This window comes from Alcanivorax sp. 97CO-5, from assembly GCF_000524665.1.
In the GTDB taxonomy this organism is placed as follows: domain Bacteria; phylum Pseudomonadota; class Gammaproteobacteria; order Pseudomonadales; family Alcanivoracaceae; genus Alcanivorax; species Alcanivorax borkumensis.
In genome coordinates this window covers 1-115343 of sequence record NZ_KI965877.1, presented here as the reverse complement: position 1 = coordinate 115343, position 115343 = coordinate 1, and the positions used below count along the sequence as shown (strand labels likewise).

Below are 115343 nucleotides of genomic sequence, written 5' to 3'. Positions count from 1 at the left end.
TGCGTAGTAACTGGCCGCTTTATCTTCAGGAAGTGCAGGCGGCACTGGCCATAAGCGGCATTGAGGCAGTATTGAGTCCGCTGACGACAGAGGCGCCGGCGGCCACGGATTTCGAAGAAAAATATCAAGCCAGCGGGCAAACCGTATGGCAGCTGATCGCAAGCCTTGCAAGGCAATGAAATATGGCCGGGTTATGCCGCTGGGAGGCTCATTCGACCTAAAGTGGTTTTGCCAATAGGCCCTTGCGCTATTAGCCGTAGCCGTAGCCGTAATTCGACCTCAGATTCAAAGTCGCAGTTCGCGCAACTCGGTTGATGCCCTACCGCGCGCCCAATGTTCAAGGAACTGTTGCGCCAAGCGCGGCGCTTGCGGTAGCCGATGGCCACACAGGTCCAGTCGAGCGGGGCGAGGCCAGCCACTGGCTTCGAACAGGCTGCTGTTATCGCCGATGGCAAAGCATTGCTGGGCATCATTATCGTCAGGCTGGGTTTGCCGCAGGGTGATGCGCGAAGGTAAGCGGCGGGACAGGTGAACCAAGCGGTGGCCGTTACGTACGGCATTTTCTATGCTGTCGAAAAGAATACGGATATCCGCCCGGGCATTGCTCAAGGCCAGAACCTTGACGGCATCGCACACAGCTGCATTGCCAGTGAGTCCATCCAGTGTCGGCACTCGAAGCCAGAGACGACGACGGCTGGCGCTGATCAGTGAGGCCAGCGCCAAGCTGGCGTTACTGCGGGCAGGGTGGTGCAGGGTGTCGTCGTCACCGATGACCAAGTGCATGGCTTAGAGCAGGGGTTTGAACATTTGCCGGTGGGGAATGTTGGCATCCATGAAAATGCCTCCAGACACCGAAAAGCCAGCCGCTTCGTAAAAGCTGGTGGCGTGGGTTTGGGCGTGTAGAAAGATTTCTTTCATGCCGTTGGCTCGTGCCGTTTCTTCTGCAGCGACCAGCAGTGAACTGCCAACACCGTAGTTGCGCTGCTCGGAGAGTACGCACAAACGGCTGATCTGCCCGGTGGGCAGCAAGCGAATACAGCCCACAGGCTGTTGCTCGGCGTCCAAGGCCAGAAAGTGAATGGCGGCGGCGTCTTCGCCATCCCATTCCAGTTCTTCCGGTACGTGTTGTTCCTTGATAAATACGGCTTGGCGGAGACCACGCAGCGCGGCTTCGTGTTTGTCCCAACGGGTTTCGATAATGCTGATAGCCATAGGGGTCTCGTTATAGTGGGGAAAAGTGGCCCTGTTCAATCCATTCATGAAGCAGTTCTCTCGCGGTGGGCGTCATAACGGCGTCCAACTCGCGTTTCTGGTAGCGTCTTTTACTGGCCAGTAGCTGCACCAGCGGTTGTTGTTGTTCTGTTAGTGTATGAGCCTCTCCGTTTAGCCAAGCAAGTTTGCCCTGCATGAGCAGGCGCACACTGCCGTGGCGCACCAAAGATACGTCACTATCGCGTTCGCGGATATGGTGTTCATCTACCGCAAATTCAAGGCCCTCTAATCGAGGGGTGGAGAGCCAACGATAAATGGCTCGCTCGATAGCCTCGGGGTGCAGAAGGTCCAAAGCTCCACGCACCAGCTGCTGCCGATCTGTGTCGGCCAAGATTGAGGGATCAGTAGTGATTCCTCGGTCCGGGTCAGTAAAGAGTTTGCTGTCGGATTCGGCTAGGCATTCACCGGCGATCTCTGCCATCAGCATTTGGTAATCCGGAGCGCGAAAGCCCACCGACCATGTAATGCAGTCGCTGTCTTCGGCGACCCCGTGATGGGCCACCCCGGGTGGCAGGTAAAGCACATCGCCGGGTTGCGCAATAAACTCTTCACGAACGGGCATTTGCGCCAGCAATTTCAGCTCGTCGGTAGCCTGGCGAGGGCTGCTTTCGTCGCACACGTCGCCGATCTGCCAGCGACGACTGCCGCTTGCCTGGATCAGGAAAACATCATAACGATCAAAATGCGGGCCAACGCTGCCGCCTTTGGCCGCGTAGCTAATCATGATGTCTTCCACCCGCCAGTTTGGCAGAAACGCGAAATCGTCCAGTAGCAGCGAGGTTTCAGTGAGAAAGTGATCCACAGACTGAACGAGCAGTGTCCAATTTTTCTCACCGAGGGTCTCGAAAACATTGTCGTCGAGGGGGCTTTGCAGTACCGACCAAGGGCCGTTGCCTGCACCAGTTATGACCCGGGCTTCGACTGACTCTTCCAAGGCAAGTCCGGCCAAGGTGTTTGCATCCGGCTGATCCAGGCCGCTGGCAGCACCGGGCATGAATAAAGGACGTTTCTGCCAGTGCTCACGCAAAAACGCTGCCGGGGTAAGCGGCAGCGTAAAGGAGGGCAGTTGCGCTGTGGCCGGCATTAGATGCTACGCGCTTGCTGGGCAGCATTGCCCACATAGGTGGCCGGGGTCATGGCTAGCAACAGCTCCTTGGCCTCGTCGGGAATGGCCAGCTCATTAATGAAGGCTGTCAGCGTCTCTTGGTTGATGCCATCCTTGCCGCGGGTTAGCGCCTTGAGTTTTTCGTAGGGCTTCTCGATGCCGTAACGACGCATGACGGTCTGGATAGGCTCTGCTAGAACTTCCCAGGCAGCGTCTAGATCCTCGTCCAGGCGAGCCGGGTTAACCTCCAGTTTGCCAATCCCTTTTAGGCTTGCCTCATAGGCAATCACACTGTGCGCCAAGCCTACGCCAACGTTACGCAGTACGGTGGAGTCGGTCAGGTCGCGCTGCCAGCGGGACATGGGCAATTTGGCGGCTAAATGGTCCATGATGGCGTTGGCCAAGCCCAGGTTGCCCTCGGAGTTCTCGAAGTCGATAGGGTTAACCTTATGCGGCATGGTGGAGGAGCCGACTTCACCTTCCACTGTGCGTTGCTTGAAGTAGCCTAAGGAAATGTAGCCCCACACATCACGGTCGAAGTCCAGCAGAATGGTATTGAAACGCATCAGGGCGTGGAAAAATTCGGCAACGCAGTCGTGGGGTTCGATCTGGGTGGTAAAGGGATTGAAAGTAAGCCCCAGGGCTTCCACAAAGCGACGTGCAAAAGCCTCCCAGTCCACGTCTGGGTAGGCGGACAGGTGAGCATTATAGTTGCCCACGGCGCCGTTGATCTTGCCGAGCAATTCGACGCCAGCAAATTGGTCACGCTGGCGTTGCAGCCGGGCAACCACGTTAGCCATTTCCTTGCCTACGGTGGTAGGGGAAGCTGACTGGCCATGGGTGCGAGATAGCATCGGCTGATCTGCTTGGGCGTGGGCCTGTTTGCGGATAGCGCTAATCACTTGATCCATTTTCGGCAACAGGATTTCACGGGCTTCGCGCAGCATCAGGGAATAAGACAGGTTGTTGATGTCTTCACTGGTGCAGGCGAAGTGCACGAATTCACTCATATTGGCCAGCTCATCGTGCTCGGCCATCTTTTCTTTGATGAAGTACTCTACCGCTTTCACATCATGGTTGGTGGTGGCTTCGATGGCCTTGATGCGCTCGGCATGTTGAGGCTCGAAATCTCGAGTGATACCACGCAGGTTCCAGGCCGCTTGGCCGCTCATCAGGGGAACTTCAGGGATGTTCTTATCGTGGGCCAGCTGTTCCAGCCAGCTGACTTCCACATGGACGCGGAAGCGAATCAGGCCGTATTCACTGGTGGTATTGCGCAGTGCATCGACTTTGCTGGCGTAACGACCGTCTACCGGTGAAATGGCAGTCAAAGAGGTAAGGCTGGACATGTCAGGCTCCCGATTTTCGTCGAAATAGGTACGTACACGTAGAATCCAAAGGCGGCGCAATCATACAGCAAAATTGCGCAAACTGCGCCGTTACGACGATGAGCCGACAATGTTGCTATTATTTACTTTAAAATATTATCGCAAGCCATTGATATCAATTGATTCAATGACGCTAATAAGGCGCTTTCTTTGAAACAGTAAGTGCCAGCGTCGCCCGCCCAGCTGGTGCCAGAGGAAGGCGGCACGCACTCCGGCCAGAAACAGCGCGCGGATGCGTGCGGCCTTGTTGTCGTCTTGCAGGTGGGCCGGCTCGCCCTTTACCTGAATGCGAAACCGGAAAGTACCTAAGGTATCTAGATAAATACCGGCAATTCTGTGGCAAAAGGCATCATCTGAAAATCGATCAAAGTGGGCCTGTTGACCACTCAACGCCAGTAATCGATTACGCAGGATGCTTACGGTGTCTTCATTGTTGCGCAATTTGCCTGCCAGGTGCAGCAGAGCAAGGCCATAGTTGAGCGGCCGCAGATTGGCGCCACGAGAATCCTTACTCAGGCTCCGGCTAAGCAAGCTAACGCCTTCACGAAGCAGGCCTGGCTGGCTGTAAACGCCATCGAAGTTATCCGCATCCAGCTCCATGACGCCAGCAATTAGCGCTTCAAAGGCCTGTGAGTCACAATCACCACGCTGGGCCACATCATCGGCAAGTTGGGCTGCTTCGAACACGGCGGCCAGGGCCAGCAGCTGCTGTTGTTCTGGCGAAAAACGTTCGCTCATGCCGTTTCCTCAATCACCGCGCCGCCCAAACAGACTGGGCCATCGTAGAACACCACGGATTGCCCAGGCGTGACGGCGCGTTGTGGTTCATCGAATGTCACGGTTACGCGGCCTTCGCCGGCATCGCTAACGGTGCAGCCCTGATCGGGCTGGCGGTAGCGGGTTTTGGCGGTGAGCCGGGCCGGCAAGGCCGGCGCTTCCAGTGCGACCCACTGCATTGGCGCACTGTTGAGTACGCGGCTGTAAAGCAGAGGGTGGTCGGTACCTTGTACAGCGATCAATACGTTACGTTCCAGGTCTTTCTTGGCCACATACCAAGGGGCTTCACTGGCGCTGGCCAGCCCACCGATGCCGAGCCCCTGACGCTGGCCCAGCGTGTAATACATCAGGCCGTCATGCTGACCAATCACGTTGCCATGATCGTCTTCAATGGAGCCTGGCTGGGCGGGTAGATACTGCTCCAGGAAATCCTTGAATCGGCGCTCACCGATAAAGCAGATGCCGGTGGAGTCTTTCTTTTTGTGATTATCAAAGCCTTTTTGCTCTGCGATTCGCCGTACTTCAGGTTTTTCCAGGTCGCCTAGCGGGAACAGGGTGCGGTCAAATTTCTGATAATCCACGGCATGCAGGAAGTAAGTCTGATCCTTGTTGGTGTCTACGGCGCGCAGCAGTTTTGCTTTGCCAGTATGGCTTACCTGTGAGTAATGGCCGGTGGCAATGTAATCGGCGCCTAAGGTGATAGCGTGATCCAGAAACGCTTGAAACTTAATTTCCTTGTTGCAGAGGATATCCGGATTAGGCGTGCGCCCAGCCTTATATTCGGCCAGAAAGTGAGCGAACACTCGATCCCAGTATTGCTCTGCGAAGTTGGCAGTATGCAGCTCGATACCCAGTACGCCTGCCACTTGCATGGCGTCGAGTAGGTCTTCGCGTGCGGTGCAGTAATCGGTGCCGTCGTCCTCATTCCAGTTCTTCATGAACAGACCTTCCACCTGATAACCCGCATCGATCAGGCGGGCGGCGGCTACGGAGGAATCCACACCGCCGGACATACCGACGATGACACGGGTGTCTTGGGGAGCCTTAGTCATGGCGAATCATCCTCTCTGCAGAGGCCAGGGGTGCTGATAAATGCTGTCCAGGGGCAATCGGCGGCCGGACAGGTAATCATCCAGGCATTTTTCCACCAGCGCACTGCGATGTTGGTGGCGGCGAGCACGGAACTCATCCGGGCTCAACCACTCGGCTTCCAGAATACCGGTATCGAGTTTCTGTTTCGGGTCGTGGCTGATTGGACGTGCCACGAAGCAGGTGCGGTAATACACGCCGGCTCCCTTGTGCGGCTGAAAGATATACCAGCCGAGCAGGTCGGTGATTTCTACCTGCCACGCGCTTTCTTCCAGCGTCTCACGGTATGCGGCTTGCATTAGGTTCTCACCGAATTCCACATGACCAGCGGGCTGGTTCAGTACTTCCTCGCCCTTGCTCATTTCACGGACAAACAGGAAGCGGCCATCTTGTTCGACTACGCAGGCCACAGTAATGTGCGGCTCAAAGCTGTTCATAGCGTATCCTACCGGGGAAGCGCCGACGGCCCAGGCGGGCTGATGACGGTACTTCATTCAATTCTGGAAAGGCGAGAATGGTAGCGCAGCGGCGCCACAGACAACAGGGCGGAGACACCTCTGAGCATGACTGAACAACGATTTACCCACCTGGACGACAGTGGTCGGGCCCAGATGGTCGATGTGACCGATAAGGATATCACCCAGCGTGCGGCCACCGCGCAAGCGCGGGTGCGGATGCAGCCGAGCACCCTGCAAATGATCTTGGCTGGCGAGCACCCCAAGGGTGATGTGCTTGCTACCGCACGGATTGCGGGCATTCAGGCAGCCAAAAAAACCTGGGACTTGATTCCACTGTGCCACCCGCTGTTACTGACTGGGATCACGGTCACCATTGAGCCAGAGGCCGACGATGCGCTGTGTGTACAGGCGACCTGTAAGCTTAAAGGTACTACCGGCGTGGAAATGGAGGCGCTAACGGCTGCGTCCGTTGCTTGCCTCACGCTGTATGACATGTGTAAGGCGGTGGATCGCTGCATGGTGATTGAATCTGTGTGCCTGCTGGAAAAATCCGGTGGTCGTAGCGGGACGTTCCGGAGGGAAAGATAAAATGATTGAAATTCGTTTCTTTGCCGCTCTGCGTGAGCGGGTCGGCTGTGACAGCCTGACGGTCACTGCGCCGCAAGGCACCGACACGGTGACGGCGCTGGTGGCGTGGCTGGAAGAAGACAATCCGGCGGTAGCCCGGGCGCTGGAGGCTACACCCCATTACATGGTGGCGGTGAATGAGGTGCTGAGCCAAGAACAGACAGCCATCCGTGATGGCGATGTAGTGGCCCTGTTTCCTCCGGTGACCGGAGGGTGAAGGTTTGGGTGGCAGTAACCGGCGCGGCACTTGAGCCGGCGGCACCGACAGACTGGTTGCGCGATCAAGGCCTTAGCGGCGCCGTGGTGCAATTCAACGGACAGGTGCGCGATGAGCAGGGCAGAGTGGAAGCGCTTCACTTAGAGCATTATCCAGGCATGACAGAAACGGTGTTGCGCACCATTGTTGAGCGTGCGGCAGACAAATGGCAACTTAATGGTGTTTGGGTGGTGCACAGAATTGGCACCATGGCGGTGGCTGAAGACATTGTGCAGGTAGCGGTCAGCGCCTCCCATCGCCAGGATGCGTTTGCAGCCTGCGCCTTTATCATGGACCTGCTAAAAACCCGGGCGCCATTCTGGAAGAAAGAACTTATTAACGGCCATTGGGTTTGGGTCCAGGCCCGCCAGAGCGATGCCGAGGCCGCCGATGCTTGGCTGTAGCGGGCTTTGGGGCGTGAACCATCATAGAACGGGACTCCCCTGGCGCCAAATCGGCAAGAGACCAATCACCGATTTGCCAGCGAATCAAGCGAAGGGTGGGGTGGCCGATGGCTGCGGTCATTCGCCGCACCTGACGATTGCGACCTTCGTCTATAGTGAGACTGAGCCAGCTATCCGGTACTGTTTTACGCGACCGGACAGGAGGCGTGCGCGGCCACAAGCAGGGATCATCGATTAAGCTAACCTTGGCTGGCCGGGTAGGCCCATCCTTGAGACGAATGCCTTGGCGTAGTTTTTGCAGTTCCTGTGGCCCGGGCTGGCCCTCCACCTGAACCAAATAGGTTTTGGGAAGCTTGAACCGTGGATCACTGATGCGTGCCTGAAGCGCACCGTCATCGGTCAGCAACAACAGGCCTTCAGAATCCCAGTCCAGTCGGCCGGCCGGATACACTCCCGGTACGCAGACAAACTCGCGCAACGTTCGGCGGCCTTGATCGTCGCTGAACTGTGACAGGACCCGGAAGGGTTTGTTAAGTAATATCAATTGTGCCATAGGCTGTGAGCGTCAATGACCTAAACAGAAGTTGTTACAGGCATAGTTACTGCCGCTTGTCCTAACAAGGCTAAACGGTCAGTGCTATACTCGCCAGCCTATGCAAAATACAGTTTTATTCGGAGGGAACACTGTTGTTTCCTGCCCGCTGATCTGACGGTCAAAAGCCGACTGAAATCAGGCGGAAAGCTCTACCAATACAATTGGGACCTTGTAAATCTATGACCACGCCTAAAATTATTTATACCATGACCGATGAGGCGCCAGCGCTGGCGACCTATTCCTTTTTGCCCATTATCGAGAAATTCACTTCTATCGCTGGTATTGAAGTAGAAAGCAGTGATATCTCCCTCGCAACGCGCATTTTAGCCAGTTTCCCTGAATATTTGTCAGAACAGCAGAAGGTAAAGGATACACTATCTGAACTGAGTGACCTGACCCAGGATCCTGAGGCCAACATTATCAAGCTGCCAAATATCAGCGCCTCCATTCCACAGCTTAGAGAAGCTATCGCTGAATTGAACGAGCATGGCTACGCGGTGCCGGAATATCCTGATGAGCCTCAAAATGAGAAAGAGAAAGATATTCAGGCTAGGTACACCAAAATTCTGGGTTCCGCAGTAAACCCTGTACTTCGTGAAGGCAATTCTGACCGTCGCGCGCCGATTGCGGTAAAAAATTACGCTCGCAAGAACCCGCATAGCATGGGGTATTGGAGTCCTGCTTCACGCACCCATGTTGCACATATGCGCGGGGGCGATTTCTTTTCCCATGAGACCTCGTGCACTATCGACAAGGCCTGCAAGGTACGCATTGAATTTGAGGATTCAAACGGTAATATCACCGTGAAGAAGCCGGATTTGGCGCTCCTCGATGGCGAAGTCATTGATGCCATGTATATGAGCAAAAAAGCACTCTGTGCTTTTTTTGACGAGCAAATCGAAGACGCGAAGAACACGGGGATGTTGTTTTCCCTGCACGTGAAAGCGACCATGATGAAGGTGTCACACCCTATCGTGTTTGGTCATGCTGTGCGTTGTTTCTACCGGGAGTTGTTCGAGAAACACGGTGAGATTCTCGAGAAAATCGGCGCCAACCCTAATAATGGCCTGAGCAACATCTATCAGAAAATTGAAGAGTTGCCGATTTCCCAGCGTTTGGAAATTGAATCCACAATTCGGGCCTGCTATTTGCACCGTCCGGAGTTGGCCATGGTTGATTCAGACCGTGGTATTTCTAATCTTCACGTTCCTTCAGACGTTATTGTGGATGCCTCTATGCCGGCGATGATTCGCCAGGGCGGCAAAATGTACGGTGCTGATGGCAAGCTGAAAGATACCAAAGCGGTGATCCCTGAAAGTACCTACGCGACTATTTATCAAGAAGTAATTAATTTCTGCAAAACCCACGGCGCCTTTGATCCGGTTACCTGTGGCTCCGTGCCTAATGTTGGTTTGATGGCGCAGAAAGCAGAAGAGTACGGCTCTCACGATAAAACGTTCGAAGCCACCGCAGACGGCTCCATGCGTATCGTTCGAGAGGACGGTGAGGTGTTGCTAACCCATAAAGTGGAACAGGGTGATATCTGGCGTATGTGCCAGGCAAAAGACCTGCCAATTCGGGACTGGGTCAAGCTAGCGGTGGTACGTGCACGGCTGAGCAATACCCCGGCCATTTTCTGGTTGGATAAAGAACGGGCCCATGATGCACAGCTGATTCTTAAGGTTAAGGAATACCTGAAAGACCACGATACCGAGGGTCTTGATATCCGGATCATGTCTCCGGTACAGGCTATCCGCTATACCATGGAGCGAATGATCCGTGGCAAGGATACCATTTCAGTAACAGGTAACGTGCTACGTGACTATTTGACGGACTTGTTCCCCATTCTGGAGCTGGGGACTAGTGCCAAGATGTTGTCCATTGTGCCGTTAATGGCGGGGGGCGGCCTCTATGAAACCGGAGCCGGCGGTTCCGCTCCCAAGCATGTACAGCAATTCTTGGAAGAAAATCACCTGCGTTGGGATTCACTGGGTGAATTTCTTGCCCTGTCGGTATCTATTCAAGAGCTCGGCGAAAAATATGGCAACAAAAAAGCCAAGGTGATTGCTGCGGCTCTGGATAAAGCTAATGAGCAGTATCTTGAGCAGAACAAGTCACCCTCACGTAAAGTTGGCCAGCCGGATAATCGGGTAAGTCATTTTTATGTGGCCATGTACTGGGCTCAGGCCTTAGCGGCTCAAGACGATGATGCTGAGTTGAAAGAAAAATTCACAGAAATCGCCTCTTCCCTTAGCCAGAACGAAGAGAAAATCGTTAAAGAAATGGTAGCAGTACAAGGTTCTCCTATTGATATCGGCGGGTACTATAACCCTGATTTCAATAAAGCCTCGCAAGCCATGCGTCCCAGCGGGACCTTTAACCAGATTCTCGAAAAGCTGTAAGGTAAAGCAAGACAGGTCGGCCTGGATCAAACAGGTCGGCTTGTGGCCCGGTGGTAATGCAGAGTAAGCCGACAGCCTGGGGATGAATCTGGCGCTACGGTTCAATTGCTGTGTCTACGGTGCCAGAGGCGCTATTAATAGCCTTTATTATCGGGTGTCTTGCTACCGATCCTATCATTACTTCTCAACGTCTCTCACTCACCCTTTGCCCTTTGCCCTATGGCCCACAAGACTGGCTAGGATATGGCGTGGCTGGATTTTATGCCGTCGACCCATGTTGACGACGGGCATGAGGCGCAGCGCGGTTGTGTCTATTGGCGTCTGCCTTCATCCTTTGGGGCAATGAGATACTCGAAAGAAGCGCCTTATTTCGTTTTATGCAGAGGGAGAAGTATAGATGGGATACCAAAAGATTACGGTTCCGGCAGACGGTGACAAAATCACGGTTAACGCGGACCTGTCCCTGAATGTTCCCAATCATCCGATCATTCCTTATATCGAAGGTGATGGTATTGGTGTTGATATTTCACCCGTAATGATCAAGGTGGTTAACGCCGCAATTGAAAAAGCTTACGGGACAAAGCGTGGCATTACGTGGATGGAAGTTTATGCCGGGGAAAAAGCCACGGTGGTATACGGATCAGATGTTTGGCTACCCGAAGAAACGCTGGAAGCTCTTAGAGAGTTCGCTGTGGGAATCAAAGGGCCGTTGACCACCCCAGTGGGCGGCGGCATTCGCTCTCTCAATGTATCCCTGCGTCAGGAGTTGGATCTTTACACTTGTATGCGCCCGGTGCGCTATTTTGAAGGCGTTCCTAGCCCGGTGACCCACCCCGAGCTCACTGACATGATTATCTTCCGTGAGAACTCTGAAGATATCTACGCAGGGATTGAATGGGCAGCGGATAGCCCGGAAGCGACTAAATTAATCCGTTTTTTACGCGAAGAGATGGGCGTTACCCAAATCCGTTTTCCGGAAGGCTGCGGTATTGGTATCAAGCCAGTATCCCGCGAGGGGACCCAGCGCTTGGTGCGCAAAGCGATTCAGTACGCTATTGATAATGATAAAGATTCCGTCACCTTGGTGCACAAAGGCAACATCATGAAGTATACGGAGGGGGCCTTTAAGGATTGGGGCTACCAGCTTGCCGGTGAACGGTTTGGCGCGCAATTGCTTGACGGTGGCCCCTGGATGACCATGAAGAATCCGCGTACTGGCAAGGAAATCATCATCAAAGATGTAATTGCAGATGCCTTCCTGCAACAGATATTGATGCGCCCGGCGGATTACAGCGTAATCGCAACGCTGAACCTGAACGGCGATTACATTTCTGATGCTCTGGCGGCGGAAGTCGGTGGAATCGGTATTGCGCCGGGTGCCAACATCGGTGGCTCCGTGTCCCTGTTCGAGGCCACTCATGGCACCGCGCCCAAATACGCGGGTCAAGATAAGGTGAACCCGGGCTCGCTCATTCTATCTGCGGAAATGATGTTGCGTCACATGGGCTGGAATGATGCAGCTGACCTAATTATTAATGGTGTGGAAGGGGCAATTGCCGCCAAGACAGTAACCTATGACTTTGAGCGGTTGATGCCGGATGCAACATTGTTACGGTGTTCAGAGTTTGGGGATGCGGTGATTGAACATATGGGCGCCTGAGGCGCCCATATGCATTAATACGAATTCACCCAGCCTGCAGCGCAGCGTCAGGAAGGCGTCGTCTGATCTTCAGTGGCCCCTTCCTCATTGCTGGCCTCTTCGTCGGTGCGCAAGTTAATCGCGTGGTAGCCTTTGTTGGCGGGCTGTACATCATATTCCACTGGTTGCCCGGCTTTCAGGCTCTTGTAGCCATCCATCTGAATGTAGGAATAGTGGACGAACAGGTCTTCGCCCCCTTCATCTGGGCGTACAAAGCCGTAGCCCTTGGCGTTGTTAAACCACTTTACTCGTCCCGTTGCCATGGTCCTTCCCTCTGCCTATCCAATGGCGAATATGTTTATTTTTATCCTCAGGCGGTTTGCTGCGGTAAACTCTACCTAAGTGCATTGTGCAACTTTTAAACATGCACAGCGGGGTGTCAACCCTGTGAAATGATCCCGGTAAATTGATTTACCTCAGGGGATTGAAAAAACACCGACCACCCATCATTTCTTCATTGCCTGCTGACGCCAGCAGGGTTACAACCGTTTTGAGGCTTTATGAATTGGCATCCGGTAATGATTGACGAAACAGGCTCGCTGCGTGGCGGGCCGGCAGATTCCTCCTCAGACCCGGATCGGCACGGTGACCTTGCCGTCGAGGAGGCTAAGCCAAAGCTAAAGCCACCGTCCATGTACAAGGTGTTGATGCTCAATGATGACTACACGCCAATGGATTTTGTGGTAGAGATACTAGAAGACTTCTTCAATTTGGACCGTGAGCAGGCCACCCGTGTCATGCTCACGGTTCACACTGAAGGAAAAGCGGTGTGCGGGGTTTACCCGCAAGACATCGCCGAAACAAAAGCCACGCAAGTGGTGGAATACGCCCGGGAGAATCAGCATCCGTTGATGTGTCAGGTGGAACAGGCCTGACACTCTCCTTGCGGGCCCTGCAGTGAGGTAGCCTTATGCTCAGCAAAGAACTGGAAATGACGCTTAACGAGGCGTTTCGTCACGCACGTGGCCATCGTCATGAATTTATGACAGTGGAGCATTTGCTGCTGGCGTTGCTGGATAACGAGGCGGCCGTCGAGGTCTTGCGCGCCTGCGCCGCAGACCTGGATGAATTGCGTGATGCGTTATCCCAATTTATCGAAGACTCCACACCGTTACTGCCGGATACCGATCCTGAGCGCGACACCCAGCCCACGCTTGGTTTTCAGCGGGTCCTGCAGCGTGCGGTATTCAGTGTGCAGTCGTCAGGCAAGAAAGAAGTGACCGGCGCCAATGTGCTGGTGGCAATCTTCAATGAACAGGAAAGCCAAGCCGTCTATTTCCTCAATTGCCAAGATATTCACCGCTTGGATATCGTCAATTTTATCGCCCATGGCATTTCCCAGATTGAAGATGCGGATCCCTCTATTGAAACCGAAAAGGAAATGGAGGCTGGCCAAGAAAGTGCGGCTTCGGCCAGAGCGCTGGATAACTACGCCACCAATTTGAATGAGCTGGCCCGAGACGACCGCATTGACCCGCTGGTGGGCCGCGCGTTTGAGATTGAGCGAGCGGCGCAGATTCTTTGTCGTCGCCGCAAGAATAACCCCTTGCTGGTAGGCGAGCCCGGGGTGGGCAAAACCGCCATCGCGGAAGGCCTGGCGCGGATGATCGTGGAAGAGCAGGTGCCTGAGCCGCTGCTGGATGCAGTCGTCTACTCGCTGGATCTGGGAGCTCTGCTGGCTGGCACCAAGTACCGTGGGGATTTCGAAAAACGCTTGAAAACCCTGTTGGGCGAGCTGAAGAAAGAGCCTAATTCGATCCTGTTTATCGATGAGATTCACACCATTATTGGTGCCGGTGCCGCCTCCGGCGGGGTCATGGATGCCTCCAACCTATTGAAGCCGCTGTTAGCCTCCGGTGAACTGAAATGCATGGGTTCAACCACCTTCCAGGAATACCGCGGTGTATTCGAGAAGGATCGGGCGCTGTCTCGTCGTTTCCAGAAGATTGATGTGGTTGAGCCGTCTGTTGAAGACACGGTTGGCATCCTAAAAGGGCTGAAGAGCCGTTTTGAAGCCCATCATGATGTCAGCTACACGGACGGAGCCTTGAAAGCGGCGGCGGAGCTGAGCGCCCGTTATATCAATGATCGCTATTTGCCGGATAAGGCCATCGACGTGATCGATGAAGTGGGCGCTTGGCAGAGGCTGCGCCCACAGGACGTGCGCAAACACACTATCGAAGAAACCGATGTGGAAGATATGGTGGCTAAAATTGCCCGTATTCCTCCCAAGCAAGTGTCGTCATCCGACAAGGAGTTGCTGCGCAATCTGGAGCGTGACCTGAAGATGACCGTCTTTGGTCAGGATGAGGCCATTGATACCATTTCGGCAGCCATCAAACTGTCCCGCGCTGGCTTGAAGGGTGAACATAAACCCATCGGTAGCTTCATGTTTGCCGGGCCCACTGGGGTGGGTAAAACGGAAGTAAGCCGGCAACTGGCCCGTGCCTTGGGTGTGGAGCTGGTACGCTTTGATATGTCCGAATATATGGAACGCCATACGGTGAGCCGCCTGATTGGCGCGCCTCCCGGCTACGTGGGCTTTGATCAGGGCGGTTTGCTGACCGAGGCGATCACCAAAACGCCACACTGTGTGTTGCTATTGGATGAAATCGAGAAAGCTCACCCGGAAGTGTTCAATATCCTGCTGCAGGTGATGGACAATGCCACGCTGACCGACAATAACGGCCGCAAGGCGGACTTCCGTAACGTGATCTTGATTATGACCACCAATGCGGGCGCGGAGGTGCTCAACAAGCGCTCTATCGGCTTTACTGAGCAGGACAACAGCACCGATGGCATGGAAATGCTCAAGAAAGTTTTCACACCGGAGTTCCGCAATCGTCTTGATGGCACCATTCAGTTCTTGCCGTTGACCAGCACGGTTATCTTGGGTGTGGTCGATAAGTTCCTGGTGGAATTACAAGCCCAGCTGGATGAGCGCGCAGTGGTATTGAATGTGGATGATGCAGCCCGCACCTGGTTAGCTGAAAAGGGTTACGACAAAGATATGGGGGCACGCCCCATGGCGCGTTTGTTACAGGAAAAAATCAAGAAACCGTTGGCAGAGAAACTGCTGTTCGGTGAATTGGCCGGTGCCGGTGGGCAGGTTAATGTCACTGAGAAAGACGGGGACCTGGTGCTTTCTGTGGAAGCGACCACGGCCGAACCTGCTTAAACAGGAGGGAGCAGGGCGTTTTCTTTGTTAGAGTGCGCGCCCTGTTGCTCTTTATTATCAAACACGAACAAAAAAACCCGGCTATACCGGGTTTTTTTGTTGGTGTATCGGCCGAAGCCGTTCCAGACTATTTCATCCGGAAAGTGATGCGTCCCTTGGTGAGGTCATAGGGAGACATTTCCACTTTTACACGATCCCCTGTGAGGATGCGGATATAAAACTTACGCATCTTCCCGGAGATATGGGCCGTAATTACATGACCGTTGTCCAGCTTCACACGAAACATCGTGTTAGGCAGAGTATCAACGATGACACCTTCAAGTTCGATTTGCTCTTCTTTCGCCATCCAACAATTACCTTGGGTTACCGGCTATTAGCGACGCGCAATTGTGCCGTAAAAGGGCGCTGGCTGCAAAAGAAGTTGGGAAATGGGTGCAAGAATAGGCTCAATCCCCGGAATCATTGGGCTCCGACTGCTCTTTCCAGCTGCCGCTGGCAAGAATCTCCAGGGGTTGGTACTGGTTTTTGTAGCTCATCTTCTGGCATTGGCGAATCCAGTAGCCCAAATACAGGTAAGGAAGCCGCAGTCGCTGACACTGTTCAATCTGCCACAACAAGGCCATAACACCCAGGCTGCGTTCTGGCAGGGTTGGGTCGAAAAATGTGTACACGGCGGATAGGCCGTCATTAAGTTGGTCGGTAACGGCCACAGCCAGCAGCTTTCCCTTCTCGCGAAATCCGTAGAAATGCGTGTCGGCCCATTCGCAGGTAAGAAAATTGGTGAACTGTTCCTCCGAAGGCGGGTACATGTCGCCGTCACCGTGGCGATCGTTGATATAGGCCGCATAAAGGGTGTACAGCTCACGACTGAAGCGAGCAGGCTCGCGGTGCACGGTCAGATCCGCATTGTGTTTGAGGATACGACGGTGACGGCGGCGGGGGAGGAAGTCATCCACCCGCACTCGGGCTGGAATACAGGCATTACAACTGTCGCAATGGGGGCGGTACAGGTAGTCACCGCTGCGACGAAATCCCAGCAGGCTCAGTTCGCTATAAAGCTCCGGTGATAGCGCCGCCTGGGGGTCCACAAACAGAGTAGACGCCTGGCGGTCTTCTAGGTAACTGCAGCCATGGGCTGGGGTGCGAAAAAAGCGCAGTGTGGATAAGTCAGTCATGGTGCTAAGTGTAGCTTAGCTGCGGGGCGCTAAAAAGCCTGATGCGCAGCCTGTAGGTCTGGCCAGTCAAAGCGGTCGCCGGGCCAGTGGCTAGGTGCCGGCTGGCTGGGAATCCAGCGTTGAAGATGGGCTTCGAAGGCGCTTCTTGGCATCATCTCGGCACCCATGGACATGAGATGTGGATTCTCGATTTGCGCATCAAGCAGCTGGATATCCAGTTTCCGGGCGAAATTGCGTAACGCCACCAGCGCAACCTTGGAGCCGTTGCGCTGCGGTGATGCCATGGATTCACCAAAAAACATCTGCCCCAACTGGATGCCATAGAGACACCCGGCCAGCGCACCGTTCTGCCAGATTTCCACACTATGGGCATAGCCGAGCTCATGTAATCGGCAGTAGGCTGCTAGCATGTCTTCGCTTATCCAGGTGCCGGCTTCGTCTTGCCGTGGGGCGGCACAGGTGCGCATCACTGTTTCAAAGGCACGATCGAAGGTCACGGTGAAATCAGCACGGCGCAGATGGCGTGCCAAGCTGCGACTGACATGCAGTTGTTCCAGTTGGATTACGCAGCGCGGGGCGGGGCTCCACCAAAGTATCGGCTGAGATTCAGCGTCATACCAAGGGAAGATGCCGGTCGAGTAAGCCCTTAGAAGAGTATCAGGGCTAAGGTCCGACCCAGCAGCCAGTAGGCCGTCTGGGTCGGTGAGGGCGAGCCGGGTATCAGGGAAGGGTTCTCCAGGTTCCAGCCATGGCACCATAATCGCGGCCCTCGTTTGCGGGACTAGTTTTTCAGGTGGTCCAGGAAGCGTTCAGCATCCAGGGCGGCCATACAGCCTGCCCCCGCGGAGGTGACTGCTTGGCGGTAGATATGGTCAGCCACGTCTCCAGCAGCAAACACCCCTTCTACACTAGTGGCGGTGGCATTGCCTTCGGTGCCGCTAGCGATCTTGATGTAGCCGTCTTTCATTTCCAGCTGGCCGGTAAAAATATCCGTGTTGGGTTTGTGCCCGATGGCAATAAAGACCCCTTGCAGATCCAGATCTTTGCTGCCTTCGCCTTTCGTGGATCTGATGCGCATGCCGGTGACGCCGCTGTCATCACCCAGTACTTCTTCCAGAGTGTGGTCCCATTCAACGGAGATGTTGTCCTTGGCGAGCAGCTTGTCCTGGAGGATTTTTTCGGCGCGTAGGCTGTCGCGGCGATGTACAAGCGTTACATGCTCAGCAATGTGAGAAAGGTACAGCGCTTCTTCAACGGCAGTGTTGCCGCCGCCGACCACGGCCACTTTTTGGCCCTTGTAGAAGAAACCGTCACAGGTGGCGCAGGCGGAAACCCCTTTACCCATGAATGCTGCCTCTGATTCCAGCCCCAGGTACATGGCTGTAGCACCGGTGGCGATGATCAGGGCGTCACAGGTGTAAGTGCCGTTGTCGCCTTTAAGAACGACAGGACGCTGTTTGAGGTCCACCTCATTGATATGGTCGTATACCATTTGCGTATCAAATCGCTCGGCGTGTTGCTGCATGCGCACCATAAGGTCTGGTCCCTGCAGTCCTTCCACATCACCGGGCCAGTTATCCACTTCAGTCGTCGTGGTGAGCTGGCCACCGGGCTGGATCCCAGTAATCACTACCGGCTTTAGGTTGGCTCGGGCAGCGTAGACAGCCGCAGTGTAACCCGCCGGTCCTGAGCCCAGAATAATCAGCCGATGGTGCTGCACGTCGCTCATGTGTTACTCCAGTAGATACGTAGATGGTTGCAGGAAGTCAGTCATGCCATGGAAGGCTGACTTAGCTATGCCAACAGTGGGGGCAAACCCTGCACGTTCAAGGCAGAGAAAAGTACCGGAAAACGCCGGTCCCGTGAAGCCTGATCATGGGCTATCAGCGCAATAGGGAGAATGACGGCCAGGGGCGCGCCGCCGCAGAGCATATGGAATGTGTGCAATAATGCGATGCGCTTGGGCGCACAGGGAGGGTCAAAGCTGGCTGCTCCCATCGCGATTGACTACAATCGCAATAATTTCAATTCGTTATCAGCTATTCTTTATCTCATAGTTTGACTTTATCGAGGGGCAAGGCGTGAGCAAAACGGTTTCCGGGCAAGGACAGTCCGGGTTTTCCCGCCATCTTAAGCGCGGTTTGGTGGAAGGTATGGTGATCGCATTGATCGCCTTTTCCCTTTACCTGCTGTTGGCGTTGATCAGTTTCGATAGCCGTGATCCCGGTTGGACTTTTGTGGGCAATGTGGATGCCGTGCGCAACGCCGCAGGCCGTGCAGGGGCGTTCAGTGCTGATCTGTTGCTGGGATTGTTCGGCTACATGGCATACCTCTTCCCCGTCTTGGTGGGCTTCTGGGCCGGTAAGGTATTGCGTGAACGCCATGCGGGTCTACCAGGCAGTTGGCCATTGTTCAGTTTGCGGCTGGTTGGATTCATTCTCACTATGCTCGCTGGAACAGCCTTGTCCTACATGCATTTCACGGTGGGAGAGAGTTTGCCTGAAGGGGCGGGGGGCATTCTTGGCCATCAAGTCGGGGCTGCGTCTTTGGCAGGGTTTAACCCGCTGGGCGGCACCCTGATTATGGTGGCGTTGTTTCTGATCGGGGTAACGATATTTACCGACTTGTCCTGGATTGCACTGGCCGAAGGGCTCGGTGCTTTAGTGTTAGGGGCTATTGAGAAAGTGCCTGCTTGGTGGCTGGCCCGCAAACGGCAGCGCGAAGAGCAACGACAGAAAAAAGATGCTCACGAAAAGCGGGCCAAGGTGATCAGCGAAGCGAAAAAGAAAGCGGAAAGTCGCACCCCGCCAAAAATCGCCAAGCCGGCCAAGCCGGTGGAAAAGAGTGCACGAGTACAGCAAGAGAAGCAGCAGAAGCTGTTCACCACGGAAGTCACCGGTGAGCTGCCACCAATTGCTTTGCTGGATCCGGTAGAAGAGAGCAAGGGCGGTTATTCCGACGATGCCCTGGAAGGCATGTCACGTCTGCTGGAAATCAAGCTCAAGGATTTCAACATCGATGCGCAAGTGGTGGCGGTCCAGCCTGGCCCGGTAATTACCCGTTTCGAAATTCAGCCTGCGCCAGGAATTAAGGTCTCCAAAATCACTAATTTGGCCAAGGATCTGGCTCGCTCGCTGGCAGTCATCAGTGTGCGAGTGGTGGAAGTGATCCCCGGTAAAACCACAGTGGGAATCGAGATTCCCAACGAGCAGCGGGAAATGATCCGCTTTACCGAAGTGGTCGGCACACAGATGTTTGACCAAGCCCCGTCCCCTTTGACCATGGCCTTGGGCAAGGACATTTCCGGTGGCCCGGTAATGGCCGATCTGGCAAAAATGCCCCACTTGCTGGTAGCAGGCACCACCGGGTCCGGTAAATCCGTGGGCGTGAACGCCATGTTGCTGTCCATGCTGTTCAAATCCAGCCCGGACGATGTTCGGCTGATTCTGATTGATCCGAAGATGCTGGAACTGGCGGTTTATGACGGGATTCCTCACTTGCTGACGCCGGTGGTGACTGACATGAAAGAGGCGGCCGGTGCGCTGCGCTGGGGTGTGGGTGAAATGGAGCGCCGTTACCGGCTGATGGCGTCCATGGGCGTGCGTAACATTTCCGGCTATAACCGCAAGGTCGAAGAGGCCAAGAAGAAGGGCGAGCCGCTGAAGGACCCGCTGTGGAAGCCTGACGACCCAATGAACCTGGACGAAGAAGCACCGTTAGCGGAGCATCTGCCCTATATCGTCATCGTGATTGACGAATTCGCTGACATGATGATGATTGTCGGCAAGAAGGTGGAGGAGCTGATCGCCCGGATCGCGCAGAAAGCCCGTGCTGCTGGCATCCACCTGATTCTCGCCACTCAGCGCCCGTCCGTGGATGTGATCACCGGCCTGATCAAGGCTAACGTGCCATCACGGATTGGTTTCCAAGTGTCATCAAAGATCGATTCGCGCACGGTGCTAGACCAAGGCGGAGCAGAGCAGCTGCTTGGCCATGGTGACATGCTTTATTTGCCCGGCGGCACCAGTGTTCCGGAACGTGTTCACGGCGCCTTTGTCTCAGATGAAGAGGTGCACCGGGTTTGTGACGATTGGCGTAAACGCGGTAAGCCTAACTATCTGGAAGAAATCCTGGAGGGTGGCAGTGACCTTAACGCGCCGATGCCCGGTATGGAGAGCGCCGGTGAAGGTAGCGATGACGAAAATGATCCGCTATATGATGATGCCGTGGCTATTGTCACCGAATCCCGGCGAGCGTCGATTTCATCGGTGCAACGAAAACTAAAAATTGGCTACAACCGAGCGGCCCGTTTAGTGGAAGCCATGGAAATGGCTGGGGTAGTCACAGAGGCCGGTAACAATGGCCAGCGTGAAGTGATCGCGCCACCGCCGGTCAAATAGGAGTTTGAATGAAAAAGTTGCTGTTAACCTTGGCTATGGTCCCCGCCGTGTTATTTTCGCCCACCGCATGGGGCGATGCCACGGACGATTTGTTAGGCCGTTTGCAAACGCTTGAATCCATGAAAGGCGGGTTTGAGCAGGTAGTGCTGGACCAGAGCGGAACGCACATGCAGGAAGCTTTGGGCAAGTTTCAAGTAGCACGAGGTAACCGTTTTTACTGGCTGACCGAAACACCCTATGAGCAGATGGCGGCCTCGGACGGCACTACCGTCTGGGTGTACGATAAGGACCTAGAGCAAGTGGTAGTGCGGCCGCTGAGTCAGGATCTGGGACAGACTCCGGCGCTACTGTTTGGCGGCAAACCTGCGGATGTGGCCAAGGCTTTTACCATCTCTGAGCGCGACAATCGTGGGGCTGAAGTAACCTACCGATTGACTCCGAAAGGCCAGGACCCGCTATTCGATCAACTGGACGTCACCTTCAAGGGGGGGCAGCCAGCGTCCATGCGCCTTCAGGATGCATTGGGCCAGCAGACTGTGATTGATTTCATCGGCTTAACCCTAAATGACGGTATTGATAGCAGTTTGTTCCACTTCGATCCGCCGGAAGGCACGGATGTCATTCAGCAACAACAGTAATGGCGGGTAACGGCCGGGGCACCCGGTCGTTGTCTAGTCACCAGTAGGCGTTTTTCCATGAGCGATCTTTTTGCCCTTGATGCTGCCCAACAGGCTCAGCCCCTGGCGGCTCGCCTGCGGCCGACTCGCTTGGACGACTATGTAGGTCAGCAGCACCTGGTGGGTGAAGGCAAGCCATTGCGCCAGGCGCTGGACCGGGGCCAGCTACATTCGATGATTTTGTGGGGCCCGCCGGGGACGGGTAAAACCACCCTGGCATTAATCATGGCGCAAACCGTGGATGCTGCCTTCATCACCTTGTCTGCGGTGTTGTCCGGGGTAAAAGATATTCGTGCGGCGGTGGAGCAAGCTCAGATTCGACTGGGCCAGGGGCGGCGCACGGTCTTGTTTGTGGATGAAGTTCATCGTTTCAACAAGGCCCAGCAGGATGCGTTTTTACCCCATGTGGAAGAGGGCACCATCACCTTCATCGGCGCTACTACCGAAAACCCTTCGTTCGAGCTTAATAACGCATTGTTATCGCGAGCACGGGTTTACCGGCTCCGCGCGCTGGCGCCGGAAGATCTGAGTGGGTTGCTTGTCCGTGCGCTGCATGATCCAGCACTTAATGGCATGCAGCTAGATGCACAAGCGACCGAGCTGTTGCTCAACTATGCCGATGGCGATGCCCGGCGGTTGCTGAACATGCTTGAAGTGGCTGCAGACCTGGCTGATGTGGACGTGCCAAATATCGACGCGGACCTGATGCGTGAAGTGCTTCGTGATGCCGTTCGCCGGTTCGACAAAGGCGGCGACCTATTTTATGACCAAATCAGCGCCATGCATAAATCCGTCCGCGGTTCCGACCCGGATGCGGCCCTATACTGGTTCGCTCGTATGCTCGATGGCGGCTGCGACCCGCTCTACATTGCTCGCCGCGTGGTACGTATGGCCAGTGAAGACATTGGCAATGCGGACCCGCGGGCATTGACGCTGTGCCTGCAAGCCTGGGATGTGCAGGAGCGGTTAGGCAGCCCGGAAGGCGAGTTGACCATCGCCCAGGCTATTGCATATCTGGCTGTCGCGCCGAAAAGCAATGCGGTGTATAACGCCTATAATCAGGCTCGGGCGCTGGTCCGGCAGCAACCCACCGATGAGGTGCCTTTGCACCTACGCAATGCACCCACTCAGCTTATGAAAGACGAAGGCTTTGGCGCCGAGTATCATTACGCCCATGATTTTCCGGACGCTTTTGTGCCTGGGGAAAATTACTTCCCGGCCAGCCTTCAAGACACACGGCTGTATGAACCGGTGAATCGTGGGCTTGAGATCAAAGTGGCAGAAAAGCTGGCCCGCCTACGAGAATTAAACGCCAGCAGTGACTGGACCCGCTACGGGAAGCGCAAATAATGTCGTTATCAGCGATTACCGAAGGCGGCATGCTGCCGTGGATAGCGGTAGCCATCGGTGGCGCCGTTGGCGCCTGCCTGCGTTTCGCCACCAGCTTATGGCTTGGCGTTCCGTCTATGCCCTCGTGGCCTTGGGCCACTTTCGGAGTGAACTTGGCAGGCAGTTTCCTGTTCGGCCTGCTGGCTATCATGTTGGCTAGCCTGCCAGTGGGAGATGTGTGGCGGCTGGCATTGATGACCGGCATGCTCGGCGCACTGACCACCTTTTCTACGTTTTCGTTTGAATTAGTGCGGATGGTGGAAGCGCGGGCCTTTATACTTGCCGCCGGTTACGCGGTGGGGTCTGTTGGGGCCTGTTTGTTGTTGGGCATAGCGGGCCTAGCATTGGGTCGACTGTTTTTTGAATAACATGGGGAAGCTGAAAGTTTAAACTTTCAACTCAGCCTTTTCTGATTTTGGAGTAAGAAATACATGCTGGATATTCGTGCCTTGCGGCAGGACGGTGAAGCGATCAAGGCGGCGTTGAGCAAACGCGGCTACACCCTGGACCTGGAGGAATTTGCCGCCTTGGATGCCAAGCGCAAGCAAGCAGATATGCGCTCCCAGGAATTACAGGCGGATCGCAAGAAAGCTTCCAAGCAGGTGGGCGAGTTGATTAAGTCCGGTATGGCGGTGGATGAGGCTAAGGCACAGGTGGCCGACGCCCTGCAGACCATTGATACAGAACTGGATAAGGAAGTGGCCAGTGCCAAGGCGATTCAGGACGAAATTCGTGAATACCTGATGGGCATTCCCAACGTCCCGCAAGAAGCCGTACCTGCAGGCAATGATGAAGACGACAATGTGGAAGTGCGCCGCTGGGGCACACCGAAAACACTGCCGTTTGAGCCGAAGGACCATGTGGATATTGGTGAAGCGCTGGAGGGCGGGCTCGATTTTGAACGCGCGGCTAAGCTTTCCGGTGCACGTTTTGCAGTGATGAGCGGTGGCCTAGCCCGCATGCACCGGGCGCTGATTGATTTTATGCTGGATATACACAGCGACGAGCATGGCTATCAGGAAGTGTACGTGCCTTTCCTAGTGGGGCCGGAAGCGCTACGAGGAACTGGCCAGCTACCCAAGTTCGCTGAAGACCTGTTTAAAATAGAAGGTGAGCGTGAACTCTATTTGATTCCCACCGCTGAAGTGCCGGTGACTAATCTGGCCGCGGATGAAATTCTCGAAGCGAACACCATGCCCCGTCGTTATACCTGTCATACACCGTGTTTTCGTTCTGAAGCGGGCAGCCACGGTAGAGATACCCGCGGTATGATTCGCCAGCATCAGTTCGAAAAAGTGGAGCTGGTGCAGATGGTTCGCCCTGAAGAGTCCGATGCGGCGCTGGAGGCACTGACCGGCCATGCGGAAGCCATTTTACAGAAACTGGATTTGCCATATCGAGTGGTGATTCTTTGTGGCGGTGATTTGGGCTTTTCGTCTTCCAAAACCTATGACATCGAAGTCTGGCTTCCCAGCCAGCAGTGCTATCGGGAAATTTCTTCCTGTTCCAACTTCCGTGATTATCAATCACGTCGCATGCAGGCTCGCTGGCGCAACCCGGAAACCGGTAAACCCGAATTGGTACATACCTTGAATGGGTCTGCTCTGGCAGTAGGGCGTACTTTAGTAGCGATACTGGAGAATTATCAGAACGATGATGGTTCAGTAACTGTTCCTGAGGCACTGCGTCCCTACATGAGAGGTCTGGAACGCCTGAAATAGTGTTGCTCAGGCACAAACGACGACCATTGCGTTCGTCGCATGGCATGCCTTTAACACAGGCTTGCCGCTGTTTGTGTCAGGCATCATTCACTCAGCGTCTGGCGTTTACTGGGAGCAAGCATGGAATTTCTACCGATCAGCTGGCGTTTACAAGGCAAGGTGGCTTTGTTGGCCGGCGGCGGCGAAGTGGCGTTGCGCAAGGGGCGCCTTCTGCACCGATCAGGTGCGATTTTGACTGTAGTTGCCCCGCAAGTATGCGATGAGCTGCGCGATATTGTGGTGCGTAGCGGCGGTTCCTGCGTGGTCAGGGCGTTTGAAAGCGCAGATCTGGACGGGGTCGCTCTGGTTATTTGTGCCACCGATGATCGCAGTACCAATGCTGAGATAGCAAAACAGGCTCAGCAACGGGGTTTGCCCGTGAATGTGGTCGACGATCCTTCGCTGGGTGATTTCATCTTTCCGGCCATTGTCGACCGTTCCCCGGTGTTAATCAGTATCAGCTCCTCCGGTGCTTCGCCAGTGCTGGCCAGGAAACTAAGAGCCCAGCTGGAATCCACTTTGCCGGCGCGCTGGGGAAGACTGGCTGACCTGATGGCGCGTTTCCGTCAGCCCTTGAAAGACAAGCTCAGTAACATCGGTGCCCGGCGTTTATTCTGGGAGGAAACACTGGATAGCCCAGTCGTGGAAAAAGTGCTGGCCGGCAAGGACAGTGAGGCAGAAGCCATGCTCGCCGCTGCGATCGAATCTGCCGACGCAACAACCCTTAGCCGAGGCGAAGTGTATCTGGTGGGTGCTGGCCCTGGGGATCCGGACTTGCTCACGTTCCGAGCGCTGCGTTTGCTGCAAAAAGCCGATGTGGTGCTCTACGATCGCCTGGTCGGCAAGGGTATTGTAGATCTGGCCCGTCGCGATGCGGAGCTGGTGTATGTGGGTAAAGCCCGTGACAAGCACGCGCTGCCCCAGGACAACATCAACGAGTTGCTGGTTCATTACGCTAAACAAGGCAAGAAGGTTTGCCGGTTGAAAGGCGGGGATCCTTTTATCTTTGGCCGTGGCGGTGAAGAAATTGACCTGATTGTGGCGGAAGGTATCGATTTTCAGGTGGTGCCAGGCATTACTGCGGCCAGCGGCTGCGCTTCCTATGCGGGTATTCCACTAACCCATCGTGACCATGCTCAATCCGTGCGATTCGTCACCGGGCATCGTAAAGATGGCTCGGTGGATCTGGATTGGAAACATTTAGTCAGCGAAACTGAGACAGTGGTATTTTATATGGGGTTGGTGGGCTTGCGAGAAATCTGCAGCCAGCTGATCGCCCACGGCCGTGGGGGCGACACACCCATCGCGCTGGTGTCACGAGGCACGACTAACCTTCAGGAGGTGATTACCGGCAGGCTAGATCAGCTACCTGACGATATCGAAGGCCGTGAAATTCACGCCCCCACCCTGATAATTGTTGGCAGCGTGGTCAGCCTGCATCCTAAATTTGGTTGGTTCAAACCCTGATCGCTTCAATACCGCATTACGGCTACGTTTGACACGCCCTACAACGCACTGTTTGTAGGGCGAATACCTAAGAGCACAATTCACACAATTCGCACAATCCGATAGGTGTCATTAGAGCCGTTTTTTATCGCGCTTTTCCCACAAAGCGGCGGCTTCTTTTAACGCACTCTGCAATGAATCTGCCTTGTCTAGGCCCCACAGTGCCACCGCTACGGTAGAAATCACCGCCTGTTCACCGTACTCATCACAGGTTTCCCCGCGCCACACCTTCAAGAGCGTTTCTGCACTGGGGGCATCCGGCGGAGTCTGCCGAGGTATGGTGCTGTCGAGCACCGCGCTTTGCAGCGCTTGGCCATGACGAATGCCTTGAATTTGGGTGCGTGCATCCGGGCGGATTTCCAGCTCGCCCCCTTCACCTTTGAACAGCAGTAGATCCTGATCACCGGCTAGGGCGGCGGCACCTTGGTGCAGCTCAATATAGGCTGGGTGGAAAACGCTCTGCATGGACAGTGGTGCCTGGGCGGGGTTGAGGCTGCGGGCCAATGTGTTGATCGGCGAGCGTAATCCCAGGAAGTGGCGCAGGGTGAGCATGCGCGACAATGGCGAGCAGAACTGCTCGAGGGGCAGATAGGCAAGCCCGTGTGTTTCAAGGTGCGCCTGGGCCTGTGTCACAGTGTCGGCAACGGGCAAGCCCAGCTTCGGTAGAAGCGCATCGGTATAGACCCGATTCGGCGTGTGCGCCGGCCCGCCATGTAGCAAGGTGCGGATACCATTGGCCGCTAGCAGCACGGTGGCGAGCAAATACCAGGGGTGATGTTTTTTCTTGCCGGCATAGCTGGGCCAGTCCAGATCCACGGCGGGCAGTTCGCCAAGCGCCTGGTAGCAAGCCGGGCGGCAAGCATCGAGAAAGCCCGCCAGCTCATCGGGGGTTTCTTCTTTTACGCGCAGCAACATCAGAAAGGCGCCGAGTTGGATATCTTCGACGTCTCCATCAAGGATGGCCTGCATGGCCTCACGGGCCTCTTCGCGGGTGAGGCTGCGGCGGGCGCGTTTACCGCGGCCCAGAGTACGCACAAAAGGCGCAAAGGCATGTTCAGTCATGATTCCGTCTCGCAGAGAGGGGCGGGCGTACTCGGTAAAGCAAAGCCCGTGAAAATGTCATTCAATACCAGCTGGTAGAGGCGCCGTGCTCGGCTATCAGCTCCACCAGTTGGGCATGATCAATCACTGGCAAAGTGCTGTCGGGCAACTGCAATGCTGGATGCGCGAGCAGGTAGCCATCGCCTTTCAGTGTCAGCTGTGATGCAAGTAATAGGCCTGCATCGGTGAAAACACAGACATCGCCTTTGCTGTAAAGCGTGCTAAAGCGCTGCCATAGGCTGTAATTGTCGGGAGAGAATCCCAGCAGGTGCAACATTCAGAAAACCAGAATTTGATGGCATTGGGTACGTAATGATAACAGCTCGTCCGCACAAAGAGCGTCCGCGGGAACAGGGCAGTCTTCATCACTGTCCACCACACAGCGAACACCAAATTCAGCCAGCTGGGCCAGCGTTTGATTGGGGCATAACCGTAACATGGCAAGACAGGGCGGTGTCAGCCAGAGCGTGGTGGCTTGACCGAACGCCGCACCGGTAAGCAACATATCCAGCATTTCCTGAAATTGGCTGGAAAACGGCTGACTGCCGGTGGCAATAAACAGGGTCTGGCTAGCCAAACTGAATCACCCGGTCGCTATTAATAAGTGCATCCGCCCATTGGCCTAACCCGGCAAGAGAGAAGCCCTCAGCCAGAGTGGTTGCGGCGTTTGAGTCAACGACACCACGACGCTGGGCGGCACCGACGCATACCATCGCCTCAACGCTCTGGCTGGCAATCCATTGCTGCCACTGCTGGGCGGCACTGGCCTGCTCTGCGTCGCCAGTCCAAGCATGGCGATTGGCCAGATGCACCGCATCGCGGTAGAGAAACAAGCAATAGAGTTGATGGTCAGAGGAGGGGTTGTGTAGCGCTTGTGCGGTGTGAAGGGCGGTCAATGCGGCGGCAGAATCTGCCGCCGCATTGACCAGTAGCGAGAAACGCATTAATCGTTACCGCTGAGCGCCGTCAATAGGTGCAACAAGGACATAAACAGGTTGTAGATGGATACGAACAGGGTGACGGTCGCCATGATGTAGTTGGTTTCACCGCCATGGATGATAGCGCTGGTCTGCCACATGATGAGCAGGGAAGAGAGCAGCACAAAGGCAGCGGATACCGCCAGGCTTAGAGCCGGAATCGCGAAGAAGATGTTGGCGATGCTTGCCCCGAACGCCACTAAAACACCGATCATGATGAAGTTGGTGAGGAAGCTGAAATCCTTGCGGGTTACCAGAGCAATGGCAGACATCGCCACGAAAATACCAGCTGTACCTGCCAGAGCCGTGGTCACAATTTCCATGCCGCCAGGAATCTGGGTATACATATTGATGATAGGGCCGGTGGTAAAGCCCAGCCAGCCAGTCAGGCCAAAGACAGCCAGAATGCCCCAGGCACTGTTACGCAGTGCGTTGGTGGCGAGCAGCAAACCAAAGTAGACGCCGATGGTCAGCCACACGTTGACGAAACCGATGTTGCTGGCCATGGCAAACCAAGACGCGCTGGTTGCCACGACGAGTGACAGCCCCAGCAGCATATAGGTGTTTTTCAGTACCTGGGCCGCTCGCTCCCCGGAAACGGCAATGCCGTGCTGGTGGGGGGCAGAGTAGGGGTTAGTCGGGTTATTCATGATTTCACTCATCTTTGCTAATTGTACCTGTGATCATAAGGGCGGGGAGCCCAAAATCAAGCGCTAAACAAGGTTTTCATGGTGCTCGCAGGTGTGTTCGTAGAGGGGAGTCAGCCAAGCCCAATACGGGCACGCTAAACAACCAATCCTCCGCTGTTATTTCAGCTGATGACTGAATAATTAAGCCGTACTGATTAAAACCTAACCAGTCATGCACAGTATTGCCGCTGCGCCGTTGACTGGCCTTATTGCTCATGTATTATTGCTGCCACCTTGGAGGGGTGGCAGAGTGGCCGAATGCACCGGTCTTGAAAACCGGCGACGGGAGACCGTCCGTGGGTTCAAATCCCACCCCCTCCGCCAAATAAAAAGCCCGCACTCGAATGAGTGCGGGCTTTTTTTATGCTGTTCTGCGGCGCAACTGGGCCCACGCAGCAGGATCGGGCTAATGCCTAGCGATCAACGTTCCCCAGTAATCCGGCAAATTGTCGGATTGCCTCCAAGCCCTGAATATCATCTTTCTGTAACGCCACATCCTTGCGAGGCAGTGAGCCCAACGCGTTGGCTAGCTCTTCCATGTGCGCTTTTTGGCGTGCGTGGCGTGCAGCGAAAAAGGGGCCCTCTGCGGCATCAGGCAGCACCCGGTTGACCACGGCGCCGACCACTGGGATGGCATGCTCCTGGAGCGAGGCTACCGCGCGCCGGGTTTCGAGAATGGGCAGCCGCTCAGGGGTCAACACGAAAATAAAAGCAGTATGGCTCGGGTTGGTGAGCTGACGGCGGGCGCGATTAAACAGGCGCTGTCGCGCCATGAGGGTGTCGGCCACTTCCTGGCTGCGTGGATCCAAGCCGCTGGTGGCGTGCTCGGTGGGGTCCTGTAGGGGGCTGTCTATGCTTTTCTCTGGGGTAAGATGGCCCAGCACTTGACCCAGCTTACGCGCTTTTTCGCTGTGCCGAAGCAGGCCTTGGGTCCAGGCGGCCATCACTTCTGGAAGGCTTAATAATCTCAGGGTGTGGCCGGTGGGAGCAGTGTCAAAGATCAGCAGATCGTAGTCGTGACTGTCCTCATCAATCAACCGGGAGATACGTTCCAGCAAGGCTGCCTCCTGGGCTCCAGGCGACTGTCGACTGAGGCGTAGCTGTTTATCCAGCTCACGAAATTGATCCGGCGTGGCGAATCGGCGCATTTGCGTACTTACTCGTTCTAGGTACGCCTCTACTTCGTCATCCGGGTCAAGCTCTAGCGCGGTTAAACCGGGAGAAAGAACGGTCGGTTGATTGCCGATAGGGCGATTAAAGGCGTCTGCCAGACTGTGGGCTGGGTCCGTGGAGACCAGCAACACCTTGCTCCCCTGGTCCGCTGCACGGACCGCTAGGGCTGAGGCGGTGGTGGTTTTGCCTACGCCACCCTTGCCGCCCACCATAAGCAAAGCGCGGGAGGCCAGCAGGGCATCTAGATCAAGTGTGTTGAATGTTCGGGCGTTGGTCATCAGCAGCAACGGAAGTGGTCAAGGGGCGAGCGTTCCATACCCATGCGGGTGTGCCAATCATGGAAACGTTCCATTAGCAGGGGCTGTAATTCCAGCGTGCTCCAAGCGGCGGGATTGGGCACACCCATCATTTCCGAGAATACCAAAAGCATAAACAGGTCTTCCTCATCCCGCTTAGCTCGGGCAATGGCAGCACGATAGGGCGCATTATAATATTGTGCGCTGAGCTCACTAATACGCTTAAACCATTGCCTAGGCGTGGCCATTAAACGGTCTCCGGCGGAGCCTTAAAGGCGCGTTTGAGAGAAGCGGTGCATTCAAGCGTCACCAAGAGTGCGGCGACCAGCACCACAAGGTCTAGCCCCAACAGGAACCAGTCTTGTTTTTCATAGAAGCTTTTCAGCTGCATCAACAGGGCAAAAAGTGTCATCACCAGCAGGAACACCAGCGGTGCAAGAGTGTAGATGGCGGGGCGACCGCGTTTTACCAGCATGATAGTAATGACCAGCAAGGTCAGCCCGGCAAGCAATTGGTTAGTGGTGCCAAATAATGGCCAAATAAGCAGGCCGCCGGAGCCGTCTGCACCGCCGGCGCCAAACGCTAGTAATAAACAGCTGGCTACGGCGAGTAGTGTGGCAGGCAGGGGGCGAGTCATCCATTTCTGTTGATAGATTTCGCCCCATTCCTGAAAAATATAGCGTTGTAGGCGCAAACCGGTATCCATTGTGGTGCCGGCAAAAAGCGCTGCCATTACAGTGAGCAGGGTGGCGGCTACGCCTGCATCCATGCCCATACCGTTGGCAAGAATATTCGCACCGCCGTCTACGAAGGCAGTTAGGCTACCTTGCCCAAAAGCAGTATAAACCGGTTGCCAGTCCGCCAAAGAAGCAAAGCCGGCGGTGGCGGCAATAATGGCCGCCAGTGCCAGGGCACCTTCACCCACGGCGCCGAAGTAGCCAACAAAGCGGGCATCGGTTTCCTTGTCCAGCTGCTTGGAGCTAGTCCCTGAGGCCACCAGCCCATGAAAGCCCGAGATCGCGCCACAGGCGATAGTGACAAACAGCAGCGGTATCAGTGAGGGCGTACCAGCAGGAATGTCGCTGTTGATCATGGGCGCGACCACTTGTGGATTGCCCAGCAGAACCGCGCCGTAAAGTAGAATTAGGCCAACAAACAATTGCAGGCCATTGATGTAATCGCGAGGTTGTAAAAGCATCCAGACCGGCAGTAGAGAGGCCACTGCGGCATAGGCGAATAACAACAGAATCCAACTGGCGTTAGCCGACAGCCCCATGACTTGATCAGGCAGCGCTATGGGTACGCTCGGTCCCACATAAATCAAGCTATACAGGGCGGCAACACCGAGCACCGATACCAGTCCTAATCCAATCACCCGGCGGTAGATAAGTTGGCCGATGACTAAGGCTACTGCGATGGCCCCCCAGACAGGGACAACGGCGCCGGGGTTGTTGATCAACAGCTTGGCGATCACCACGCCGAATACCGCGTTGACCATCAGCAGTACTAGGAAGATAACGATCATGAACACAGTGCGCGCACGGCGGCCAACCACTTCGCCGGTGAGCGCCCCAACCGATTTCGCTCGGTTACGGACACTGGCCCACAGGGCGCCGCTATCGTGGACACCGGCAAAGAAAATGGTGCCCAGCACTACCCAGAGAAAGGCAGGCAGCCAACCCCAAATAACAGCAATGGCAGGGCCGACGATAGGCGCTGCACCTGCTACTGAGGTGAAATGATGGCCCCAAAGCACGTACCGATTGGTGGGAACAAAATCGATGCCGTCTTCAAATGCGTGGGCAGGAGTGCGAAAATTCGGATCCAGTTTATAGATGCGCGATGCAATAAAACGCGAATAAACGAAATAGCCAGCGGCCATGCCTCCGAGCCCCAGCAGGAGCAAAATGATTGCGCTCATGAGTTGCCTTTTGTCGTTGTTAGTGACGGCCATTACCCGTGTTGAAAAAATGGCCAGATGAAACTGACCATGTTGCTATATGGTTCGCTTTTTTGACTGTTTGGTCAACGTGACTAAAGGCTAATGGCGCCAGTGTGCATGGTCGAGAAAAACTGACCAGAGGTATCCCGTTTGTTAACGGCGTTCTATGCACGTCGATGTACAAGGGGTAGTCTTATGCCTATAAAATCGAAAGAAAAATAGCACACTGGCGGGCAAGGGAACTGCCCGGGGGCATAGTAATGATCAAAGTATTGGTAGTGGATGACCATGATCTGGTCCGCACCGGCATTGCTCGAATGCTGGACGAAGTTGATGGTTTGCAGGTTGTCGGGGAAGCGAATTCAGGCGAGCGGGCCATACAGATGGTTCGGGAGTTGGCGCCAGAAGTGGTGCTCATGGACCTGAAAATGCCTGGCATCGGTGGGCTAGAAGCCACACGTAAGTTGCTGCGAGTGGATGAGGGAATCCGAGTTATTGCCGTGACCATGTGTGAAGATGAGCCGTTTCCTTCGCGCTTGATGAAGGCGGGCGCCGCGGGTTATATGACCAAAGGCGCAGATTTGGAAGAAATGGTCCGCGCCATCAAGATTGTGGCTACCGGACAGCGCTATATTAGCCCGGAGATTGCCCAGGTTATGGCGCTCAAGCCCTATTCTGGAGATGAAGGGTCACAGCTGGACATGCTATCCGAACGTGAATTGCAAATCATGATGATGATCGTCAGTTGTCATAAAGTGCAGGACGTGGCAGATAAGCTCTGCCTCTCACCCAAAACCGTCAATACCTATCGGTACCGAATATTCGATAAGCTGGGCGTGACTAGTGATGTGGAAATGGCGCTTCTAGCGGTGCGCCATGGCATGTTGGATGCAGTGGAAAACTCGGTATTCTGACCGCTGCGCCTTACACAGGGGGAAATCGCTAGGGCAGTGCTGATACAATTACCTCGCCACACTGTGTTGAGATGCCCCCTTGTCTAATTTCGACCCCAAACACTTCCTTCTCCACTGTGCCCGCAAACCCGGTGTTTATCGCATGCTGGACGCAGAGGGTGGCGTTTTGTATGTGGGTAAAGCACGTAATCTACAGGCACGCCTAAACAGTTACTTTCAGAAGAATGTGGCGAGCGTGAAAACCCGCGCTCTAGTAGGGCGGATTCGCGATATCCAGACCACAGTGACAGGCAGTGAGGTCGAAGCGCTGCTGCTTGAGCAGTCACTCATCAAGGAGCTTAAGCCGCCGTACAACATTTTGCTTCGCGACGACAAATCCTATCCTTATATACGCATCACCCGTTCTGATCGTTTTCCCCGTGTCACCTTTCACCGGGGAACCCGCCGGGCGGGGAGCCAGTATTTTGGCCCTTACCCCAGCGGCAGTGCGGTGCGAGAAGCGCTATCGTTAATCGAGAAGATTTTCCAGGTTCGCAATTGCAGTGACAGCTACTTTCGAAATCGCACTCGTCCGTGCTTGCAGCATCAGATTAATCGCTGCACAGCGCCATGTGTGGGCTTAGTGAGCGAAGAGGATTATGCCCGTCAGGTAACAATGGCGGCAGACTTTCTGGATGGGCGGAGTCGAGAGGTGGCGGACCAGCTCAGCACTGATATGGAAGCCGCCGCTGCGGCGCTGGAATTTGAGAAAGCCGCCCTGCTACGCGATCAGCTGGCGGCGATTCAGGCAGTTCAGCAGAAGCAGTACGCAGAAACCGGGCAAGGCGATCTGGATGTGGTGGCCATCGAAACCCGTCATGGCCTTGCCATAATCGAGGTGCTGATGATCCGCGATGGCCGAATTCTTGGCCATCGCACCTTCCGACCTGATACCCGAGGAGAGGACGATCGCAGCGAAATCCTCGAGGCGTTCCTCTCTCAGTATTACCTTGGTGACAGAGAAGACCCGGTCAAGCCGCAGGAAATATTGCTGTGTATGGAGATTCCCGGCGCTGAGGCTTTGCAGCAAGCGCTGGAGGAGCAGTGGGCTAAGAAAGTTCGGTTGGCTTGGCGCGTGCGCAGCGACCGGGCCGCCTGGATTAGCATGGCGCAGACCAATGCCCAGCAATCCATGGCCACGGAAATGGCGGCAAGGGAACACATGGAGGCTCGCTTTCTGGCCCTGGAAACGCTGCTTGAAAGCAGTGAGCCGATTCGCCGCATCGAGTGTTTCGATATTAGCCATACGCAAGGTGAAAAAGCGGTGGCCTCCTGTGTGGTGTTCGATCAGCAGGGGGCACGCAAACAGGATTACCGGTATTTTAATGTAAATCCTGCAGCGGGTGGGGATGATTATGAAGCCTTGGAAGAAGCAATTCGGCGGCGCTATCAGCGTGTTTTGAAAGAGCAAGGGCGCATGCCCGACTTACTGCTGATCGATGGCGGCAAGGGTCAAATGCAGCGTGGCTGGAAAGTTGTTCAAGAATTGGATCTGCACGCCAGCATACGAGTGATGGGGATCGGTAAGGGGCCTAGCCGGCGGCCGGGGTTCGAAGCATTATACTTGCCTTGCGGGAAAGAAATGATTCCTGGCCCGGCAGACTCCGCGCTGCATCTTTTGCAGCAGGTGCGCGATGAGGCTCACCGGTTTGCCCTGACAGGACACCGTGCAAGGCGCGGCAAAGCCCGCAAGCAATCGACGCTCGATGAAATTCCCGGTATTGGCCCTAAGCGTCGAAAGGCTTTACTTACTCATTTTGGCGGGCTCAAGCAGATGCGAAATGCATCCGCCAGCGAGTTTGCTCGGGTGCCTGGCATCAATTCGCAAATGGCGCAAACGCTTTATGATTGGTTCCACCGCTAGGAGGGGGCGTTTATTGATCTAAAAATCGGAAATGAGTCACGGCTGCCTTTGCGCTATACTGAAAGCCTATTTCTTCTAGTCGGTAGTCCCTCCCTATGCAGAAAGTGCACCCCATCCTGAATTTGCCGAATATCCTCACTCTGATTCGGGTATTGGCGATTCCCGTATTGGTGCTGGTGTTCTATCTGCCGTTCCACTGGAGTGATGTTTGCGCGGCGTTATTGTTTCTGGCTGCGGGCATTACTGACTGGCTAGATGGCTATCTAGCGCGCAAGCTGAACCAAACCAGTCCTTTTGGGGCTTTTCTGGATCCAGTAGCTGACAAGTTAATTGTTGCTGTGGCCTTGGTGATGTTGGTGCAAGTTCATGCTACTGCCTGGTTGGCCGTACCTGCCATGGTGATTGTGTCTCGAGAAATCACTGTCTCGGCATTGCGCGAGTGGATGGCAGAGCTTGGTCAGCGCGCAAAGGTGGCGGTGAGTCAGCTGGGCAAAATTAAAACGGTAACCCAAATGACGGCGATTACGTTGCTGCTGGCGCAAAAGCCGAAATTTACTTTAGACGGTGACATCATTATGAACCCGTGGCTTTGGTTGAGCTATGGGCTGCTGTACCTAGCAACGGCCTTCACCCTGTGGTCCATGGTGTCATATCTGCGTGCTGCAGCCCCACAATTGCTCAAAAGTCAGTCAAAGTCCTGAAAAGTCAGAAAAAACACCTGATGCCGGGTTGACACCTGAAGGGGGGTGAGTAGAATTCACCCCCGCAACGGAGCGCGACTCCGGTGTAGAAAAAGCGGGAATAGCTCAGTTGGTAGAGCACAACCTTGCCAAGGTTGGGGTCGCGAGTTCGAATCTCGTTTCCCGCTCCAAGTTTCAGAAAACCTCGGTTACACCGAGGTTTTTTCTTGTTAAAGCAGTTAAGGCGCGGTGGCAGAGTGGTTATGCAGCGGACTGCAACTCCGTGTACGCCGGTTCGATTCCGACCCGCGCCTCCAATTACCACCCTTTTGGGGTGATGTGGTGACAAACTACCTAGCCTGGAAAATGGTTAGTGTCGCCGGCACAATAGAAGACAAATAAAAACAGCTGTTTATTCCCGCCTCTGTTTTTATTCAGCGTTTTCTGGGTACGATGCTCTTCCTGCGGGTATGGTGAAATTGGTAGACACAACAGACTTAAAATCTGTCGACCGTTAGGTCATGCCGGTTCAAGTCCGGCTACCCGCACCACTTTCCTTTTCCCATCTCTGCCCTAACACCGACAGCATCCTGAAAGTAGATCCTTCTTAAATCTCGTCGCTAATCAGTTTGGCCTAACTGACTACACTCCATGTGATCTCATCGCTTAAGCCCGTTTCAAGCAGTCTACCTATTGTGCTCGGATGATTTATTGCCGCTTTCCGTCCGTTTCTGCTAGTCTCAGACTATATTCTTAGCTTCAATCGGGGCTGAATAATAACAAGCTGGAAAAGGCATGAGGGCTATTTAAATGAACTGGTTCCAGAACCTATCTGTGCGGCTGAAGATTTTGTCTGTAGCCGGACTAGGGGTTGTGTTGTTTATAGTCTACGCGGCCTACAGTTTTTACATTGCTGAAACCAATATCGACCATTTGAAGCGGATAGAAAGCCAAGACTTTCCTATTCTTGAGCTGATTAACGCTAACAATGTAGATTTCATAACCATCAGTGAATCCTATATTGAATCAATCACTGAGGCAGATCCGGATTTACTGGAGCAAGCGCAATCCCGAGCGGCGGCCTTCGAACAACGGCTGGTGGATATTCGCCAAGCAGATCCAACTCTTTCCAATGACGTGGAAGAGCTGCGTCGTCATTTCACCACTTACATCAACGGAGCCGCTGCGCTGGCCCGTAATCTGATTACCACTAATGACACTCCAGACCACCTGTCCCAGCGGATATCTCACGTTCGCGCACTTCAGGATGCCTACGAAAGCAGCCAGAAAGCCTTTGAGCAAGAGCGCTATAAAGCGTTTCGCGAGACGCTGAACAGAAGCCGTTCGGATAATCTGGGAACGCAGAAAATTGGCTTGTTTCTAGGTTTTGTCGCTTTCACGTTATTGGCGTTAACTGCCCTGTGGGTCACTCGAGCAATTACGCTGCCACTGAAAGGGGCAGTGGATGCAGCTGACAATATCGCCAATGGTAAATGGGATACCCATATTGAAAATGGGGGGCAAGATGAAACGGGTTACCTGCTGCAGGCTATCCGAAAAATGCGTGATGCCTTGATTGCGCGTCATACCGAGGATCGACAACAGGAAACAGTGAAAAACCATCTGGCCGAATTAAATAATCGCATGCGTGGTGAGATGGGATTCGAGCAGCTTGGTAATAATATATTGAGTTTTTTGGTGCCTGTTCTGGATGCGCAGGTCGGCGCGTTTTATAGCTACGATGCGGATACTGAGACTCTCAGCCTGAGTAGCTCCTATGCAATGGAGCGGCGCAAGCATCTCGCCAATAAATTCCGGCTGGGCGAATCACTGGTCGGACAATGCGCACTGGAACGCAAGAGTATCCTGCTCGAGAAGGTGCCTGATAGCTACATTAGTATCGCCTCGGGTACTGGCGCTGGGCAGCCACGTAACGTGGTAGTTATGCCCGTTATCCATGAGGATGAGGTAAAAGGGGTGCTTGAGATCGGTGCATTCCGTGACTTCAATGATGGAGACCTGGCTTTTATGGAGCAATGTGCCTCCATGATTTCTGTATCACTGCATAGCGCACAGAGCCGTTTTCGGCTGGCAAACATGCTGGAACAAACCCAGTCACAGGCGGAAGCGCTGGAACAACAAAAAACAGAAATGGCCCAGGTAAATGCAGACTTGGAAGAGCAGGCCATGGAGTTATCTGCATCCGAATCTCGACTACAGCAACAACAGGAAGAGTTGAAGGCCATTAACGAAGAGCTAGAATCTCAAACCCAAGCACTTCGCGCGTCGGAAGAAAGTTTGCAGAACCAACAGGAAGAGTTACGCGTTACGAATGAAGAGCTTGAAGCCCAGGCTCGTATGCTCACCGAACAGAAGTCGGAAATGGCTCAGAAGAACGATGAGCTTGAACTGCTGCGCCATGAGCTGGAGGATAAGATTCGCGAGCTGGAAATGTCCTCACGTTACAAGTCTGAATTCCTATCAACCATGAGCCATGAGTTGCGTACACCGCTCAATTCAATTCTTATTCTGTCCAATGCTCTAGCGCAGAATAAGAAAGGATACTTAGAAGAAAAACAGGTCGAACACGCCCAGGTCATCCACTCTGCCGGTACTGATCTGCTTAGCCTGATCAACGACATCCTCGATATTTCCAAAATCGAGGAAGGGAAAATGGATGTCATCATTGATGATTTATCCCCAACAGAAATTGTTGAACATTTCCGTCGCAACTTTGCTCACGTGGCGGAGAGCCGCAATTTGGATTTCAAGGTTGAGCTCGGCGACACCCTGCCTGACCACTTCTATACGGACCGCCAGCGCCTTGAACAAATCATCAAGAACCTACTCTCTAATGCTCTCAAGTTTACTGAGCATGGCTCGGTGATGCTGAGCCTAACTCAGCCAGATGTCTCGGAAACCTTGCCCTCACGACACCTGGTGCCAGGACAGACACTAAAATTTGCGGTGACTGACACGGGGACAGGGATTGCACGTGAAAAACAGAAACTGATTTTCGAAGCATTCCAGCAAGCTGACGGCACTACGAGCCGTAAATACGGCGGCACTGGCCTAGGATTGACCATCTCTCGTGAGTTAGCTCGTCTCCTGGGAGGGGAAATCGGCCTTTACAGCGACGGCGAAGGACAAGGATCGACGTTTGCCCTGTATTTACCCGTGGGCAGAGCTGACGAGGTTGAAACTAATATTGGCGACGGCGCAGGCGAGGACATCAATAATAATGGACAAGCGCATACCGCTCCGATGATGCCACTGAATCCGGATTCAGACGATTTCGTCGTGCGTGAAAAAACGGTGCTCATTGTTGAAGATGATGACGAGTTTGCTCGAGTGCTGGTCGAGTTGGCTTCGGATTATGGGCTTGAGGGGCATGTCTGTCATGACGGCGAAGATGGCCTGGAATACGCAAGCCATTACCGGCCCAGCGCTATTATCCTCGATATTGGCCTGCCTGGCATTGATGGCTGGGAAGTGATGGAAAAGCTTAAGGCCGATCCGCGCACCAAGGATATCCCTGTGCATTTTTTGTCGGGTCGCGATGAACGCAATAAGGCGCTGGAAATGGGCGCCCTGGATTTCATGTCCAAACCGGCGAATGAGGACGATATTCTTTGCGCATTTGCCAAAATTGAAGGAGCCATTGAGACCAATGTTCGCCGCCTTCTGGTGGTTGAAGATAGTCAAATCCAGCATGAAAGTATTCGTGAGCTATTCAACCAGAAAGGGGTAGAAATCACCGCAGCCACCAATGGTCAGCAAGCGCTGGATGCTCTGAAGAGCACCGTATTCGATTGCATGATTCTGGACCTAACGTTGCCGGACATGAGTGGTTTTGAGTTGCTGGAGACTTTACATGCCAATGACGATTACGGCCGTGTTCCAGTAGTGGTCTACACGGGCAAGGATATGAGCCGGGAAGAAGAGGCTAAACTCCGTAAATATGCCGATCGCATCATTCTCAAGACCGAGCGCTCCCATGAGCGATTGTTGAATGAAGCGTCGCTCTTCCTGCACTGGCTGGAGTCCACCTTGCCGGCGAATCGTCGCCCTAAAGTGAAATCCATTGAACACCGTGGTGATATTTTCGAGGGCAAGCAGTTACTGCTCGTGGATGACGACATGCGTAATATCTATGCCCTGTCTGCACAGTTGGAAGAATTGGGGTTCTCCATCCATATTGCCAACAACGGCCGAGAGGCGCTGCAAGTCCTAGATGATAATCCATCCATTGATATTGTACTGATGGATATCATGATGCCAGAGATGGATGGTTACGAGGCCATGGCAAGGATTCGTGAACAGAGCCAATTCAGCAAGTTGCCAATCCTTGCACTTACAGCAAAGGCGATGAAGAATGATCGTGCCAAGTGTATTGAAGCTGGAGCGAACGATTATTGTTCCAAGCCCATAGATATGGCGAAGCTGACGTCTTTGCTGCGAGTTTGGTTACATACGTAGTGACTGGAAAATACGCCTGCAGTCACTTTATAAGAACAAGCACCGTGGCGGATAACGTTATGGCACAAACATGTCCGATTGAGGATGCTGACGTTAGCATCGAAGACATCGAAATTCGCCTGCTGCTTGAGGCGATATATCAGATGTACGGCTACGATTTTCGTTTCTATAGCCGCGCCTCCATACGTCGCAGGATCATGCATCATCTAACCATGTCTGGCTTTGACTCAATCATGGAGATGACCGATAAGGTGCTGCGCGACCGGTCCTTCTTTACCACCTTATTTAATGAGCTGACGGTGAACGTAACCGAGATGTATCGGGATCCGGATTTCTACCAAAGCTTCCGTGAAGAGGTTATCCCGGTGCTGAAGACGTTCCCGTTTATTAAGATCTGGCACGCAGGCTGCTCCACCGGGGAAGAGATTTACTCCATGGCCATTTTGCTAGAGGAAGAAGGGCTTTACGACCGGGCCATGATCTACGCAACCGATATCGACAAGAAAGTGCTAGCCTCGGCCAAGAAGGGCATTTACTCCATCGAAGCGGTCAAACAGTATGGTGACAACTATCGCCGGGCCGGTGGTAAGCATTCTTTATCTGACTATTTTACCGCCCGCTATGACAGCGTGATTATGGAGCAGCGACTGAAACGTAATATCGTCTTTGCCGATCATGATCTGGCAACAGACCAGGTTTTTGGTGAAATGCATGTCATCCTGTGCCGGAATGTACTCATCTACTTCAATCGAGCATTACAGGAGCGTGTGATCAAGCTGTTTAGTGACAGTCTAGATATGGGCGGTTACTTGTGCTTGGGAACCAAGGAAAGTTTACGTTTCAGTGGGCAGGAAGAGTCGTTCGATGTTATCAACAAGTCGTTGCGAGTTTTTCGCAAACGGCAGTTTCAACACCACGCATGATTAGAGACAACTGATGATTGAGCAGAAGTTGCTATTAGTGGATGATCAGCCAGCTAACTTAGTATCGCTAGAGGCGATTCTGGAAAGTGAAGGCCGCATCCTTATGAAAGCGCACTCGGGGCAGGAGGCGTTGAAGATTCTGCTTAAGGAAGATATTTCTTTAGTGCTGCTGGATGTGCAGATGCCAGGCATGGATGGCTTTGAAGTGGCTGAATTGATGCGTCAACGCAAAGACACCCAGACTATCCCGATTATCTTTGTGACGGCGATCAGTAAAGAAAAAAAATACGTTTTCAGGGGCTACCAGGCTGGCGCTGTAGACTACTTATTCAAACCATTGGACCCACTGATCCTCAAAAGCAAAGTAGATTTTTTTCTTGGTTTGGATAAACAGAGACGCCAGCTGCAAGCAAAATTGAAAGAAGCCCAAGCGCACCGTGCGGCCTATGAAGCTGGCAAGACACGGGGCGGGGAGGGCAGCGACCAATAGTCGTGAATACTTGCATAGGGGGAGTAAAAGCAATTGTTATGGGCGCGTCTTGGGGCGGGCTTAATGCCTATATTCACATTCTGTCTGTGTTGCCCGCGGATTTTCCTTTGCCAATCCTGATGGTACAGCACCAGCAGGCTAGCGCGGATAACCGTATGCCGTGGTTACTGGCTCGTTACTGTGCTTTACCGGTGGTTACACCGGAAGATAAAGAGCCGATTATAGGAGGGCATGTTTATGTGGCCCCGCCGGGTTACCATATGTTGGTGGAAGACGATCAGACACTGGCTTTCTCTAATGGAAGGCCTGTACTCTTTTCCCGGCCGGCAATAGACGAATTGTTTTTTTCTGCTGGCGTTGTTTATGGCCGTCATCTGATAGGCGTGATTCTCACAGGGGCCAATGAAGACGGCGCAGCAGGCATGAAGTATATACACCGTAGAGGCGGATTCACCATCGCCCAGTCACCGGTGAGCTCGGAAGCACCCACAATGCCTGAAGCGGCAATAACAACAGGTGCGATTTCCAGGGTACTCGATCTTGAGGCAATCGGGCCCTTTTTGGCTAAACAGGCTATGGGGTAGGACGCGTATGAAACAAAACATTTTGGTTGTGGATGATCACCGCGAAAACTTGATCGCCCTGGAGGCGATCCTGGATTCTGACGACCGTAATCTGATCATGGCACAGTCCGGTAACGAGGCCTTGTCCCTCGCCCTCAAGCACGATTTAGCTCTGGTGCTGTTGGATGTGCAGATGCCGGAAATGGATGGGTTCGAAGTGGCCGAACTTATGCGTAAAAATAAGAAAACCCGCCACATTCCGATCATTTTTGTTACCGCTATATCAAAAGAACAGAAATACGTTTTCAAGGGCTACGAGTGTGGGGCGGTGGATTACCTACTCAAACCCATCGACCAAAAAATTCTGGAAGCCAAGGTTAGCGTTTTCCTGGAACTGGATCGCCAACGGCGCAAGTTACAACAGGCCGTGGTGCAAATGAAACGGCTAAAAGACGAAAACGAGCGACTGCTGCATGCACTTGGCGAAGCTCTGATCGGCACCAATGCCGAGGGTAAAATCACTTTTTGTAATGAAGCAGCTTGTGCCCTATTGCGACAGAGTCGTGATGACTTAGTAGGCAATGATATCGCCGACCTGATATTCAATGATGATGCTGGCAAGTCGTGTTGGAGCTGGGATAGCTCTCCATTACAGGAAGCTTGCAGACAAGGGGAAAGCTGGGAAAATGAGCATAACCTGTATACTCCCGATGATGATGGCTTGCTAGCCTTATCAGTGAGAGCCAATGCGATTACTAATGATGCAGGCATCTTCACAGGGGTGGTCGTGGTACTTGGCCTCTCAGATGATGAAAATAATGGCGGAGACTGCGCTCGTAACCATCGCCGTAACCCTCGCAAGAGGTTGTTCCGCGAAATGGTAGTGTTTGACCGTAGCACCGGTGGTAATGTGGGGCGCTTAATAAACTTGAGTGTGAACGGCTTCAAGCTTTTTTCCCGCCGAGCATTAGCCCATGGTGAGGATTTGCAACTTGGCATGGTGCTGCCCGACCAGATTTCAGGGGTAAACACCGTCAGCTTTGATGCCCGGGTTGTTTGGGCGGAAACGTTAGATGCCCCTGGTGAGTTTCAGGTAGGTTTTCAGTTTCAGACGTTGAATTCGGTCACCCGTGATGTGATCGAAAACCTAATGGAAAACTATTAAATTATGGCTGAGCACATGGAGTCGCCTGAGAACATAGAGCTTTCTTCATCGTTGTTGCCCTATGGTTTCGCGCGGCGTTTCGGTGTTCTGTTGCGTGAGCGCGATGGGCAGAAAGAGTTGTGTCACCGGCAGGATGTTTCACTGGCCGCGCTAGGTGAGGTGCAACGTCATATCGGCCGCCTGCCGCGCCTAGTACCCATGGACGACACGGCTTTTAGCGCCGCCATGGCAATCACCTATGAACAGCAGCGCGGCGCGGCAGCAGAAGCCGCCGATGATCTGGAAGGACTTGATCTGGCAAGCCTAGCAGACTCACTGCCGGAAACGTCGGATTTGCTTGAGCAGGAAGACGATGCTCCGATCATTCGGCTGATCAATGCCTTGTTACAGGAAGCCATCCGTGAAGATGCCTCCGATATCCACATCGAAACCTTCGAACGACGGCTAGTAGTTCGTATGCGAGTCGATGGTGTCCTTCGTGAAGTGCTTACCCCGAAAAGGGAGCTGGCGCCGTTGTTAGTCTCGCGAATCAAGGTAATGGCGCGAATGGATATCGCTGAAAAGCGGATACCTCAGGATGGTCGAATCTCCTTGCGCATTGGTGGGCGCGATGTGGATGTGCGGGTATCGACTATGCCCTCCAGCAATGGTGAGCGGGTGGTGCTACGCTTGTTGGACAAGCAAGCGGGGCGTTTACAGGTATCGCATTTGGGCATGGGCGAAACCTGTGACGTTCATATGCGCGATCTAATCCATAAACCCCATGGCATTATTCTGGTGACCGGCCCGACAGGGTCCGGTAAAACCACAACGCTTTATGCTTCCCTAACCGAATTGAATGACAGTACCCGCAATATTCTTACGGTAGAAGATCCCATCGAATACCAGCTAGAAGGGATCGGCCAGACTCAAGTCAACACTAAAGTCGACATGACATTTGCCCGCGGACTGCGTGCCATCCTTCGCCAAGATCCAGATGTGGTGATGGTGGGGGAGATCCGGGATCTGGAAACCGCTGAAATTGCAGTGCAAGCCTCCCTGACCGGCCACCTTGTACTGTCTACTTTGCATACCAATACAGCAGTGGGGGCGGTGACCCGCTTGCAGGACATGGGCATTGAACCTTTCTTGCTCTCTAGCTCCCTGCTGGGTTCCTTGGCTCAGCGGCTGGTGCGTGTGCTATGCGATGACTGTAAAACCCCGTACCAGGCTAGCGCTAGTGAGCTGGAAATGATGGGGTTGGCGGCTACGGAGAGCCGTACGCTGTATCACCCCAATGGTTGTGAATCCTGTAACCATCAGGGTTACCGGGGCCGTACCGGGATCTATGAACTGGTACTGGTGGATGACACGCTACGCCAGTTGATCCACGATCGCGCCGGCGAGCTAGAACTTAACCGCCATGCTCGGACACTAACTAGCGGTATCCGCGAAGATGGTTGGCGAAAAGTGCTCGGCGGACACACCAGTGTAGAAGAGGTCCTGCGGGTAACCCGCGAGGACTAACGGGACAGTATTCTCCATGCCAGCATTTGAATACCGCTCTCTGGATCACAGGGGCAAGATCAACAAAGGCACGCTGGAAGCAGACAGTGCCCGCCAGGTGCGCCAGCAATTGCGCGACAAGGGCTGGGTGCCGCTGGAGGTCAATGAAGCCAACGACTCCAGCAGCCAGGGCATGGGCCGGTTCGCCGGGTCCGGCAAAATCAATGGTGCTGAGCAGGCGCTGATAACGCGTCAACTGGCCACCCTGCTGAAATCCGGCCTGCCGGTAGAACAGGCCTTATCTGCGGTCTCCAAGCAGGCCGCCAACGACCGTATCGAACGGATTATGCTGGCGGTGCGCGCCAAAGTGCGTGAAGGTTATAGCCTAGCGCACAGTTTCGAATCATTTCCCCGTGCTTTCCCGGAAATGTACCGCGCCACGGTAGCGGCCGGTGAGCAGAGCGGGCATTTGGAACAAGTGCTGGAGCAACTGGCGGATTACCTGGAAACCCGCCACGACACTGGGCGTTCCGTAGCCCAGGCGATGATTTATCCTGCGTTTATCATGGTGTTTGCCTCCATCGTCATTATGCTGATGATGACCTTCGTGGTCCCAAAGCTGGTGGCAGTGTTTGAGGGACGAGATCAAGCATTACCGTTACTCACCCGAATTGTCATGGCCATGAGCGACTTTGCTCGGGGCTGGGGCTGGTTGGTTGTGTTATTGATCGTTGTGGCCGTGGTGGTATTTATGCGGGCCATGCGTGATCAGCGCTTTCGATTACGGGTGCACCAGCGTTTGGTGAATATGCCTCTGGTAGGTACTATGCTGCGGGCGGGTGACAGTGCCCGGCTGGCCAGCACGCTGGGTATCCTCGGTCGCTCCGGTGTGCCGTTGGTGGATGCCCTGTTTATCGCCGCGCAGGTGGTGGGCAATCTGGCGGTCCGCAATGCGGTAAAAAACGCGGCCGCTAAGGTCCGCGAAGGCGGCAGCCTCAGCCGAGCCCTGGATGCCAGTGGTTATTTTCCTCCCATGCTGGTGCAGATGATTGCCAGTGGCGAGGCCAGCGGCGAACTGGACAACATGCTGACCCGGGCTGCGGATTATCAGGAACGAGAACTCAGCAGTACGATCGGGACCATGGTAGGGCTGCTCGGTCCAATCATGTTGTTGGTCATGGCCGGAGTGGTGGTCATGATCGTCCTCTCGGTCATGCTGCCGATCATGCAAATGAATAACTTACTAGCCGGTTAAGGTGAAGAAATGAAAGCAAAAAAGGCCATGTCAGGGTTTACCCTGCTGGAAATTATGGTTGTGGTTGCGATTATCGGCCTGCTGGCTGCGGTGATTGTGCCTAACGTCATTGGTCAGGGGGAAGCCGCCAAGGTGGACCTGACCAAGGCCAACATGGGCAAAATCGTGCAGCAACTAGACCTATACAAGTTCAACAATGGCAGTTATCCAAGCACTGAAGAGGGGCTGAATGGCTTAGTTGAGCGTCCCTCATCCGCTCGTAAGTGGCCTGATGGTGGCTACCTGCCCAAGGTCCCGCTCGATGCCTGGAACAATGACTACGTTTACATTAGCCCCGGTGTAGAAGGTCCCTTCGATTTGTTGTCAATGGGAGCCGATGGCGTTGAGGGGGGCGAAGGCGCCGACGCGGACATCAACTGGCGCGAAGTTCAGTAATATGCGTTTGCTCCGCTCCCAGCAGTCTGGCTTCACCTTGCTGGAAATTATGGTGGTGGTGGGGCTGATTGCACTGCTGAGCGCGGTAGTGGTCAGCCAGGGTAACTGGACATCGGACGACCGGCAGCTAGAACAGGAATCTGCTCGTCTCAAGGATACCCTGGCGTTGCTCAACGAACGCAGCCTGTTTTCCGGGCAGTTATTGGCGCTACGCTTGTACCATGATGGCTGGGAGCCTCTAGCCTACGATATTGTAACCGCAGACTTTGTCCCCATCGAAGATACCGCCCTCAAGCCACGTCAAACCCCTCCGTCGCTAGAACTGGTTTGGCAGCTAAATGAACTGGCGGATGAAGAACAAGCCAGCCTTAGCCAGGTTGCTGAAAGCCTAGTCAAGCAAGACACCTCTTTGGATCTGGGTGAAGGTGTGCTCGGCGACGAGGATGATGAGAGAGCGGCATTACAGCGCAAAGAAAATCGGGGAGGCGAAGATGAGAAGGAAAAGGTATTCCCCCAGGTATTCTTTTTCCCCAGTGGCGAAGTCTCTCCGGTAACGCTATCGATACGAAGCCTTGCTGATATGGAAACAGTGCAGCGCTGGCAAGTGTCGGCCTTAGGGCAAATTTCCGACCCGGACCTACAGCAGGACGAAGATAAGGAACAGAGAAAAGAAGAATGGTTAGAGCGGCGCGCACGGATGATTGAGGAAGAACCGGAATGAAACAGCAGCGCGGTTTTACGCTTGTAGAAGTGTTGGTCGCTGTCTCCATTCTTGCTCTGGTTATGGTGGTGCTTGGTCAAACCATGGGTTCCACAGCTCGCGCCTATACCAATATTAATGAGACCCATCTCGGCTTCTTAGTTGCCTCGGATAAATTAGTGGAAATGCAGGTGTACCAACAGTGGCCGTCCACCGGTGAGTCCGATTCTACCGTCACTCGAAATGGTCGTGATTGGTGGGTCAATACCCGGGTCAGTGAAGGCCCATATCCCGATACCCGCCGGGTAGATATTGAAGTCGGCATGATGCAGGACGATGATCAAGGTCAAATGGCGTATCACCTAGCCAGTCTGATCGGGAAACCGGCCTCCGGATGATCAACATCCAGCACGCCACTAGCCGCCAGCGTTCCTTCCAGCACGGTTTTACTCTGCTGGAAATGGTTATCACCATCGCGATTTTTGCGTTTATCTATGTCTGGGTGGCAAGCTTTCTTAGTAGCGCACTGCAAGGCCGTGAGCAGCTCAAAGAAGGTGCAGATGAGATGGAGCGTAACCAGCGGGCGGTGACGTTCCTAACCCTCGACTTCGAGCAGCTAATCAACCGTCCGGTCAGGGATCCTTATGGTGACCCGCAGCCCGCCATTCTCGGCCGTGACAATTATGTTGAATTTACCCGTTTAGGATGGTCCAACCCATTTGGACTGCGTAAGCGTAGCGAAATGCAGCGTGTGGTATACGCTTTGGAAGATGACACCCTGTATCGCCGTTATTGGCCGGTGCTAGACACTAACGTGGCCACCGAGTACCAGCAGGACGTGCTAATCGACCGTGTGGAGCGCTTCACTGTACGCTATCTTGATCTCACCCCCCAAGGCGAATGGCAATGGCTGGAGTTGTGGCCAGATGTGAGCATGACGGCAGTACCCGTTTGGCAGCAACGCCTGCCAAAAAGTATTGAGGTAGAGATCGAACTAGAAAATGGCAACATTGTGCACAGGTATTACCGAACAGTGGTGAATCCATGGGGATGACGGTAAACCTGTCAGGTCGAATGACTCGAAGGCAAGGGGGCATGGCGTTGGTGATCGTGCTGCTACTGCTAGCCTTACTGACGACCATTACCGTTGAAGTGCTTTTCCGGCAAGATCGTTTCCTTACCCGCGCCGATAATCTATTGCAATGGGACAAGCGCTACCAGTACGCCATGGCAGCTGAGGTGGTTGCCCAGCAGGGTCTAATTGATGACTTGCAGGATGACCAAAAGAATAACGCCCTAGTGGATGATTGCGTTGACGAGCAGTGGGCCGTGCAATTGCCGCCAACGCCCTATGAAGATGCCATACTCAGCGCCAGCGTGCAGGACCTGCAAGGCCGTTTCAATTTGAACTGGCTCATTACCGCAGAAGGTGACAATTTTGTTCGAGACCAGGATGGTATCGACAGGCTCACCCGCCTGATCGAGCTCACCTTTCCCCAAGAAACAGACGCATCGCGGCTCGCCAACGAAATGGCCGACTGGCTAGATTCCAACAATATAGTGGACGGAGTTGAAGGGGCGGAAGATGCGGATTACCGCACCCGGCGGACTCCAAATATGCCCGCCGCGCATGAATCTGAACTGCGTGCCTTGCTCAGCTTCCAGGTAGCTAACCAGCCCCAGGACGGCATGATTTGGGGCTTGTTTACAGCTTTGCCATTGGGCACAACATTGAACGTTAATACTGCACCGCTTCAGGTACTGGATGCGGTGTTAGGTGCCACGGCGGGTGATACCGCGGCACAAGCTATTGTTAAAGAGCGGGAGCAGGAGCCGATTGACGCCATTAGCGACCTGATGCAGGTTGCTCCTTTTAGCGAAATGGATCCCGACATCAAGCAGCAGATAAGCAGCTTGCTCGGTGTCAGCAGTGAGTATTTTCAGGTTATGGTGGATGTAGAGGTCGACGGACAACTAAGTCGCCTAGTAAGCCGGCTGCGCCGCCGCAATGGTGAAGGGCAGAGCACTGAAGTATTTAGTCGGCAGGTCAGCCCATTGCTAACCCCACTCGAACCGGCATGCAATCCCTTCTACAATGTGACCCAAGGCTCGTCTTGATACACTGGACTAACGGAGCAGGCTGTTAGAAAGTGCATTAAGCGTCGGCCATGCCAGACGGACACATGCAAAGATAATAACGCGGATATAACGACCAAAGGACACAACAGCGTGGCAGAGGCTCCACTGATTTATTTAAGCGGTGCAGGGGGAACGGAACTGGATCTTGAACATCCGGTGCTGTTGCAGCGAAACCCTGCGGAACACGTCCAGGTCATGAGCCTGCGCGAAGCGCTGGAACAGTCTGCCGGCCAGACCCTCCATGTCATTGTCAGCGTAGCATTTGCCCGGCTAACCCATGTTAGCCTGAGCCGAAAACAGGCACGTCATATGCAGCGCATTCTTCCGTATTTGCTGGAAGAGCAGATGCTGGACAACCCTGAATCACTGTGGTTTGTTTCCCGCAAAGGCAGCGGTGATGACTATGAAGTGACCGCCATTGCTCGACAATTTATCGAGCAACTCAAACGGTGGGCCGCAGAACAAGACGTACTGATCACCTCCCTGCAGGTGGACGCTGAGCGGTTGCAGGGTCAAGCACCTCTGATTGCTGAGTTGGACGAAAATCAGACGCTATTAATGGCAGACCGAGATCGTTGCCTAGTGGTTGATGCTCAGCAGCGTGATGGTGTGCAGGCCCTGTTTGGCGACAGCCTCAATGAGCCTATGGTGTTATCCGGCCCAACGGCGTTTGTTGACGCCTTGCGTAACGGTTCAGGGCAGGAATTACTCACAGGCCCCTATGCCCCAAAACAAAAGAAAGGCAGTAATACAACGTTTGCTCCTTGGAAGCCACTTGGCATTCTTGCTGCATCCGTATTTGTACTGGCTCTGGTGGCCATCTGGGTGCAACAGTGGCGTTATAATCAGGCGGCCGAAGCGACTTTCGCCGATGCCCAGACGCTATTCGAGAACCTGTTCCCCGGTGATAAGGCCTCTGCGGCCCTGAGTCGCCAGTTTGAGGGCCGGCTTGCTCGCCTTGGTGGCGGTAGCAAGTCGGGGCAGGCTGATTTCTTCCCACTTCTGAGACCAGTGGCGCAAGTGTTGAAAGAGATAAACGTTGACCCCAAGCGGCTGCAATACGATCAACGTGAAAATACGCTGCTATTGGATGTTGGCGCTAAGGATTATGCCCAACTGGAACAACTTCAGAATGCGCTCAAAAAACAGGGAGCACGCGCCTCAATAGCAAATTATCGCAATAGTGCTCAGGGCGTGAGCGCGCGAATCAAGGTGGAGCAGCCGGGATGAGCAGTGCAGCAGAACTGAAGAAACTGGCGGCTCAACGTCGAGAACAGGCAGTACAGTGGTACGAAAGTAGAGAACCCCGAGAACAACACATCCTGAAAATATTGGCCGTGGTAGCGTTTGTGGTGCTGCTGTATTGGTTGCTCTGGGCTCCGTCGGTCGCGGCCAGGGATCAGGCAAAGAAGCAATTTATGGTCAATCAGCAGACGTTACAGTGGATCCAGGACAATCGCGAAGCGGTAATCGCGGCTCGGCGGAGCGATGTATCGTCAGCACAACCCAACGGCAATTGGACCGGTAACGTGAGCCGTAGTGCTGATCAGTTTGGCCTTACTTTGAAAGGCTTTTCACCGGATGGTAATCGCGCCGTGCGTATCCAGATGGAAAATCAGGCAACCTCTCAAACGGTACTTTGGCTGCAATCGCTTCAGCAGAGCGGCATACAGATAAGCAACCTTGAAATGACGCCTGGTGAGAAATCGGGTACCGCTACGGTGCGTGCGACCCTGCAGAAGTAAGCGGTAAGGCGCCACAAAAAAATGAGTTGATGGCCGTAATCGCTATACGGCCCTACGCCTATCTCTGTCGTTTAGCTGTACTAAGCAGCCGGCCTGCTCATGAGCGCAATGCCACTGCCGTCGGCTGAATCGCGGCCGGGTTAGCCTAGTCTTAGAGTAGATATAGTGACATGGGCATCTTGGGATCAACGGGATGTGGGACATGACTCAGTGGTCAACAGTAGCGTTAGCCCTGTTCCCATAATAACGATTCAGGTGCAAGCTTAGCGTTTGCAGCTCATTGTGAGACGCTGGCGTTACCGTCTTTTCACTAACGAATCAGTGTTGCTCTGTGCTGCACTGTACCCCTATAGAGTCGTCACTATAGATTGATTGGCAACCCGTCAGGGAGCAAATACCCTCGAAAGAAAATTAAGGCTATAACAGCGATCGCATGTGGCTGGGTACTCTGTTTATTATGCTGTTATTGTTATGAGGGTGTTATGAACCAAACCGGTCGATCAAATCTGATCGCAGCCACGGCTATGTGGTTTGTCTATGCGGTCACGATCGTTATGCTGGCCGTAATACTGTGTTGGGCGCTTTATAGTCAGGTAAATTATGGTTATCGGTTCTGGTACCAAACTCTGGGTATTGGTAGCCATATACAAGTCTATGGTCCTCAGAATCGTTTTAACGCTGGCTTTGAACAGCTGCCCGCCGAGAAACACGTGGAAGCTTTTGAACAAATCCGTGATGCGGTCCATAACGGTGGCATGGGGCTGGCTGATATCGACTACCAACCACCAGGCAAAGAGCCACGCCCTTTGTTACACCATGCGGAAGTTCAGCACTTGCAGGATGTGGCTGATTTTATTGATAGAGGCCGCATACTTTTCTTCGTATTGCTGGCGCTCTGGTTACCTTTAGCCTGTCTAAATGTCAGGCTGAAATCACCACCGATACGGTGGCGCCTTGGCATTACTGTTTTCACTCTAGGGGCTATGTTAGCGTGGTTGTTGATTGCCGGCCCGACCCAGGTTTTCTATCAGTTTCACCTCTGGATCTTTCCCGCTGACCATCAGTGGTTTTTCTATTGGCAAGATTCGCTGATGAGTACATTGATGAAAGCGCCGGTTTTATTCGGTGGCATTGCAATGGTAATCGCTTTGGGAGCATTACTGCTCACGCCAGTTCTTTACTGGTTCGGTTTGTGGGGAGCGCGCATAGTGCTTCAGCACCCAGCAGATAACTGACAAACGATCGGCAAAACAAATAAGAAACGGCTAATGAGCATTGAAGTACTGACTGCGGATATTGAGGGCGGCGAAAACTTGCAGCGTTGGGCTGCCATGGGCTTACCTATTCCGCCAAGTTGGCGCATTAGTCGTCAAGTTATAACAGGCAATTCTGTTCAGTCGTTGACGCAACAGCTTGCTACCTTGGCACACATGTTTTCAGGCGACCGTTACTGGGTGTTGCAACAAGGGCCAATGAATCCGGAGTCACGTCGAGAAAGCCTATTAAATCTGGATTCAGATGAAGCGCTCGCTGCGGCACTTCAACGCATTTTCCAGCGTGTTTCTGGGCCAGATCATGTGGTGATTCAAGCGTTACCAAAACAACACGCTGCCGGCGTGCTATTTACCCGACACCCTTTGCGCCAAGATCTACCGCATATGGTGGTTGAAGGAGTCGTAGGTGGTAACAGTGAACGTCAGCGGCTTATTTTCGATGAAAATGACCGGTTGGTGTATGCCCCTGAGGCTCAATTGCCTTTAAACCAACAGGTCGGTGAAGCCCTTTTTTGTCGGCTTCACCGTCAGCTTAAAGATAATTTTAAACATCCACAGGCTGGAGAGTGGGTTTTTGATGGTGAGCAACTATGGCTGTTGCAAACCCTTCCTGTAGGTTCGCTCTCTGTACCCAAAGAAGCCTGGGCCCGCCGGGCTGGGGTAGGGCTTTTCAATCAGGTGGAAACTCCTCTGTGGTATACCCTGGCCGGGCGATGGTTAAAAGCCGGCTTCTGGGAACCGCTAGTAGAAAGTGCCGGGTGGAAAGGGCTCGCCAAGGTTGAACCTTACCGGCGTCAACATAGCCATATTTACACCAATTGTGCGTTCTTTCGTGAGCTTCAGCGCGAACACCCAGGGGCCGCACGATTTGTGCCACCAGCATGGCAATCTCTGGAATGTGACCCTGCATCTGCTCCACAAACGGTAGGCTCCTCATTTTCTAAGAGCATTAACCAATGGCGGCAGAGCTGGATCTTGTTGCAGCTGTCACTGAATGTGCAGAAGTGGAAGCAACCAGAGGTAACCCGTGAGGGCCTATGGCGCGCTTTTATGCGCCTTGATGCCATGGGAGAGTCCCTTAGCCGCGTAGAAGGTGAGCTTGCCTACCTAAGGCTGGCAGATGCATTGGTCGATTATCGTGCGCCTCTGCCTTTGACGTTGCTGGTTACGCCTACTGAACTTCGGGCCCTGCAATCCCTGGTGGCTGGCGAGGTGGATTCGGTACGTGATACAGCATTACGACCGGGTGTTGATCCTGTCCATGCCCCCTTGAATGAGGGGCCGGCTCAAGCGTCTACACTTAATAGATTGCAACAACCGGGAATCGTTAGCGACGCCCCGTTGGCGCAACTCTCAGATGCGGACGAGCAGGCATTTAAAATGGCACGAACCGCTCGCGGGCTGCGTTTTGCTATTGGTAATCGTCTACGGCAACTACTTCGTTCCATGGCGGCTATTGCGGTTGAGCAAGGGACGCTACAACACCTTGATGATATTCATTTTCTGTACTTTGATGAGCTTTGGCAGCTGTGGATGGGATCAGCATTGCCTGCCAGCGCCAATAAAGCTGTGATCGGTGATCGTAAACTGCGTTACCTTGATGATGGCCTACAGGGAGCGCCGGACTGGAAGATGGACCAAGTAGGGTACGGTTTTGGCGGCGGACAGCGTCTTAGCCCTCTATTACGTGGGCTGACGCTGGTGCCTGGTTCTGCTGAAGGTGCCATTCGCCGTGTGTGCAGTGCCTGGTGCCTTAACAAGGTACAGCCTGGCGACATTGTTGTGGTAGATGAGGTCGATCCCGCTTGGTTGCCCTGGCTGGTACAAGCAGCAGGGCTGGTGATTGCCCAACAGGACCCTGCTAACGGCGCGGCTAGCTTGGCTGTGACATATGGGATTCCCGCTATTTGGGGCGCCAGCGACGTGATGCATAGTGTTCAGGATGCGCTGCAGGGCACTCTAGACGCGACCCATGGCAAGCTTGCCATGGCGTCGGATATGAATAACGATGACGTTACTGTGCAGTAACCTGGGTAGGCCGAGAAGCTCGCCTAGGTAAGTGGTTGTTTTCCTTTTAAAGGTGAGAGGTGAGAGCCGTGCCCCAACCCCCGACCCAAGAAGAAGATACCCGGCCATTTGTGGCTCCATGCCACAGCATTGATAACACCGCACCGCTGCGTTGGTTGCGCAAAGGGTGGCGCGACTTTCTTAATGCACCGGGGCCAAGCCTGCTCTATGGCGCGATAATGGTCTTTATCAGCTACCTAATTAGTGCCGCGACCTGGTGGTTCGGCAATATGGGCCTGTATCTTGGCCTACTTTCAGGCTTTGTGTTCTTGGGGCCGCTACTCGCACTCAATCTTTACGCCATTAGTATCCAGTTGCAACAAGGCCGCCAACCAAGCCTGTCAGAAAGTCTGAAGCAGGCACGTTCATGCTTGGGGGATGCCCTGACCTTTACGGTCATTCTGGTGGTGGTATTTTTGGTGTGGGCCAGGGCCGCTAATTTGATCTATATCTTTTACCCGGTGAACGAGTGGCATTTGGAAAATGTGCTGCTTTTTTTTGGAGTCGGCAGTAGCGTAGGAGCGTTATTTTGCGCCATCGTTTTCACGGTTAGTGCCTTTTCGTTGCCCATGATTATGGATCGCAAGACCGATATGGTCACGGGGGTTATCACGAGTACAAATGCGGTATTACGGAATAAGCTACCTCTATTTATCTGGGCCAGCTTGATTGGGGGTTGCCTATTGGTCGGGCTGTTAACAGCATATCTAGGTTTATTGGTGCTACTACCGGTACTTGGCTTTGCTACCTGGCATGCTTACCGAGAGGTGATCGACGCAGAGGAATGGGAACCGCGATTTGAGTTGCCCAAAGAAGATTGAAATTTGACTGATAACACCACTACAGGGTCCGCCATGTGGCGGACCGATGCGGTGGTGTGCGGTCAGTAGACTTAATTTTCGTCCATGTACCCGAGCAGATGGGGCACCATTCGCTCGATTTCTTTGCGAGACATGCCTTTACGTGCCGCGTAATCATCCATTTGATCTTTCGCCAGCTTACCCGTGCCGAAATATTTAGCCTCTGGGTGTGAAAAGTACCACCCAGATACCGCCGCAGTTGGGAGCATGGCGTAGCTTTCCGTGAGTGTCATCCCGGCGTGGGTTTCAGGATCAAGCAACTCCCACAACAGGGCTTTCTCTGTGTGATCAGGGCAGGCGGGGTAGCCTGGAGCAGGGCGGATGCCTTGGTATTTCTCGCTGATCATGTCCTGATTGCTCAGTGCTTCATCACTGGCGTAACCCCAGTAATCTTTACGCACTTTTTCATGTAGACGCTCGGCAAACGCTTCGGCTAGTCGATCCGCTAAGGCTTTAAGCATGATGGCGGAATAGTCATCGTGGTCCGCTTCGAATCGGGCCACATGCTCGTCGATGCCAATGCCTGCGGTTACTGCAAAACCGCCTAGCCAGTCGGTGAGCCCGGTTTCCTTGGGGGCGATAAAGTCACTCAAGCAGTAATCAGGCTTGTTGTTCTTGCTCCGATCCAACTGTTGGCGAAGATGGTGGAGGGTCATGAAGGCCTCACTATCACCGGGATTACGGTATAGTTCGATATCATCCATTTTAGAGTTGGCAGGCCAAAAACCTATTACCCCGCGGGCAGTTAGCCACTTTTCTTCAACTATTTTATCAAGCATTTCCCGGGCATCACGGTAGAGCTTTGTCGCTTCAACACCAACCACTTCATCTTCCAGAATGCGTGGAAACTTGCCAGCCAATTCCCAGGCGCGGAAAAAAGGAGTCCAGTCGATCCGCTGAACCAGATCCTCCAGTGGGTAATCATCTAAAACCTTCAAACCTTTAACTTTCGGTTCGTGAGGTGTGTAATCGCTCCAGTCGGGTTGAAAACGGTGCTCCCTTGCCTGGTCAATGGAGATTAAACTGCGGTCCACTTGCTGTTGCTGACGTCGAACACGGAGCGTCTCGTAGGTTTCTTTGATTTCGGCAACATATTCCGGCTTAGCGGTCTTGGATAGCAACTTGGACGCCACGCCTACCGCACGGGATGCATCCGCCACGTGCACTACGGCCTGGTCGTAGGCTGGGTCTATTTTTACTGCAGTATGAATGCGGCTGGTAGTCGCCCCACCGATCATCAGCGGTAGGTCCATGCCCAAGCGCTGCATTTCGCTGGCCACATGGACCATTTCTTCCAGTGACGGCGTGATTAGCCCGGACAGGCCAATGATATCGACCTTCTCTTCTTTCGCAGTCTCAAGGATCTTCTCGCAGGGCACCATCACGCCCATATCCACTACGTCGTAGCCGTTGCACTGTAGCACCACACCAACAATGTTCTTGCCAATGTCATGTACGTCACCTTTCACGGTGGCCATCAAGATTTTGCCGTTCGCTTCATCTTGGGTGCCCATTTCTTCTTTTTCTTTTTCCATAAAAGGCAACAGGTAAGCCACAGCCTTCTTCATGACCCGGGCGGATTTCACCACCTGGGGGAGAAACATCTTGCCTTCGCCGAACAGGTCACCAACCACGTTCATGCCGTCCATGAGAGGGCCTTCAATCACATGGAGTGGACGCGTAGCGTTCTGACGGGCCAGCTCGGTATCTTCTTCCACATAATCAGCAACGCCTTTGACTAAGGCGTGCTCAAGGCGCTTTTCTACTTCCCACTCACGCCAGGCAAGATCTTCTTTCTTAACTTTTTCGGCACCGCTACCTCGGTATTTTTCTGCCAAGTCCAGCAACACTTCGGTGGCGTCTTCATTGCGATTAAGGACGACATCTTCAACCGCGTTGCGCAATTCTTCTGGGATATCGGCATAAATAGCAAGCATGGTAGGGTTAACGATACCCATGTCCATGCCATTCTTGATGGCATAGTAGAGGAACACCGCGTGAATCGCCTCGCGGACGGTATCGTTCCCTCGGAACGAAAAGCTCACATTGGACACCCCGCCGGAAATCATCGCGTGGGGTAGAGTGCGTTTGATGTCAGCCACCGCTTCGATGAAATCCACGGCATAGTTATTGTGCTCTTCAATGCCCGTCGCGATAGCAAAGATGTTGGGGTCGAAGATGATGTCTTCAGCCGGAAAGTTCACTTCCTCAGTGAGCAGCTTGTATGCACGGGTGCAGATCTCCACCTTACGCTCACGGGTATCTGCCTGGCCCTCCTCATCGAAAGCCATGACAATAACCGCCGCACCATAGCGGCGCAGTAATCGAGCTTGATGAAGAAAGGCAGCCTCGCCTTCCTTCATTGAAATGGAATTCACCACTCCCTTGCCTTGTATGCACTTCAGGCCAGCTTCGATCACCTCCCATTTGGAGGAATCGATCATGATCGGCACTTTGGAAATTTCCGGCTCTGAGGCCACAAGGTTGAGGAATTTCACCATGCACTCAGCGGACTCCAGCATCCCTTCGTCCATGTTGATATCGATGATCTGGGCGCCGTTTTCTACCTGATCGCGAGCCACGTCCAAGGCTGCATCGTAATCCTCTTCTTTGATCAGGCGCAGAAAACGCTTGGAGCCGGTCACATTGGTTCGTTCGCCTACATTTACAAACAGGGAGTCCTTGGCGATTGTGCAGGGTTCTAGACCGGAAAGGCGACAAGCCACTTCAATCTCAGGTAACGGGCGTGGCGCCAGCCCTTCAACTGCTTTGGCCATGGCGTCGATGTGCTCTGGTGTAGTACCGCAGCAGCCACCAATTATGTTCAGGAAACCTTTCTCAGCCCAAGCGCGGACCTCTTTAGCCATGGTGGCAGGGTCCAGGTCGTATTCGCCCATTTCGTTAGGCAAGCCCGCATTAGGGTGAGCAGACACGTAGGTCTCGGAGATACGCGAGAGCTCTTCTATATAGGGGCGCAGCTCCATGGGGCCCAGTGCACAATTGAGGCCGAAGCTGATCGGGCGAGCATGGCGTAGGGAGTTGTAGAACGCTTCAGTAGTTTGCCCCGTGAGGGTACGGCCAGACGCATCGGTGATCGTCCCGGACACCATCACCGGCAAGTCCAAGTTGTTTTCGTAGCAATACTGATCCACCGCAAAGACTGCGGCCTTAGCATTCAAAGTGTCGAAAATGGTTTCGATTAGGACCATATCGATACCGCCTTCTACCAACCCATCCAAAGCTTCTAGGTATGCCTCTACCAAGGCATCAAAATGGGTATTGCGGTAGCCGGGATCATTCACATCGGGACTAATACTGGCCGTACGGTTAGTGGGGCCAAGCACTCCGGCCACATAGCGAGGCTTATCCGTGGTGGATGCTTCGTCTGCCGCTTCGCGGGCAACGCGAGCGGAGGCCACATTAATCTCACGGGCCAGATCTTGCATGTCGTAATCGGCCATGGCGATAGACGTGGAGTTGAACGAGTTGGTCTCGATGATATCCGCGCCAGCATCAAGGTAGCCTTTGTGCAACGCTTTGATCCGCTCAGGCTGGGTCATGCTGAGCAGGTCATTGTTCCCCTTCAGATCGCTAGGCCAATCAGCAAATCGGGCACCACGAAACTCTTCTTCAGTGAATTTGCAACGCTGAATCATTGTGCCCATGCCGCCATCAAGAATCAGAATCCGTTCTTTAAGTTGGGCAGTGAGTTGAGCACGCGAGTTCTGTGACATTGATGGCTCCAGCAAAGGCGGGAAATTGGGGCGTGCATTATACCGGGGCAAGGGCCAGATACCCAATCTGTGGTGCCTTATCCGGGAAAAGACCATGATAAAGCCGGCTCAACCCCCTTCGAGACTGGCCATGCGGACTATTTACTTTCATTATTGAGCAGGCTGGGTCCAGGGTTGGCAGGTTGGCCTTTGAATCTGGCAGATGAAATCTTTGTAAAAACCTGTATGCCAGCAGCTTTCGCACTTGGGCTTGCTGTAGGAATGGGCATAATTGCGCATCACTGGATGAGGAGTACGCTTAATGGATCAATATCTGTCGCAACTAGAAACCTTTGCCAATGAAAACTTGGTGCCCTATGCCTGGAGCATTGCCGCCGCACTGGTAATTTTCATTGTTGGTAGCTGGGTGGTTGCTCGGCTAAGTCACTGGGTGCAAAAACTACTAAACAAACGAATGGATGAAACGGTCGCCACCTTCTTAGGGCGCATTGTTCATATCTTGTTATTTGTTTTCGTTGTTATTGCTTCTTTGGATCAGCTTGGCATTGAAACGACCTCACTAGTTGCCATTTTGGGTGCTGCCGGCTTGGCTGTTGGCTTGGCATTGAAAGACTCTCTGGGTAACTTTGCTGCCGGCGTGATGCTTATCCTGTTCAAGCCGTTCCGCGTGGGCCATTACGTTGAAGCAGGGGGAACTTCTGGTACCGTTAAAGAAATCCGCATTTTCGCAACCATCATGAACAGCCCGGACAATAAAGTAGTTACTGTCCCTAACGGCGCAATCATGTCCGGTAATATCGTCAATTACTCCGAAAAACCGACCCGCCGTGTGGATATGGTCTTCGGTGTTGCCTACGATGCTGATCTTTCTGTGGTGAAAAAGGTGCTTGAAGAGATTCTTGCTGCGGATGAGCGTGTTCTGAAGGATCCAGCTCCAACTATTGTGGTAGGTGAGCTGGCGGATAGCTCAGTTAATTTCCTATGCCGCCCCTGGGTAAATAGCGCGGATTACTGGCCAGTTCTGTGGGACACCACAGAAGCGGCGAAACTTCGCTTTGACGAAGCAGGGATTGGCATTCCGTTCCCACAGATGGACGTACATCTAGACAAAAATGACTAAGGAGTTATTCATGCGCAGTAAGACAATCGCTGCCATGCTGCTAACCGCCGGACTTCCGGCGGTTTCTGTAGCTGCGCAAGACGCAGCTGCCGATAAGGGTAGTGAAGTTAGCAAATGGTCTGGCGACATTGGTGTCGGGCTGCTATTCAAGCGCGGTAACACCAATTCCGACTCTACCAATGCCAATGTCAACATGGCCCGGGACAGCGAGAAATGGCGGCATACATTCAAGGCTGATGCCAATAACGAGAAGGAAGAAGATCCTGATACGGAAGAATATAACCGTACGGATGAGAACTACTTCGCTTCCTACAAGTTGGACCGCAAACTCGGTGAAGATGCCAAGAACTACCTGTTCAATGTGCTGACCTACCAAAAAGATAATTTTTCGGGTTATCACTACGAAGCCAGTTATGCCATCGGTGTGGGGCGTCGGTGGGTCGATTCGGATCGGCAGACTCTGGATGCGGAAATCGGTCCAGGTTATCGAATAAAGTGTTTGGAGCCTCAGGACAGCTATATGAGCTGCCACGACTCCGAAGAGAATGCCATCGCACGCGTCGGTATCAAGTATGAGCTTAAGGTAAGCGACAACACCACCTTCAAGGAAGATCTTTCCACAGAGGTTGGTGGTGATGGAGCGGATACCCGGGCGGAAACCTCTCTGACCACGGCAATCAACTCCCGTTTCGCGTTACGTCTACGCCATCTGCTTGAGAGCGACTCTTCGGCACCTGCGGGAACCAATGAAACGGACCATACCTTTTCTGTAGGCGTGGTTTACTCACTTCTGTAGCACCGTTCTAAGCGTTAGAAAAACGCCAACTCCGGTTGTTTTTTGCTCGCCACGGATTAAAAAGAAATGAGTAGGGCGGCGGTACAATGTTGATTGCGATCAAGTAACGCAGCAACCGTACTGCCGCCATATCAAATGCTACGTTTGATATGGCGGGGAATATTTATCCCCAGCCATGCCGTTTCTCAGCCCCTGAATTAGCCTCAGCTAACCCCAAGCCAAGTTACGAATATCGGTGTAACCGCCACCAACCCCGTGATGCACGCTGTCATGCATCTACCCTTGGGTATTCGAACCTGAGTTTTATTCTAAGTTGCGCTCTTGACTGAGGTGCTATTGAGACGGCGGCGGTGTGCACCGAGACGCTGAAGATTTTTTCCTCTATTCCCGCCTCAGGCACTGTGAGTTCACTAGCAGGCAGGTGCGGTAATATTTCAGCATGCCAGGGGAATGACTGACTGCTTAAGACACTAACGACGACTTCACCATGAAAATCAAAGTCGCGCTTATCGCAATTCCGCGATGAACAAAAAAAGGAGCCCGAAGGCTCCTTTTTCTGCAAAGGCGATTAATCAGCCTTCTTTCAAGGCCGTGGTAATATCGAGCACGGCACCTTTACCATCACCAAACAACATCAGAGTATTGTCTTTGGCAAACAATGGATTGGGCAGGCCGGCAAAACCGGCGCTCAGAGAACGTTTTACCACAACCACAGTCTTGGCTTTATCCACGTTGAGGATAGGCATGCCGTAAATCGGGCTGCCTTTATCTTCGCGGGCCATGGGGTTGGTCACGTCATTGGCGCCCAGCACGATTGCCACATCCGTCTGCTCAAAGGTCGGGTTAATCTGGTCCATATCCTTGAGCTGATCGTATGGCACTTCAGCTTCTGCTAGCAGAACATTCATGTGCCCAGGCATACGCCCGGCTACCGGGTGAATGGCGTACTCAACCTCAATACCAGCGGCTTCCAGAGTGTCTGCCATTTCACGCACGGCGTGTTGCGCCTGCGCCATCGCCAAGCCAAAGCCTGGAACAATGACCACGCGACGTGCAGTTTCGAGCATCATCGCGACTTCCTCTGCAGAAGTAGACTTCACCTTGCCGGCGTAGACTTCGTCTGCGTCCATGGCTTCGCCAGCTTCTGCCATTACACCAAAGAGAACATTGGTGAGGGAGCGGTTCATGGCTTTACACATGATACTGGTCAGGATTAGACCTGATGCGCCCACCAGAGAACCGGTGATGATCAAGGCGCTGTTGCCCATGATGAAGCCCGCCGCTGCTGCGGCCACACCGGAATAGGAGTTCAACAGGGCAATCACAACGGGCATGTCCGCACCACCAATTGGCAGCACTAGGAACAGTCCCAGCAACATGGCCGCAGCCACCAGAGCCCAGAGAACCATTTCGCTGCCCGGGTTGGCCACCAAGTAACCGATGCCAACGATCGACCCGATAAACAAGATGGCATTGAGCAGCTTCATGCCGGGGAAGCCCATAGGCTGCCCGCTGATGAGCTCTTGTAGCTTGGCAAAAGCCACCAAGGAGCCTGTCAGGGTGACCGCACCGATCAATACAGCTGCGCCTATGGCGATCATGGACACAGCATCGTGGGAGCTACTTGTGCTGAAGAATTCAGCTGAGGCAACAGCAAAGGAGGCACCGCCACCAAAACCGTTAAGTAGGGCGATCATTTGCGGCATGGACGTCATCTGTACCTTCTTGGCCATAATGGCACCAATCAGGCCACCGACAACGACGCCAGCGATGATCACTTCATAGGTAACGATGCGCTCATTGAGCAGTGTTACCACGGCAGCCACGCCCATACCGGCTGCCGCCAGCATGTTACCGCGTACTGCAGTCTTTGGCTTGGTCAGCCCCTTGATGCCTAGCACAAACAGGCAGGCAGCAATCAAGTAGGCGATATCAATCCAGTTCTGAGAAACGTGCATGATTTACTTCCTCTTGAACATCGCCAGCATTCGATTGGTGACCATGAAGCCTCCAATCACGTTAATCGTGGCCAGCACCACCGCGATGAAACCGAGTACGCTAACCAGCGTGCTGCCCTCGGAGCCAGCGGCAACCAGCGCACCCACAATGGTGATACCGGAGATCGCATTGGAGCCGGACATCAACGGAGTGTGCAGGGTGGGCGGCACTTTGGTGATCAATTCCACGCCGAGAAAGATCGCCAGCACAAACAAGGTAAGATTGGCTACAGGATCCATTACTTTTCCTCCTTGCTAGCCGCGTCGGGCGTGGCTTCAGTGGCTTCCGGCTCAGGTTTGGCCAGAGCGGGGAGGCCGAGAAGATCGCGCAAACGAGGCTGGGGAACGTCGCCTTCGTGACTGATCACGGTTTCAGCAACGATTTCATCTTCGAAGTCTAGCTGCAGCTTGCCTTCATCATCGATGAGCAAGTTAAGCAAGTTTTCCATGTTTTTGCCGAACATCTGGCTGGCATGGAAAGCGACCGTGGAGGGCACGTTTTCTGGACCGATGATAGTTACGCCATGTTTCACGACGGTCTTACCGGATTCGGTCAGATCACAGTTGCCACCACGTTCTGCGGCCATGTCCACAATAATGGAACCGGGCTTCATGGCTTTCACCATGTCTTCGGTAACCAGAATCGGGCTCTTGGCGCCAGGGATAGCGGCGGTAGTGATAATGACGTCCATTTCCTTAACCACTTCGGTCATTAGCTCTCGCTGACGCTTAAGGAAATCTTCACCTTGGGCCTTGGCATAACCGCCAGTGCCTTCGGCTTCACCAGTGTCCAGATCCAACTCGACCGGCTTGGCGCCGACCGACAAAATCTGTTCGCGGGCAGCCGGGCGTACGTCGTAGGCTTCAACGACGGCACCCAAGCGCTTGGCCGTGGCACAGGCCTGCAGGCCGGCAACGCCCACACCCATAATGAGTACGCGTGCCGGCTTCATGGTCCCGGCAGCGGTCATGTTCATCGGGAACATGCGTGCAGACTCTGTAGCGGCTAGCAGTACACACTTATAACCGGCGATCATGGCCATGGAAGACAGTACATCCATGGCTTGAGCACGGGTAATACGCGGCACCAGTTCAAGCGCCAAACCGGAGACTTTTTTCTCAGCCAGGGATTGGGCAAATTGTGGGTTAGCCAGTGGATCGGTCATGCCGATCAATATCTGGCCTTCCTTCAATTTAGTCAGATCCTCGTCACCGTTCTTGATGTTACTGCCGGGCGTTTGTACCTGCAGAACAACTTGAGCGGAAGAGAACACCTCATCGCGATCAACCAGCTTGGAACCGGCAGCTTCATAAGCACTGTCCGGATAGCCAGCAATATCGCCAGCTCCGCGCTCGATGATGATCTCGACACCTTGTTTTTTAAGCAGTGCGCTGACATTGGCAGGCGTTAAAGCAACGCGCTGCTCGCCAGGGCAGATTTCTTTGGGAACACCGATAATCACCTGCGTTACCCCCGTCTGTGGTTCGCAAATAATTGGCTGTTCAAAGGATGGTATTGGCAACCCAAAACCTCTGAAAGCCTCGAAAAACGGCCGGTTCAGGTGAACCGGCCGATGAGCAGGGTGCTAACCTTATTGTGCACGTGCCAGCTTGGCAAATGACAAATGGTTATCGCACCGATAAGCGGCTGATAAATGCGCGTTTTGCCAGCCCTAGGGAGGGCTAGCTAGACCATGGCGCAAATTAGTCACCCGGAGTGACTGTTTTCTGTTTGACCAAGGCAATGTCATCCTCTTCCTGCATGTGAATGAAAGGCTCCAGAATAGTGTTGCCTCGGACTTCAGATTCAATAACGTGCAAAAAAGTGTATGCCCCCAATAGCTTGCGAGCTAAAAAGATGAATTCTTTAGGCGGCACATCAAAATGCACGGACAACGCATTGCGTCCCGCGCGGTTCATAATCCGGTTTGGCAGGTCGCTTTTGCCCCAGCAGTACTCGCCATTCTCGTTTAGAACGAATGCAGGGGGAGGGTAGCGATCAGGGTCTTGCAGGACTTCGATTGCCTCAAAACAGAGCCCGGAGAACTCCTCAAGCAGCTTGCGCGGAGTATTACCCGCAAGGAAGTCGAGAGCGTTGAGTGCTCGGATTAGCCGATCGGTGTCATGATAGAAGGAGGCGCGAATCATCTCTCGGCCTGGCCCTAGCACTTCATTATCAAAATCTCGGATAGCGCCGAAGTCGAGCAGGACAACCTGGTCTTGCTCCGGGGTTTCTCCTATGCGCAACAAATAATTACCGAAGTTCGGGTCCGTCTGCATCTTGTTCCATTCGAACACTTCACGACAGCACAGCTCCATAATCGCGCGGCCGATAAAGTTTCGCCGAGCTTGGGATAGCTCAAGCACAGCCGGGTCATTCACGCTTATCCCATGTTCAAACGTCATGCACATGATGTTGTGGGTAGAGAACTCTGGAACAATTTCTGGAACCACAAAACGCGTGTCCTCGGCCAGAGCATGGCGAAAATGGCGGGTGGTATGGGCCTCGAGATCGTAATCGACTTCCCGCTTGAGCATCTCGCGTACCTCATCCAACCACATGTTGAACTGCTCAGTGATAGGCACCAGGCGGCTTAATTTCAGCAAGCGAACCAGAGCACGCATGTCCGAATCAATGGCATCTGCCACGCCCGGATATTGGATCTTCAGGCATAGCTCTTTGCCATCTGATTTGCGCACAGCCTTATGCACTTGCGCCAAAGACGCCGCCCCCAGCGGTTGTTGCTCAACCTCAAGCTCAGCAAGCTTAACCTCGCCCAGCTGCCGCTTGAGGTGACGTTCAATGGCAGGCCATTCCAGTGCGGTTGTCTGGTTTTCCAAGGTATGCAGGGCGGTTGTCACCTCTTCCGGCAGGAAGTGTTCACCAAACAACGCCATCATCTGCCCAATCTTAACCACAGAACCTTTCAGGCTACCCAGCTCTTCCACTAGCTCCTGAGCGCGAGCAGAAAGGATTTCCTTGCGCCGCTCGCCACGCTTATCTTTTGCAGTGAACAGTGTTCCTGCACTGGCTGTAGCGTATTTGGCGCCAGCCATAAAGCCGGCCTTGGCCATTGAGAATCGTCGCTCCACTGAGCCTGTTTTAACCCGTTTTACCGTTTTACGTGCCATAGTCGCGAGGAAACTCCATTTGCCATCCAGAACTCCGGTGGCATTCTAGCCTTTATTATAAAGCGGGTCATTGTCCTAAGGAGAGATCAAATGGCGAGGACGTGGGTGTTACTACGTGGCTTGGTTCGTGAAAAGCGGCATTGGGAGGGTTTTCCCGCTCATTTTCAGGCGGCAGTACCGCAAGATAGCGTGATAACGTTGGATTTGCCGGGCAACGGTGAATTTTGCCAGGAAAACAGCCCTACACGCATTGCAGACATGGTTGCCCATGCCCGAGGGCAACTTCAGAAGCAGGGCCATCAAGGGCCTTACCACGTTGTGGCACTGTCATTGGGTGCAATGGTGGCTGTGCAGTGGCTATGTCAAGCGCCCCATGAGGTGGCGTTTGCAGCCCTAATCAATACCAGTGCAAGCCGATATAGCCCGTTCTGGCAACGTCTTCGTCCGGCCAACTACCGCAGACTTCTCAAGGACGCGGTGTTTAGTCGAAACGCATTGCAAAAAGAAAGCGCGATTCTGGAAATTACCTCTAATATGCGCAGCCAAGACTACCTCCGTGCCCTTGCGGATAAGTGGCGCGATTATGCCGTGTCTCAGCCGGTTTCTCTGGGGAATAGCCTGCGCCAATTGCTGGCAGCCATACGTTTTCGCGCCCCCGCGGCACTACCCAGTAGTGTACCCGTGGTCATTATTAATGGCGGAGGAGATCGTTTGGTCGGCCCCAGCTGCTCACGCAGCCTAGCCGTAGCCTGGCAGTTGCCGCTTAAAGTTCATACAGAAGCCGGCCATGATTTGCCACTGGATGCCCCTCAGTGGCTGATCAATACCTTGCTGGAAAGTGTGGCAGATGCAGCGCAAAGCTTACCGGGGTCAGTTTAAGGTTCTAGGCTCTAGGCAGATTTATGTGAGTGAGCAGTCTTTTAAAATCTGCTAGAGCCATAAAAAAAACCGGCACGAAGGCCGGTTTGTATTTAACAAAGGCTATCACTTCACTCCTTACGAGCGACCTGATTTTCTTTCAGCAAGCCCATGTAATCGACCAAAATCTCCCCGGTCTCGCGTATATAAGGGTCTTCATTCATGGCCTCATCATGACTTTCCGGATCCAGTGCTCGCTGCTCTTCTAGGGTGCGTAACGCCTGAATACTTTCTAGCGGCTCTTCACCGCGGGCCTGGCGGCGACTGTTTTCGATCGCTAGGCGCTCTTTGTCAAACTCAGCCTGCATTCGCGTCCGTACTTCTTCGTTCAATGATAGCTCCGTGCGGTTACGGTTAACGTCAAGGAGCTTACGCAGGGAGTGCACATAGACGAACTCTGGATCGTTATCCGTACGTTTCTCGTGCTGCGCGCGAAGCTGTGGCAGAAAAGGTACAAGGTCCGTAACACGCTGATACTTTGCTGATTTAATTTCATCCCAAGGCAGAGCGTTGGGCAAAGAACTTTCCCCCACATCGTCCATATCTACTAATGATGGTAACTCCACATCTGGCACAATCCCAAGGTTCTGGTTGCTGGAGCCGGAAACACGATAGAACTTTGCATTGGTCATTTTCAGTTTGCCATGATTAAGGTCCAACAAGGTTTGCACCGTACCTTTACCATAAGTTTGATCGCCAACAATGATGGCGCGGCCATAGTCCTGCATGGCGCCAGCAAAAATTTCCGATGCGGACGCGCTATACCGATTCACAATTACCGCCATGGGGCCAGCAAAAAGAACCCCTGGAAATTTATCACCCTCAATACTGACCCGACCGCTGGATTCTCGCACCTGAACGGTAGGGCCCCTGTTAATGAATAAGCTAACCAGCTTGTTCACTTCTAACAAAGAGCCGCCACCGTTGTTACGTAGATCAATAACTAAACCATCAATGTTTTCTTTACGCAGCTCTACCAATAGTTTTGCCACGTCACTGGTGGTGCTGGTGTATTTCGGATCACCGCGATGGTACGCATCGAAATCGAGATAAAAAGCGGGAATTTCGATGATCCCTAACTTTAGATCCTGGCCGTTTCGCGTAATCTGGATAATGTCTTTCTTGGCTGCTTGTTCTTCCAGTACCACCTTGTTACGGACAATACTGATGGTGCGCGTGTCGTGTTCACTTGCGCTACCCGCCGGAATAATTTCCAAATTAACCTTGGTGCCCTTAGGGCCACGAATCTGATCGACCACTTCATCCAAACGCAAACCGATCACCGGTACCGGATCTCCCTCTTCTTGGGATACACCAACAATACGGTCCGCAGGCTTTAGCTGCCCGCCTTTAGCGGCAGGGCCACCAGGCACCAGACGAACCACTTTAGTGTAGCCATCTTCGTACTGCAGCACGGCCCCAATGCCTTCCAGGGAACGGCTCATACTGATGTCGAAATTCTTCGAATTATGTGGGGTGAAATAGGTGGTATGTGGATCAAACGTCTGCGTAAGTGCATTGATATACACTTGGAAGACATCTTCCGGAGTATTTTGCTTGATGCGTTTGAGTTGGCTCTCGTAACGACGCGTTAAACGGGTTTCGATGTCTTCGGCGCTGGAATCGTTAAGACGCATGGACAGTACCGCATTCTTTAACTGGCGTTTCCATATTTCATCAAGAGCGGCCTCATCTTTCGCCCAAGGCGCGTTTTCGCGATCAACACGCACCGATTCTTCAGCATCAAATGTCAGTGACTCCAGGTCATTGGCGATCGTCTCCAGAGACCAGGTAAGCCGATCTTCCAGTCGTTTCTGGAAGCGATTAAAGATCGTATATCCGCCCTCAAGCTGACCTTTGCGCAGTTGATCGTCCAAAATATGGCTATAACGCTCGAAGTCTTCAATGTCTGATGCCAGGAAATACAACCGATTAGGGTCCAGGTCTTCTAGGTAACGCTGCAGAACCTGCTCCGAGAGCTGATCATCAAAATCAAGCTGACGGTAGTGATTCTTGAGTTTGTCGGCGATCTCTTCAGCGGCTTCCAGCTGCTGTTCCGTCGGCTTCAGGTCGCCCTGGACCTCAGGCGAGTTGGAATGTAATGCGCTACCACCCTTGATTGCTCCACCCAACAGTAACAGGGCTAGCGCAAGAGGGAATAGCTTACGGAGTAATGACATGCTGGCTCTCAAACAGTTTTTTTCAGTATAGCCGACCACCGCTAAGCGGTCATTCAGGGTTGAATGCGGGTAATCGATGTAGACTATCGTGATAGCACGAAATTGCAGTGCTGCTAACGCCGTTTGTCGGCGCAATTCTATGACCCTAGCGCACGGGAGATACTTTGCACAGACTGTTCAGCTTGTTTTTCCTTGTAGGCATTGCTGGGGCTGTGGTTCAGCTCCTTACCGGTGATATAGAGGCGCCAGGGCGTCTTATCAACGCCCTGTGGGAATCAGCCAATTTGGCGGTTGATGTTAGCTTGGGGCTAATTGGCGTTCTAGCATTATGGAGCGGCCTCTTCCGGTTAGCAGAAGCCAGCCAGCTTGCTCATCGCGTTTCCACCTGGGTGACCCCTGTGATGGTTCGGTTGATGCCCGGGATTGCACGCTCTCCCGGATCTGCGGCACCGGTCTCCATGAACTTGGCGGCGAATATGTTAGGGCTTGATAACGCCGCCACGCCGCTGGGGCTCAAAGCCATGGCGTCTCTACAAGAAGGCAATCCCAACCCGCGCCAAGCCACCAACAGCCAGATCATGTTTCTGGTGCTGAATACCTCATCGGTGACCCTGGTGCCGGTTACGGTGCTGTTATTCCGTGCGCAACAAGGCGCCGCCGATCCCGCATTAGTGTATTTGCCCTTATTAATGGCAACGACGATCTCTACGCTGATCGGCGTAATTGTTACCGCGAGGGTACAGAAATTACCGCTAGCGAGCCCGTTGTTATTGGCGGTGGCGGGCATCTGGCTAGCCGTTTTGGCCCTGCTGGGTGCCATCGTTTTGGTCGCACCTGCTGAAACGGCCAATACCTTTGCCAGCTTGCTAGGCAACGGCATCCTGCTACTGGTGCTAGCTGTGTTCTTTATTGCCGCCTGGCGCTCTGGGGTAGATAGCTATGATGCGTTTGTGGAGGGCGCCAAGGAGGGCTTTACCCTAGCAGTAAAAATCATCCCTTACCTAGTAGCTATGCTGACCGCAATTGCCATGCTTAGAGCGGGGGGTGTACTCGGATTGCTTCTGGAAGGCATTCGAGTGGGCGTTGCTGCCCTTGGTCTTGATACCCGGTTTGTAGATGCATTGCCCGTGGCCTTGCTCAAGCCCTTAAGTGGTTCCGGCGCAAGGGCTGCCATGGTGGACGTGATGCAAACCCATGGTGTGGATTCGCTAGCAGGGCGAATGGCCGCGGTCATGCAAGGCTCCACAGAAACCACCTTTTATGTGCTTACCGTTTACTTCGGTAGCGTGGGCATTAGGGATTTTCGCTATGCGTTATGGTGTGGGCTGGCAGCGGATGCTGCCGGCTTGATTAGCGCAATTTTCTTGAGCTACCTGTTTTTTACCTAACCAGGTGTTTGTCTGTGTTTAATCAACAATAAACCGGAAAGTCAGGTTAATGCGCGGATCAGGACAGTTTCGACGGCGGGGTAGCGCGTGCTCAAATCCGGCCTGAACCTGCGGCGACATCAACAACAGACTGTCATGATGTAGTGGCAGACTGAAACATTGTCGTCGCCCACCAGGGCTCTTGGGGCGAAAGGTCAGCTCCCGAGTGGCACCAAGATTGTAGGAGGCTATCCAAGGAGTGCAGCCCAGTTCCGGCTCATTGTCACTGTGATAGCCCATACAGTCATCGCCATTGCGATAGCGATTAGCCAGCACGCTATTGAAGGTTTTACCGGTGATGTGTTCGATCTCTGCTTTAATTGGCAATAGTGCGGCGAGCCAGCCTGTGGCGATATGTGTGTGCCCAGAGTAACGGTAGTGCAAGCCCGCATCACCGTGCCAAGCAGTGAGGCGAGGGACGGGGTGTTGCCGCCCGTACACCGTAATGTTGGGTTGTCGCCAGTCCAGCGCCTGGCTTAATGTGATTAATGCATGGTCAGCGTGTGATTGTCCCATCAGTCCTGACCAGTAATGCAATGTGGCATCGCCAGCCGGAGTAGTCTCATTGGCGGGATTACGGAGTAGGTGATGCTCTGGTTCTGTCGATGGTGGGTACATAGCCGCTCTATCAAAATGTAAACGGCGTATTGCCGGCAAGAATGATCAGGAAAACATCATGCTGCATATTTTTCGTATTGAAGATGGTGTTCTACGAGAAAAAGAGGTGAATGCCACTATGCCTACCTTATCTGAGGAAGGCAGCTGGATCGACCTAGTAGATGCCGAGGACGCAGAACGCAACCTGGTTCAGCAATTTCTCCAGACCGAACTACCTGATTCCGACGATATGGAAGAAATTGAAGCTTCCGCCCGTTTTTTCAGTGATGAGCAGGGGCTTCATGTCCACTCTTTGTTTATGTTCCAATCCGAGGGCCGGGCACGGACCTCCACAGTTGCTTTTATCGTCCAAGAAGGGCGATTGCTCTCATTCCGAGATTCCCGGTTACCGGATTTCCGCTTATTGCGCCTGCGAGTCCGCCGGGGTTGGGTCAAGGTATCCCAGCCTTTGGATATTTTGCTAAGTATACTTGATCAAAAAGTGGAAAATCTTGCGGATGCGCTTGAGGACGTACACCGAGACTTGGAAAAAGTCGGCTACAGCGTGCTGGAGGAAGAAAACGGAAAACTGGAAGAAGACATTGAGCGTCTGGCCCAGCTAGAAGACACTAACGGGAAAATCCGTTTGTGTTTGATGGATACCCAGCGCTCTATCTCGTTTATTCAGCGCTATGTGCGCCCTGATAAAATTCGGCGGAGAACCTGTGCGGAAATTCAGCATGACCTAGATACGTTGATGTCACACACCACCTTCCTGTTCGACAAAATCAACTTTCTGATGGATGCAGCCCAGGGCTTTATCAACATTCAGCAAAATCAGATCATCAAGATATTCTCTATTGCCGCCGTGGTGTTTCTGCCCCCCACCATGATCGCCAGCATCTACGGGATGAACTTCGACATTATGCCAGAACTGGACTTCCGCTTTGGCTACCCCATGGCAATTGGTTTGATGGTGTTGTCCGGCATGGCGCCGTATTGGTACTTCAAACGCAAGGGCTGGTTGTAGAAGGCATCGGTGGTGGGTAGCAGAGGCTCACCCCCCCGCACATCAACCGGCCAATACCCATCCGCTCGTTGTCTCAGCCGCCTTGCCATCCTCGGCCAGCTTGATCAGATGGGCGCTCAACGAAAGTTGGGCCACCCCGTGTAAAAAGGCGGGCACATCGTCATAAACCGCGGTTACCAATGTTGCCAATGGCTGAGCGTCTTTGCTCAAGCTGTCGAGCACCTTGTCTTCGCGTTTCTGGCGATGGGCGAGGGTGTGAATGAGTATCTTTTCTGGGTTAGTGATGACATCGCCATGGCCTGGCGCCATAAGCTTAATACCACGGTTTTGCAATTTTCTCAGCGAAGCAAAATAGGCTTGCATGCACCCGGACGGGGGGGCGATCACCACGGTAGAGCCCTGGATCAGATGGTCCCCGGTGAACAGCAAGCCTTGCTCACTCAGGTAACAGAGGTGGTTGCCCACATGCCCAGGGGTCTCAATGGCTGTAAGCATGGCGCCGCCGCAGTCTACCGTGTCACCTTCAGCCAACAAGGTATCTGCATCCCAGCTTTCGTCCTGGAGCCCATCATCGGGCACCCAAGGGCCAAGGCAGCGAGCCCCTGTAGCGGCGACTAGAGCTAGTGCGCCGGGAGAATGATCACGGTGTGTATGCGTCACAATTACCTGGGTAATCGGTTTGTTCAGAGAACGGGCAGCCTGCAATAATGACTGCAAATGCTCCCGGTCCTCGGGGCCAGGGTCAATAACGGTAAGGCTGTCCTTGCCAAACAGGTAGCTGTTGGTGCCTGGCCCAGTCATCATGCCTGGGTTGCGCGCCAGCATCCGCCAGGCATTGTCGCCAATGGGGGTGAGCTGGCCGGGAATCAAGGATGCCATAGTGACTCCTGGAATTTTGGAAGCCGCATTGTGACGACTCAGCGCATATCTTGCCAGCACCGAATTTCAGGGGTTCGGATAGGCTAACTTATCCACTACTCGCAGCTGCCAGCGATCCACCGGGGTGTTTTCCTTGGGGTGACGGCTGACGACAGCAAATTGATATTCGCTTCCTTTAGGTAAATACATTTGCAGCGTTATCGGTTGCTGATAAATCACCGCACAGCTAGATTGGGTCGAACAATGCAGTGCCTGAGCCCGTAAGGTCAGGGCTGCCACATCCTGCGCACCTTCATTGCGAACGGTGCCACTGAGCCGAACACCGGATTCAGAATTGCGAATTTCCGTGAGCGCCAGTGCGATGCCTTCCGGTGCCATACGAACCTGGTCATGCATGCTGTCTTGCCAAACGCCAACGCCGAGAGTGATCAAGCCGGCCAACACCAGGCTGACCGTCAGCAAAAACGGCCGGCGCCCCCATTGCCAGCTTCCCCACAACAGGGCAGAGACCGCGATAACCACCGTTAATATAAGCAATAGGCGCATTAATCCTCCGTAGATGCAGACCTGACCATCCCTGATTCATATAATCCCCAAAGGCATATGTAAAGGAGAAGGGCATGTTGATTGTTGTCTCACCGGCCAAAACGCTTGATTACGAAAGCGAATTACCGGCATTAAAAACCACGCAACCCCGCTTACTTGATGATAGCGAGGCGTTGATAGCGCGCGCGCGGCAGCTTTCTCCAGCAGATATCAGCAGCCTGATGGGGGTTAGTGACAAAATTGCCCATCTTAACGCAGAACGCTTTTCCTTGTGGGAGAGGCCCTTCAACAAAAAAAATGCCCGGCCAGCGGCGTTTGCGTTCAAGGGTGACGTTTACACAGGTCTAGACATTGAATCATTCAATGATCATCAGCTTAGCGAGGCGCAGCAGCGTTTTCGAATGTTATCTGGACTTTACGGTGTGCTTCGACCGCTAGATCTAATGCAAGCCTACCGTCTAGAAATGGGCACAAAGCTTGATAATGAGCGTGGCAAGGACCTCTATGCCTTTTGGGGCAACACCATTACCGAATTGCTCAACAAAGATATGAAAGACGCCAAAACTGATGTGTTAGTGAATTTGGCATCCAACGAGTACTTTAAGGCAGTAAAAAAGAAAGCGGTTGCTGGCACAATCATTGAGCCAGTATTCCAAGATGAAAAAAATGGTAACTATAAGATTATCAGTTTTTACGCCAAGAAAGCGCGGGGCTTAATGGCCGCCTGGATTATCAAGAAAGGCCTTAAGGATCCGGCAAAGTTAACCCAGTTTGATGTGGCCGGTTATTGTTACTGTGAGGCGCAATCCACTGCATTAAGGCCCGTATTCCGACGGCCAGAGCAAGGGTAGGGGTAGGGCTTCAGATGGTGCCACAAGCGAGGCTTGCGGCACCGATCAACGTCAATCTTTCTTATTCTCGTCAAATTCATTTTTGGCGGCAAGAAAGCCTGTTTTAAGTCCATCCCAAGCAAGCTCTAGTCCTGTCTTGATATCATCCCAAGCATCATCGCTATGGGACTCCAACCGCTCTAGCTTGTTTTCAAATTCTTTACGGCGATGCTTCATTTCAGCAATCTTTTCCTTGGCATCTTCACGCCACTCATCACGCAAATCATTCAGTCGTGCCGTTAGGCGATCGAGCTGATAATCCCAGTCTTCAAGTTGCTGACGAGCACGCGCAGTAAAATCCTTCTTGTCAGACATAACGTTAGCCTCTCTTGATTTGCTACTGTTAATCAATCCAGGGGGACTGAAATCCATCTGGTTTTACCACCAAAACATCCGCATTCGCCTTGGTAATCACCGACTCTGCCGTTGAACCAAGCAACAACCTTTCGGGCAAATTACGGTGTACTGTACCCAGCACCATTAGATCCACATCATTTTGCTCACAGTGGCTGGCCAAGGTTTGTGCGATCGGACCACTGAGCGTACACATCTGCTGCTTATCCAGGCCCTGGGTAGCGCCAAACTGGAAAAAGTTATCCCGATGGAAGCTGCGCACTTTTTCCATACTGGCGGTGTAATCAGGAATGGCTTCACCGGCCACCATGATTAAGCCCTCATCCATTTCGTCGAGCACATGGCAGGCAGTGAGGTCCGCACCGAGCAGGGTGGAGTATCGACGAGCGCAGTCAAGAACATGAATAGACAGCTTGTCGTCTAAGGCCTCCCCGGTGCCTGGATCTAGAGCGGCCAAGATTCGCGGTGGTTTGTTCCATTGGCGGCTGTGTACACACAACACAGAGCAAGGCGCCTTACGAATTAATTGCCAATCGCGGGGCGTGAATAGGTGGCGGCGTAGGGCGCTGTCGTCACTGGTGTGGACGACAGCCAACGATGGCTTTTGGGCCACAATGGCCTTGCGTAAACCGTCCATGCTGTCTTTTTCCCACAGCACGCTGATTTCAGCACGCTCTTGTCCTAGCAGCTGGGTGATCCGTTTGTGCCAAGCATCATGAATTTGCTGCTTCGCGGCCTTTCGGCGCTCCGTATCCAGACCCACAGCCCTAACCATGGCAGAAGAATAGGCATTCACGATGACATGGAGGGGCGCCTGGGAGGCTGCCGCAATTACCTGAGCTTTGCTCAGCGCAGGCTGGTCTGCTTTCAGATCACGATCAAGGATGGCAACAATAGGGGCGGTCATAGTAGTAACTCCATCGCAGGGTCATGGTTCTGGCCACACAGGCTGCCACGATCAAGAATTTCAATTTCCCGGCCATCGACGCGCAGCCACTGTTGTTGCTGGAAGCGAGTAAAGATACGGCTCACGGTTTCCACGGCCATGCCAAGATAATTGGCGATATCATATCGAGACATTGGAAGCCGAAAAATATTGTCACTTAGCCCACGGCGTTGATGCCTTGCAGAAAGCGATAGCAGTAAGGAGGCTACGCGATCGTCGGCATTTTTTTTGCCCAGCAGCATGTGCAGTTCCCGGTCCGAGCGAATCTCATTGCTCATCAGACGGAAAAAATGGTGCTGCAATGACGGAATTTGCTGGGATAGGGTCTCCAGTTGTGCGAAAGGAATTTCACAAACAGTGGCCGTTTCTAAGGCCTTTGCATTGGAGACATGATGGGCTGTGCTAATGCCATCCATACCCAACACTTCGCCGGGCAGATAAAAGCCTGTGACTTGCTCCTCGCCCTCATCGCTGACCACATAGGTCTTCAGGGCGCCAGAACGCACGGCGTAAACGGAGGAAAACCCGTCAGTGGCGCGAAAAAGATGTTCGCCCCGCTTTAAGGGCCGTCCGCGGTGAATAATTCGATCCAACTGGTCGAGCTGGGCTGGCGCTACCGCTAAGGGCAGGCAAATTGGGCTGAGGCTGCAGTCGTTGCAGGAAACTTGATGGGACACGGTTTGACTCCGGTTGATCGCTGCGCAAAGCATCACCCTTAGAGTATAGGGTGCAAATAGTAGAATAAAGGTTAAATAATCCGGCTAAATCGGGTTCTTTGCTCCCTTTGGGTGTAACGGTCAAAAGGCATTACCAATGCACGGCTCACCAAGCGCCCAGTTTCGGTAATGAACAATCGGTCATTCTCAACCGTTACCAGTCCTTGCGCCTCAAACGTTAACCACTCTGTAAGTGCATCGACGAAATAATCCGCAAAATTGATGCCCCATGTGTCACCAAACTGAAGCATGTCAACGGATAAATCACAGAGTAATTGAATAATTAACGCGCGACGAATCTGGTCGTCGCGATTGAGCATAAAGCCTTTTTCGATTGGCAAAATGCGGTCTTCAAGGCTCGTTTGCCAATCGTCCAAGGCCTTGTGATTCTGAGCGTAGAGGTTACCGATCTGGCTGATGGCGCTGACGCCCAAGCCCAGTAAATCTGCATCCCCATGGAGGGTGTACCCCTGAAAATTACGGTGCAACAGACCATTTTCTTGCGCGATGGATAAGCTATCGTTTTCCAGTGCGAAATGGTCCATGCCAATATACCGATAGCCTTGCTCATTAAGCATTTTTCCCGCTCGGGTCAACATATTCAGCTTCTCTTCCGGATCCGGTAGCGCGTGCTCTTGAATCTGACGCTGAATTTTGAAACGCTCCGGCAGGTGGGCGTAATTATAAAGGGAGATGCGGTCCGGACGAAGAGTTAGCAGTTGCTCCAGAGTACGCGCTAAGCTGGACTCCGATTGCCAAGGAAGTCCGTAAATCAAGTCGGTGTTAATAGAGCGAAAACCGAAATCGCGGCTCCATTCCATGGTGTCACGGATCAGCTCATAGGGCTGCACACGATTGACCGCCTTTTGCACGCGAGGGTCTAGATCCTGTACACCCAAACTAACACGGTTGAAGCCTAGGCCTCGTAGCAAGCCCAAGCGGGATTGATCCACCGTGCGCGGATCAATTTCGATAGCGTAGTCACTGCGTTCATCATCACGAAGATTAAAGTGGCGGGCCAGGTCATACACCAGCTCAGTTAGCTGGCCATCATCCAAAAAGGTGGGGGTGCCACCGCCCCAGTGCATCTGGGTAACGGGGCGACGGGAGTCCACGTGCACGGCCTTGCGTTGAATTTCCTGCTTCAGTAAACGTAGGTAGTCTGCCGAGCGCGCCTTGTTGGCAGTAATGATGCGGTTACACGCGCAGTAGTAGCAAACACTGCCACAAAAAGGGATGTGGATGTACAACGACAGTGGCCGCCGCGCCGCATTGCCCTCATCCATAGCTTGCCAGAAGTCCTCCTCAGCAATGCCTGAATGAAAGCTCGGAGCGGGCGGGTAAGAGGTGTAGCGTGGACCGGGCCCGCCATGCTCACGAATCAGTGCTTTGTTCCAGCTAACCATGGGCGGCTCCTGTGCTCACGCAACCTTGTCTTGGCGGTGATTATCCTCTTGTTGCGGGCGCAGAGTTTGATTCAGATCAAGGGTGTAAATGATGATCGTGATGATGCTCTGAAGCGCCGGCCTCTGTGCTTGGGCCGGGCATAGAATGACCAGAATGACCGCTATGTCCATGTTGGGCCATGAGCCAGGCCTGCCAGAAAAACACTAACGCGAGACAGAAAGTCAGAGCACTGGCAATCATCGGCCAAGCGCCTTTACGAAATCGCTGTAGTTGGGAGGCAAGAACACCGGTAATAGCAACAGGTACGACGGTAATAACACCAAAACAGAGCATCACTAAAGCACCCGCAACAGCCGTTCCCCCCGTGGCTGCAAGTGCCAAGGCCGTGTAGATAAGACCGCAAGGCAAAAACCCCCATAAGGACCCCAACATGAGTGCTTTTACTGGGTGATCTATGGGCATGAGCTTGCGAGTAATGGGCTGCAAGCTGCGCCAAAGGCGCTGGCCTATTTTCTCAATACGCTGCAGGAACGCCCCTTTTCCAAGCAAATAGGCGCTTAAAAGAAGCATTAGTACACCAGACAAGATAAGCCCCACTGACATAGATGGACCGGGAAGTTGGCCCAGGAACAGCCCTCCCAGGGCTCCTGCCAATGCACCCAGCACACAGTAAGTTGTCACCCGGCCCAATCCAAACAGCAACTGCCAGCCCCAGAGAGCCACGCCTTGACGACGGGACTCAGGTATGGAGAAGGTTAGCGCACTACTGATGCCACCACACATACCAATACAGTGCACAGATCCGGCACTGGCAATAAGGGACGCGCTGGCAATAAGGGGAATGAGCGTATCAATGGTCATCGCTAGACTCTGCATTCAACGTGGTGACAGTGTTGCTGTTCATTTTCGTTTCCTGTTCCTGTTCTGGTGTTGGTTTCGCTGTTGAATGTGGGTTGCGCTGCTCCCTATCGTCGAATACGACCCTCCAGGCGGCATTGTCCAAGTCATCAAACTGGTCTTTACGTAGAGCCCAAAAAAGCGCGGCAATGGCTCCGCCAAGAAACAGCAAGGCCAGGGGAATCAATAAGAGGACAATTTCCATCGAGACACCCGCGTGGCGTTAAAAGTAACCAGGAGCGAACTGGCAGACATGCCCAGTGCGGCCATCCATGGGGGGAGCAATCCACTGACCGCAAACGGAATAGCAAGAATGTTGTAGAGCAGCGCCCAAGCCAAATTCTGGCGGATGGTGCGTTGGCACAGCCGCGAAAGGTGCGGTAAGGCAGGAATCCCCTTAAGTGAATCATGGAGCAGGAACATGCCCGCTGCTCGCTGAGCCAAGCTGGTAGCATTTCCGGTGGCCACAGACACCGAGGCCACCATCATCGCTTGGGCATCGTTGATGCCATCACCGACCATCATCTGTGGAGAAATGCTTTGTAAACTTTCCAGCCATTCAGCTTTCTCCTCTGGCCGCTGCTGCCCGCGCCTTTCTTTTATACCCAGCTGGTCTGCTACAGAAGTTACCGCCTTGTTATTGTCGCCACTGGCGAGCCGAGCAGTAATGCCGGCATCGGCAAGAGCCTTAATTACCATCGGTGCTTCTTGGCGAACTGGATCTTGCATCCATACGTAAAGTTGTACTTCGTTATCGCAAAGCAGCTGCAGGCAGGTTGTTCCCTGCTTTGCCATGTCCGGAGCGCCGGTAAATCTCCATTGCTGCTGGTTCAACATCCCGGTAACACCGGTATGGTCCGCGTGGATATCCGTCATACCAGCGATGCGAGCATATTGTTGAAATGGCTTGGCTAGCGGATGCGGATTATTCCACTCCAGTGCAGCCACTATCGACAGTAAGTCATCAAGCCCGCGGCTCTTGTCGAGGACTTGGCTATCGACAATACGGAACTGTCCAGCTGTGAGCGTGCCGGTTTTATCAAACAATACGCCTTTTATACTTGCGACTTTTAGTAGTTGCCGTGGTGACGCTACCAAAATGCCCTCGCGCAGTGCTGTCGCCAATGTGGACGACAGTGTAAGTGGGACAGCCAGCGCCAGCGCACAAGGGCAGGTTACTACCAGTACCGCGAGGGTATGCTCAAAGGCTTGAGCAACGCCGGAAGACCAGTGCCATAATAAAGTCGATGCGGCCAGCAAAAGAATCCCGCCTGTAAATAAGGGCGCAATCCGCTGCCAATCACGTACCACCTCGACTCGCTCGTGCTGGGCATGCTCAACCTGCTCGGTGATTTTAGCCACAAGACTTTCTGCCACATTCCCCGAGGCCTCGAGCACAATATTGCCTTCTACCAGCCGGCTGCCCGCGTGTACGGAATCATTAATGCTGTGATTTACTGGTAACGGTTCACCATTAAGGGCAGATTCATCGAACGCTCCGTGTCCGTCTATCAGCGTGCCGTCAACGGGGATGATATCGCCCTGAATAAGCTGCAGACGGTCGCCTTGAGCAACCTGCCGAGCGCTAACCCAATGAGGGTTATGATATTCATCAAGGCGCCGAACGGCTTGGGGCAGGGTGTCGCTAAGGCGTTGATAGGCTTGCTGGATTGTCATTCGCTGGCGCTGCTCAAGCCAGCGGCTGGACAGCAAAAAGAATACAAACATGGCTGCAGAGTCGAAATAAACATGCTCGCCCCCCGTGGCCATCATCACCAGGCTTCCTGTCCAGGCCAGCAGTAGTGCCAACGCAATGGGGGCATCCATAGTTAATCGTGCTTGCCTAATGCCGCGCAGAGCACCCTGGAAAAAAGGCCAACCAGAATAAAATACAACCGGCGTCGCGACTACAAGGCTGGCGAGCCTAAAGACCCATTCGTATAGCGCGTCCTTACCGTCGAAAACACCAATATAAAGCGCAGTGGAATACATCATTGCCTGCATGGCTCCCAGGCCGGCCAAGGCGAGCCGACCCAGTAATTGCTTGTGCGCCCGTTGTTCATCGGCCTTGGTGCGCGGATCGCCGGGCAGAGTGACCCGGTAGCCCAGTGCCTGAACTCGCCTGGCGGTTTGGCTGGGGTCCGCTTCTCCTTGATAATCAACACTGAGTGTCATGTTAGCGAGATTGACACTCGCGCCGAGAACCCCCGGTTGCTGGCTGACTGTTTTTTCAATTAACCAGCTACAGGCGGCACAGGTAAGTCCGCCAAGCTGCAATTTCAGGCGCTGACCTTCAGCGGTGTTGGTAAGGTGTGGTGCGACCAGCTCTGGCACATCGAATAAGGCTTCATCTAATGCTTGGCGCTGATCATCTGGTTGCGGCGCAGCATCCTGGCGCATCTGGTAATAATCATCCAGGCCCAGCCCATAAATGGTCTCAATGGCAGCAGCACAGCCAGGGCAACAAGCGTCGTGATCGCCATCCGGGGTTCTTGCAGGAAAGGCGCCCGCAGGCGCTGGATTGCCGCAGTGCCAGCAAGCCGATGTCATGGCGCTGCAGTTTTCCCGAGCGTGAGGTTGCCATCCTGTATTATGACTGTCTGGTATAAACGCCAGTGATCGCCAGGCGCCGTGACAGTAGCTGCGCGGCGTCCCTGATGGGGCAAAGCGCCGTCACCGCGATAAAGAGCTCCCTGCTGGTGATCAAGTTGCAGTGCAACATCCAGCTCGGGAAGGGTGGGGTGACGCAGCGAAACATGCAACATTTCTGGCATGGGCATCGCGGTTTCGCTGGTAAGCCTCGCCTGGACGCTGGCACCTACTTGCGCCAGCTCAAGACGAACCCCAAGGCGTGCAGCAAGGCGTTCTTGCTCCACAGAACGGTTTATACCTCGTCCTTCCTTATACCACTCGTCGACCACTGGCGTATCCGCATTCACAATGGCGATATACAGCAGGGTTAGGCCACCCACCACGGAGGCTGCTGGCAGCAAAATAGCCAACCATAAGTAAGGGTAACGGTACCAGGGGAGTTCATCGCCCCGGGGCAATGAATCGGGATTCATGGCGTTTCTCCAGATCGGGATCGTCAAGGGCGGTGACGATAAACCAGATGGACGATGACTCCATTTCAACGATATAAGGGTCATAGCTCACGGTCACCGGCAAAGACAATGTCTTGCTACCTTCAAGGGTAAATTCAGTGCGGTTGTTCATTTTCAGGCCTTCTGGGCCTTTCATCGTCAAGCGATACCGGTGGGTGCTTTGACTTTTGTTTTGTATTTCCAGCCGATAAATATTCTCTACCTCGCCGCTGCTGGCGGTTCTGTACAACTGATTGCGATCACGAATTACATCCACTTGCAGCGGTACACGGCCATATAAAGTAGCCATGAAAAGGCTACCCATGATCACCAGGATAAGACCGTAACCTATTAAGCGGGGCCTCAGGATGTGTGTTTTCAACCCTTCAAGCGCATTTTCAGTGGTATAACGAATCAGCCCGGGCGGTTTGCCGATGTGCTCCATAACATCGTCGCAGGCATCCACGCAGGCAGCACAGGTAATGCATTCATATTGCAGGCCATCTCGAATGTCGATGCCGGTGGGGCAGACCTGTACGCACATGCCACAATCAATGCAGTCACCTTTTTCATCAACCACACTCTGTTCACGTTTCTTCGCACCTCGGCCTCGAGGCTCGCCCCGTTTTTCATCATAGGAGACAATAAGGGTGTCGCGGTCAAACATGACGCTTTGGAAGCGGGCATAAGGGCACATGTAAAGGCAAACCTGCTCGCGCATAAAGCCTGCATTGCCGTAGGTCGCCACGGTAAAGAAACCAACCCAGAACAATTCCCAGCCGCCCCAACTGAAACTAAAGAGTCGGGTAATCAGGTCCGTGATAGGGGAGAAGTAGCCTACAAAGGTGATGCCTGTAAGCAGGGCAAGCATCAACCAGAGAACGTGTTTGCTGCCCCGGCGAATAATTTTACTCGTCGTCCAAGGGGCATTGTCCATCTTGATACGACCATGGCGATCACCCTCGCACCAAAATTCGATCCACTGGAAAAAGCGGGTCCAAGTTGTCTGTGGACAGACATAGCCACAGTAGACGCGGCCGGCCAAGACTGTCACAAAAAACAGTGCAAATGCAGCCAGAATCAAAATCCAGGAAAGCAACAGGAAGTCTTGCGGCCAGAAGCTAGCACCAAAGATACGGAACTGACGGCCAGGCAGATCAAATAGCACGGCCTGCTGCCCATTCCAGCGGACCCAGGGCAAAATCAGATATAGGCCCATGGTCGCCAAAATGGTGACATCACGGATAAATTGAAATCGCCCAGATACGGACTTGACCTGAATACGCTCACGTTTGCTGTACAGACTTACGCTGCCGCCATCAGTGGCATCAGTGACCTTGATTCTCTTGGGGTCCGACATCGCGACTCTCCGCTAACACCCATTTGCTCCCACCCTACCATTGTCCATTCGCTGATAATGAGTGGCCGCCAGGGGGAGGGCGCCAACGGCAATCCGCTGGCGGCGTTCTGCTTTCTGCTCCGGTCGAAACCGAGGAGTGGTTACTGCACGCTCTCAGTGTTCTGAGAGAGGCTATACACATAGGCAGCAATCACATGAATCCGCTCTTCGCTGAGCTGGTTTTCATGGGCTGGCATATTCCCCGAGCGACCGTGACGGATGGTGTATTCGATATCCTCCAAGCGTGGGCCGTATAACCAGGTCGTGTCAGTCAGGTTTGGTGCGCCCATCATGATGTTGCCTGTGCCATCTTGACCGTGGCAGGCCGCACACATAGCAAACTTGGGCTTAGCGCGCTCAATCCCGGCGGCTTTCTGACTATCCTTGGCAAGATCCGGGCGACTAAGGCTCTGTACATACAGTGCCATGTCTCGAACAGCTTCATCGGTATTGCCTATCGCTGCCGCCATAGGCGGCATCGCGGCCTTTCGTCCTTTAGTGATGCTCGTTACGATTTGATCGGGCTGGCCACCATACAGCCAGTCGTTATCGGTTAAGTTCGGATAGCCTTTGGCGCCACGGGCATCTGAACCATGACAAATGGCGCAGTTGTTAGCGAATAAACGCCCCCCAACACCAAGAGCCTCCGGGTATTGCACCAGCTCTTCAATAGGCATTTGGGCATATTGCTGGAACAGCGGCCCAGTACTTTTTTCCATGACAGCCACTTCTTTCTGATACTGATTGTCACTAGTCCAGCCCAGAATGCCGTCGAATTTACCAAAGCCGGGATACAGCACCAGATACACAGCCGAGAAAATCAGTGTGCCAATAAACAGAAATAACCACCAACGCGGCAGGGGAGCATTGCGTTCCTGAATGCCGTCAAAACTGTGCCCAGTGGTTTCCTTGGCCGCTTCTTCTGCGGAAATCTGATTATTCCACAGTAGCAGTGCGGCACAACCCAACAAGTTGGTCACGACAATGGCGATAATGAACCAGCTCCAGAAATCACTCATTGGTCATCCCCCTTGTGCACACTTTTTGTTGCTCTTTCATCCGCATCCAGCGCGATATAACTGAGTTTTTCGTAGTCTTTTTTGCGACTGGGCCGATACACCCATAAAGTCATGGCGATAAAAGCTAAGAAGAACACCAGAGTAAACAAAGCGTGATAACTCATTGCGCTGCCTCCTTGCGTTCCTGGCCCAATGACAGCAGGTAGGCCACCAGTGCATCTTCTTCTGTGGCATTGCCCCATTCGCCATTAATCTTATTCATCTGCTCAGCAATACCTTCGTCGGTATAGGGAACCCCAAAAGCGTTTTTGAATACTTTTAACTTACGTTCAGTCAGGCTCCAATCTAACGGAGTCTGTTGCAGCCAGGGGTAGGCTGGCATATTCGATTCCGGCACTACCTGGCGCGGGTCGCGTAGGTGCTCACGGTGCCACTGCTCAGTGATTGGCCGCAGCCCCACACGGGCCAGATCGGGCCCGGTACGTTTAGAACCCCATAGGAAGGGATGCTCCCACACGTCTTCACCGGCAACAGAATAGACACCAAAGCGTTCGGTTTCTGCGCGCAATGGCCGCACCATCTGGGTGTGGCACACATGGCAACCTTCACGGATGTAAATATCCCGGCCTTCCATTTCTAGGGCGGTGTACGGCTCCAGCGTTTCCAGCGGTTCAGTGGTCGCTTTTTGCCAGAACAGCGGCACGATTTCGGCCAGACCGCCAAAACTGACCGCGATCAATATCAGCACAATCATGAGGCCGACATTTTTTTCTACTACTTCATGAGCGTTAGACATGTCGTTCTCCTTAGGCCGCCTGTTGCACGTTGTCATCACCGTGGCAATCATTCTCTGCACGGATGGTTTTATAGACATTGAGGGCCATCAAGATCATGCCGCTGAGGAAGATAATTCCGCCCAGCAAACGAATAATGTAGAAAGGATGCCGCTCAACCATTTCCTGAACGAAATTGTAGGTGAGGGTGCCGTCGGTATTCACCGCTCGCCACATTAGCCCCTGCATAATGCCGGACACCCACATGGAGGCAATATAGAGAACCGTGCCGATGGTGCTAAGCCAGAAGTGTGTATTGATCCAGGATATGGAATACATCTGCTTGCGTTCAAAAAGGCGGGGCACCATCACGTAGGTGGCACCAATGGTGATCATGGCAACCCAGCCCAAAGCCCCGGCGTGCACATGGCCAATGGTCCAGTCAGTGTTATGGCTGAGTGCATTCACGGTCTTGATGGCCATCATCGGGCCTTCGAAGGTACTCATACCGTAGAAAGACAGGGCTACAATCATGAAGCGAATGATTGGATCGGTGCGCAGCTTATGCCAAGCCCCAGAGAGCGTCATCATCCCGTTAATCATGCCTCCCCAGCTAGGAGCAAGAAGGACGATAGAGAAAACCATACCAAGAGACTGCGCCCAGTCGGGCAGGGAGGAATAGTGTAAGTGGTGCGGCCCAGCCCACATGTAGACCGCGATAAGAGCCCAGAAATGCACAATAGAAAGGCGATAGGAGTAAACCGGACGTTGAGCCTGAACTGGGATGTAGTAGTACATCATGCCAAGGAAGCCGGCGGTCAAGAAAAACCCTACGGCGTTATGACCGTACCACCACTGCACCATAGCATCGATAGAACCACTGTAGGCTGAGTAGGACTTCATTAGAGAAACCGGCACCGCAAGATTATTGACCACATGCAGTAACGCGATGGCAATAATAAAGGCACCGTAGAACCAATTAGCCACATAAATATGCGAGGTGCGGCGCTTGGCAATAGTGGTAAAGAAGACGGTTGCGTAAGCGAGCCATACCAAGGTGATCAATATGTCGATGGGCCATTCAAGCTCGGCATACTCCTTGGTGGAAGTGAAGCCCATGGGCAGCGTTATGGCAGCAGCAACGATTACCACCTGCCAGCCCCAAAAACTGAAGGCTGCCAGCTTCGGGAACGCTAATACCGCATTACAGGTGCGCTGAACGACGTAATAAGATGTGCCCATTAGCGCCGAGCCGCCAAAGGCAAAAATTACCGCATTGGTATGCAGAGGCCGAAGGCGGCCAAAGCTTAGCCAGGGGATATTGAAGTTCAGGGCCGGCCACGCCAGTTGAGCAGCGATGAACACACCCACTGCCATGCCAACAATCCCCCAAACCACCGACATAACTGTGAATTGCCGAATAACTTTGTAGTTGTAATTCGGCGATGCGACAGCATTTTCCATGTGTGTTTCCTTCCGGTTTTTGTGCGAACTGACTGTAACAGGCACAAACGCGGTGCTTTTTGATGCAAGTCAAACCACGCGGCAACGCCCCATGTTTTGGCCTACACCCCCTGGCCCTACCATATCAATGCGGTCTATTGCCGCACTTTTGATATGGGAATAACGCCATGCTATTTTGTACTAAGCACAATAGCGATAGCGAGTTGGCATTTTTAGGGAGGACATTTTGCCTCACCCCCTCATGCCTCATTGTAATCCCCCCGAAAATTAGTTGATGACGATCCATGGTGAGCACCCGCTCCATACCGCCCACATTTACCTCTCCGGCAAACGACCCTGGACAATCAGCACTCCACTACGACCTTCCCGGTGGCCTGGCCACTGGTCAAACGGTCGTAGGCAAGGCCTACCTCATTGAGGTTGAATCGTTGCTCGTCAAGAAGCGGGAAGAGCGCGCCTTCATCAACAATGGTGGCTAGCTTTGTCAAAATCTGGCCATGGGCTTCACGATGGTGGTCATGCAGCATCGGTATCAGCATAAAGACCACGTGGATGGATAACCCTTTGAAATGAGCCGGATTAAGATCCAGCTCCAGCATGGCAACAGTGGTTACAACCTGGCCATTCAACGCGGCAGCGTCAAAACTGTTTGCCATATTGGCGCCACCCACGGAATCGAATACCACATCAAAACCCGCTCCGTCGGTGTGTGCAGCCACATAATCAGCCACGGCGGCTTTCTTGTAATCCACCGGCGTTGCACCGTAGCCACGGACAATGTCAAACGCCTTGTCGCCGGACACGGTAGTGAACACTTTGGCACCGAAGTGCTTACCCAGCTGCACAGCCACATGACCCACACCACCGGTACCCCCATGAACCAGCAGAGTCTGCCCGGCGCTGGCGCCGGCACGCTGCAGCCCTTCGTAGGCGGTTATACCAACCAAGGGCAGGGCGGCGGCTTCGCGCATGGACAAGCGTTTTGGCTTGTGGGCAACCAGGCGAGCATCCGCCGGAATGTATTCAGCCAAAGCGCCTTGTAAATCCGCTAGACCTCCAGCGCAGCCGTAGACTTCATCACCTGAGGTAAAGCTGGTGACTCCGGCACCGACAGACTCAATGGTTCCGGCAAAATCCATACCCAAAACAGCGGGAAGCTCGGGCGAGAGGGGAAACAAATCAGCGCCCATCTGCCGAATCATGGTGTCCACGGTATTAACACTGGTAGCCGCCACGCGGACGATTACTTGCCCGGGCAGGGCTTGCGGGGTATCGATTTGCGCCTGTTCAAACTTGGCTGTCGCGCCATATTGATTGAGAACCATCGCTTTCATGTCTTGCTCCAACTGTCTGGGGAAGTTTGCTGTTACGTTGGAGCCACTTTATTATTTCATTTTCTGGTAAAAAATGGGTGATATTAGGTTTCAGAATTCGGATTATGGATATAAACAATGGACACAGAAGGCATTAAGCTCTTTGTTCTCGCCGCAGAAAAGCTCAATATCAGTGCCGCAGGCCGCGAGCTGGGCATGCCTGCGGCGGTGGCCAGCGCCAAGCTGGCAAAGCTCGAAAAGACCGTTGGTGCCGATTTATTAAAGCGCACCACACGCAAAGTGGCACTGTCCGTAGAGGGCGCAGACTTCCTGCCCTATGCCCGCGAAATTCTGGCTCAAGAGAACGCAGCACTGGCGGCGCTGGGGTGCGGTAACGAAACGGTTTCCGGCAACCTGCGATTCACCGCACCCAGCACCTTCGCACAGCAGTTCATTGTGCCGCTAATCCCTGATTTTCTGGCACTGTACCCGGGAATTAGCCTGGATTTGCGGCTGTCCGACATGGAGCTGGACCTGATACAGGGCAGCTTTGATTTGGCATTACGCAATGCGGTTTTGCCAGAAAGTAATCTACACGCACGTAAGCTCGCAGAGGATCAACGAATACTTTGCGCTTCATCAGAATACCTCGATAGTCATGGCATACCCGTTAGGCCAGATGATCTGCTGAATCACCAATTGATAGCGTTCAAATCTGCATCCACCATCAAATTGATCGGAGCCGGTGGGAAGAGTGGTGAGTTTAATACACGCGGCCCTGGACACCGACTAACTATAGATGATGGTCTCAGCTATAAAATCGCCACGCACTGCGGTGCCGGTATTGCGATACATTCGTTGTGGAGTGTTCATAAGGAGCTCGCCGACGGTAGCCTGGTGCAGGTGCTACCAGAATATCGAATGGATGCAGAACCCGCCTTGTGGTTGGTATATCCCAAATCCAACGTGCTAACGGCTAAGGTGAGGGTGTTTATCGATTTCTTGATAGAACGCATTGGCCTGAATCCGCCGTGGCTGAGTTAAAGTAAGTGCATAAATAACTACGCATAATGTATATTATGTTAATATGGACACCATGCATGTCTATGTCCACTATGTACAATATGGGGGTGTGGTTGAGGTTCTGGAAACGGCCAGTCAGTATATGAGCACCTTGTCCACTCTGCATGGAAGCAGCTTGTGCTGGAACTCGTAAAGATCCGATTTGATGATTCTAACTATTCATGGACCGTTGTTGATGAGCACGGAAACCCTGTAGACGACATCCGTGATTGGATTGTGCATCTTGAACAGATCAATCTCTCTCCCAATACAATCCAGGCATATGCACGTCATGTTGCTCGCCTTGGGACTTACCTCCACTCAAATAACAAGGAAATCATCGGGATAACTGTTTCCGACTATGATCGTTTCCTTGAGTGGCTACCTTACTATCTGAACGGTACGGCCGATGTTTCCTCAAATCTTGCCTTTCTTTCTCCTTCATTGGAGCCTGTAGCTAGGCTGAGCCCAACGGTGAACAATCAGGTGCACCTGGCTGTTAAGTCCTTTTATCGCTATTTGACTGGCAGAGAGCCTGCTTTTGCATCAGTCGCTGTCAGCAATCGACATCAGCCTGTAGGCAGCTACAAGCCTTTCCTTGAACACATCAATCAACGTAGAAGTGTCAGGAAGAAAGATCCTTACCTTAAAGGAGATCTGGGGGCCGTAAGGAAGAAAGTAACTGAAAAAAGGATGTCGCCTGAGGCGGTTCTGGAGCTCATAAAGGCATGCAGCCTGGTCCGTGACGCTTTTCTTGTCACCCTCCTCTACAACACCGGAATGCGGATCGGCGAAGCTTTGGGGCTTCGCCATGCTGATGTTGACCTAGCAGACGGCGTTATTTGGGTAATTCCACGATCTGACAACGAAAATGGAGCCAGGGCTAAATCCAAGCGTGCTAGAGCAATCCCTGTAATGCCTTACCTGCTTGAAATGTACGAAGATTATATTACAAGCACAGAATACCTAGCAGCGTTTGAATCAGGGACGGAATATGTGTTCTGTAATGTTAAGAAAGGCAGGATTGGAAAAGCTCTATCTAGAAGCTATGCCGAGAATCTAAAAACGTATTTAATCAAACGTACGGGCTATACATTTACTTGGCACCACTTTCGCCACACACATGCCAGTGAGGCTATCGCTGATGGACACGGGTTGCTAGCCGTCGCTGATCGACTTGGGCATGCCAGCCCTCAAACAACACTCGATTTTTACAAACACCTCTTTAGTAGTGAAGTCCGAAAATTACATCTGACCGGCCCAAGCAAGCTGAAGGAGCGGCTTGATGAATTTATGGAATCTGGCGCGCAATTGACTGAGCGAGGCATTAAATGGATTTAGAGCTGATTTCAAATAATAAAGAAGGCGCTGATTTATATCTGACGCAAATGGAAGCGCGTTTGAATGCTATATCACCAGCACTGGTCCAAGAAAACATATGGAGCAAAACCCTTCTAGAAGAAATTCCCTGTTTTGTGAATGAATATATAGCCGCCCGAAGTCCTATATCATTTGTTGGGATTCCTGAGACTCCTTCACTGGAGCTCAAGCTCTACTGGGCCAACCTTTTGTCTGATCCAAGAATGAATTCACAGTCTATAGTTCAAAGAAGAAGGCTCCCAATGAGCTGGCTGATGGAATGCTGCGAAAATACGCTACAAAAATTCGAGGTGACATGCATAGCCGACATCCCGCATCCAGAATTTCCACTAAAAGGCTCAATTGGCCCTAGCAAGAAAGGCCATAACAAAGACCTGATTGCGAGTTTTATATTGTTCGATAAAAAACAGAACCCAAACAGGTCAAAGGTAAAAATAAACTACACCAAGTCAGGTGAGCTGCAGGAAAAGAAATACACCTCCCCTAATATTACTGTTGTCGGGGACTTCCATAAGAAAATAATAATACAGCGCGAGCAGTTTCAAAGCCTAAGAAAACGGAATGTGTTGCTCCTCGATGATTTGTATTCCGAGTATCACGTGAGATATAAGGACCTCCAAAAGCAAAAAAGCAGCTACGTCAATCTATTCCAGTTTCCGGAGTGGTTAAGGGATGCTGTCAGAGAGCATATTCTCGACAAAATCAGTCACGATGAACTCGGACCCAAAACGCTGCCGGGCTATGTTGGGCGGTTTAAGCATTTTAGCAATTTCATGCATGAGACATTCGAGCGGCCATCTCCCAGTTCAATAACGGATGTTCTTATTGGTGATATGTTTGTTGATTGGGGGAACGCAAAAGGCTTGTATGGCAGAAACTGGTATACTGACACACTGGCTATGCTGGCTACAGCAGCCAGGAAGTGGCCTGACATTTGGCCTGGCTTAACTGTTTCAGCTCGATCTTCGAAGAAAATTAAGAATGTGCATTATAAAGAAGGTCTTGGAAGGTTGGGTTATGCGCAGGAAGGCGGTGGCCGTGCTTACTCTCAGAGAATTGTTGATGAGCTCTATTCCGCAGTAAAGCATGCGCCCTCACCTACCCCATGTGTTTTTACTTTGATAATGGGGGCTGGCATGAGATCTGAGGATGGCCATGCCATTTTGTTTGACTGTCTAGATGAAGACCCGAACGACGCAGATTTCATGCTGCTTACATTCTGGCAGAGCAAAGTTAGCAAGTGGAATGTAAAGCCTTTGCACAAGAATAATAAAGACCATGCTCAGATAATTAACGCTATTGAAGAGCAACGGTCTGCAGTTATTAAACGACACGGAAAGAAGACCAAATACCTTTTCCCTGTATTCAATGGCACTCATGAAAGCTTTACATCGCCCACCTACACTATGGGCGAAATAAAAAAACAATGCGTAAGCGCTGGTGTATTGTCTGATGACGGGTCCCCTCTTTCATTTTCCTGGCATCCTCTGAGGCATACCAAAGGCACCTCAATGGCCAAAGATGGCCATGACATATTATCGATTATGATGGAGCTTGGCCATGCCAGTCCTGACATGGCCACCGTATATATAAACAACCGGCTTGAGCTCAAGAAAAAAGCTCTTCTGCAAAATGGCGGCGGCCGCTTTTACACAATTGAAGGGGAGGTAGATGAAAGCGTAGCCAACCTCCTCGTAAGAAAAGGTCAGATAAGAGCTACACGGGTGTGTGGCGGGGCTTGCACTATGCCTGCTCAAATTGGTGATTGGTGTGAGCATGCGAATGCTTGCTATACATGCAAACATTACCGCGCTGACGCCAAAGATGTAGATTTCTTTAAGAATGAGAAAGGCGCAGTAATTAATCTGATTGAAGAGCAGCAAGAAGAGCTTGTGGCTTTGCAGGAGAATCAGCAAAGTCGTATGTCTGAAATTACAGGCCGCAGACTTGCTAAAAACAAGGAAATATACAAGCGGCTTAATGACATAGTTTCTTCGATTGAAGCTGATGGCCAGTATCAAGGTCGTGAGCAACAAGCGCGCAAAACCTCACTGGAGGATAAATGAGTGAAGACAACCTTGATGGTTTGCGTCAGGCCAGGGATGAGCGCAGCCTTCAAAAGCGTAGAGCCGTCGAGCAAGCGGTTGATCAATTGAAGCAGAGCAATGAAACGATCACATTTAAAGCTGTTGCCAAGCTGGCTGGTGTAAGCCGACAGTATCTTTACAACAACTTTAAAGACCAGATTTCTAGTATGAGGGAGGGAGACCGGGCTTCGAGCGTAAAAATTGATAATGTCACCGTTCCAGCTAGAACACCCGAGGAGTCTCGGCATGTTGAAGCCCTGCTGAGAAACAAGATAGATCGACTAAAAAAAGAACTTGGCTCTGTTCGGCATGAGAATTCCAGGCTTAAACAAGCGCTTGAAAAAGAGCGAGGGAAGTCTGAGCATTTTCGGAAAAATTGGATAAATTCAAGAGGTAAGCAATAAATTGATAAGTGCCAATTTTTGAAGCCGCCCAAAATTTGTTCCTTGCTGGTTTTGAGCGTAGAAAGCCTGCCGGCCAGTTTATCTTGGCCGGCAGGTTAATCACGAATAAGGCTTTGCTTGCCCTACTTGCCCTTGGAATGCGGAACGAGAACCTCGGCAGAACCGAAGCCTACATTACCGTTTTCGTCCGTTGCACGATAAGTGATTGTGTAAACTCGTCCATCTCCGCCGCCACTTCGTTCAGCCCGGAGGTAAATGGTGCCATCTTGAGGGTTGGCAGACAAACGTGCAAAATCCCCCAAAAACATCGTAACCTATTGTTCTATAGAGAAATAAGTTATTACCCCTGTGACTCTCTACCACAACCAGCCATCCATAGGGCATCTGGACATGACTATTCGTTTCGGGGGGGTATCGCAGCCCCCCCCCTCAATTATCAGTGCCGGATCAGCAGCTGATCCGGCGCCAAGACTAGGAGATTACCACCCAAGCTTTAAGCTTGGTCAATCCGGATTCCTATCACGTCGTTGCATCAGCAGATAGGCTGCGGGCAGTACGAAAAGTGATAACAAAGGTGCTGTTACCATCCCTCCTACCATGGGCGCAGCAATGCGGCTCATGATCTCGCTACCTGTACCTCCCCCCCAGAAAATCGGAAGAAGGCCGGCAATAATAACAGCTACAGTCATCGCCTTAGGTCGAACACGTAATACCGCGCCATCACGGATAGCACCCATCAAGGCAGCTTCATCCTTTTGGCCCTGCTCCTGTCTCTCCTGCCACGCCTGCTTTAGGTACAGCAACATGATTACGCCAAACTCGGCAGCGACACCCGCCAGGGCGATGAAGCCGACACCAGTAGCCACTGACAGGTTGTAGTCCAACAGATACAAGAACCAGATACCACCGGTCACCGCGAACGGTAACGTCGCCATAATCAGCAAGGCTTCACCGACACGGCGAAAGGTCAGGAATAACAGTACGAAAATAATCAGTAAGGTCGCCGGCACCACCACTTTCAGTCTCGCATTGGCCCGCTCCAGGAACTCAAACTGACCGGCAAAGGACAAGCTGACGCCCTCTGGCAGCCTGACTCCATCATTCACTGAGGCACGTAGATCATCCACTACCGAGGCTAGGTCACGCCCCCGAACATCGATATACACCCACCCAGACAGTCGGCCATTCTCACTTTTCAACATCGGTGGCCCATCGGTAATCTTGATATCCGCCACGGTTCCGAGGGTAATTTGTTTTCCTTCGGGAGTGACTATGGGCAAATCGCGTAAGCGATGCACCGTGTCGCGCCACTCGCGAGGATATCGAAGGCTGATCGGGTAACGCTCCAGCCCTTCCACTGTCTCACCGATGTTTTCACCACCAATCAAACCACTGACAACCGACTGAATATCCGCGATGTTGAGGCCATACTGAGCCGCAATGCCACGCCGAATATCGATATCTACATAACGACCACCAGTCAACCGTTCAGCCAATGCTGAGGAGACACCGGGTACTTGTTTGGCTACCTGTTCGATTTGACGGCTCACCTGGTCAATGATCTCTAGGTCATTACCCGCTACTTTGATGCCAATTGGGCTCTTGATGCCAGTGGCAAGCATGTCGATACGATTGCGTATCGGAGGAATCCAGATATTTGCCAGTCCAGGCACGCGTACAATACGGTCCAGCTCTTCGACAAGCTTCTCCGTTGTCATGCCTTCACGCCATTGGTCCTTGGGTTTGAAACGGATGGTGGTTTCAAACATCGTCAATGGTGCAGGGTCAGTCGCTGTCCGCGCACGCCCCGCCTTGCCGAACACCTGCTCCACCTCAGGCACCGTTTTGATCAACCGATCGGTCTGCTGTAGAAGCTCGGTAGCTTTTTGTGCTGACAAGCCTGGTAAGGCACTTGGCATATACAGCAAATCGCCCTCATCCAGCGGTGGCAAAAATTCACCACCAAGCTGACTTAGCGGCCAAAAGGCGGTAACAAAAACTAAACCGGCAACCAGCAAGGTGGTTTTCGGCCACGCCAAGACTCGCTCTAGTACGGGTTGATAACAACTAATCAAAAAGCGACTGATTGGATTACTTTCCTCGGAAGGTATCTTTCCCCGAATCCAGTACCCCATTAACAGTGGAACCAATGTCACCGATAGGCCGGCTGCCGCCGCCATAGCCCAGGTTTTGGTAAATGCCAGTGGGCCAAATAGCCGCCCTTCCTGTGCTTCCAAGGTAAAGACAGGAATAAACGACAAGGTAATAATTAGCAACGAGAAGAACAGCGCTGGCCCCACTTCGACAGCTGCTTGCTCTATGACTCGCCAATGCGCATTACCAGTCAGAGATTGCCCTGGGTTATCCCGATGCCAAATCTCAATTTTCTTGTGAGCGTTCTCGATTAACACCACTGCTGCATCCACCATAGCGCCGATAGCGATAGCAATGCCGCCAAGCGACATGATATTGGCATTGATGCCCTGGTAACGCATCACAATAAAGGCAGCAAGGATTCCCAGCGGTAGGGAAATGATGGCCACCAGTGACGAACGCAAATGGCCAAGAAACAATACGCACACCAGTGCAACTACAATGAACTCTTCAATCAATTTGTAACTGAGGTTTGTGACTGCTCGATCAATCAGCTCACTTCGATCATAGGTGGTGACGATCTCAACCCCTTCCGGCAAGCTTTCCCGCAGTGTCTCAAGTCGCTCATGCACGGCAGATAGCACGGCGCGGGCGTTCTTGCCCGAACGCAGAATGATGACCCCGCCGACGACTTCCCCTTCTCCGTCCAGCTCGGCAATACCACGCCGCATCTCCGGACCAAGGCGAATCTGCGCCACATCTCCAAGCTGTACTGGCACCCCATCAACCAGTTTTAGTGGGATTTTTCGGAAATCTTCGAGTGATTGAAGGTAGCCACTGGAGCGCACCATGAACTCCGCTTCGCCCAGCGTCAGCACTGCTCCCCCGGTTTCCTGGTTAGCTTGTTCTATCGCCTTGCGTACTTGTTGATGACTGATCCCATGGCTGGCGAGTTTGACCGGGTCAGGGACTACCTGATACTCACGTACCATGCCGCCTATGGTTGCCACTTCTGCAACGTCAGGCAGAGTCTGCAGCTCGTATTTTAGAAACCAGTCCTGTATCGAGGTTAGCTGCGATAGATCATGCTGGCCGGTGCGATCGATCAATGCGTACTGATAAATCCAGCCGACACCGGTAGCGTCTGGCCCAAGTGATGGTCGTGCTGTACGCGGCAATTCAGACTGGACCTGACTAAGGTATTCCAACACCCGTGAGCGTGCCCAATACAAGTCGGTACCATCTTCAAACAACACGTAAACATAACTATCACCGAAGAACGAGTAACCACGTACTGTGCGCGCACCTGGCACGGCCAGCATGGTGGTGGCAAGTGGATAGGTAACCTGTTTTTCCACCAGCTGCGGTGCCTGACCTGGGTAACTGGTGCGGATAATCACCTGTACATCGGACAGATCCGGTAAAGCATCTACGGGGGTATTGTTGATAGACCAGATTCCCCACGCACTCATGAACAGCGTCGCCAGCAGCACCAAAAATCGGTTAGCCAACGACCAGCGAATCAGGGTAGCGATCATGGTGCAACCTCCTGTTTGTCGAGAGACACCACCGTCAAGCCATTATCGGTATCTTTGACGCCGACGCGCACACGATCGCCCACTGCTATATCGCTGGCCACCTGTTCGCTGGCAAGACGAAAGCGCATGGTCATGCCAGGCATACCGAGCGTCTCAAAAGGCCCGTGTTTAAGCTTGACCTTGCCGTCGGATAGCCCCTCGATAACCCCCTCGGCGTAATGCAACGAATTCACTTGGGTGTCTTTTTGTTCCGCCTCCTGCTTTTCTAGGCGCTCCACAATCAACCCTTTGTCTGTATCACGAATGCCAATGCGCACGCGATCACCTACCGATATCCCTTTGCCTACTTGTTCATTCGCCAGGTTAAAACGCATGGTCATGGCAGGCATGGACAAGCTCTTGAAAGGGCCATGGTCCAGCATTATTTTGCTGCCATTCAGTTGCTCGACAACACCTTCGGCATAGTGCAGTGCGTTCATCATTTCCGTCTCATCTGACATAGCCAGCTCCTGAACGGCAATGCCTTGCAGGCTGGCTTCGGAATCGAGCAGGAACTGACCACTGACAACCACCTTCTGGTCTTCCTTCAGCCCTGCCAGGATCAGCGTTTGGTCTCCCAGCTCGCCCCCCGGCAACACTGCCTGCGGACGATATCGACCCTCCCCCTCATCAAGCATCACCAGGCTGCGCTTTCCTGTATGCAATAAGGCTGCGGTTGGTACGGCCAATGCTTTCTGTGTGGCTTCGCCATGAATGCGTACCTGAGCGCTCATGCCCGGACGCAGATCACCCTCGTCATTGGACAAGGTCACTCGCACCGGCACAGTTCGGCTGGACTGATCCACCAGAGGCAGAATGTCGGCAACTTGCCCCTCACGCAGTGCTGGCTTCACTCCTTGAACGGTCACGTCAACAGCGTTACCACTACTGACTTGCCCCAATTGGCGTTCCGGGACTGCTATCTCCACCCACACGGGGTTGAGTGACTGAATCTCCGCCACGGGAGCACCGGCCGACAGCGTCATGCCAGCACGAGCATTGAGACTGCGTATCACGCCATCATGCGGAGCTGTCACCGTCCAGGTTTCCAGCGGTTTACGTTGGCGTTCAATACTTCGGATCAGGGATGCAGGCATGCCCAATGACAACAGGCGCTCCCGCCCGGCGACGATCAGTTCGTTGTTGCCGCTGCCGAGCACGGCCAGCCATTCATGCTGAGCTCCAGTCCAGGCCGGAACTCTCAATTGCATCAGCGGCTGACCACTGGAGATAGTGTCGCCCTCAGCCAGAGGCCAGACCTTGTCTACGAAGGAAGGCGCGGGGCTTTGCAGGCGTGTCAGGGCGCGGTCGTTGTAAGCAATCAACCCCGTGACATCAAGCTGAGATTGTGACTGAGCCACGACCACCGAGGCACTGCGAATTCCCAGATTTTGTACCATGGCTGCATCAATACGGACCGTTGGCTGATCGCTATCATCACCACCATTGGCATAACGGGGCACCAACTCCATATCCATGAAAGGTGAGGGCCCGGGCTCGTCAAAGTGCTGCTGGGGATACATAGGGTCATACCAGTACAGCACTTCCTTTTCATCCGCTTTGCTGTTGGTTTCACCGCTGTCCATCGCCATCGATATACTGCTCTGCGAAGGGGTGACGTAACGGCCCAAATATATTCCGGCTAGCAACAACAGCGAGGCAGCCAAACCGATCAAGGCATTGCGTTTAATGTTCATTATCTTGCTCCTCGCCCACCATGCCGTGGTGGTCGTAGGTAAAATGGAGGGCGGCTGCCTGCTGGTCATACTGCCCGCTGAGATCAATCTCCTTCAGTTTGGCGTCCAGCCATTCGCTACGTGCCCGTACAAGATCGGCCAAACTGCCATCACCGCCGCGCCAAGCGGCCCTAGCCAATCCCACTTTCTCTTTTGCCAGAGGCACCAGTCGCTCCCGTTGCCGGGCAAGCGTGCGTTCCTGGCGTTCATATTCGGCCAGATCGCTCTGCAGCATCGCTTCATGTTCGCGACGTACCGCCTCTGCACGAGATTCCAGTGCTTGCCACTCAGCTTCCGCCGAGGCAATGCGAGGCCCCTGGCGCGACCGGCTGAACAATGGCAGGTCCACATTGACCTGTAGCATCGCCATGTCACTGAATTCTTCACGATTCATATAAGCCAGAGTTAAAGCCCAGTCCGGCTTCTTGGCGGCACGAGCCTCGTCCGCGTTAGCCTGGGCGACAGAAGCCTGACGCGACGCTATCTCAAGTTCAGGGTGCTTATGCAGGCTATTCAGTAACTGTTCAGCATTGATGGCGAAATCAGGTGCTTGGCCAGCCGGTGATTGCCGGCCGGCTTCCCCCAGCCAGCGTATTAAACGAGCCTTAGCCTGGCGTTGCCTGGCCAGAAGAGCATCTCGCCGATCCAGTAATGTCACGGCTTCCTGCCTGGGTGCCACGCTATCAATAGCCTTTCCTTGACCCGATGAAAGCCGGGCACGCACTGCCTTGTCGAACAAACGATTTTCAGCAATGAGTTCTTCCAGCAGGACTAGTTGACGATCCAGAGTGTGGAGCTCAATCCAGGCTTGAGCGGTCTGACGCAGCACGGCCAGACGAGTGGCCTCTTTCGTGGCCTCCGTTAAGCCGATTTGCTGTCTGGCACCTTCTGCCCTTGCTGTGCGTTTGCTGCGATTGGGGAAACGCTGGGTTACACCAATACGCTGCATGGTCATGAAATCACTCGACAGGCTGTAACGATCGGCGCCATCCACAGGTACATTGTCGAGGCCAAGAATCAGGGTGGGATCGGGCAAAGCATCGGCAGGCCCTTCTGCCTGCTGAGCGGCCTCGACGCGGGCCGATTCCGCCCGCAATTCCGGTGATTGACGTAAGGCGAGCTGTAGCGCCTGATCAAAAGTCAGGCCTTCTGCCCCAAACGCCTGGACACTAGCTAGCAGCAGGGAGGGCGCTAGCCAGCCGAGTGCGCGCCGATACCGGCCGGCGCTCAGAAATATCCAATACATGTGTCACTCCAACACGGATCATGGCGCGCAACGCGCCCTCAGTGGGCCCAGACCAGGCCGGACCCCGAAAAGATCAGTGAGAAAGCGCTAGAGGCGGTCGCCAGATGGTAGATAAGGCAAGGGGGAGATAGAGAGGGTTAGAAAAATGAGGGGTAGCCGGATTTGCTGCCTGAAAAGAAACCGCCGGAGCCGTATTCATGATCGAGAGCTGCCCAGCATGGCACTCCTGGCCAGGCTTGCAAACCGGGCCGCTGTGCGTGTTGGATTCACCATCCAGACAACAATCGTTTTGTGGCATGGCGGACATCATGCTGCAACGGTCATCCATGTCTGCCTGCATCATGGTTTGTTCCATGGGGCAAGGCTGCGCCAATTGCACCGCTGCCATCCCCTGCAAGGAGATGCTAAGCAGAAATAGGCAACTAATGAAAAACCGAGCAATAAACATATGGTGTCAGCATAGTCCGAAGCAATGTGCTATTAACAACATAAACCTTGGGGTAGCCCCCATGTCAACGTTTAATATTGAGCTATGTAACTATTGATCGCCAGCTCTGCTCCCTCTGGCATGCTCTTCTGCTACGCCACAGCCTTCAATAGCATTACTTGATGAAGCGTGAAAGTGTCTCTCGATGCCATTCCAGGCGCCTGTTGGCATGCTGGGTACCGAGGCTTATGTCGACAGGTGGCGGCGTGGTTAAGAACTATAAAATCGACACTTTGATCTATTGCGGTTGTACGATGCCTTCGCTGATGCCTGCAAGAACCCCGCAAGCATCAACTTCACGGCCATCGTTGCACCTCGCTCTCAGGGAAACGAGTTGCTTCTCAAGCGATTGCAAAGCCGTTATCTGCGACCGCGCATCAGCAGACTTCCTGTTATAAGCAACCTGTTGGCTTTACACACCTAGAGAGTTAATCACAATGAGTTGGATTAAAGTTGAACGGGCTGAGCAAACCCCGTGGAACTTGATCACGAGGGTCGGCAACGATTCCTTAAATAAACAGCCACAAGATTAATTAATGATCAACCCGGTGTCTTTGTCTGGTATTGGGATTGGTATGTTAAACTCGATGTTGGGGACTTCCCGGTCCATATTCATTGAGTACGTTCCAAAACGATTGATATTGCCCCTGCGAAAAGGTGATGTCCCGGCAAGCACTTCGGGGTCAATCGGATAGCCCTCTTCTGCCAACTCCCCAAGCGCCTTTGTCATTGTCACCACGTTGTAAAGAATAATCATGTTGGCGACAAGATGATTATATTTGATGATTTTTTGCTGTTCGTGCCGAACGTTCTCCGCGATCAAGCCATCATTGCCAAACATCACCCACTGCAAGAAATCGTTAAATTCCTCACTTTTGCACGTCGCGGCCTGGATCATTTCCCTGATTTCAGCCTCCGCAATGTATTGCAGCAGGAAAACGGTCCGAACGACTCGACCGAGCTCTCGCAAAGCCAGGTAAAGCTTGTTTTTTCTGGAATAGGTTCCCAATCGTCGCAGAATGGTCGATGCGTTGATTCTTCCGGCTTTCACTGATAACGCAATGCGTAGCATATCGGGCAGACACGATTCGATCAGCTCCCACTTTATGGTGTCCTTGAACAAGGTATCGATATGCTTAAAGTGATCCTCTTTGCTGATCCGGTAGAGCTTCAGATGTTTAATGCCTCTAATCCTGGGCATCAGCTTGATGCCCAGCAGGTAAGCGAGCCCGAACACCGCTTCACTCTGGGATTGGGTATCTCCATGTATGGTATCGGGCTGAATGTCTGACTGATTTTTCAATAATCCATCGAGGATATACACGGCCTCATAAACACCACAGGGAATGAAGTGGCTGAATAACGCAATATAGGTATCAGACAAATGATAGTAGCCGAGGCCACCGGTACCCAAATACCGCAAATGGTGTTCACTCAAAAGATTTTGCTCGTAAAGATCCCATTTGGTGCCGTCGGCTGACGCCGTCTTGCCGGTACCCCAAATCTTCGGTAGGGAGAATCGATTGTAGGCATTGATGACCTTGGTAATGGCCTCATCGATCTTCTCCTCTGTCGAATGACGCAGGTTCAACCACGCAATCTGGCGACGGTTAATGCCCTCAATGGAACGGGAGGTTTGTGTGGGCCCCAGGTTGCAGCCGAAACAAAATAAGGTAACGATAAAGCGACGCTGATGATCGGTGAGTTTGGTTTCATGCCCCGATAATGGCTTGAAACCCTTGCTTAATCCCAGCCATTTTTCCATATCAATTAATACGTCGAGGATGCTGGTTTCCGACAGCCGGTCATCCAATGCACGATTGATTCTTTCCAGTGCGGCGGGAATGGGTTTGCGTTTAACGCGCTGAATGACCAACTCACCTTTTTCAATTCTGACCTGATCATTGCCCGGAAATTTTTTATCGGTTTCATTCGATGACTTTCTCAACCAACGTTTAAGTTCGGCAATAAGCGCTTTGGGGTCGGTAATGATGCCGGCCAGTTCACCGTACTCGGCGATCTGTTCGTGATACTCCTCCCAGCTCACCAACTGGTCTCTAAAATCGCCATATTTATCACTGCCCATGATCACCACGTCGCCAGACTTCAACTCCTGGGCCAGCGTTGTTAACAAGCAGAGTTCGAAATATTTTCGATGCACTTCCGTGTTGTTTCTGTTGCGGGTCGTTTTTCCAGTGACCAGTTTTAACCATTTATCGGGTATCCACGACAGATCAAGCGGCTCGCCCTTGGCATTCACGGCATCCAGAGTCGGCTTACGACTACGACGATGCCCCATGATTAAGGCCAGAGCATCGAGCGTCGATTGATCCTGAGTCGTCGATTGTAAATCCATGTGGGCAACGCAATCGAACAACAGAGCCCGCTTGCTCCGGTAGAGTGACAGCATAAAGGGCAGATAATTATTGTTGGCATAGGCCAACTGCTCGTCACAGCGCTTTTTAAGTTCGTCGGGTTCTCCCTGAAATGCCTGGGCAATCGCGTCGAGGCGCTCTATCTCGGTACCGGGAATCTGATACGCCTGGATAACATCCCGTAATGCCGCGATTAGAGCGTCAACCTGCTGAGTTTGTGAGAGCTGATGCTGTTTAAGGGCTTCATTGGCGTGATTGATCAGATTCTGGACGATACGGATAAAAATGTCGGCAATGTCATCAGAGGCTTTTCCTGTCTGGGCGCGAATGAAAAGTGCCGCCAAGGCATAGCGCTTATGCTCGGCCAACTCATTCATGTTGGCGACGTTGAGGGCTCTAGCTTCAATGACAAAGCGCTTGAGCTTGGGCGCGGGTAGCATCAGGTCTTTCGGCAGACAATCGTCAAAGGTTCTCAACCAGCGGAGGTGGTCTACAAACTCTTTCACGTTGCTGACCGTCGGCTTTCGTGGCTCCTGCTTGATGAGGTCCCAAAGGCTCTTGGATTGGCTCGTTTTCGTAGTGGGCGTCAGAACCTCTTGAATACGGGTTTTGGCGCTTTCAGACAGGTCATGGTATACAGCCTCGAACAACTCACGATTGACCTGTGCTCTCGCTGCTTTTGCCTCACGCACGAAGGTACCAAATGCTGGCAGTTCGTACCGGGCCTTTGCCATCGACTCCAGGCCCACGTTGATGATATCCGGGATCTCGTCTTTGGTGGTGGCCGCCTCACGCAAAGCAGACTTGAGAAACTCAAGAGTGGTGTCGCTAACCGGGGTAATACCCAGGAAGTCTCGGATCGACTTGAGATGCCGCTGACGAGTGCCGGAAGTATCGTAATTTTCCAGAGGAGCGGCCTGACTTTTGAGTTCCAGGCACGTCATCAGATGGTTCAGTATTGCCTCCGGCACTTCAGCAATGGGAACAAAATAGCCCAGACGCTGAAAGGTCTTTAGTAACACCATGAATCCCAAGCGAGCGGTAGGCTGGCGAGTCTGGGATCGAACCAGCTCAAGCTCTTCCTGGTTCGGCGTATAGACGGTAACCAGATCCTCAGGTGTCGGCTGAGACTTTAACCGCGGATAAGCGGTTTCATGTAAGGCGGTCATGATTATTCTAGATTTTTATAACGTCGGTTGCATTCCACAGAATTCGATACTATACACCACTATCACGCATATACGCCATATGGTATCATTAGCCATATGAAAGCAGAATTACTCTTCAGGGACAAGTACGTCTACCGGGACGGCGCCATCCGCGAAATGGTGATCTGGCGACTACCGGCTCCCGACGCGGAGCGACCACATGGGTTGAAATACCGGCTCTATTACGGCCAGTCCGGCCACTGCCTGGTCCGCTATGACAATGAGCGCGGCAAAGGGGATCACCGGCATTACGGAGACGCTGGAGGACAAGAGCACGAAGAGAATTACACCTGGATCTCCGTACAACAACTTATCGCCGACTTTAAAGCCGACATCGAACGACTGCGAGGTGAACAACATGACTAAACAGCATATCCATATTGGCACTGAAAATCCTGACAAAGGGTTTGATCGCTTTGTGGATGCCTGGCAACGGGCAGAACGCGGCGAGAAAATCGATACAGAGGTTCACTTGAATTTCGAAGACCTCTCCATGCTTCTGGCGGTGATCACCCCTCGACGTCTGGAGGTGCTGAGGACGCTCCGCCAACAGGGCCCGATGAGTGTACGGGCGCTGGCAACCACATTGGCGCGTGACTACAAGAATGTTCATGCCGATACCCGCGCCCTGGAGGAAGCGGGTTTGTTGAAGCGGACGGAAACCGGCGCCTTGCAGGCCCCTTGGGATGTCATCGATGCCCACTTGAACCTGGTGGCATGATGGTTTGCGTTGTATACAATTGGATACTGTCTAATGCGGCAACCGTTAATGTCGAGACCCTCTGCTTCAGCTCCCACCTAAATGCAGGAGAAGCTGCTGTGGTGATTAATGCACGCTGTAGAACGGTCTACTCGGAAAAGACTGAAGAAACTTTTCTATAATATGATAGTCTTTAGCAGCTAGTGTTTTGAACCTGACAGCATAAGGGCTCCACATTCCACATGAACATCCGCCATTACTTAACTTGTCTACTGGCCTTACTGATTGCCCTGCAATCTGTGGCTGCCATGGCGGACGTTCACCAGCTTCATCAATCCGGGACGGAGCACCTGGAATTCGACCATTCGCATCAATCCACTGCCACTGATACCCACAACGACAATCTGCTCGCCAAGCAGACACCCGATCAGCCCGGACAGTCTGTATATGACTGCCACCATTGCTGCCATTGTCATGGCCACGGCTCTGTCGTTCTGATCGGAGCCACTTCACACTTAGCCGATTTATTCTCAGAAAACGGACAAGCCGACTATCAGGCCAACCTCACCTCTGGTATTCCCCCCTCTCTGTTTCGCCCTCCAATCGCCTGATCGCGCCTCAACAGCACGTCATCAGCCTCTGTAGCCTTGGGTTACAGCGAACAATTGGTATTTATTTTAGGGTGAAACATCATGAAACAGATCGCTATTGGGCTCGCGCTTGTCAATTCCGCTCAGGCCGAAAACAGCTTGCCTGAAATTGAAGTCGTCAATACCGACAACCAACGCTGGCATTTCCGCCAGGTGACCGTGAACCATACCGCCGCGGAGCTGACCGTCTTCGGACGGATGGATGCTCACCTGCGCTACGGCCTTCCCCGAGGCCATGTAGACATCGCAGCCTGGTCTGCTGATAACGAATTGATTGCGGAAACAACCACTGATTACTCACCGCGCCTTCTCACCAGACGCGCATCACGCAAGGGCGGCGTGCGTTTTTCTGCAAAGCTCCCCGCCTTGCCTGGTGATACCGTAATAAAGGTCGCCTTTCACCGGGATGAACCCCAACAACGGCAAAATCCGGTGCACGACCAAACCGTCGCACGCTGAATTTCAGGAGCATCAATATGAGACGATTTGACTGGCCCAGACGGGCCTTGCTGGGCGCGTGCGTGCTTTTTCTGCCCATGTTTGCTTACGCAGAGACATCGAGTTGGAGCGCCTGGCTCGCCTCCCAGATACAACAACACCCCGAGGTGCTTGCCGCCCGCGAGCAATTGCTGGGCTCCAACGCCAGCGCCGATGCGCTGGAGCAGCCGCTTTACAACCCGGAGCTGTCCACCGATTTGGAGCGTAATGGAGAGGAAGACAACTACCGGGTCGGCGTTCAGCAGACCATCGACTGGTGGGACAGACGGGGTGCAAGACGGCAGCAGGCGGGCTTTATGCGAAGCGCCGCCGAAGCGCTGTACCAGCAACAAGTGTTGGACAAAACCGCCGAGGCGCTTGCCGCACTGGTGGAGTGGCATGCCGCCAACCGCGCCGCCGCCATTGCCCAAGCGCAACAGCAGCAACTTAACGCCTTGCTCGAACAGGTGGATAAGCGCCAGCAGGCAGGTGATCTGGGCAGCATCGATGCCGAACTCACCTTTCTGTCCCTGTCACAGCAGCTGGCTCAGGTTGCCGAGGCCGAAGCCGCGATACAGAAAGCCGAAATCCGGGTTCGCGAGCTGCTGCCCGCATGGGCGCCCACGCGAGGCGGCATTCCTGATGATTTCTGGCCCTCCCAGCCAGACTTGACCTCGGATCAGGAGTTACTGCAACACCCGGCCGTAGCCAGCGCCCACGCCCGCTGGCAGTCGCTGAAGGAGGAAGCTGAAGTGACACGGCGTACCGCCAAGGCGGAGCCCACCTTTGGCGTCAATTCCGGTCGTGATGGTGGAGAGAGCGTTGTCGGGCTGACCTTCTCCATCCCGTTGAATGTCCGCAACAACTTCAGTGCAGAAACTCGCGCCACCGAACGCATAGCGCTGGAGGCCGAGGCTCGTTTTCAGGCTATCTACCGCAAGCAGCGCTTTGACTGGCAGGCTGCACAGGCCACCTGGCAGCGCTTTGAACAGCAATATCGCCGCTGGCAAGAGGTTGTTCAGGGTCGGGTCGAGAACAGCGCCGAACTGCTGAAACGGCAATGGCGCACGGGTGATCTGTCCACCACTAATTATCTGCTGGCCTTGAATCAACGCACCGAAAGCCTGCTGGCAGGCATTGAGCTGGAAAAGCAGACACGGCTTGCGCTCACCGAAGCACTTCAGCAATCGGGCCACCTGATCAACGCAATAAAGTCATCGACCGCGTCAACGAATTAAACAGGAATGATAAACATGAATAAAACACTGGTAGCCATCTTGGTGGCGGGTCTTGCGACCGCAACCGCCAGCCACGCCAAAGAATCTGAGTCTGAGCATGCACGTGAGCATGGGCAGGAAAAAGCGATAACGGCGGCACCCCATAGCGAACAGGATAATCATGACGATCATCGTGAGGAAAACCATGAAGAGCATGATGACCATAAGCCTGACACCGAGCACGGCCACGCGGAACACGGCGAGGACGTCAATAGTGATCACAAGGATGCGCACGATGATCATGGCGACGAAAATCATGATGAACACAGCGCCCACGACGAGCACAACTCCGGCTCAGAACACGGACATGAAGAGCATAGCGAGGGCGGTGACCACGGTGATCATGGTGGGCATGGAGGTCACCAAGAAGCTGCTTCTGCGTCACTGAACCCGGCGCAAATGACCCTGGCCGATATTCAGATCAACCCACTGACTCCCAGAAAGGTCGATTATCAGCTTTACGCACCGGGGGAGATCCTTTCCAACGGTTACACCAGTTACCGAGTATCGCCCCGGGTGCCTTCCGTGGTGCTGCGCCGCCATGTCGCCCTCGGCGATCACGTCGAACAGGGTCAGCCGCTGGTTACTCTGTTCAGTGAAGCCGTGGCGCAGGCACAAGCCAATTACCGCACGGCCTGGCCTGAATGGCAAAGAGTAGAGGAACTTGGGCGCAAAACCGTGGGTGAACAGCGTTACATCACGGCCAAAACCAGCCTGGAGGCAGCCCGGGCGACGCTGCTGGCCTACGGCCTTTCGGCCTCGGACTTGCAAGCGTTGGTCGCTCCTCAGCAATCTGTTGCATTAGGGGAGTATACCCTGCATGCCGAGATTGACGGCGCGGTGCTCAGCGATGATTTCGAGCAGGGGCAGCGCATCGAGGCGGGCGCGCCCTTGATTGCGTTGGCCGATGAAAAGCAACTCTGGGTGGAGGCCCACCTGCCCGCCGATCTCTCCCTGACGCTGGGCGCGGGAACAAGAGCGGAAGTGGTGGCTGGGGATGTCCGTGTAAACGCCAAGGTCACTCAGGAGGCGCACACCATTGACCCCATCACCCGTACCCGTACCGTGCGCCTGTTGGTCAATAACCCGGAACACCGCCTGCACCCCGGCCAGTTCGCCGAGGTGTATTTCCGATTCCAGACTAAAAGACCCGTGCTGGCGGTACCCGAAACCGCACTGATGCGCGGCGCAGACGGAGATTGGACGGTATTCGTGGAAGACCATCCTGGCGAATTCCAGCCAGTGGAGGTGAAGCTGGGTCGAGCGCTCGGGCCGCTACGTGAAATTAGCGGTGTCGGTCCGGGGGCTCGCATCGTCACTCAGGGCGCTTTCTTTGTTGCCTCTCAGATCGCCAAGGGCGGCTTTGACCCCCATAACCACTAAGCAGTAGGAGACCCCATGTTTAACCGAATTATCGATTGGGCGGTCATCAACCGATTGCTGGTGGTGATAGCCCTGATCACACTAACGGTCAGTGCCGTTTTTATTATTCCAAAACTGAATCTGGATGCTTTTCCGGATGTGACCAACGTGCAGGTATCTGTCAATACCGAAGCACCGGGGCTGGCTGCCGAAGAGGTGGAACAGCTTATTACCTATCCCATCGAAGCCGTGATGTACGCCTTACCGGATGTGGAAGAGGTGCGCTCCATTTCCAAAACCGGCCTGTCCGGCGTCACCGTAGTCTTTAAAGAAGGCACCGATATCTATTTTGCCCGGCAACTGGTATTTGAGCGGCTTCAGGCTGCCAAGGAGCTGATCCCCGATGGCGTCGGCACGCCGGAAATGGGCCCGAATACTTCCGGTCTGGGTCAGGTCTATCAGTATCTTCTCGTGGCCGAACCCGATGCCGGTTTCGATGCCATGGCATTGCGCAGTTTGAACGACTGGGTGGTGAAGCTGCTATTGATTCCGGCCGAGGGTGTGACCGATGTGCTATCGTTCGGCGGTGAGGTGCGTCAGTACCAGGTAAACCTGAACCCGTCCCGACTGTTGGCCTACGAGCTGACCCAGGACGAAGTCATGATGGCACTGGAGCGCAACAACACCAACGTCGGCGGCTGGTATATGAACCGGGGCCAGGAGCAACTGGTGATCCGGGGTACGGGTTGGCTGGATCATGGTGAGAAGGGTTTGGAACAGATCCGTCAGGTGCCACTGAAAACCGTGGACGGTACTACGATCACCGTGTCCGATGTGGCGCAAGTGGCGCTGGGCAGTGAGATCCGTCAGGGCGCGGTGACCATGACGCGCAAGAACGCCGACGACAAGGTGGAGAATCTCGGCGAGGTGGTGTCCGGCATCGTGCTCAAGCGAATGGGGGCCAACACCAAGGCCACCATTGATGGAGTCAGTGCGCGCATTGAGCGTATTAACCAGGCATTACCGGAAGGTGTTCGCTTCGAGGCATTTTACGATCAGGCGGATTTGATCACGCAGGCGGTGCAGACTGTGGTCAATGCCCTGCTGCTGGCGTTTATTTTCATCGTCGTGATCCTTGCGCTATTCCTGATGAACCTGCGCGCCACCTTTCTGGTGTTGATGTCCATCCCGATCTCCATTGGAATCGCTTTAATGGTGATGGCGTGGTTCGGATTGTCGGCCAATCTAATGTCGCTGGGGGGGATTGCGGTCGCCATTGGCATGTTGGTGGATGGCTCCGTAGTGATGGTGGAGAACATGTTTAAACATCTGACGCACCCGGATGCTGAACATGATACCAAGAGACAATCGCGGGTGGATTCCGATGACGTGGACCCTTTTGATGTGGCCCACGACCGTCATGGTATTGCCTTGCGCCTGCAGGAAGCCGGTAAGGAAGTCGCTCGCCCCATCTTTTTTGCCACGGCCATTATTCTGGTTGTCTTCATGCCGCTGTTTAGCTTTGAAGGTGTCGAAGCCAAACTGTTTCAGCCCATGGCCATCAGTATCATGCTGGCTATGCTCTCGGCAGTGTTAGTGGCCTTGATCATCGTACCTGCACTGGCCACCTACCTCTTTCGCAAGGGTGTGCGTCAACGCGATAGCTTTGTGTTGAAGCCGCTCGACAGGCTCTATCGTAAAGGATTAGCCTGGGCGATGGGGCACAGCAAAATGGTGGTGGGTGTTGCAGCCGTTATGGTGATAGCGGCTGCGCTGGTGCTGCCCCGCCTGGGTACGGAGTTCGTGCCCGAACTGGAGGAAGGTACCATCAATCTGCGTGTCACCCTGGCACCTTCTTCCAGTCTGGACACGGCCCTGGAAGTGGCCCCCAAACTGGAGGCCAAGTTGATGGAATTCCCGGAGGTAACCTATGCGCTGTCGCGCATTGGCCGGGCTGAAATCGGCGGCGATCCTGAGCCGGTGAATAACATCGAGATCTATATTGGCCTTAAACCGGTGCCGGAATGGACCAGTGCAGACAACCGATATGAACTCCAGTCATTGATGGAACAGAAACTGGAGCAACACCCAGGCTTACTGCTCAACTTCTCGCAACCCATCGCAACCCGTGTGGACGAGTTGCTCTCGGGCGTCAAAGCGCAGCTGGCCATCAAGTTGTTTGGTCCCGATCTTGCCGTGCTGGCCGAAAAGGGCCAGGCCATTGAGGCCGCAGTGAAAGAAATCGAAGGGGCGCGCGATGTGGCCATGGAGCAGATCGCCGGTGAATCTCAACTGGTGGTGAAGCCGAACCGCAGAGCTTTGTCCCGTTACGGTCTGGCCGTGGGCGACGTGATGGAGCTGGTACGCGAAGGGCTGGGAGGTGCCAGTGCCGGCCAGATCATCAATGGCAACGAGCGTTACGACATCTACGTGCGGCTCGCCGAGCGGTTTCGCGAAGACCGTGAAACCATTGCCGATCTGCGCTTACAGGCCCCGTCAGGTGCCTGGGTACGCCTAGGGGATGTGGCGGAAGTCAGTATCGCATCTGGACCACCGCAGGTACGTCGTGATGACGTGCAGCGTCGGGTTGTAATTCAGGCCAATGTTCAGGGACGGGACATGGGCAGCGTGGTTGCCGATATTCGTCAGGCGATTGTGGAGCAAGTGGACCTGCCCACCGGCTATTCCGTCGATATCGGTGGCCAGTTTGAAAACCAGCAGAGAGCGCAAAAGCGTTTAGCACTGGTGGTGCCGGTTTCGCTGGGATTAATTGCCTTGTTGCTTTATTTTGCCTTTGCCTCGGTTGGCCAGGCCATGCTGATTCTGGTGAATGTCCCGCTGGCGGTGATTGGTGGCGTGTTTTCACTCTGGATTTCCGGCCAGTATCTGTCGGTACCCAGCTCAGTGGGCTTCATCACCCTGTTCGGGGTCGCTGTACTGAATGGCGTTGTCATGGTGGAAAGCATCAATCAACGGATTGCGGACGGCCTTAAAGTATCGGATGCGGTGTTTGATGGAGCGGTTTCAAGGCTAAGGCCCGTGTTGATGACTGCTATTACCTCGGCACTGGGCCTGATCCCCATGCTGCTGTCGAATGGTGTCGGCGCAGAAATCCAAAAGCCTCTGGCGAGTGTGATCGTGGGCGGGTTGGTAACCGCTACGTTCTTGACGCTGTTTGTATTGCCGGTGCTGTTTGCCTGGTTTTCAAAAGGCAAGTTAAGCGACATGGCATAAACGTTGTGCCTGCCCTTATCGTTACGGTCAGGGCAGGTACATTTATTGTGTAAGGGTTGCTCATGCATCAACACGATCATTCACACCACAAAGATGAAAGTGCAAGCCGCATAGCAATGGCGTTCTTTCTTAACGTGGGCTTTACCATCATCGAATTCATCGGCGGCTGGCTCACCAACAGCACGGCTATCATGGCCGATGCGGTGCACGATCTGGGCGACAGTCTGTCCATTGGCAGCGCCTGGTTCCTGAACCGGCTGGGACGTAAATCCGCCGACACCGAATTCACCTATGGCTACCGGCGGTTGTCCCTGTTCGGCGCCCTGATCAACGGCCTGGTATTGATTGCCGGATCGCTGTGGGTATTAGGCGAAGCAATTCCCCGACTGGCCAATCCAGTGATGCCCGTCACCGAGGGCATGTTAGCGCTGGCGATTCTGGGCGTCACCGTCAACGGTATTGCTGCTTATCGCCTTAGCAAGGGAAATACGCTGAACGAAAAGGTATTGAACTGGCATTTATTGGAAGATGTGCTGGGGTGGGTGGCAGTGCTGATTATTTCAATCGTTTTGCAGTTTGCCGACTGGCCTATTCTCGACCCATTGTTATCGGTGGGGTTTACTCTCTTTATTCTGTTTAATGTGTGTCGGAATCTTTGGGTAACCTGCAAGCTTTTCTTTCAGGCTGTTCCAGATAAGGCGCTTCACGAAGAGATCCGGCGAACACTAATTGGCATTAATGGCATCAGCGGAATTCATCACCAGCACCTCTGGTCCCTGGATGGTGAACAGCATGTATTGACGGCCCATATCGTAGCGGATCACGAGGGAGTTTTTGGCCCTGACGAATACTGTGCCATCAAACAATCCATTGCTATGGCGCTCGAACAATACCCGCTGGCTCACACCACAATTGAAATCGAACTGCCCGAAGAAGCTTGCCGGGATCAACCCGTGCCCAGCCAAACGGATCAGCACTAACAAGAGAACTTCGTATGTCCATCCTCTACACGCTCGGTTTGTTTATCATCACAGCTATTGCGGAAATAGTCGGCTGCTACCTGCCATACCTCTGGCTGAAGAAATCGGCATCCGCATGGGTTCTGCTGCCGGCTGCGTTCAGCCTGGCGTTGTTTGCCTGGTTACTGTTGTGGGCAAACAAATAAGTCTGTAACTGGACAGTGCTGGAGCCCCGATTCTACCGTCGTCAGATATGCCTTACCGAAAATTATATTTGTAACTGAATGAACGATTTTCGCCTTAAATCACGCTACAGCCTGCATTCCACCGTTTTAGTTACAGACTTATTTGTTACGGTTACAAACATATTTGTTCAACTACAACTGTCTCTTCATCCAACCACCGCGGGCCGGGTTTATGCCGCCTATGGCGGCGTCTATGTTTCGACAGCCATGCTGTGGCTATGGGGTGTGGATGGGATTCGCCCGCACCTATGGGATTTTGTTGGCGTGGCCGTCACTCTGGTAGGGATGGGCATTATCATGTTCGCACCGAGATGATTTCGATCCTGTTTACTTTCCCTTTTTTGGAGATTCAGCGTTCAGCAGCAAACTCATTTTTTCCATCAGAATGACTGACGCGTTATTGTTGAACTGCTGTCCTTCCTCAATGTACTCCCAAACGGTAGCATCACTTTTCCAACCTCCTTGCTTTTTAATCAGTTCATAGTCCACGCGTTCCCGAGCCGCCGAGGTAGAGAGGCCGCGACGAAAACTGTGACTGCTCAGTTCGGGGACAAAATCGAACTGACAGGCTTTACCAAGGGTTTTGAGCACATCATTGATTGCCCCAGGATTCAATTGCCTGGCTTGAACCTGATCCCAGCGATTGACCGGCCGAAACAGCGGACCAATCGCTATATCAGCGGTATCCATCCATTGCTTTATTGCTCTGGCTGGACAACAGGTTGGATTCCCTGCAAAAGGCAGGGCTCGCACTAAGCCAGTAGCTTGCTGATCGGTCTTGGAACGGGGCAGCCGAATGATCAAGCCCTCAGGCTCCCACACCAGGTCCGTGACTTGTATTGCGAGCAACTCGCTGCGACGAAACGCCCCGAAGAAGCCCGTTAGCACCAGTGCGATATCCCGATACTTCTTCTTGCTATCTGGTAGTTGCTGGAGATGCTTTACCATCTGTGCGATGTGCTCCAGGCGCAGCGCCTTGGCTTTGCGTTTGGGTTGGCCGTGAGTGCGGCGGATGCCTTCCATCGTTTTGCGCACGAGAGGATCTTTTACTGGATCAGCGACTCCCTGGTAGTAGTGCCATTGGCCGATGGCCGTCAGGTGGAGATCCAGTGTCCGAGGGTTGAGAGATTCAGCTTTGATCAGTAGATAGCGCACGACAGTATCCCTGTCGGTAGGCAGTCGGCCACCCCATTTTTCGAATTGGCGAATGGCCGAGCGATACGCTTTGCGCGTGTTGTCAGAGGTGGCTGCCTGGAGATAGTGACGCAGCGCTTCGGATTCCCGATGGGCAATCTGATATGATCGCTCATTACGTAATGATAAGTCAGTGGTCAATTTGGGTGGTTTGCTGTGCATGAATCGAATTCCTATCGCGGTCGCTCAAAAGGCGGCTATGTACCGGCGTTACAAGTGAAAAAATTATGCCTGATTATCATAACCAACGATAATGGTCATTATCGTTAGTTAATATTTGAAATTCAAGTAGTCTTGAAAATCATAAATATAATGTAATAATACGTTATACATAATACGGTACCAAATAATCTGAGAGGAAATCCCTATGGCACGCGCCGGAGTCACTTACCACGATGTTGCCAAAGCCGCTGAAGCCATCAAAACGAAAGGCCAAGAACCTACGGTGGATCGGGTGCGCGAACATTTGGGCACCGGCAGCAAAAGCACGATCGCGCCACTACTCAAGCGCTGGCGTTCCGATAACGGGGACGCGGCCGATACCAATGGACTCCCGAGCGACTTGGTGGAGGTCGTGAAATCTCTCCACGAACGAGTGCAGCAGATGGCCGACCACCGCATCGAGCAGGCCCGACAGGAGTTCAAAGGGCTGAATGAAGATCTCCGGAAAAAGCTCGACGACGCCAGCAACGCGATTACGCAGCTCACTGCCCGCCAGAAAGATTTAGAAATCCAGATCGGGCAACTTACCAACGAAGTAGACCAGAAAACTCAGGCTCTGGAAGATACACGCATCAACCTGACCAAGGCAGAGATGCAACGGGACGAGGCTATTGCCCGGACCGCCGATTTGAAAGAAACCGTCACGGAACTCAAGCAGGAAAACCGGGATATCCGTGACCATTTCGAGCATTACCAGCAGCGAACAGCCGAAGATCGTCAACAGGAGCGCGAACAATTTCGTTCGGTTAACCAGGGATTGAAAGACCAGATCCTGGATCTGCAACACCGGCTCACCCAGGCCGAGTCAAGATCGTCCGAGCTGTTGGATGCCAATGCGCAGTTAGAAAACAATGCCGATAAACTTGAACAGGCCAATGCAACGCTAAACAGGGACCTAAACGGAAAGGTAGATGATATCCAGAAGCTGAAACGCGACCTTGAAGACGCCATGACGAAGAACCGGAAAAACCAGCATAAAAATGAGCAATTGGCAGAAAAAATATCTGCTCTCACTGTTCAGAAAGCAGAAGTCGATAAGGAAGTGGCCGTGTTATCACAGGCTTTGGAGGCCACCAAAACCGAATTGAAAACCACACAGGATAAAGTGACGTATCTGACCGACGAGAACAAAGCAATTCTTCAGGAAAAGGCGGTGATCCAGGGGCAATTTAAACAGCTCCAGGGTTCGCTATAATTATGGTCAAACTTGTCAAATTTGGAGGTTCTTCCACAAGGAAAATGGCAGGTTAGCGCTTTTGTACGAAAACCTACACTTGCAAGGACTCAAGAGGACTGAAACCGCAGGATCTGATTTGTATTAGTTCAGACCAAATCTGA

The 115343-nt window shown here is 53.3% G+C and carries 103 protein-coding genes, 4 tRNA genes and 2 pseudogenes (1 of these 109 running past the window's edge); 59 read left to right on the top strand and 50 right to left on the bottom strand.

The features are described from left to right. On the top strand, window positions 1-179 hold the end of the coding sequence (locus Y017_RS00545; RefSeq protein ID WP_035458242.1) for a tRNA (guanosine(46)-N(7))-methyltransferase TrmB. The gene continues 499 nt to the left of window position 1, outside the view; the window shows 179 of its 678 coding nt (coding positions 500-678); the start codon falls outside the window, past its left edge; the stop codon is at window positions 177-179. Window positions 180-285: 106 nt separating this feature from the next. On the opposite strand, the gene Y017_RS00540 is transcribed toward Y017_RS00545, so the two are convergent. The 7 genes from Y017_RS00540 to Y017_RS00510 form a co-directional block, all read right to left on the bottom strand. Next, complete coding sequence (locus Y017_RS00540) at window positions 286-783, bottom strand: hypothetical protein (RefSeq protein ID WP_035458241.1); 498 nt, start codon at window positions 781-783, stop codon at window positions 286-288. Between the two features lie 3 nt (window positions 784-786). Then, window positions 787-1212, bottom strand: a complete 426-nt coding sequence (locus tag Y017_RS00535) for a GNAT family N-acetyltransferase (protein ID WP_035458240.1) — start codon at window positions 1210-1212, stop codon at window positions 787-789. Window positions 1213-1222: 10 nt separating this feature from the next. Then, window positions 1223-2356: a JmjC domain-containing protein gene (locus Y017_RS00530; RefSeq protein ID WP_035458239.1), complete on the bottom strand. Its 1134-nt coding sequence runs from the start codon at window positions 2354-2356 to the stop codon at window positions 1223-1225. Continuing rightward, window positions 2356-3726 (bottom strand): adenylosuccinate lyase, encoded by a 1371-nt coding sequence (purB, locus tag Y017_RS00525; RefSeq protein WP_011588556.1) that lies wholly within the window; start codon window positions 3724-3726, stop codon window positions 2356-2358. The genes Y017_RS00530 and purB overlap by 1 nt, the downstream gene beginning before the upstream one ends. A 135-nt stretch (window positions 3727-3861) precedes the next feature. Continuing rightward, a complete protein-coding gene (hflD, locus tag Y017_RS00520) occupies window positions 3862-4503 on the bottom strand; it encodes a high frequency lysogenization protein HflD (RefSeq protein ID WP_011588557.1) in 642 nt (213 codons plus the stop codon). Beyond that, complete coding sequence (gene mnmA / locus Y017_RS00515) at window positions 4500-5594, bottom strand: tRNA 2-thiouridine(34) synthase MnmA (RefSeq protein WP_011588558.1); 1095 nt, start codon at window positions 5592-5594, stop codon at window positions 4500-4502. Before mnmA ends, hflD begins: the two co-directional genes overlap by 4 nt. 6 nt (window positions 5595-5600) lie before the next feature. Further along, a complete protein-coding gene (locus Y017_RS00510; RefSeq protein ID WP_011588559.1) occupies window positions 5601-6068 on the bottom strand; it encodes an NUDIX hydrolase in 468 nt (155 codons plus the stop codon). Window positions 6069-6194: 126 nt separating this feature from the next. Between Y017_RS00510 and moaC the strand changes: the two genes are divergently transcribed. The 3 genes from moaC to Y017_RS00495 are packed head-to-tail and all read left to right on the top strand — an operon-like array spanning window position 6195 to window position 7376. After that, entirely contained in the window at window positions 6195-6677 is a 483-nt protein-coding gene (gene moaC / locus Y017_RS00505) for a cyclic pyranopterin monophosphate synthase MoaC (protein ID WP_011588560.1), read from the top strand. 1 nt (window position 6678) lies between these two features. Beyond that, on the top strand, window positions 6679-6933 hold the full coding sequence (gene moaD, locus Y017_RS00500) for a molybdopterin converting factor subunit 1 (protein ID WP_011588561.1): 255 nt from the start codon (window positions 6679-6681) through the stop codon (window positions 6931-6933). 8 nt (window positions 6934-6941) lie between these two features. After that, window positions 6942-7376, top strand: a complete 435-nt coding sequence (locus tag Y017_RS00495) for a molybdenum cofactor biosynthesis protein MoaE (RefSeq protein ID WP_011588562.1) — start codon at window positions 6942-6944, stop codon at window positions 7374-7376. Here the strand turns inward: Y017_RS00495 and Y017_RS00490 are convergent. Then, the gene (locus Y017_RS00490) at window positions 7309-7929 is read right to left on the bottom strand and encodes a pseudouridine synthase (protein ID WP_011588563.1); all 621 of its coding nucleotides are present in this window, start codon (window positions 7927-7929) and stop codon (window positions 7309-7311) included. The genes Y017_RS00495 and Y017_RS00490 overlap by 68 nt on opposite strands. A 221-nt stretch (window positions 7930-8150) precedes the next feature. Between Y017_RS00490 and Y017_RS00485 the strand changes: the two genes are divergently transcribed. Continuing rightward, window positions 8151-10373, top strand: coding sequence for an NADP-dependent isocitrate dehydrogenase (locus Y017_RS00485; protein ID WP_011588564.1), 2223 nt, complete (start codon window positions 8151-8153; stop codon window positions 10371-10373). 397 nt (window positions 10374-10770) lie between these two features. Beyond that, complete coding sequence (gene icd, locus Y017_RS00480) at window positions 10771-12033, top strand: NADP-dependent isocitrate dehydrogenase (RefSeq protein ID WP_035458235.1); 1263 nt, start codon at window positions 10771-10773, stop codon at window positions 12031-12033. 47 nt (window positions 12034-12080) lie between these two features. Here the strand turns inward: icd and Y017_RS00475 are convergent, their stop codons facing one another. Further along, entirely contained in the window at window positions 12081-12335 is a 255-nt protein-coding gene (locus Y017_RS00475; RefSeq protein WP_011588566.1) for a cold-shock protein, read from the bottom strand. A 255-nt stretch (window positions 12336-12590) separates the two neighbouring features. Between Y017_RS00475 and clpS the strand changes: the two genes are divergently transcribed. Together clpS and clpA are read left to right on the top strand one after the other, a co-directional pair. Continuing rightward, entirely contained in the window at window positions 12591-12947 is a 357-nt protein-coding gene (gene clpS / locus Y017_RS00470; protein WP_101234987.1) for an ATP-dependent Clp protease adapter ClpS, read from the top strand. Window positions 12948-12982: 35 nt separating this feature from the next. Further along, the gene (clpA, locus tag Y017_RS00465; RefSeq protein WP_035458233.1) at window positions 12983-15250 is read left to right on the top strand and encodes an ATP-dependent Clp protease ATP-binding subunit ClpA; all 2268 of its coding nucleotides are present in this window, start codon (window positions 12983-12985) and stop codon (window positions 15248-15250) included. A 127-nt stretch (window positions 15251-15377) separates the two neighbouring features. On the opposite strand, the gene infA is transcribed toward clpA, so the two are convergent. The 4 genes from infA to trxB all read right to left on the bottom strand — a co-directional run bounded on the left by infA (window position 15378) and on the right by trxB (window position 18154). After that, window positions 15378-15596 carry a translation initiation factor IF-1 gene (gene infA, locus Y017_RS00460; protein ID WP_007149029.1) on the bottom strand — a complete coding sequence of 73 codons (219 nt, stop codon included), beginning with the start codon at window positions 15594-15596 and terminating at the stop codon, window positions 15378-15380. Between the two features lie 100 nt (window positions 15597-15696). Further along, entirely contained in the window at window positions 15697-16425 is a 729-nt protein-coding gene (locus Y017_RS00455) for an arginyltransferase (protein ID WP_011588569.1), read from the bottom strand. Between the two features lie 29 nt (window positions 16426-16454). After that, window positions 16455-17183 carry a leucyl/phenylalanyl-tRNA--protein transferase gene (aat, locus tag Y017_RS00450; RefSeq protein ID WP_011588570.1) on the bottom strand — a complete coding sequence of 243 codons (729 nt, stop codon included), beginning with the start codon at window positions 17181-17183 and terminating at the stop codon, window positions 16455-16457. 23 nt (window positions 17184-17206) lie between these two features. Continuing rightward, window positions 17207-18154: a thioredoxin-disulfide reductase gene (trxB, locus tag Y017_RS00445; RefSeq protein WP_011588571.1), complete on the bottom strand. Its 948-nt coding sequence runs from the start codon at window positions 18152-18154 to the stop codon at window positions 17207-17209. Window positions 18155-18506: 352 nt separating this feature from the next. Here trxB and Y017_RS00440 point away from each other — a divergent pair, with 352 nt between their 5' ends. The 6 genes from Y017_RS00440 (at window position 18507) to cysG (ending at window position 26118) form a co-directional block, all read left to right on the top strand. Then, window positions 18507-20825 carry a DNA translocase FtsK gene (locus tag Y017_RS00440; protein WP_011588572.1) on the top strand — a complete coding sequence of 773 codons (2319 nt, stop codon included), beginning with the start codon at window positions 18507-18509 and terminating at the stop codon, window positions 20823-20825. A gap of 8 nt (window positions 20826-20833) precedes the next feature. Continuing rightward, a complete protein-coding gene (lolA, locus tag Y017_RS00435) occupies window positions 20834-21463 on the top strand; it encodes an outer membrane lipoprotein chaperone LolA (RefSeq protein ID WP_011588573.1) in 630 nt (209 codons plus the stop codon). 57 nt (window positions 21464-21520) lie between these two features. Next, entirely contained in the window at window positions 21521-22852 is a 1332-nt protein-coding gene (locus tag Y017_RS00430) for a replication-associated recombination protein A (protein WP_035458230.1), read from the top strand. Then, window positions 22852-23259 carry a CrcB family protein gene (locus tag Y017_RS00425; protein ID WP_051428667.1) on the top strand — a complete coding sequence of 136 codons (408 nt, stop codon included), beginning with the start codon at window positions 22852-22854 and terminating at the stop codon, window positions 23257-23259. The genes Y017_RS00430 and Y017_RS00425 overlap by 1 nt, the downstream gene beginning before the upstream one ends. A gap of 63 nt (window positions 23260-23322) precedes the next feature. Beyond that, window positions 23323-24612, top strand: coding sequence for a serine--tRNA ligase (gene serS, locus Y017_RS00420; RefSeq protein WP_011588576.1), 1290 nt, complete (start codon window positions 23323-23325; stop codon window positions 24610-24612). Window positions 24613-24732: 120 nt separating this feature from the next. Continuing rightward, complete coding sequence (cysG, locus tag Y017_RS00415) at window positions 24733-26118, top strand: siroheme synthase CysG (protein WP_035458229.1); 1386 nt, start codon at window positions 24733-24735, stop codon at window positions 26116-26118. Between the two features lie 111 nt (window positions 26119-26229). Here cysG and Y017_RS00410 read toward each other — a convergent pair whose 3' ends face one another. The 5 genes from Y017_RS00410 to Y017_RS00390 all read right to left on the bottom strand — a co-directional run bounded on the left by Y017_RS00410 (window position 26230) and on the right by Y017_RS00390 (window position 28885). Beyond that, entirely contained in the window at window positions 26230-27219 is a 990-nt protein-coding gene (locus Y017_RS00410) for a glycosyl transferase family protein (RefSeq protein WP_035458228.1), read from the bottom strand. A gap of 61 nt (window positions 27220-27280) precedes the next feature. After that, window positions 27281-27535: a hypothetical protein gene (locus tag Y017_RS00405; RefSeq protein ID WP_011588579.1), complete on the bottom strand. Its 255-nt coding sequence runs from the start codon at window positions 27533-27535 to the stop codon at window positions 27281-27283. Continuing rightward, window positions 27536-27835 (bottom strand): hypothetical protein, encoded by a 300-nt coding sequence (locus tag Y017_RS00400; RefSeq protein ID WP_035458226.1) that lies wholly within the window; start codon window positions 27833-27835, stop codon window positions 27536-27538. Beyond that, window positions 27828-28202 (bottom strand): sulfurtransferase complex subunit TusD, encoded by a 375-nt coding sequence (gene tusD / locus Y017_RS00395; RefSeq protein ID WP_035458224.1) that lies wholly within the window; start codon window positions 28200-28202, stop codon window positions 27828-27830. Before tusD ends, Y017_RS00400 begins: the two co-directional genes overlap by 8 nt. Continuing rightward, entirely contained in the window at window positions 28202-28885 is a 684-nt protein-coding gene (locus tag Y017_RS00390) for a Bax inhibitor-1/YccA family protein (protein WP_011588582.1), read from the bottom strand. The genes tusD and Y017_RS00390 overlap by 1 nt, the downstream gene beginning before the upstream one ends. Before the next feature lie 275 nt (window positions 28886-29160). Here Y017_RS00390 and Y017_RS00385 point away from each other — a divergent pair. After that, window positions 29161-29248, top strand: a tRNA-Ser gene (locus Y017_RS00385). Between the two features lie 89 nt (window positions 29249-29337). Here Y017_RS00385 and Y017_RS00380 read toward each other — a convergent pair. From Y017_RS00380 to Y017_RS00370, 3 genes are read right to left on the bottom strand one after another with little or no spacing between them, the layout of a single operon-like run. Further along, window positions 29338-30375, bottom strand: coding sequence for an ArsA family ATPase (locus Y017_RS00380; RefSeq protein WP_051428666.1), 1038 nt, complete (start codon window positions 30373-30375; stop codon window positions 29338-29340). Next, complete coding sequence (locus Y017_RS00375; RefSeq protein WP_011588584.1) at window positions 30375-30641, bottom strand: cory-CC-star protein; 267 nt, start codon at window positions 30639-30641, stop codon at window positions 30375-30377. Before Y017_RS00375 ends, Y017_RS00380 begins: the two co-directional genes overlap by 1 nt. Next, window positions 30641-32314 (bottom strand): carbon starvation protein A, encoded by a 1674-nt coding sequence (locus Y017_RS00370; protein ID WP_035458222.1) that lies wholly within the window; start codon window positions 32312-32314, stop codon window positions 30641-30643. Before Y017_RS00370 ends, Y017_RS00375 begins: the two co-directional genes overlap by 1 nt. Window positions 32315-32595: 281 nt before the next feature. Between Y017_RS00370 and uvrY the strand changes: the two genes are divergently transcribed. The 23 genes from uvrY (at window position 32596) to Y017_RS00255 (ending at window position 55373) form a co-directional block, all read left to right on the top strand. Next, the gene (uvrY, locus tag Y017_RS00365; RefSeq protein ID WP_011588586.1) at window positions 32596-33249 is read left to right on the top strand and encodes a UvrY/SirA/GacA family response regulator transcription factor; all 654 of its coding nucleotides are present in this window, start codon (window positions 32596-32598) and stop codon (window positions 33247-33249) included. 79 nt (window positions 33250-33328) lie between these two features. Next, the gene (uvrC, locus tag Y017_RS00360) at window positions 33329-35152 is read left to right on the top strand and encodes an excinuclease ABC subunit UvrC (protein WP_011588587.1); all 1824 of its coding nucleotides are present in this window, start codon (window positions 33329-33331) and stop codon (window positions 35150-35152) included. Between the two features lie 95 nt (window positions 35153-35247). Continuing rightward, window positions 35248-35853 carry a CDP-diacylglycerol--glycerol-3-phosphate 3-phosphatidyltransferase gene (gene pgsA, locus Y017_RS00355; protein WP_011588588.1) on the top strand — a complete coding sequence of 202 codons (606 nt, stop codon included), beginning with the start codon at window positions 35248-35250 and terminating at the stop codon, window positions 35851-35853. Between the two features lie 94 nt (window positions 35854-35947). Next, window positions 35948-36023, top strand: a tRNA-Gly gene (locus Y017_RS00350). 52 nt (window positions 36024-36075) lie between these two features. Then, a tRNA-Cys gene (locus Y017_RS00345) sits at window positions 36076-36149 on the top strand. A gap of 147 nt (window positions 36150-36296) precedes the next feature. Next, window positions 36297-36383: transfer RNA gene (locus Y017_RS00340), tRNA-Leu, on the top strand. A gap of 259 nt (window positions 36384-36642) precedes the next feature. Beyond that, window positions 36643-40311: a response regulator gene (locus tag Y017_RS00335; protein ID WP_035458220.1), complete on the top strand. Its 3669-nt coding sequence runs from the start codon at window positions 36643-36645 to the stop codon at window positions 40309-40311. A gap of 59 nt (window positions 40312-40370) precedes the next feature. After that, on the top strand, window positions 40371-41234 hold the full coding sequence (locus Y017_RS00330; protein ID WP_011588590.1) for a protein-glutamate O-methyltransferase CheR: 864 nt from the start codon (window positions 40371-40373) through the stop codon (window positions 41232-41234). 13 nt (window positions 41235-41247) lie between these two features. Beyond that, window positions 41248-41724: a two-component system response regulator gene (locus Y017_RS00325; protein ID WP_011588591.1), complete on the top strand. Its 477-nt coding sequence runs from the start codon at window positions 41248-41250 to the stop codon at window positions 41722-41724. Between the two features lie 38 nt (window positions 41725-41762). Beyond that, window positions 41763-42308 carry a chemotaxis protein CheB gene (locus tag Y017_RS00320; protein ID WP_035458219.1) on the top strand — a complete coding sequence of 182 codons (546 nt, stop codon included), beginning with the start codon at window positions 41763-41765 and terminating at the stop codon, window positions 42306-42308. A 7-nt stretch (window positions 42309-42315) separates the two neighbouring features. Then, complete coding sequence (locus Y017_RS00315; protein ID WP_035458218.1) at window positions 42316-43452, top strand: response regulator; 1137 nt, start codon at window positions 42316-42318, stop codon at window positions 43450-43452. 3 nt (window positions 43453-43455) lie between these two features. Continuing rightward, complete coding sequence (gene gspE, locus Y017_RS00310) at window positions 43456-44958, top strand: type II secretion system ATPase GspE (protein ID WP_101234980.1); 1503 nt, start codon at window positions 43456-43458, stop codon at window positions 44956-44958. A gap of 16 nt (window positions 44959-44974) precedes the next feature. Continuing rightward, on the top strand, window positions 44975-46192 hold the full coding sequence (gene gspF / locus Y017_RS00305) for a type II secretion system inner membrane protein GspF (protein ID WP_011588595.1): 1218 nt from the start codon (window positions 44975-44977) through the stop codon (window positions 46190-46192). 9 nt (window positions 46193-46201) lie between these two features. Then, window positions 46202-46627 carry a type II secretion system major pseudopilin GspG gene (gene gspG / locus Y017_RS00300; protein WP_011588596.1) on the top strand — a complete coding sequence of 142 codons (426 nt, stop codon included), beginning with the start codon at window positions 46202-46204 and terminating at the stop codon, window positions 46625-46627. A 1-nt stretch (window position 46628) separates the two neighbouring features. Further along, window positions 46629-47348: a type II secretion system minor pseudopilin GspH gene (gene gspH / locus Y017_RS00295; protein WP_035458216.1), complete on the top strand. Its 720-nt coding sequence runs from the start codon at window positions 46629-46631 to the stop codon at window positions 47346-47348. Next, complete coding sequence (gspI, locus tag Y017_RS00290; RefSeq protein WP_011588598.1) at window positions 47345-47725, top strand: type II secretion system minor pseudopilin GspI; 381 nt, start codon at window positions 47345-47347, stop codon at window positions 47723-47725. The genes gspH and gspI overlap by 4 nt, the downstream gene beginning before the upstream one ends. Further along, window positions 47722-48381 (top strand): type II secretion system minor pseudopilin GspJ, encoded by a 660-nt coding sequence (gene gspJ, locus Y017_RS00285; RefSeq protein WP_011588599.1) that lies wholly within the window; start codon window positions 47722-47724, stop codon window positions 48379-48381. Before gspI ends, gspJ begins: the two co-directional genes overlap by 4 nt. A gap of 41 nt (window positions 48382-48422) precedes the next feature. After that, the gene (gene gspK, locus Y017_RS00280; protein ID WP_035458214.1) at window positions 48423-49445 is read left to right on the top strand and encodes a type II secretion system minor pseudopilin GspK; all 1023 of its coding nucleotides are present in this window, start codon (window positions 48423-48425) and stop codon (window positions 49443-49445) included. A gap of 111 nt (window positions 49446-49556) precedes the next feature. Further along, entirely contained in the window at window positions 49557-50696 is a 1140-nt protein-coding gene (gene gspL / locus Y017_RS00275; RefSeq protein WP_011588601.1) for a type II secretion system protein GspL, read from the top strand. After that, window positions 50693-51211: a type II secretion system protein GspM gene (gene gspM, locus Y017_RS00270; protein ID WP_011588602.1), complete on the top strand. Its 519-nt coding sequence runs from the start codon at window positions 50693-50695 to the stop codon at window positions 51209-51211. The genes gspL and gspM overlap by 4 nt, the downstream gene beginning before the upstream one ends. A 482-nt stretch (window positions 51212-51693) precedes the next feature. After that, entirely contained in the window at window positions 51694-52446 is a 753-nt protein-coding gene (locus tag Y017_RS00265; RefSeq protein WP_035458213.1) for a DUF1461 domain-containing protein, read from the top strand. A 33-nt stretch (window positions 52447-52479) separates the two neighbouring features. Continuing rightward, the gene (locus Y017_RS00260) at window positions 52480-54513 is read left to right on the top strand and encodes a PEP-utilizing enzyme (protein WP_035458212.1); all 2034 of its coding nucleotides are present in this window, start codon (window positions 52480-52482) and stop codon (window positions 54511-54513) included. Between the two features lie 68 nt (window positions 54514-54581). Next, on the top strand, window positions 54582-55373 hold the full coding sequence (locus tag Y017_RS00255; protein WP_011588605.1) for a DUF2189 domain-containing protein: 792 nt from the start codon (window positions 54582-54584) through the stop codon (window positions 55371-55373). Between the two features lie 71 nt (window positions 55374-55444). On the opposite strand, the gene metH is transcribed toward Y017_RS00255, so the two are convergent. Beyond that, window positions 55445-59146, bottom strand: a complete 3702-nt coding sequence (gene metH, locus Y017_RS00250) for a methionine synthase (protein ID WP_035458211.1) — start codon at window positions 59144-59146, stop codon at window positions 55445-55447. A gap of 301 nt (window positions 59147-59447) precedes the next feature. On the opposite strand from metH, the gene Y017_RS00245 reads away from it, so the two are divergent. Continuing rightward, on the top strand, window positions 59448-60266 hold the full coding sequence (locus Y017_RS00245) for a mechanosensitive ion channel family protein (protein ID WP_035458210.1): 819 nt from the start codon (window positions 59448-59450) through the stop codon (window positions 60264-60266). Window positions 60267-60276: 10 nt separating this feature from the next. Further along, window positions 60277-61062 carry a YdiY family protein gene (locus Y017_RS00240; RefSeq protein ID WP_011588608.1) on the top strand — a complete coding sequence of 262 codons (786 nt, stop codon included), beginning with the start codon at window positions 60277-60279 and terminating at the stop codon, window positions 61060-61062. A 572-nt stretch (window positions 61063-61634) separates the two neighbouring features. Here Y017_RS00240 and Y017_RS00235 read toward each other — a convergent pair. From Y017_RS00235 to Y017_RS00220, 4 genes are all read right to left on the bottom strand, one after another. Further along, the gene (locus Y017_RS00235; RefSeq protein ID WP_011588609.1) at window positions 61635-63020 is read right to left on the bottom strand and encodes an NAD(P)(+) transhydrogenase (Re/Si-specific) subunit beta; all 1386 of its coding nucleotides are present in this window, start codon (window positions 63018-63020) and stop codon (window positions 61635-61637) included. A gap of 3 nt (window positions 63021-63023) precedes the next feature. Continuing rightward, window positions 63024-63299: an NAD(P) transhydrogenase subunit alpha gene (locus tag Y017_RS00230; RefSeq protein ID WP_011588610.1), complete on the bottom strand. Its 276-nt coding sequence runs from the start codon at window positions 63297-63299 to the stop codon at window positions 63024-63026. Then, window positions 63299-64522 carry a Re/Si-specific NAD(P)(+) transhydrogenase subunit alpha gene (locus tag Y017_RS00225; RefSeq protein ID WP_035458209.1) on the bottom strand — a complete coding sequence of 408 codons (1224 nt, stop codon included), beginning with the start codon at window positions 64520-64522 and terminating at the stop codon, window positions 63299-63301. Before Y017_RS00225 ends, Y017_RS00230 begins: the two co-directional genes overlap by 1 nt. Window positions 64523-64763: 241 nt before the next feature. Beyond that, entirely contained in the window at window positions 64764-66191 is a 1428-nt protein-coding gene (locus tag Y017_RS00220) for an AarF/ABC1/UbiB kinase family protein (RefSeq protein ID WP_035458208.1), read from the bottom strand. Window positions 66192-66281: 90 nt separating this feature from the next. Here Y017_RS00220 and Y017_RS00215 point away from each other — a divergent pair, with 90 nt between their 5' ends. After that, window positions 66282-67070: an alpha/beta fold hydrolase gene (locus Y017_RS00215; protein ID WP_011588613.1), complete on the top strand. Its 789-nt coding sequence runs from the start codon at window positions 66282-66284 to the stop codon at window positions 67068-67070. A gap of 110 nt (window positions 67071-67180) precedes the next feature. Here Y017_RS00215 and Y017_RS00210 read toward each other — a convergent pair whose 3' ends face one another. Next, the gene (locus tag Y017_RS00210; RefSeq protein ID WP_035458207.1) at window positions 67181-69289 is read right to left on the bottom strand and encodes a carboxy terminal-processing peptidase; all 2109 of its coding nucleotides are present in this window, start codon (window positions 69287-69289) and stop codon (window positions 67181-67183) included. A 164-nt stretch (window positions 69290-69453) separates the two neighbouring features. On the opposite strand from Y017_RS00210, the gene Y017_RS00205 reads away from it, so the two are divergent. Beyond that, complete coding sequence (locus Y017_RS00205) at window positions 69454-70677, top strand: nucleoside recognition domain-containing protein (RefSeq protein WP_011588615.1); 1224 nt, start codon at window positions 69454-69456, stop codon at window positions 70675-70677. 18 nt (window positions 70678-70695) lie between these two features. Here Y017_RS00205 and Y017_RS00200 read toward each other — a convergent pair whose 3' ends face one another. Beyond that, window positions 70696-71334 (bottom strand): alpha-ketoglutarate-dependent dioxygenase AlkB, encoded by a 639-nt coding sequence (locus Y017_RS00200; RefSeq protein ID WP_011588616.1) that lies wholly within the window; start codon window positions 71332-71334, stop codon window positions 70696-70698. A gap of 58 nt (window positions 71335-71392) precedes the next feature. On the opposite strand from Y017_RS00200, the gene corA reads away from it, so the two are divergent. After that, window positions 71393-72343, top strand: coding sequence for a magnesium/cobalt transporter CorA (gene corA, locus Y017_RS00195; protein ID WP_035458205.1), 951 nt, complete (start codon window positions 71393-71395; stop codon window positions 72341-72343). 42 nt (window positions 72344-72385) lie between these two features. Here corA and Y017_RS00190 read toward each other — a convergent pair whose 3' ends face one another. Together Y017_RS00190 and Y017_RS00185 are read right to left on the bottom strand one after the other, a co-directional pair. Further along, a complete protein-coding gene (locus Y017_RS00190; RefSeq protein WP_035458203.1) occupies window positions 72386-73222 on the bottom strand; it encodes an MBL fold metallo-hydrolase in 837 nt (278 codons plus the stop codon). Window positions 73223-73288: 66 nt separating this feature from the next. Next, the gene (locus tag Y017_RS00185) at window positions 73289-73768 is read right to left on the bottom strand and encodes a hypothetical protein (RefSeq protein ID WP_011588619.1); all 480 of its coding nucleotides are present in this window, start codon (window positions 73766-73768) and stop codon (window positions 73289-73291) included. 74 nt (window positions 73769-73842) lie between these two features. Between Y017_RS00185 and yaaA the strand changes: the two genes are divergently transcribed. Continuing rightward, window positions 73843-74619, top strand: a complete 777-nt coding sequence (gene yaaA / locus Y017_RS00180; RefSeq protein ID WP_011588620.1) for a peroxide stress protein YaaA — start codon at window positions 73843-73845, stop codon at window positions 74617-74619. Window positions 74620-74670: 51 nt separating this feature from the next. On the opposite strand, the gene Y017_RS00175 is transcribed toward yaaA, so the two are convergent. The 14 genes from Y017_RS00175 to Y017_RS00110 form a co-directional block, all read right to left on the bottom strand. After that, on the bottom strand, window positions 74671-74973 hold the full coding sequence (locus tag Y017_RS00175; RefSeq protein ID WP_011588621.1) for a hypothetical protein: 303 nt from the start codon (window positions 74971-74973) through the stop codon (window positions 74671-74673). A gap of 28 nt (window positions 74974-75001) precedes the next feature. After that, entirely contained in the window at window positions 75002-75919 is a 918-nt protein-coding gene (locus Y017_RS00170) for a universal stress protein (protein WP_011588622.1), read from the bottom strand. After that, window positions 75916-76668 carry a fumarate/nitrate reduction transcriptional regulator Fnr gene (gene fnr / locus Y017_RS00165; protein WP_011588623.1) on the bottom strand — a complete coding sequence of 251 codons (753 nt, stop codon included), beginning with the start codon at window positions 76666-76668 and terminating at the stop codon, window positions 75916-75918. The genes Y017_RS00170 and fnr overlap by 4 nt, the downstream gene beginning before the upstream one ends. Window positions 76669-76706: 38 nt before the next feature. Next, window positions 76707-78080, bottom strand: a complete 1374-nt coding sequence (gene hemN, locus Y017_RS00160) for an oxygen-independent coproporphyrinogen III oxidase (RefSeq protein WP_011588624.1) — start codon at window positions 78078-78080, stop codon at window positions 76707-76709. Between the two features lie 76 nt (window positions 78081-78156). After that, window positions 78157-78942 (bottom strand): sulfite exporter TauE/SafE family protein, encoded by a 786-nt coding sequence (locus Y017_RS00155; RefSeq protein WP_051428665.1) that lies wholly within the window; start codon window positions 78940-78942, stop codon window positions 78157-78159. Continuing rightward, a complete protein-coding gene (gene ccoS / locus Y017_RS14970) occupies window positions 78932-79183 on the bottom strand; it encodes a cbb3-type cytochrome oxidase assembly protein CcoS (RefSeq protein WP_011588626.1) in 252 nt (83 codons plus the stop codon). The genes Y017_RS00155 and ccoS overlap by 11 nt, the downstream gene beginning before the upstream one ends. Next, window positions 79162-81528: a heavy metal translocating P-type ATPase gene (locus tag Y017_RS00145; protein WP_035458200.1), complete on the bottom strand. Its 2367-nt coding sequence runs from the start codon at window positions 81526-81528 to the stop codon at window positions 79162-79164. The genes ccoS and Y017_RS00145 overlap by 22 nt, the downstream gene beginning before the upstream one ends. Then, entirely contained in the window at window positions 81525-82043 is a 519-nt protein-coding gene (locus Y017_RS00140) for a FixH family protein (RefSeq protein ID WP_011588628.1), read from the bottom strand. The genes Y017_RS00145 and Y017_RS00140 overlap by 4 nt, the downstream gene beginning before the upstream one ends. After that, window positions 82012-83421 (bottom strand): cytochrome c oxidase accessory protein CcoG, encoded by a 1410-nt coding sequence (gene ccoG / locus Y017_RS00135; RefSeq protein WP_035458199.1) that lies wholly within the window; start codon window positions 83419-83421, stop codon window positions 82012-82014. Before ccoG ends, Y017_RS00140 begins: the two co-directional genes overlap by 32 nt. 140 nt (window positions 83422-83561) lie before the next feature. Beyond that, a complete protein-coding gene (ccoP, locus tag Y017_RS00130; protein WP_035458198.1) occupies window positions 83562-84479 on the bottom strand; it encodes a cytochrome-c oxidase, cbb3-type subunit III in 918 nt (305 codons plus the stop codon). Continuing rightward, window positions 84476-84643, bottom strand: a complete 168-nt coding sequence (locus tag Y017_RS00125; RefSeq protein ID WP_011588631.1) for a CcoQ/FixQ family Cbb3-type cytochrome c oxidase assembly chaperone — start codon at window positions 84641-84643, stop codon at window positions 84476-84478. The genes ccoP and Y017_RS00125 overlap by 4 nt, the downstream gene beginning before the upstream one ends. Next, on the bottom strand, window positions 84640-85275 hold the full coding sequence (gene ccoO, locus Y017_RS00120; RefSeq protein ID WP_011588632.1) for a cytochrome-c oxidase, cbb3-type subunit II: 636 nt from the start codon (window positions 85273-85275) through the stop codon (window positions 84640-84642). The genes Y017_RS00125 and ccoO overlap by 4 nt, the downstream gene beginning before the upstream one ends. 10 nt (window positions 85276-85285) lie before the next feature. Beyond that, a complete protein-coding gene (ccoN, locus tag Y017_RS00115) occupies window positions 85286-86716 on the bottom strand; it encodes a cytochrome-c oxidase, cbb3-type subunit I (RefSeq protein ID WP_011588633.1) in 1431 nt (476 codons plus the stop codon). A 344-nt stretch (window positions 86717-87060) separates the two neighbouring features. After that, window positions 87061-88050, bottom strand: a complete 990-nt coding sequence (locus tag Y017_RS00110) for a zinc-dependent alcohol dehydrogenase family protein (protein WP_035458196.1) — start codon at window positions 88048-88050, stop codon at window positions 87061-87063. Window positions 88051-88167: 117 nt separating this feature from the next. Between Y017_RS00110 and Y017_RS00105 the strand changes: the two genes are divergently transcribed. From Y017_RS00105 to Y017_RS14835, 4 genes are all read left to right on the top strand, one after another. Then, window positions 88168-89073 carry a LysR family transcriptional regulator gene (locus Y017_RS00105; RefSeq protein ID WP_035458194.1) on the top strand — a complete coding sequence of 302 codons (906 nt, stop codon included), beginning with the start codon at window positions 88168-88170 and terminating at the stop codon, window positions 89071-89073. A 156-nt stretch (window positions 89074-89229) separates the two neighbouring features. Beyond that, the gene (locus tag Y017_RS00100; RefSeq protein WP_011588636.1) at window positions 89230-90432 is read left to right on the top strand and encodes a tyrosine-type recombinase/integrase; all 1203 of its coding nucleotides are present in this window, start codon (window positions 89230-89232) and stop codon (window positions 90430-90432) included. After that, on the top strand, window positions 90423-92537 hold the full coding sequence (locus tag Y017_RS00095) for a tyrosine-type recombinase/integrase (protein ID WP_035458190.1): 2115 nt from the start codon (window positions 90423-90425) through the stop codon (window positions 92535-92537). The genes Y017_RS00100 and Y017_RS00095 overlap by 10 nt, the downstream gene beginning before the upstream one ends. Further along, on the top strand, window positions 92534-92962 hold the full coding sequence (locus Y017_RS14835; protein WP_050731506.1) for a DUF6262 family protein: 429 nt from the start codon (window positions 92534-92536) through the stop codon (window positions 92960-92962). The genes Y017_RS00095 and Y017_RS14835 overlap by 4 nt, the downstream gene beginning before the upstream one ends. Window positions 92963-93465: 503 nt before the next feature. Here Y017_RS14835 and Y017_RS00080 read toward each other — a convergent pair. The 5 genes and pseudogenes from Y017_RS00080 to Y017_RS00060 all read right to left on the bottom strand — a co-directional run bounded on the left by Y017_RS00080 (window position 93466) and on the right by Y017_RS00060 (window position 103646). Continuing rightward, complete coding sequence (locus Y017_RS00080; protein ID WP_035458186.1) at window positions 93466-96594, bottom strand: efflux RND transporter permease subunit; 3129 nt, start codon at window positions 96592-96594, stop codon at window positions 93466-93468. Next, complete coding sequence (locus Y017_RS00075; RefSeq protein WP_035458185.1) at window positions 96591-98330, bottom strand: efflux RND transporter periplasmic adaptor subunit; 1740 nt, start codon at window positions 98328-98330, stop codon at window positions 96591-96593. Before Y017_RS00075 ends, Y017_RS00080 begins: the two co-directional genes overlap by 4 nt. Further along, complete coding sequence (locus tag Y017_RS00070) at window positions 98320-99615, bottom strand: TolC family protein (protein ID WP_035458183.1); 1296 nt, start codon at window positions 99613-99615, stop codon at window positions 98320-98322. The genes Y017_RS00075 and Y017_RS00070 overlap by 11 nt, the downstream gene beginning before the upstream one ends. 725 nt (window positions 99616-100340) lie before the next feature. Further along, window positions 100341-100475 (bottom strand): annotated as a pseudogene (locus Y017_RS14965) (Cd(II)/Pb(II)-responsive transcriptional regulator); the annotation flags it as partial. 156 nt (window positions 100476-100631) lie between these two features. Beyond that, window positions 100632-103646 carry a Tn3 family transposase gene (locus Y017_RS00060; RefSeq protein ID WP_035458180.1) on the bottom strand — a complete coding sequence of 1005 codons (3015 nt, stop codon included), beginning with the start codon at window positions 103644-103646 and terminating at the stop codon, window positions 100632-100634. Window positions 103647-103742: 96 nt separating this feature from the next. On the opposite strand from Y017_RS00060, the gene Y017_RS14960 reads away from it, so the two are divergent. The 10 genes and pseudogenes from Y017_RS14960 (at window position 103743) to Y017_RS14945 (ending at window position 112904) form a co-directional block, all read left to right on the top strand. Next, a complete protein-coding gene (locus Y017_RS14960) occupies window positions 103743-104051 on the top strand; it encodes a DUF6516 family protein (RefSeq protein WP_050751203.1) in 309 nt (102 codons plus the stop codon). Then, window positions 104044-104406 (top strand): MarR family transcriptional regulator, encoded by a 363-nt coding sequence (locus Y017_RS00050; RefSeq protein WP_035458177.1) that lies wholly within the window; start codon window positions 104044-104046, stop codon window positions 104404-104406. The genes Y017_RS14960 and Y017_RS00050 overlap by 8 nt, the downstream gene beginning before the upstream one ends. Window positions 104407-104627: 221 nt before the next feature. Continuing rightward, window positions 104628-104996, top strand: a complete 369-nt coding sequence (locus Y017_RS14955) for a hypothetical protein (protein WP_081737544.1) — start codon at window positions 104628-104630, stop codon at window positions 104994-104996. An 81-nt stretch (window positions 104997-105077) separates the two neighbouring features. Next, a complete protein-coding gene (locus tag Y017_RS00040) occupies window positions 105078-105494 on the top strand; it encodes a hypothetical protein (protein WP_035458174.1) in 417 nt (138 codons plus the stop codon). A 17-nt stretch (window positions 105495-105511) separates the two neighbouring features. Beyond that, window positions 105512-106750, top strand: coding sequence for a TolC family protein (locus tag Y017_RS00035; protein WP_035458172.1), 1239 nt, complete (start codon window positions 105512-105514; stop codon window positions 106748-106750). A 15-nt stretch (window positions 106751-106765) separates the two neighbouring features. Next, window positions 106766-108172: an efflux RND transporter periplasmic adaptor subunit gene (locus Y017_RS00030; RefSeq protein WP_035458170.1), complete on the top strand. Its 1407-nt coding sequence runs from the start codon at window positions 106766-106768 to the stop codon at window positions 108170-108172. Window positions 108173-108187: 15 nt separating this feature from the next. Further along, window positions 108188-111385 (top strand): efflux RND transporter permease subunit, encoded by a 3198-nt coding sequence (locus tag Y017_RS00025; protein ID WP_035458169.1) that lies wholly within the window; start codon window positions 108188-108190, stop codon window positions 111383-111385. 62 nt (window positions 111386-111447) lie between these two features. Continuing rightward, window positions 111448-112365: a cation diffusion facilitator family transporter gene (locus tag Y017_RS00020; RefSeq protein WP_035458167.1), complete on the top strand. Its 918-nt coding sequence runs from the start codon at window positions 111448-111450 to the stop codon at window positions 112363-112365. Window positions 112366-112379: 14 nt separating this feature from the next. Beyond that, window positions 112380-112529 (top strand): annotated as a pseudogene (locus tag Y017_RS14950) (hypothetical protein); the annotation flags it as partial. A 99-nt stretch (window positions 112530-112628) separates the two neighbouring features. Further along, window positions 112629-112904, top strand: coding sequence for a YnfA family protein (locus Y017_RS14945; protein ID WP_081737543.1), 276 nt, complete (start codon window positions 112629-112631; stop codon window positions 112902-112904). A 12-nt stretch (window positions 112905-112916) separates the two neighbouring features. On the opposite strand, the gene Y017_RS00010 is transcribed toward Y017_RS14945, so the two are convergent. Further along, on the bottom strand, window positions 112917-113945 hold the full coding sequence (locus Y017_RS00010) for a site-specific integrase (RefSeq protein WP_035458165.1): 1029 nt from the start codon (window positions 113943-113945) through the stop codon (window positions 112917-112919). Between the two features lie 205 nt (window positions 113946-114150). On the opposite strand from Y017_RS00010, the gene Y017_RS00005 reads away from it, so the two are divergent. Continuing rightward, the gene (locus Y017_RS00005) at window positions 114151-115200 is read left to right on the top strand and encodes a DNA-binding protein (protein ID WP_035458163.1); all 1050 of its coding nucleotides are present in this window, start codon (window positions 114151-114153) and stop codon (window positions 115198-115200) included. The last annotated feature ends 143 nt before the right edge of the window (window positions 115201-115343 follow it).

Bases quoted from the DNA above. Each gene is read 5' to 3' on its own strand.
- ccoO (WP_011588632.1), bottom strand. From the start codon at position 85,275: ATGTCTAACGCTCATGAAGTAGTAGAAAAAAATGTCGGCCTCATGATT.
- Y017_RS00215 (WP_011588613.1), top strand. From the start codon at position 66,282: ATGGCGAGGACGTGGGTGTTACTACGTGGCTTGGTTCGTGAAAAGCGG.
- Y017_RS00380 (WP_051428666.1), bottom strand. From the start codon at position 30,375: ATGACCAACGCCCGAACATTCAACACACTTGATCTAGATGCCCTGCTG.
- uvrY (WP_011588586.1), top strand. From the start codon at position 32,596: ATGATCAAAGTATTGGTAGTGGATGACCATGATCTGGTCCGCACCGGC.
- corA (WP_035458205.1), top strand. From the start codon at position 71,393: ATGCTGCATATTTTTCGTATTGAAGATGGTGTTCTACGAGAAAAAGAG.
- Y017_RS00210 (WP_035458207.1), bottom strand. From the start codon at position 69,289: ATGTCATTACTCCGTAAGCTATTCCCTCTTGCGCTAGCCCTGTTACTG.
- Y017_RS00010 (WP_035458165.1), bottom strand. From the start codon at position 113,945: ATGCACAGCAAACCACCCAAATTGACCACTGACTTATCATTACGTAAT.
- Y017_RS00175 (WP_011588621.1), bottom strand. From the start codon at position 74,973: ATGTCTGACAAGAAGGATTTTACTGCGCGTGCTCGTCAGCAACTTGAA.
- Y017_RS14945 (WP_081737543.1), top strand. From the start codon at position 112,629: ATGAACGATTTTCGCCTTAAATCACGCTACAGCCTGCATTCCACCGTT.
- Y017_RS00200 (WP_011588616.1), bottom strand. From the start codon at position 71,334: ATGTACCCACCATCGACAGAACCAGAGCATCACCTACTCCGTAATCCC.
- Y017_RS00490 (WP_011588563.1), bottom strand. From the start codon at position 7,929: ATGGCACAATTGATATTACTTAACAAACCCTTCCGGGTCCTGTCACAG.
- Y017_RS14955 (WP_081737544.1), top strand. From the start codon at position 104,628: ATGAACATCCGCCATTACTTAACTTGTCTACTGGCCTTACTGATTGCC.
- ccoP (WP_035458198.1), bottom strand. From the start codon at position 84,479: ATGAGTGATTTCTGGAGCTGGTTCATTATCGCCATTGTCGTGACCAAC.
- Y017_RS00530 (WP_035458239.1), bottom strand. From the start codon at position 2,356: ATGCCGGCCACAGCGCAACTGCCCTCCTTTACGCTGCCGCTTACCCCG.
- Y017_RS00325 (WP_011588591.1), top strand. From the start codon at position 41,248: ATGATTGAGCAGAAGTTGCTATTAGTGGATGATCAGCCAGCTAACTTA.
- clpS (WP_101234987.1), top strand. From the start codon at position 12,591: ATGATTGACGAAACAGGCTCGCTGCGTGGCGGGCCGGCAGATTCCTCC.
- clpA (WP_035458233.1), top strand. From the start codon at position 12,983: ATGCTCAGCAAAGAACTGGAAATGACGCTTAACGAGGCGTTTCGTCAC.
- cysG (WP_035458229.1), top strand. From the start codon at position 24,733: ATGGAATTTCTACCGATCAGCTGGCGTTTACAAGGCAAGGTGGCTTTG.
- Y017_RS00155 (WP_051428665.1), bottom strand. From the start codon at position 78,942: ATGACCATTGATACGCTCATTCCCCTTATTGCCAGCGCGTCCCTTATT.
- Y017_RS00030 (WP_035458170.1), top strand. From the start codon at position 106,766: ATGAATAAAACACTGGTAGCCATCTTGGTGGCGGGTCTTGCGACCGCA.
- Y017_RS00190 (WP_035458203.1), bottom strand. From the start codon at position 73,222: ATGGCATCCTTGATTCCCGGCCAGCTCACCCCCATTGGCGACAATGCC.
- Y017_RS00455 (WP_011588569.1), bottom strand. From the start codon at position 16,425: ATGACTGACTTATCCACACTGCGCTTTTTTCGCACCCCAGCCCATGGC.
- hemN (WP_011588624.1), bottom strand. From the start codon at position 78,080: ATGGTTAGCTGGAACAAAGCACTGATTCGTGAGCATGGCGGGCCCGGT.
- Y017_RS00510 (WP_011588559.1), bottom strand. From the start codon at position 6,068: ATGAACAGCTTTGAGCCGCACATTACTGTGGCCTGCGTAGTCGAACAA.
- Y017_RS00330 (WP_011588590.1), top strand. From the start codon at position 40,371: ATGGCACAAACATGTCCGATTGAGGATGCTGACGTTAGCATCGAAGAC.
- Y017_RS00075 (WP_035458185.1), bottom strand. From the start codon at position 98,330: ATGAACATTAAACGCAATGCCTTGATCGGTTTGGCTGCCTCGCTGTTG.
- Y017_RS00485 (WP_011588564.1), top strand. From the start codon at position 8,151: ATGACCACGCCTAAAATTATTTATACCATGACCGATGAGGCGCCAGCG.
- Y017_RS00105 (WP_035458194.1), top strand. From the start codon at position 88,168: ATGGACACAGAAGGCATTAAGCTCTTTGTTCTCGCCGCAGAAAAGCTC.
- icd (WP_035458235.1), top strand. From the start codon at position 10,771: ATGGGATACCAAAAGATTACGGTTCCGGCAGACGGTGACAAAATCACG.
- gspJ (WP_011588599.1), top strand. From the start codon at position 47,722: ATGATCAACATCCAGCACGCCACTAGCCGCCAGCGTTCCTTCCAGCAC.
- gspM (WP_011588602.1), top strand. From the start codon at position 50,693: ATGAGCAGTGCAGCAGAACTGAAGAAACTGGCGGCTCAACGTCGAGAA.
- Y017_RS00035 (WP_035458172.1), top strand. From the start codon at position 105,512: ATGAGACGATTTGACTGGCCCAGACGGGCCTTGCTGGGCGCGTGCGTG.
- gspG (WP_011588596.1), top strand. From the start codon at position 46,202: ATGAAAGCAAAAAAGGCCATGTCAGGGTTTACCCTGCTGGAAATTATG.
- Y017_RS00535 (WP_035458240.1), bottom strand. From the start codon at position 1,212: ATGGCTATCAGCATTATCGAAACCCGTTGGGACAAACACGAAGCCGCG.
- gspI (WP_011588598.1), top strand. From the start codon at position 47,345: ATGAAACAGCAGCGCGGTTTTACGCTTGTAGAAGTGTTGGTCGCTGTC.
- Y017_RS00050 (WP_035458177.1), top strand. From the start codon at position 104,044: ATGACTAAACAGCATATCCATATTGGCACTGAAAATCCTGACAAAGGG.
- serS (WP_011588576.1), top strand. From the start codon at position 23,323: ATGCTGGATATTCGTGCCTTGCGGCAGGACGGTGAAGCGATCAAGGCG.
- Y017_RS00240 (WP_011588608.1), top strand. From the start codon at position 60,277: ATGCGCAGTAAGACAATCGCTGCCATGCTGCTAACCGCCGGACTTCCG.
- Y017_RS00235 (WP_011588609.1), bottom strand. From the start codon at position 63,020: ATGCACGTTTCTCAGAACTGGATTGATATCGCCTACTTGATTGCTGCC.
- pgsA (WP_011588588.1), top strand. From the start codon at position 35,248: ATGCAGAAAGTGCACCCCATCCTGAATTTGCCGAATATCCTCACTCTG.
- Y017_RS00170 (WP_011588622.1), bottom strand. From the start codon at position 75,919: ATGACCGCCCCTATTGTTGCCATCCTTGATCGTGATCTGAAAGCAGAC.
- Y017_RS00070 (WP_035458183.1), bottom strand. From the start codon at position 99,615: ATGTATTGGATATTTCTGAGCGCCGGCCGGTATCGGCGCGCACTCGGC.
- Y017_RS00245 (WP_035458210.1), top strand. From the start codon at position 59,448: ATGGATCAATATCTGTCGCAACTAGAAACCTTTGCCAATGAAAACTTG.
- Y017_RS00140 (WP_011588628.1), bottom strand. From the start codon at position 82,043: ATGAATCCCGATTCATTGCCCCGGGGCGATGAACTCCCCTGGTACCGT.
- Y017_RS00410 (WP_035458228.1), bottom strand. From the start codon at position 27,219: ATGACTGAACATGCCTTTGCGCCTTTTGTGCGTACTCTGGGCCGCGGT.
- lolA (WP_011588573.1), top strand. From the start codon at position 20,834: ATGAAAAAGTTGCTGTTAACCTTGGCTATGGTCCCCGCCGTGTTATTT.
- moaC (WP_011588560.1), top strand. From the start codon at position 6,195: ATGACTGAACAACGATTTACCCACCTGGACGACAGTGGTCGGGCCCAG.
- Y017_RS00375 (WP_011588584.1), bottom strand. From the start codon at position 30,641: ATGGCCACGCCTAGGCAATGGTTTAAGCGTATTAGTGAGCTCAGCGCA.
- Y017_RS00040 (WP_035458174.1), top strand. From the start codon at position 105,078: ATGAAACAGATCGCTATTGGGCTCGCGCTTGTCAATTCCGCTCAGGCC.
- Y017_RS00060 (WP_035458180.1), bottom strand. From the start codon at position 103,646: ATGACCGCCTTACATGAAACCGCTTATCCGCGGTTAAAGTCTCAGCCG.
- metH (WP_035458211.1), bottom strand. From the start codon at position 59,146: ATGTCACAGAACTCGCGTGCTCAACTCACTGCCCAACTTAAAGAACGG.
- Y017_RS00220 (WP_035458208.1), bottom strand. From the start codon at position 66,191: ATGGCACGTAAAACGGTAAAACGGGTTAAAACAGGCTCAGTGGAGCGA.
- trxB (WP_011588571.1), bottom strand. From the start codon at position 18,154: ATGAGCGACGTGCAGCACCATCGGCTGATTATTCTGGGCTCAGGACCG.
- Y017_RS00095 (WP_035458190.1), top strand. From the start codon at position 90,423: ATGGATTTAGAGCTGATTTCAAATAATAAAGAAGGCGCTGATTTATAT.
- Y017_RS14960 (WP_050751203.1), top strand. From the start codon at position 103,743: ATGAAAGCAGAATTACTCTTCAGGGACAAGTACGTCTACCGGGACGGC.
- Y017_RS00185 (WP_011588619.1), bottom strand. From the start codon at position 73,768: ATGCGCCTATTGCTTATATTAACGGTGGTTATCGCGGTCTCTGCCCTG.
- Y017_RS00335 (WP_035458220.1), top strand. From the start codon at position 36,643: ATGAACTGGTTCCAGAACCTATCTGTGCGGCTGAAGATTTTGTCTGTA.
- Y017_RS14835 (WP_050731506.1), top strand. From the start codon at position 92,534: ATGAGTGAAGACAACCTTGATGGTTTGCGTCAGGCCAGGGATGAGCGC.
- purB (WP_011588556.1), bottom strand. From the start codon at position 3,726: ATGTCCAGCCTTACCTCTTTGACTGCCATTTCACCGGTAGACGGTCGT.
- Y017_RS00430 (WP_035458230.1), top strand. From the start codon at position 21,521: ATGAGCGATCTTTTTGCCCTTGATGCTGCCCAACAGGCTCAGCCCCTG.
- tusD (WP_035458224.1), bottom strand. From the start codon at position 28,202: ATGCGTTTCTCGCTACTGGTCAATGCGGCGGCAGATTCTGCCGCCGCA.
- fnr (WP_011588623.1), bottom strand. From the start codon at position 76,668: ATGCTTTGCGCAGCGATCAACCGGAGTCAAACCGTGTCCCATCAAGTT.
- Y017_RS00020 (WP_035458167.1), top strand. From the start codon at position 111,448: ATGCATCAACACGATCATTCACACCACAAAGATGAAAGTGCAAGCCGC.
- ccoN (WP_011588633.1), bottom strand. From the start codon at position 86,716: ATGGAAAATGCTGTCGCATCGCCGAATTACAACTACAAAGTTATTCGG.
- Y017_RS00475 (WP_011588566.1), bottom strand. From the start codon at position 12,335: ATGGCAACGGGACGAGTAAAGTGGTTTAACAACGCCAAGGGCTACGGC.
- Y017_RS00425 (WP_051428667.1), top strand. From the start codon at position 22,852: ATGTCGTTATCAGCGATTACCGAAGGCGGCATGCTGCCGTGGATAGCG.
- Y017_RS00005 (WP_035458163.1), top strand. From the start codon at position 114,151: ATGGCACGCGCCGGAGTCACTTACCACGATGTTGCCAAAGCCGCTGAA.
- Y017_RS00405 (WP_011588579.1), bottom strand. From the start codon at position 27,535: ATGTTGCACCTGCTGGGATTCTCTCCCGACAATTACAGCCTATGGCAG.
- Y017_RS00230 (WP_011588610.1), bottom strand. From the start codon at position 63,299: ATGGATCCTGTAGCCAATCTTACCTTGTTTGTGCTGGCGATCTTTCTC.
- Y017_RS00145 (WP_035458200.1), bottom strand. From the start codon at position 81,528: ATGACATCGGCTTGCTGGCACTGCGGCAATCCAGCGCCTGCGGGCGCC.
- infA (WP_007149029.1), bottom strand. From the start codon at position 15,596: ATGGCGAAAGAAGAGCAAATCGAACTTGAAGGTGTCATCGTTGATACT.
- Y017_RS00540 (WP_035458241.1), bottom strand. From the start codon at position 783: ATGCACTTGGTCATCGGTGACGACGACACCCTGCACCACCCTGCCCGC.
- Y017_RS00025 (WP_035458169.1), top strand. From the start codon at position 108,188: ATGTTTAACCGAATTATCGATTGGGCGGTCATCAACCGATTGCTGGTG.
- ccoG (WP_035458199.1), bottom strand. From the start codon at position 83,421: ATGTCGGACCCCAAGAGAATCAAGGTCACTGATGCCACTGATGGCGGC.
- Y017_RS00370 (WP_035458222.1), bottom strand. From the start codon at position 32,314: ATGAGCGCAATCATTTTGCTCCTGCTGGGGCTCGGAGGCATGGCCGCT.
- Y017_RS00260 (WP_035458212.1), top strand. From the start codon at position 52,480: ATGAGCATTGAAGTACTGACTGCGGATATTGAGGGCGGCGAAAACTTG.
- aat (WP_011588570.1), bottom strand. From the start codon at position 17,183: ATGGTGCCATGGCTGGAACCTGGAGAACCCTTCCCTGATACCCGGCTC.
- gspH (WP_035458216.1), top strand. From the start codon at position 46,629: ATGCGTTTGCTCCGCTCCCAGCAGTCTGGCTTCACCTTGCTGGAAATT.
- Y017_RS00265 (WP_035458213.1), top strand. From the start codon at position 51,694: ATGAACCAAACCGGTCGATCAAATCTGATCGCAGCCACGGCTATGTGG.
- Y017_RS00320 (WP_035458219.1), top strand. From the start codon at position 41,763: ATGGGCGCGTCTTGGGGCGGGCTTAATGCCTATATTCACATTCTGTCT.
- mnmA (WP_011588558.1), bottom strand. From the start codon at position 5,594: ATGACTAAGGCTCCCCAAGACACCCGTGTCATCGTCGGTATGTCCGGC.
- Y017_RS00080 (WP_035458186.1), bottom strand. From the start codon at position 96,594: ATGATCGCTACCCTGATTCGCTGGTCGTTGGCTAACCGATTTTTGGTG.
- Y017_RS00315 (WP_035458218.1), top strand. From the start codon at position 42,316: ATGAAACAAAACATTTTGGTTGTGGATGATCACCGCGAAAACTTGATC.
- gspK (WP_035458214.1), top strand. From the start codon at position 48,423: ATGGCGTTGGTGATCGTGCTGCTACTGCTAGCCTTACTGACGACCATT.
- yaaA (WP_011588620.1), top strand. From the start codon at position 73,843: ATGTTGATTGTTGTCTCACCGGCCAAAACGCTTGATTACGAAAGCGAA.
- Y017_RS00110 (WP_035458196.1), bottom strand. From the start codon at position 88,050: ATGAAAGCGATGGTTCTCAATCAATATGGCGCGACAGCCAAGTTTGAA.
- gspE (WP_101234980.1), top strand. From the start codon at position 43,456: ATGGCTGAGCACATGGAGTCGCCTGAGAACATAGAGCTTTCTTCATCG.
- Y017_RS00125 (WP_011588631.1), bottom strand. From the start codon at position 84,643: ATGAGTTATCACGCTTTGTTTACTCTGGTGTTCTTCTTAGCTTTTATC.
- moaD (WP_011588561.1), top strand. From the start codon at position 6,679: ATGATTGAAATTCGTTTCTTTGCCGCTCTGCGTGAGCGGGTCGGCTGT.
- Y017_RS00390 (WP_011588582.1), bottom strand. From the start codon at position 28,885: ATGAATAACCCGACTAACCCCTACTCTGCCCCCCACCAGCACGGCATT.
- gspF (WP_011588595.1), top strand. From the start codon at position 44,975: ATGCCAGCATTTGAATACCGCTCTCTGGATCACAGGGGCAAGATCAAC.
- hflD (WP_011588557.1), bottom strand. From the start codon at position 4,503: ATGAGCGAACGTTTTTCGCCAGAACAACAGCAGCTGCTGGCCCTGGCC.
- ccoS (WP_011588626.1), bottom strand. From the start codon at position 79,183: ATGGAAATTGTCCTCTTATTGATTCCCCTGGCCTTGCTGTTTCTTGGC.